The organism is Paenibacillus sp. NPDC058177 (genome assembly GCF_042883835.1).
Lineage (GTDB): Bacteria > Bacillota > Bacilli > Paenibacillales > Paenibacillaceae > Paenibacillus_AQ > Paenibacillus_AQ agri.
Genome location: NZ_JBHVVB010000002.1, coordinates 57672 through 173014, shown reverse-complemented (window position 1 = coordinate 173014; position 115343 = coordinate 57672). Strand labels below are relative to the sequence as shown.

At 48.9% G+C, this 115343-nt stretch carries 110 protein-coding genes, 3 pseudogenes and 2 riboswitches (2 of these 115 cut by a window edge); of the genes and pseudogenes, 91 read left to right on the top strand and 22 right to left on the bottom strand.

Annotated elements, in window-relative coordinates; all coding sequences use genetic code 11:
• From xseA to spo0A, 10 genes are all read left to right on the top strand, one after another.
• Window positions 1–1019 carry the 3' portion of an exodeoxyribonuclease VII large subunit gene (gene xseA / locus ACFVU8_RS10850; RefSeq protein ID WP_387427357.1) on the top strand. Its footprint begins 367 nt before the window's first position, so 1019 of the gene's 1386 nt are visible here — the last part of the coding sequence; its start codon lies beyond the left edge, outside the window; the stop codon is at window positions 1017–1019.
• Entirely contained in the window at window positions 991–1245 is a 255-nt protein-coding gene (xseB, locus tag ACFVU8_RS10845) for an exodeoxyribonuclease VII small subunit (RefSeq protein WP_066363700.1), read from the top strand. The genes xseA and xseB overlap by 29 nt, the downstream gene beginning before the upstream one ends.
• A complete protein-coding gene (locus tag ACFVU8_RS10840) occupies window positions 1232–2176 on the top strand; it encodes a polyprenyl synthetase family protein (RefSeq protein ID WP_387427356.1) in 945 nt (314 codons plus the stop codon). The genes xseB and ACFVU8_RS10840 overlap by 14 nt, the downstream gene beginning before the upstream one ends.
• A 97-nt stretch (window positions 2177–2273) precedes the next feature.
• Window positions 2274–4178 (top strand): 1-deoxy-D-xylulose-5-phosphate synthase, encoded by a 1905-nt coding sequence (dxs, locus tag ACFVU8_RS10835; RefSeq protein WP_379465655.1) that lies wholly within the window; start codon window positions 2274–2276, stop codon window positions 4176–4178.
• Between the two features lie 47 nt (window positions 4179–4225).
• Window positions 4226–5125: a TlyA family RNA methyltransferase gene (locus ACFVU8_RS10830; RefSeq protein ID WP_387427355.1), complete on the top strand. Its 900-nt coding sequence runs from the start codon at window positions 4226–4228 to the stop codon at window positions 5123–5125.
• A 65-nt stretch (window positions 5126–5190) separates the two neighbouring features.
• Window positions 5191–5664: a hypothetical protein gene (locus tag ACFVU8_RS10825; RefSeq protein WP_175373062.1), complete on the top strand. Its 474-nt coding sequence runs from the start codon at window positions 5191–5193 to the stop codon at window positions 5662–5664.
• A gap of 29 nt (window positions 5665–5693) precedes the next feature.
• The gene (gene ahrC / locus ACFVU8_RS10820) at window positions 5694–6143 is read left to right on the top strand and encodes a transcriptional regulator AhrC/ArgR (protein ID WP_175373063.1); all 450 of its coding nucleotides are present in this window, start codon (window positions 5694–5696) and stop codon (window positions 6141–6143) included.
• A gap of 55 nt (window positions 6144–6198) precedes the next feature.
• Window positions 6199–7941, top strand: a complete 1743-nt coding sequence (gene recN, locus ACFVU8_RS10815) for a DNA repair protein RecN (protein WP_379465653.1) — start codon at window positions 6199–6201, stop codon at window positions 7939–7941.
• A 98-nt stretch (window positions 7942–8039) separates the two neighbouring features.
• Window positions 8040–9182 (top strand): SpoIVB peptidase, encoded by a 1143-nt coding sequence (gene spoIVB, locus ACFVU8_RS10810; protein ID WP_387427353.1) that lies wholly within the window; start codon window positions 8040–8042, stop codon window positions 9180–9182.
• A gap of 199 nt (window positions 9183–9381) precedes the next feature.
• On the top strand, window positions 9382–10200 hold the full coding sequence (gene spo0A, locus ACFVU8_RS10805) for a sporulation transcription factor Spo0A (protein ID WP_175373065.1): 819 nt from the start codon (window positions 9382–9384) through the stop codon (window positions 10198–10200).
• A 200-nt stretch (window positions 10201–10400) separates the two neighbouring features.
• Here spo0A and ACFVU8_RS10800 read toward each other — a convergent pair.
• Window positions 10401–10851 (bottom strand): annotated as a pseudogene (locus tag ACFVU8_RS10800) (DNA topology modulation protein).
• A gap of 97 nt (window positions 10852–10948) precedes the next feature.
• Between ACFVU8_RS10800 and ACFVU8_RS10795 the strand changes: the two are divergent.
• Entirely contained in the window at window positions 10949–11359 is a 411-nt protein-coding gene (locus ACFVU8_RS10795) for a DUF4362 domain-containing protein (protein ID WP_175373075.1), read from the top strand.
• Between the two features lie 397 nt (window positions 11360–11756).
• Window positions 11757–11900 carry a hypothetical protein gene (locus ACFVU8_RS10790; RefSeq protein ID WP_379465648.1) on the top strand — a complete coding sequence of 48 codons (144 nt, stop codon included), beginning with the start codon at window positions 11757–11759 and terminating at the stop codon, window positions 11898–11900.
• Between the two features lie 75 nt (window positions 11901–11975).
• On the opposite strand, the gene ACFVU8_RS10785 is transcribed toward ACFVU8_RS10790, so the two are convergent.
• The 5 genes from ACFVU8_RS10785 to ACFVU8_RS10765 all read right to left on the bottom strand — a co-directional run bounded on the left by ACFVU8_RS10785 (window position 11976) and on the right by ACFVU8_RS10765 (window position 16708).
• The gene (locus ACFVU8_RS10785; RefSeq protein ID WP_387427351.1) at window positions 11976–12449 is read right to left on the bottom strand and encodes a GyrI-like domain-containing protein; all 474 of its coding nucleotides are present in this window, start codon (window positions 12447–12449) and stop codon (window positions 11976–11978) included.
• Window positions 12450–12545: 96 nt separating this feature from the next.
• Window positions 12546–13694 (bottom strand): GerAB/ArcD/ProY family transporter, encoded by a 1149-nt coding sequence (locus ACFVU8_RS10780; RefSeq protein WP_387427350.1) that lies wholly within the window; start codon window positions 13692–13694, stop codon window positions 12546–12548.
• A 33-nt stretch (window positions 13695–13727) separates the two neighbouring features.
• Window positions 13728–13928, bottom strand: a complete 201-nt coding sequence (locus ACFVU8_RS10775; protein WP_175373078.1) for a hypothetical protein — start codon at window positions 13926–13928, stop codon at window positions 13728–13730.
• Between the two features lie 16 nt (window positions 13929–13944).
• On the bottom strand, window positions 13945–15147 hold the full coding sequence (locus ACFVU8_RS10770) for a Ger(x)C family spore germination protein (protein ID WP_379465645.1): 1203 nt from the start codon (window positions 15145–15147) through the stop codon (window positions 13945–13947).
• On the bottom strand, window positions 15140–16708 hold the full coding sequence (locus ACFVU8_RS10765; protein ID WP_387427348.1) for a spore germination protein: 1569 nt from the start codon (window positions 16706–16708) through the stop codon (window positions 15140–15142). Before ACFVU8_RS10765 ends, ACFVU8_RS10770 begins: the two co-directional genes overlap by 8 nt.
• Window positions 16709–16926: 218 nt before the next feature.
• On the opposite strand from ACFVU8_RS10765, the gene ACFVU8_RS10760 reads away from it, so the two are divergent.
• Together ACFVU8_RS10760 and ACFVU8_RS10755 are read left to right on the top strand one after the other, a co-directional pair.
• Window positions 16927–17178, top strand: a complete 252-nt coding sequence (locus ACFVU8_RS10760; RefSeq protein ID WP_387427346.1) for a hypothetical protein — start codon at window positions 16927–16929, stop codon at window positions 17176–17178.
• Window positions 17179–17399: 221 nt separating this feature from the next.
• Window positions 17400–17708 carry a hypothetical protein gene (locus tag ACFVU8_RS10755; RefSeq protein WP_066363626.1) on the top strand — a complete coding sequence of 103 codons (309 nt, stop codon included), beginning with the start codon at window positions 17400–17402 and terminating at the stop codon, window positions 17706–17708.
• A 452-nt stretch (window positions 17709–18160) separates the two neighbouring features.
• Here the strand turns inward: ACFVU8_RS10755 and ACFVU8_RS10750 are convergent, their stop codons facing one another.
• The 4 genes from ACFVU8_RS10750 to ACFVU8_RS10735 all read right to left on the bottom strand — a co-directional run bounded on the left by ACFVU8_RS10750 (window position 18161) and on the right by ACFVU8_RS10735 (window position 20203).
• Window positions 18161–18340 carry a sporulation histidine kinase inhibitor Sda gene (locus ACFVU8_RS10750; RefSeq protein ID WP_387427344.1) on the bottom strand — a complete coding sequence of 60 codons (180 nt, stop codon included), beginning with the start codon at window positions 18338–18340 and terminating at the stop codon, window positions 18161–18163.
• A 215-nt stretch (window positions 18341–18555) separates the two neighbouring features.
• Entirely contained in the window at window positions 18556–18888 is a 333-nt protein-coding gene (locus ACFVU8_RS10745) for a LytTR family DNA-binding domain-containing protein (RefSeq protein WP_379465641.1), read from the bottom strand.
• Between the two features lie 137 nt (window positions 18889–19025).
• Complete coding sequence (locus ACFVU8_RS10740) at window positions 19026–19550, bottom strand: accessory gene regulator ArgB-like protein (RefSeq protein WP_387427342.1); 525 nt, start codon at window positions 19548–19550, stop codon at window positions 19026–19028.
• Entirely contained in the window at window positions 19547–20203 is a 657-nt protein-coding gene (locus tag ACFVU8_RS10735; protein WP_387427340.1) for a hypothetical protein, read from the bottom strand. Before ACFVU8_RS10735 ends, ACFVU8_RS10740 begins: the two co-directional genes overlap by 4 nt.
• 142 nt (window positions 20204–20345) lie before the next feature.
• On the opposite strand from ACFVU8_RS10735, the gene ACFVU8_RS10730 reads away from it, so the two are divergent.
• On the top strand, window positions 20346–20600 hold the full coding sequence (locus tag ACFVU8_RS10730; RefSeq protein ID WP_379465638.1) for a putative signal transducing protein: 255 nt from the start codon (window positions 20346–20348) through the stop codon (window positions 20598–20600).
• A 54-nt stretch (window positions 20601–20654) separates the two neighbouring features.
• Here the strand turns inward: ACFVU8_RS10730 and ACFVU8_RS10725 are convergent, their stop codons facing one another.
• Window positions 20655–21224 (bottom strand): thymidine kinase, encoded by a 570-nt coding sequence (locus tag ACFVU8_RS10725; RefSeq protein WP_175373086.1) that lies wholly within the window; start codon window positions 21222–21224, stop codon window positions 20655–20657.
• Between the two features lie 239 nt (window positions 21225–21463).
• Between ACFVU8_RS10725 and ACFVU8_RS10720 the strand changes: the two genes are divergently transcribed.
• From ACFVU8_RS10720 to ACFVU8_RS10710, 3 genes are read left to right on the top strand one after another with little or no spacing between them, the layout of a single operon-like run.
• Complete coding sequence (locus ACFVU8_RS10720) at window positions 21464–21673, top strand: Ni2+-binding GTPase (protein ID WP_379465637.1); 210 nt, start codon at window positions 21464–21466, stop codon at window positions 21671–21673.
• Window positions 21674–21713: 40 nt separating this feature from the next.
• The gene (locus ACFVU8_RS10715; RefSeq protein ID WP_387427338.1) at window positions 21714–23498 is read left to right on the top strand and encodes an ABC transporter ATP-binding protein; all 1785 of its coding nucleotides are present in this window, start codon (window positions 21714–21716) and stop codon (window positions 23496–23498) included.
• Window positions 23479–25326, top strand: coding sequence for an ABC transporter ATP-binding protein (locus ACFVU8_RS10710; protein ID WP_387427336.1), 1848 nt, complete (start codon window positions 23479–23481; stop codon window positions 25324–25326). Before ACFVU8_RS10715 ends, ACFVU8_RS10710 begins: the two co-directional genes overlap by 20 nt.
• 638 nt (window positions 25327–25964) lie before the next feature.
• On the opposite strand, the gene ACFVU8_RS10705 is transcribed toward ACFVU8_RS10710, so the two are convergent.
• Window positions 25965–26255 (bottom strand): DUF2627 domain-containing protein, encoded by a 291-nt coding sequence (locus ACFVU8_RS10705; protein WP_175373090.1) that lies wholly within the window; start codon window positions 26253–26255, stop codon window positions 25965–25967.
• 170 nt (window positions 26256–26425) lie between these two features.
• Here ACFVU8_RS10705 and lpdA point away from each other — a divergent pair, with 170 nt between their 5' ends.
• From lpdA to lipB, 5 genes are all read left to right on the top strand, one after another.
• Window positions 26426–27847, top strand: a complete 1422-nt coding sequence (gene lpdA, locus ACFVU8_RS10700; protein ID WP_387427334.1) for a dihydrolipoyl dehydrogenase — start codon at window positions 26426–26428, stop codon at window positions 27845–27847.
• Window positions 27848–28131: 284 nt separating this feature from the next.
• Entirely contained in the window at window positions 28132–29163 is a 1032-nt protein-coding gene (locus ACFVU8_RS10695) for a thiamine pyrophosphate-dependent dehydrogenase E1 component subunit alpha (protein ID WP_175373092.1), read from the top strand.
• Between the two features lie 3 nt (window positions 29164–29166).
• On the top strand, window positions 29167–30153 hold the full coding sequence (locus ACFVU8_RS10690) for an alpha-ketoacid dehydrogenase subunit beta (RefSeq protein ID WP_175373093.1): 987 nt from the start codon (window positions 29167–29169) through the stop codon (window positions 30151–30153).
• Window positions 30154–30383: 230 nt separating this feature from the next.
• Entirely contained in the window at window positions 30384–31817 is a 1434-nt protein-coding gene (locus ACFVU8_RS10685) for a dihydrolipoamide acetyltransferase family protein (RefSeq protein ID WP_387427333.1), read from the top strand.
• Window positions 31818–31879: 62 nt separating this feature from the next.
• Window positions 31880–32581, top strand: a complete 702-nt coding sequence (gene lipB / locus ACFVU8_RS10680) for a lipoyl(octanoyl) transferase LipB (RefSeq protein WP_387428001.1) — start codon at window positions 31880–31882, stop codon at window positions 32579–32581.
• An 85-nt stretch (window positions 32582–32666) separates the two neighbouring features.
• Here the strand turns inward: lipB and prli42 are convergent, their stop codons facing one another.
• Complete coding sequence (gene prli42, locus ACFVU8_RS10675) at window positions 32667–32768, bottom strand: stressosome-associated protein Prli42 (protein WP_139084594.1); 102 nt, start codon at window positions 32766–32768, stop codon at window positions 32667–32669.
• 87 nt (window positions 32769–32855) lie between these two features.
• Between prli42 and ACFVU8_RS10670 the strand changes: the two genes are divergently transcribed.
• The 3 genes from ACFVU8_RS10670 to ACFVU8_RS10660 all read left to right on the top strand — a co-directional run bounded on the left by ACFVU8_RS10670 (window position 32856) and on the right by ACFVU8_RS10660 (window position 36150).
• On the top strand, window positions 32856–33983 hold the full coding sequence (locus ACFVU8_RS10670; RefSeq protein ID WP_387427331.1) for a M20/M25/M40 family metallo-hydrolase: 1128 nt from the start codon (window positions 32856–32858) through the stop codon (window positions 33981–33983).
• 253 nt (window positions 33984–34236) lie between these two features.
• Window positions 34237–35187: an AraC family transcriptional regulator gene (locus ACFVU8_RS10665; RefSeq protein WP_387427330.1), complete on the top strand. Its 951-nt coding sequence runs from the start codon at window positions 34237–34239 to the stop codon at window positions 35185–35187.
• Window positions 35188–35436: 249 nt separating this feature from the next.
• Window positions 35437–36150 carry a dihydrofolate reductase family protein gene (locus ACFVU8_RS10660; RefSeq protein ID WP_387427329.1) on the top strand — a complete coding sequence of 238 codons (714 nt, stop codon included), beginning with the start codon at window positions 35437–35439 and terminating at the stop codon, window positions 36148–36150.
• Between the two features lie 1012 nt (window positions 36151–37162).
• On the opposite strand, the gene ACFVU8_RS10655 is transcribed toward ACFVU8_RS10660, so the two are convergent.
• Window positions 37163–37336 (bottom strand): hypothetical protein, encoded by a 174-nt coding sequence (locus ACFVU8_RS10655; RefSeq protein WP_379465629.1) that lies wholly within the window; start codon window positions 37334–37336, stop codon window positions 37163–37165.
• A 77-nt stretch (window positions 37337–37413) separates the two neighbouring features.
• On the opposite strand from ACFVU8_RS10655, the gene ACFVU8_RS10650 reads away from it, so the two are divergent.
• From ACFVU8_RS10650 to ACFVU8_RS10535, 24 genes and pseudogenes are all read left to right on the top strand, one after another.
• A complete protein-coding gene (locus ACFVU8_RS10650; RefSeq protein ID WP_083205011.1) occupies window positions 37414–37986 on the top strand; it encodes an NUDIX hydrolase in 573 nt (190 codons plus the stop codon).
• Window positions 37977–39176 carry an endonuclease Q family protein gene (locus ACFVU8_RS10645; RefSeq protein ID WP_387427328.1) on the top strand — a complete coding sequence of 400 codons (1200 nt, stop codon included), beginning with the start codon at window positions 37977–37979 and terminating at the stop codon, window positions 39174–39176. The genes ACFVU8_RS10650 and ACFVU8_RS10645 overlap by 10 nt, the downstream gene beginning before the upstream one ends.
• Before the next feature lie 105 nt (window positions 39177–39281).
• Window positions 39282–39932, top strand: a complete 651-nt coding sequence (gene spoIIM / locus ACFVU8_RS10640) for a stage II sporulation protein M (protein WP_379465627.1) — start codon at window positions 39282–39284, stop codon at window positions 39930–39932.
• 91 nt (window positions 39933–40023) lie between these two features.
• Window positions 40024–40488 (top strand): ferric iron uptake transcriptional regulator, encoded by a 465-nt coding sequence (fur, locus tag ACFVU8_RS10635; protein ID WP_066363568.1) that lies wholly within the window; start codon window positions 40024–40026, stop codon window positions 40486–40488.
• A gap of 205 nt (window positions 40489–40693) precedes the next feature.
• Window positions 40694–40927 carry a DUF4227 family protein gene (locus tag ACFVU8_RS10630; protein WP_175373792.1) on the top strand — a complete coding sequence of 78 codons (234 nt, stop codon included), beginning with the start codon at window positions 40694–40696 and terminating at the stop codon, window positions 40925–40927.
• Window positions 40928–41093: 166 nt separating this feature from the next.
• A complete protein-coding gene (xerD, locus tag ACFVU8_RS10625) occupies window positions 41094–42017 on the top strand; it encodes a site-specific tyrosine recombinase XerD (RefSeq protein ID WP_175373791.1) in 924 nt (307 codons plus the stop codon).
• 163 nt (window positions 42018–42180) lie between these two features.
• Window positions 42181–43359, top strand: coding sequence for a phosphopentomutase (gene deoB, locus ACFVU8_RS10620; RefSeq protein WP_175373790.1), 1179 nt, complete (start codon window positions 42181–42183; stop codon window positions 43357–43359).
• Between the two features lie 47 nt (window positions 43360–43406).
• On the top strand, window positions 43407–44231 hold the full coding sequence (locus tag ACFVU8_RS10615; RefSeq protein WP_175373789.1) for a purine-nucleoside phosphorylase: 825 nt from the start codon (window positions 43407–43409) through the stop codon (window positions 44229–44231).
• Between the two features lie 59 nt (window positions 44232–44290).
• Window positions 44291–45622, top strand: coding sequence for a pyrimidine-nucleoside phosphorylase (locus ACFVU8_RS10610; RefSeq protein ID WP_387427327.1), 1332 nt, complete (start codon window positions 44291–44293; stop codon window positions 45620–45622).
• A gap of 232 nt (window positions 45623–45854) precedes the next feature.
• Window positions 45855–46901 (top strand): acyltransferase family protein, encoded by a 1047-nt coding sequence (locus ACFVU8_RS10605; RefSeq protein ID WP_387427325.1) that lies wholly within the window; start codon window positions 45855–45857, stop codon window positions 46899–46901.
• A gap of 264 nt (window positions 46902–47165) precedes the next feature.
• Window positions 47166–48092 (top strand): annotated as a pseudogene (locus tag ACFVU8_RS10600) (class I SAM-dependent methyltransferase).
• Between the two features lie 120 nt (window positions 48093–48212).
• Entirely contained in the window at window positions 48213–49415 is a 1203-nt protein-coding gene (locus tag ACFVU8_RS10595) for a D-alanyl-D-alanine carboxypeptidase family protein (RefSeq protein ID WP_387427323.1), read from the top strand.
• A 179-nt stretch (window positions 49416–49594) separates the two neighbouring features.
• Window positions 49595–49948, top strand: coding sequence for an anti-sigma F factor antagonist (spoIIAA, locus tag ACFVU8_RS10590; RefSeq protein ID WP_175373785.1), 354 nt, complete (start codon window positions 49595–49597; stop codon window positions 49946–49948).
• Window positions 49945–50400, top strand: a complete 456-nt coding sequence (gene spoIIAB / locus ACFVU8_RS10585) for an anti-sigma F factor (protein ID WP_175373784.1) — start codon at window positions 49945–49947, stop codon at window positions 50398–50400. The genes spoIIAA and spoIIAB overlap by 4 nt, the downstream gene beginning before the upstream one ends.
• Window positions 50401–50411: 11 nt before the next feature.
• On the top strand, window positions 50412–51167 hold the full coding sequence (sigF, locus tag ACFVU8_RS10580) for an RNA polymerase sporulation sigma factor SigF (RefSeq protein ID WP_066363542.1): 756 nt from the start codon (window positions 50412–50414) through the stop codon (window positions 51165–51167).
• 648 nt (window positions 51168–51815) lie between these two features.
• Window positions 51816–52379 carry a TetR/AcrR family transcriptional regulator C-terminal domain-containing protein gene (locus ACFVU8_RS10575; RefSeq protein ID WP_379465622.1) on the top strand — a complete coding sequence of 188 codons (564 nt, stop codon included), beginning with the start codon at window positions 51816–51818 and terminating at the stop codon, window positions 52377–52379.
• Between the two features lie 302 nt (window positions 52380–52681).
• Complete coding sequence (locus ACFVU8_RS10570; RefSeq protein ID WP_387427322.1) at window positions 52682–53548, top strand: glycerophosphodiester phosphodiesterase family protein; 867 nt, start codon at window positions 52682–52684, stop codon at window positions 53546–53548.
• Window positions 53545–54294: a glycerophosphodiester phosphodiesterase gene (locus tag ACFVU8_RS10565; RefSeq protein ID WP_387427321.1), complete on the top strand. Its 750-nt coding sequence runs from the start codon at window positions 53545–53547 to the stop codon at window positions 54292–54294. Before ACFVU8_RS10570 ends, ACFVU8_RS10565 begins: the two co-directional genes overlap by 4 nt.
• 50 nt (window positions 54295–54344) lie before the next feature.
• Entirely contained in the window at window positions 54345–55409 is a 1065-nt protein-coding gene (locus ACFVU8_RS10560) for an ABC transporter ATP-binding protein (RefSeq protein WP_387427319.1), read from the top strand.
• Complete coding sequence (locus tag ACFVU8_RS10555) at window positions 55406–56284, top strand: carbohydrate ABC transporter permease (protein WP_175373778.1); 879 nt, start codon at window positions 55406–55408, stop codon at window positions 56282–56284. Before ACFVU8_RS10560 ends, ACFVU8_RS10555 begins: the two co-directional genes overlap by 4 nt.
• 17 nt (window positions 56285–56301) lie before the next feature.
• Window positions 56302–57123, top strand: a complete 822-nt coding sequence (locus ACFVU8_RS10550; protein WP_175373777.1) for a carbohydrate ABC transporter permease — start codon at window positions 56302–56304, stop codon at window positions 57121–57123.
• A 27-nt stretch (window positions 57124–57150) separates the two neighbouring features.
• Complete coding sequence (locus ACFVU8_RS10545) at window positions 57151–58476, top strand: extracellular solute-binding protein (protein WP_387427318.1); 1326 nt, start codon at window positions 57151–57153, stop codon at window positions 58474–58476.
• 208 nt (window positions 58477–58684) lie between these two features.
• A complete protein-coding gene (locus ACFVU8_RS10540) occupies window positions 58685–60379 on the top strand; it encodes an oleate hydratase (protein WP_387427317.1) in 1695 nt (564 codons plus the stop codon).
• A 503-nt stretch (window positions 60380–60882) separates the two neighbouring features.
• The gene (locus tag ACFVU8_RS10535) at window positions 60883–61416 is read left to right on the top strand and encodes a hypothetical protein (RefSeq protein ID WP_387427315.1); all 534 of its coding nucleotides are present in this window, start codon (window positions 60883–60885) and stop codon (window positions 61414–61416) included.
• Window positions 61417–62165: 749 nt separating this feature from the next.
• Here the strand turns inward: ACFVU8_RS10535 and ACFVU8_RS10530 are convergent.
• Window positions 62166–63182, bottom strand: coding sequence for an ABC transporter substrate-binding protein (locus tag ACFVU8_RS10530; RefSeq protein WP_387427314.1), 1017 nt, complete (start codon window positions 63180–63182; stop codon window positions 62166–62168).
• Between the two features lie 264 nt (window positions 63183–63446).
• Between ACFVU8_RS10530 and ACFVU8_RS10525 the strand changes: the two genes are divergently transcribed.
• From ACFVU8_RS10525 to ACFVU8_RS10510, 4 genes are all read left to right on the top strand, one after another.
• Window positions 63447–64505, top strand: coding sequence for a FecCD family ABC transporter permease (locus ACFVU8_RS10525; protein WP_175373772.1), 1059 nt, complete (start codon window positions 63447–63449; stop codon window positions 64503–64505).
• 2 nt (window positions 64506–64507) lie between these two features.
• Window positions 64508–65542 (top strand): FecCD family ABC transporter permease, encoded by a 1035-nt coding sequence (locus tag ACFVU8_RS10520; protein WP_175373814.1) that lies wholly within the window; start codon window positions 64508–64510, stop codon window positions 65540–65542.
• Between the two features lie 105 nt (window positions 65543–65647).
• Window positions 65648–67363, top strand: coding sequence for an ABC transporter ATP-binding protein (locus ACFVU8_RS10515; RefSeq protein WP_387427312.1), 1716 nt, complete (start codon window positions 65648–65650; stop codon window positions 67361–67363).
• Between the two features lie 124 nt (window positions 67364–67487).
• On the top strand, window positions 67488–68528 hold the full coding sequence (locus ACFVU8_RS10510; protein WP_175373770.1) for an NAD(P)/FAD-dependent oxidoreductase: 1041 nt from the start codon (window positions 67488–67490) through the stop codon (window positions 68526–68528).
• An 836-nt stretch (window positions 68529–69364) separates the two neighbouring features.
• Here ACFVU8_RS10510 and ACFVU8_RS10505 read toward each other — a convergent pair.
• Both ACFVU8_RS10505 and ACFVU8_RS10500 read right to left on the bottom strand, forming a co-directional pair.
• Entirely contained in the window at window positions 69365–70381 is a 1017-nt protein-coding gene (locus ACFVU8_RS10505) for an ABC transporter substrate-binding protein (RefSeq protein ID WP_387427311.1), read from the bottom strand.
• Between the two features lie 103 nt (window positions 70382–70484).
• Complete coding sequence (locus ACFVU8_RS10500; RefSeq protein ID WP_387427309.1) at window positions 70485–72086, bottom strand: helix-turn-helix domain-containing protein; 1602 nt, start codon at window positions 72084–72086, stop codon at window positions 70485–70487.
• Between the two features lie 174 nt (window positions 72087–72260).
• Here ACFVU8_RS10500 and ACFVU8_RS10495 point away from each other — a divergent pair, with 174 nt between their 5' ends.
• The 8 genes from ACFVU8_RS10495 (at window position 72261) to ACFVU8_RS10460 (ending at window position 79310) form a co-directional block, all read left to right on the top strand.
• Entirely contained in the window at window positions 72261–72620 is a 360-nt protein-coding gene (locus ACFVU8_RS10495; protein ID WP_175373767.1) for a (2Fe-2S) ferredoxin domain-containing protein, read from the top strand.
• A 283-nt stretch (window positions 72621–72903) separates the two neighbouring features.
• Window positions 72904–74040 carry a glycoside hydrolase family 88 protein gene (locus ACFVU8_RS10490; protein ID WP_387427308.1) on the top strand — a complete coding sequence of 379 codons (1137 nt, stop codon included), beginning with the start codon at window positions 72904–72906 and terminating at the stop codon, window positions 74038–74040.
• A gap of 220 nt (window positions 74041–74260) precedes the next feature.
• Window positions 74261–75070, top strand: coding sequence for a GNAT family N-acetyltransferase (locus ACFVU8_RS10485; protein WP_387427306.1), 810 nt, complete (start codon window positions 74261–74263; stop codon window positions 75068–75070).
• Window positions 75071–75118: 48 nt separating this feature from the next.
• Complete coding sequence (locus tag ACFVU8_RS10480) at window positions 75119–75634, top strand: DNA topology modulation protein (protein ID WP_387427305.1); 516 nt, start codon at window positions 75119–75121, stop codon at window positions 75632–75634.
• 88 nt (window positions 75635–75722) lie between these two features.
• Entirely contained in the window at window positions 75723–76880 is a 1158-nt protein-coding gene (locus ACFVU8_RS10475) for an AI-2E family transporter (protein ID WP_175373763.1), read from the top strand.
• Window positions 76881–76900: 20 nt separating this feature from the next.
• On the top strand, window positions 76901–78379 hold the full coding sequence (locus tag ACFVU8_RS10470; protein WP_387427303.1) for a carboxylesterase/lipase family protein: 1479 nt from the start codon (window positions 76901–76903) through the stop codon (window positions 78377–78379).
• Window positions 78379–78864 (top strand): DinB family protein, encoded by a 486-nt coding sequence (locus ACFVU8_RS10465; RefSeq protein ID WP_387427301.1) that lies wholly within the window; start codon window positions 78379–78381, stop codon window positions 78862–78864. The genes ACFVU8_RS10470 and ACFVU8_RS10465 overlap by 1 nt, the downstream gene beginning before the upstream one ends.
• Window positions 78861–79310, top strand: a complete 450-nt coding sequence (locus tag ACFVU8_RS10460; protein ID WP_387427299.1) for a VOC family protein — start codon at window positions 78861–78863, stop codon at window positions 79308–79310. Before ACFVU8_RS10465 ends, ACFVU8_RS10460 begins: the two co-directional genes overlap by 4 nt.
• 507 nt (window positions 79311–79817) lie before the next feature.
• Here ACFVU8_RS10460 and ACFVU8_RS10455 read toward each other — a convergent pair.
• Together ACFVU8_RS10455 and ACFVU8_RS10450 are read right to left on the bottom strand one after the other, a co-directional pair.
• Window positions 79818–80258 (bottom strand): hypothetical protein, encoded by a 441-nt coding sequence (locus ACFVU8_RS10455; RefSeq protein WP_379465603.1) that lies wholly within the window; start codon window positions 80256–80258, stop codon window positions 79818–79820.
• A gap of 86 nt (window positions 80259–80344) precedes the next feature.
• Window positions 80345–80473 (bottom strand): annotated as a pseudogene (locus tag ACFVU8_RS10450) (IS1595 family transposase); the annotation flags it as partial.
• A 301-nt stretch (window positions 80474–80774) separates the two neighbouring features.
• On the opposite strand from ACFVU8_RS10450, the gene ACFVU8_RS10445 reads away from it, so the two are divergent.
• Both ACFVU8_RS10445 and ACFVU8_RS10440 read left to right on the top strand, forming a co-directional pair.
• A complete protein-coding gene (locus tag ACFVU8_RS10445; RefSeq protein WP_379465602.1) occupies window positions 80775–81833 on the top strand; it encodes an alkene reductase in 1059 nt (352 codons plus the stop codon).
• Window positions 81834–81988: 155 nt separating this feature from the next.
• Window positions 81989–82483 carry a MarR family winged helix-turn-helix transcriptional regulator gene (locus ACFVU8_RS10440; RefSeq protein ID WP_379465601.1) on the top strand — a complete coding sequence of 165 codons (495 nt, stop codon included), beginning with the start codon at window positions 81989–81991 and terminating at the stop codon, window positions 82481–82483.
• A 154-nt stretch (window positions 82484–82637) separates the two neighbouring features.
• On the opposite strand, the gene ACFVU8_RS10435 is transcribed toward ACFVU8_RS10440, so the two are convergent.
• On the bottom strand, window positions 82638–84182 hold the full coding sequence (locus tag ACFVU8_RS10435; protein WP_379465600.1) for an N-acetylmuramoyl-L-alanine amidase family protein: 1545 nt from the start codon (window positions 84180–84182) through the stop codon (window positions 82638–82640).
• Window positions 84183–84672: 490 nt separating this feature from the next.
• Here ACFVU8_RS10435 and ACFVU8_RS10430 point away from each other — a divergent pair, with 490 nt between their 5' ends.
• Genes ACFVU8_RS10430 through ACFVU8_RS10415 form a run of 4 tightly spaced genes read left to right on the top strand, consistent with a single transcriptional unit; the run spans window position 84673 to window position 88169 of the window.
• The gene (locus tag ACFVU8_RS10430; RefSeq protein ID WP_379465599.1) at window positions 84673–85635 is read left to right on the top strand and encodes a metal ABC transporter solute-binding protein, Zn/Mn family; all 963 of its coding nucleotides are present in this window, start codon (window positions 84673–84675) and stop codon (window positions 85633–85635) included.
• A gap of 1 nt (window position 85636) precedes the next feature.
• The gene (locus ACFVU8_RS10425) at window positions 85637–86371 is read left to right on the top strand and encodes a metal ABC transporter ATP-binding protein (RefSeq protein WP_175373755.1); all 735 of its coding nucleotides are present in this window, start codon (window positions 85637–85639) and stop codon (window positions 86369–86371) included.
• Window positions 86368–87294, top strand: coding sequence for a metal ABC transporter permease (locus tag ACFVU8_RS10420; RefSeq protein WP_379465598.1), 927 nt, complete (start codon window positions 86368–86370; stop codon window positions 87292–87294). Before ACFVU8_RS10425 ends, ACFVU8_RS10420 begins: the two co-directional genes overlap by 4 nt.
• Complete coding sequence (locus ACFVU8_RS10415; RefSeq protein WP_066363472.1) at window positions 87294–88169, top strand: metal ABC transporter permease; 876 nt, start codon at window positions 87294–87296, stop codon at window positions 88167–88169. Before ACFVU8_RS10420 ends, ACFVU8_RS10415 begins: the two co-directional genes overlap by 1 nt.
• A 40-nt stretch (window positions 88170–88209) precedes the next feature.
• On the opposite strand, the gene ACFVU8_RS10410 is transcribed toward ACFVU8_RS10415, so the two are convergent.
• Window positions 88210–89379, bottom strand: a complete 1170-nt coding sequence (locus ACFVU8_RS10410) for a PstS family phosphate ABC transporter substrate-binding protein (RefSeq protein ID WP_379465597.1) — start codon at window positions 89377–89379, stop codon at window positions 88210–88212.
• Between the two features lie 207 nt (window positions 89380–89586).
• A riboswitch (FMN riboswitch) is annotated at window positions 89587–89736 on the top strand.
• Window positions 89737–89865: 129 nt separating this feature from the next.
• Between ACFVU8_RS10410 and ACFVU8_RS10405 the strand changes: the two genes are divergently transcribed.
• The 7 genes from ACFVU8_RS10405 to ACFVU8_RS10375 all read left to right on the top strand — a co-directional run bounded on the left by ACFVU8_RS10405 (window position 89866) and on the right by ACFVU8_RS10375 (window position 97969).
• Window positions 89866–90819 (top strand): DMT family transporter, encoded by a 954-nt coding sequence (locus ACFVU8_RS10405; protein ID WP_379465596.1) that lies wholly within the window; start codon window positions 89866–89868, stop codon window positions 90817–90819.
• A 276-nt stretch (window positions 90820–91095) separates the two neighbouring features.
• The gene (locus ACFVU8_RS10400; protein WP_379465595.1) at window positions 91096–91761 is read left to right on the top strand and encodes a stage V sporulation protein AA; all 666 of its coding nucleotides are present in this window, start codon (window positions 91096–91098) and stop codon (window positions 91759–91761) included.
• Window positions 91758–92183 carry a stage V sporulation protein AB gene (locus tag ACFVU8_RS10395; protein WP_379465594.1) on the top strand — a complete coding sequence of 142 codons (426 nt, stop codon included), beginning with the start codon at window positions 91758–91760 and terminating at the stop codon, window positions 92181–92183. The genes ACFVU8_RS10400 and ACFVU8_RS10395 overlap by 4 nt, the downstream gene beginning before the upstream one ends.
• A gap of 1363 nt (window positions 92184–93546) precedes the next feature.
• Window positions 93547–95313, top strand: coding sequence for a spore germination protein (locus ACFVU8_RS10390; protein ID WP_387427999.1), 1767 nt, complete (start codon window positions 93547–93549; stop codon window positions 95311–95313).
• A gap of 187 nt (window positions 95314–95500) precedes the next feature.
• Window positions 95501–96832, top strand: coding sequence for a diaminopimelate decarboxylase (lysA, locus tag ACFVU8_RS10385; protein WP_387427297.1), 1332 nt, complete (start codon window positions 95501–95503; stop codon window positions 96830–96832).
• 140 nt (window positions 96833–96972) lie between these two features.
• Window positions 96973–97404: a peptidylprolyl isomerase gene (locus tag ACFVU8_RS10380; RefSeq protein ID WP_379205516.1), complete on the top strand. Its 432-nt coding sequence runs from the start codon at window positions 96973–96975 to the stop codon at window positions 97402–97404.
• A 169-nt stretch (window positions 97405–97573) separates the two neighbouring features.
• Entirely contained in the window at window positions 97574–97969 is a 396-nt protein-coding gene (locus ACFVU8_RS10375; RefSeq protein WP_175373747.1) for a nitrous oxide-stimulated promoter family protein, read from the top strand.
• A gap of 6 nt (window positions 97970–97975) precedes the next feature.
• Here ACFVU8_RS10375 and ACFVU8_RS10370 read toward each other — a convergent pair whose 3' ends face one another.
• On the bottom strand, window positions 97976–98734 hold the full coding sequence (locus tag ACFVU8_RS10370; protein ID WP_175373746.1) for a YwaF family protein: 759 nt from the start codon (window positions 98732–98734) through the stop codon (window positions 97976–97978).
• A 243-nt stretch (window positions 98735–98977) separates the two neighbouring features.
• Between ACFVU8_RS10370 and mscL the strand changes: the two genes are divergently transcribed.
• The 16 genes from mscL to ACFVU8_RS10290 all read left to right on the top strand — a co-directional run.
• Window positions 98978–99370 carry a large conductance mechanosensitive channel protein MscL gene (mscL, locus tag ACFVU8_RS10365; RefSeq protein ID WP_379465591.1) on the top strand — a complete coding sequence of 131 codons (393 nt, stop codon included), beginning with the start codon at window positions 98978–98980 and terminating at the stop codon, window positions 99368–99370.
• Between the two features lie 86 nt (window positions 99371–99456).
• Window positions 99457–101031 (top strand): helix-turn-helix domain-containing protein, encoded by a 1575-nt coding sequence (locus ACFVU8_RS10360; protein WP_387427295.1) that lies wholly within the window; start codon window positions 99457–99459, stop codon window positions 101029–101031.
• Between the two features lie 116 nt (window positions 101032–101147).
• The gene (locus tag ACFVU8_RS10355) at window positions 101148–102167 is read left to right on the top strand and encodes an ABC transporter substrate-binding protein (RefSeq protein ID WP_387427294.1); all 1020 of its coding nucleotides are present in this window, start codon (window positions 101148–101150) and stop codon (window positions 102165–102167) included.
• A gap of 180 nt (window positions 102168–102347) precedes the next feature.
• Window positions 102348–102507, top strand: a riboswitch (FMN riboswitch).
• A gap of 238 nt (window positions 102508–102745) precedes the next feature.
• Window positions 102746–103846 carry a bifunctional diaminohydroxyphosphoribosylaminopyrimidine deaminase/5-amino-6-(5-phosphoribosylamino)uracil reductase RibD gene (ribD, locus tag ACFVU8_RS10350; protein ID WP_379465931.1) on the top strand — a complete coding sequence of 367 codons (1101 nt, stop codon included), beginning with the start codon at window positions 102746–102748 and terminating at the stop codon, window positions 103844–103846.
• A gap of 19 nt (window positions 103847–103865) precedes the next feature.
• Window positions 103866–104546, top strand: coding sequence for a riboflavin synthase (locus ACFVU8_RS10345; RefSeq protein WP_387427292.1), 681 nt, complete (start codon window positions 103866–103868; stop codon window positions 104544–104546).
• A gap of 97 nt (window positions 104547–104643) precedes the next feature.
• Window positions 104644–105897, top strand: coding sequence for a bifunctional 3,4-dihydroxy-2-butanone-4-phosphate synthase/GTP cyclohydrolase II (locus ACFVU8_RS10340; protein WP_175373741.1), 1254 nt, complete (start codon window positions 104644–104646; stop codon window positions 105895–105897).
• 486 nt (window positions 105898–106383) lie between these two features.
• Window positions 106384–106851, top strand: a complete 468-nt coding sequence (ribH, locus tag ACFVU8_RS10335; protein ID WP_066365462.1) for a 6,7-dimethyl-8-ribityllumazine synthase — start codon at window positions 106384–106386, stop codon at window positions 106849–106851.
• A 135-nt stretch (window positions 106852–106986) separates the two neighbouring features.
• A complete protein-coding gene (locus ACFVU8_RS10330; protein ID WP_175373740.1) occupies window positions 106987–107778 on the top strand; it encodes a segregation and condensation protein A in 792 nt (263 codons plus the stop codon).
• Entirely contained in the window at window positions 107747–108340 is a 594-nt protein-coding gene (gene scpB, locus ACFVU8_RS10325) for an SMC-Scp complex subunit ScpB (protein WP_379465587.1), read from the top strand. The genes ACFVU8_RS10330 and scpB overlap by 32 nt, the downstream gene beginning before the upstream one ends.
• A gap of 263 nt (window positions 108341–108603) precedes the next feature.
• Window positions 108604–109974, top strand: a complete 1371-nt coding sequence (locus ACFVU8_RS10320; protein WP_387427291.1) for a pyridoxal-phosphate dependent enzyme — start codon at window positions 108604–108606, stop codon at window positions 109972–109974.
• A gap of 23 nt (window positions 109975–109997) precedes the next feature.
• The gene (locus ACFVU8_RS10315) at window positions 109998–111155 is read left to right on the top strand and encodes a cystathionine gamma-synthase (RefSeq protein WP_387427290.1); all 1158 of its coding nucleotides are present in this window, start codon (window positions 109998–110000) and stop codon (window positions 111153–111155) included.
• A 301-nt stretch (window positions 111156–111456) separates the two neighbouring features.
• Window positions 111457–112167, top strand: coding sequence for a DUF2953 domain-containing protein (locus ACFVU8_RS10310; RefSeq protein ID WP_387427288.1), 711 nt, complete (start codon window positions 111457–111459; stop codon window positions 112165–112167).
• Between the two features lie 91 nt (window positions 112168–112258).
• Window positions 112259–112732: a GerW family sporulation protein gene (ytfJ, locus tag ACFVU8_RS10305; RefSeq protein ID WP_175373735.1), complete on the top strand. Its 474-nt coding sequence runs from the start codon at window positions 112259–112261 to the stop codon at window positions 112730–112732.
• Between the two features lie 218 nt (window positions 112733–112950).
• On the top strand, window positions 112951–114153 hold the full coding sequence (locus tag ACFVU8_RS10300; RefSeq protein WP_387427287.1) for a D-alanyl-D-alanine carboxypeptidase family protein: 1203 nt from the start codon (window positions 112951–112953) through the stop codon (window positions 114151–114153).
• A gap of 35 nt (window positions 114154–114188) precedes the next feature.
• Window positions 114189–114854: a nucleoside recognition domain-containing protein gene (locus ACFVU8_RS10295; RefSeq protein ID WP_387427285.1), complete on the top strand. Its 666-nt coding sequence runs from the start codon at window positions 114189–114191 to the stop codon at window positions 114852–114854.
• 7 nt (window positions 114855–114861) lie between these two features.
• Window positions 114862–115343: the 5' portion of a spore maturation protein gene (locus ACFVU8_RS10290; RefSeq protein WP_379465581.1), read on the top strand. 52 nt of this gene lie beyond the right edge of the window; only the first 482 of its 534 coding nucleotides appear in the window; it begins with the start codon at window positions 114862–114864; its stop codon lies off the right edge, out of view.

Here is a 115343-nt window from a genome sequence, read left to right as displayed (position 1 = left end):
AAGAGGGGTTGTTCGCGGCGGAACGCAAGTCTCCACTACCAAGGCTGCCTCGCTGCATCGGGGTCGTAACTTCCCCGACCGGCGCAGCCGTGCGGGACATTATGATCACGCTTCAGCGGAGATACCCGCAAGCCGCAGTTGTGCTGTACCCGGTGACGGTGCAGGGCAAAGGCGCTGCGCCTTCCATCGTAAAGGCGATCAAGACACTGAACGCTATGGGTGAAGCAGACGTCTTGATCGTTGGCCGCGGTGGTGGCTCCCTGGAGGAGCTCTGGGCGTTCAACGAGGAGATCGTCGCCCGTGCGATTGCGGCATCGGATATTCCGGTCATCTCGGCCGTTGGCCACGAGACCGATTTCACGATTGCCGACTTCGCCGCCGATCTCCGGGCGGCGACGCCTACAGCGGCGGCGGAACTGGCGGTGCCGCATGCCGCCGAGCTGGCGGCGCAGCTTCGCCAGCAGCAGCGCAGGCTGCGCCAGGGGCTGCAGCGGCGCGCCCAGCGCGGGCGCGAGCGGCTGGCTTCGCTGCAGCGGTCGCCGGTGCTGGTCAACCCGCGCCGGTATCTGCTGCAGCATACGCAGCAGCTCGACATGCTGCGCCAGCGCCTTTCCAGCGCGGCGGATGCGCGCCTGCGGCGCGCGCGCGAGCGTGAAGCGGTGCTGCGGCACAGCCTGCAGCGCTTCCATCCGCGTGATGGCGTGGTCGCCGCCAGGCAGCGCGCCGAAGGCTTGCGCCGCGAACTGATCGGCGCCATAGGGGCACGGCTGCGGGACAAGCGCTCGAGCTTTGTGGCGGAGATGCGCCACCTCGACGCGCTAAGCCCGCTCAAAGTCATGTCGAGAGGCTACAGCCTCGTCTACGATGAAGGACAACAGCACTTGGTCAAGTCGCTTAACGATGTAGCGCTCGGTGACCTTGTGGTGGTCAAGCTGAATGATGGTGAACTGAATTGCCAGGTATGGGGAATGAAGGAGGATGGCAAAGACGATGACAAAGGAAGCGGAACTGGATTTTGAAGGAGCGATGGACCGTCTGGAGGAAATCGTGCGGGAGCTTGAGCACGGCGATGTCCCCCTGGAAAAGGCCATCGATTTATTTCAGCAGGGGATGAAGCTGTCCCAGCTGTGCGGTAACAAGCTTGAGCAGGTAGAACGCAAGATTGAGATGATAGTAGAAGAAGACGGCGAACTGCGCAAGAAGCCGTTTGGCGGTCTGGAAGGGGTCGGCGATGAGTCCTTTTGACAGCAGTCCTGAAGGGAACGCCGGGGAGCCCCTGCGGGAACCCATTGAGTCCTACATTGCGATAATTAATGATCTGGTCACTACAGAATTGGAGACCACCATCCCAGAAGCATGGTTTGTCCCCGATAACTTGCATAAGGCGATGCAGTATTCGCTGATGGCCGGGGGCAAACGCCTGCGGCCACTGCTTGTCGTCGCGGCTTGTGAAGCACTGGGTGGATCTCGAACTGCAGCGCTGCCTGTGGCCGCAGCCATCGAAATGGTACATACGTATTCACTGGTGCATGACGACCTGCCAGCCATGGACAATGATGATTACCGGCGCAGCAAGTTGACGAATCACAAGGTGTTCGGCGAAGCGACAGCCATTTTGGCCGGAGACGCACTACTGACCCACGCGTTCTACAGTATTGTACAAGCTACGCGGCGCCATGGTATTCCGGCGGAGAGCTCGCTTGCCATTGTAGAGGAATTGGCTGAAATGGCCGGTCCCCGCGGAATGGTCGGCGGTCAAGTGGCCGACATGGAGGGTGAGCAAGGCTTGACCAACTTAGAGCAGCTTCGCTACATCCATGAACACAAGACTGGCGATCTGTTTATTTTCTCGCTCTTGGCCGGAGGACGGATCGCGGGCGCAGATGAGCAGCAGTTGGCTGCCCTACGGGAGTTTGGAACAAATATTGGACTGGCCTTTCAGGTTCAGGACGATATTCTGGATCTGATCGGCGACGAAGGCAAGCTCGGCAAAAAAACAGGCAGTGACATCGAGCAGCAAAAAGTCACTTATCCTTTTTTTATCGGGATTGAGGCTTCGAAATCCGAGGTGGAGCGATTGACGCTGGCAGCCCGTAAAGCCGTGCTGGGCGGCGGTTTCACCGACGCCAGCAGGCTGCTGGAGATCGCCGATTATCTCATGAAGCGGGATCATTAGAATCAAATACGGAAACGGCTGTACTTCGACAGCCGTTTCGTTTGTGTTATAATGGGATTTATATATTTTACAACAACTAGGAAAGCGGGGAATACACGTGCTGCTTCCACAAATAAATGAGCCTGCGCAGTTGAAAATGCTATCAATCGAAGAACTCGGTGTTCTTGCGGAGGAAATTCGTCATTTCCTGATTGAAAAGCTGTCTGTAACCGGAGGGCATCTTGCATCTAACTTGGGAGTCGTGGAGCTCACGCTGGCCCTGCATTACTGCTATGATAGTCCCTGGGACAAAATGATATACGACGTTGGGCATCAGGCTTATGTCCACAAAATATTGACTGGTCGCAAGGATCGCTTCGATTCGCTGCGCAAGCACGAGGGGCTCTGCGGATTCGTCAAGCGATCTGAGAGTGAGCATGATGTCTGGGAAGCCGGACATAGCAGCACCTCGTTGTCAGCAGCCATGGGCATGGCGATGGCCCGGGATTTGAAAGGCGAAGACAACAAGGTGATCGCAGTGATCGGCGACGGAGCTTTGACAGGCGGTATGGCTTTTGAAGCACTGAATCATATTGGACACGAAAAGCGTAAACTAATGGTAATTCTGAACGACAATGAAATGTCCATTGCGCCGAATGTCGGAGCGATGCACAATTATTTGAGCAAGATCCGTTCAGACCGCCACTACTTGCGCGCTAAAGACGAAGTTGAAGGACTGCTCAAGAAAATCCCTGCCATCGGGGACCGCCTCGCCAAGACGGCGGAGTGGGTGAAGGACAGCCTTAAATATATGATGGTTCCTGGTGTTCTTTTTGAAGAGCTGGGCTTTACTTATCTTGGACCTGTAGATGGCCACGATCTGGAGAAAGTGATCGAAGCCTTCCACCAGGCCGATAATGTCAACGGCCCTGTGCTTGTGCATGTGCTTACTACGAAGGGTAAGGGCTACAAGCCAGCGGAAGCCGACTCTTATAAATGGCACGGGATTTCTCCTTATAAGATCGAATCCGGCCAGGTGCTTAAAGCGGTCGGCAATCCGATGTACACCGAAGTATTTGGCAAAACGCTGATCGAGCTGGGCCGTGAAGATAAGCGTCTGGTTGCCGTTACGCCTGCAATGCCAGGCGGATCTGGTCTGTTCCCGTTTGCCAAGGAATTCCCGGACCGGATGATTGATGTCGGCATTGCTGAACAGCATGCTGCTACTCTTTGTGCTGCATTGGCGATGGAGGGTATGAAGCCGGTATTCGCGGTCTATTCCACCTTTATGCAACGGGCCTATGACCAGATTGTGCATGATATTTGCCGTCATAATGCAAATGTCATGTTCGCGATCGACCGGGCCGGTTTTGTCGGCGCCGATGGGGAGACACATCAAGGGGTATATGATATTGCCTTTATGCGTCATATTCCGAACATCGTACTGATGATGCCTAAGGATGAGAATGAGCTGCGCCATATGATGAAGACGGCGATAGAGTATAATGACGGCCCGATTGCTTATCGTTATCCACGGATCAATGGCACGGGTGTTTCTCTTGATGAAGAGCTGCACACCATACCGATTGGTACCTGGGAACGGGTGCGTCCGGGAGATGAATACGCGGTTGTAGCCTGTGGACCAATGATCCAGCTTGCAGAGGAAGCAGCAGAGCTGCTGAAGCGTGAAGGTATTCAGGTTGGCGTGGTCAATGCACGTTTCCTGAAACCGATGGACAACTCGATGCTGCTGGACCTCGCTCATGCCGGAACAAGCATGGTCGTACTGGAAGAAGCAAGTCAAGCCGGCAGCTTGGGCAGCGCTGTGCTGGAATTCTACGCGGAGCATGAACTATACGATGTCAGAGTTCATCCAATGGGTGTGCCGGACATTTTCGTGGAGCATGGTTCGATCAAAGATCAGCGCCAGGTTGCGGGACTTACCGTTGAAGCACTGTGCAAACGTATCAAGTCGATGATCGCTCTGCGCGCCTTTTCTTACAAGAACACTTCGTCTTCCTGAGAAGACCGGAAGCTGCAATTGCATCCTTTGTACAATGGGAGATGACCATGGAACACCGTAAAGAACGGATAGATGTACTGCTCGTGGAGCAGGGGTATTTTGAAAGTCGTGAAAAAGCCAAGGCCGCCATTATGGCTGGCCTAATTCTCGCGGATGAAGAGCGGATCGAGAAGCCGGGCATGAAGGTGCCGCGCGAATCCGTGCTGAAGGTCAAAGGGGCTGTCCATCCTTATGTTAGCAGAGGTGGGTTGAAGCTGGAGAAAGCACTCCGTACCTTTGGGATTGATCTTACCGGACGGAATATGCTGGATATTGGTTCTTCCACCGGAGGGTTTACGGACTGTGCGTTGCAGAATGGTGCCAGTCATGTCTATGCCATTGATGTCGGCTACAACCAGTTGGACTGGTCGCTGCGCAACGATGAACGGGTGAGTGTTATGGAGCGGACCAACTTCCGTTATATGACGCCCCCGGACCTTAAGGGGCCAGTGCCCGATTTTGCCAGCATCGATGTATCATTCATTTCCCTCAAAATCATTCTCCCGCCGCTGATGGCGCTGTTGAATCGTCCGGCAGATATTGCCGCGTTGATCAAGCCGCAGTTTGAAGCAGGGCGGGAGAAGGTAGGGAAGTCGGGCGTAGTTCGTGAGCCTGCTGTACATAAGGAAGTGCTGGTCAATGTGCTTTCAATGGCAGCCGGACTGGGCTATAGTCTTCAGAACCTGACTTTCTCGCCGATTACTGGCGGTGAGGGCAATGTGGAGTTCCTGGCTCACTGGCGGCTTGAGCCGGTTAGCGAGACTGCGGCAGTGGAAGCCGGAGAACCATCTGCTAGTGTGGAAGCTTCGTCTGCTGACGTCAGCTTTGCTGTGCTGGCCGATAAGGTCATCAAGGAGGCTAACGCCACATTTAGTGTCAATACAACTCATGGAAACTCACGACGGTGAGTTTCTTTTGTCATTGGGGAGGATTTTGCAGGGGGACGCGCGAATAAATCTCCGAGGTGATGGATATGGCAGGTAGCTCTGACAAGATCGTCATGACGGTGATTGGGATCGCGGTTGCCATTGGCTTGTTATACAGATTGTATGTATGGCTGGAGGGCTCTCCGCGTTCATTAATAAAAGATAAGATTCCGATAAATAAGGATATTCTCCCGCACCCGGCCATCGATTATCTGGAAGAGGCTGGGTACGAGGTGATTGGCGGCAAATTGAAGATTCCTCTGTCATTCCGGGTCAATGGAGCGGCGATGTACAGCAGGATATTTATCGATTATGTTGCTGCTAAAGAGGACGGGTCCTTCTATATGGTGATTCTTGCCCGCCCCCGCAAGCCGCTGGATTTCACCGGCAGCGGGCTGCGTGATTATTTGCTGCCTTATCTGCTGATCTACCCCGAATGCAGCGGTGTGCTGTATGTCAATATGGCGGCTGCGGCAATCCATGTGATTGAGCTCGGTAAAGACGATGGTGAATCCAATTAAGCTTAATTTTTTAAATACGGGAGGCAACAATGAAGGGACAACGACATATCAAGATTCGTGAGATTATTACGCAAAAGGAAATAGAAACACAGGACGAGCTAGTTGAAGCACTGCGCGACGCCGGTTTTCAGGTAACCCAGGCTACGGTGTCTCGTGATATCAAGGAGCTCCTGCTGATCAAGGTGCCGATGGATGACGGCAGATATAAATATTCACTTCCAACGGACCAGCGTTATAATCCGGTTCAGAAGCTCAAGCGCGTGCTGGTGGACAACTTCGTACAGATTGATTTTTCCGGTAATTTGGTTGTAATGAAGTGTTTGCCCGGTACGGCAAATTCCGTCGCCGCTTTGATCGACAATATTGATTGGCCGCAGATTATGGGAACCATTTCCGGGGATGACACCATCCTCATTATTTGCCGCCAGCCCGAAGACAGCAAAACGGTGATTTCGCAGATTATGGGTTATATTTCGTAATCGTAAAGCATTAATCAACAGCCAATGGCATGACTTTTCGGAGGTGTTTCTTTTCGTGTTAGAAACGTTATCAATCCGCAATTTGGCCGTCGTGGAGGCGGTGGATGTTCATTTTTTCCCTGGATTTCATGTGCTTACCGGTGAGACCGGTGCAGGTAAATCCATTATTATTGATGCGCTGGGTCTGATTGCCGGCGGACGCGGGTCCGGTGATTCCATTCGTTACGGCTGTGAGAAGGCAGAGATGGAAGCCTTGTTCAGTCTGCCCAGCAGTCATCCGGTGTGGGAAACGCTGGACAGACTGGGCATCGGGGCACAGAAGGAGGAGCACCTCATCATCCGGCGTGAGATCACCTTGCAGGGCAAGAGTACATCACGTGTGAACGGACAGATGGTCAACCTCAGCATGCTGCGGGAAATAGGGGAACAATTGGTCAACATCCACGGCCAGCACGAGCATCAGAATCTGCTGAAGGCGGAACGCCATCTCGGATTGCTGGATACTTACGGCGATGCGATTATTGGGCCGCTTAAAGCGGTGTATCAGGAGCGGTATACCGCTTTTGCTAAGGTGGAAAGAGAACTACGGGAACTACAGGAATCCAGTCAAAAGGCATACCAGATGCTGGACTTGTATCGTTTTCAACTGGAGGAGATTTCTTCGGCGGCCTTAAAACCGGGAGAAGATGAATTACTTTCCGAAGAAAGGGTCAAACTATCCCACAGTGAGAAAATGATGGATTCCGTATCAGGTGCATACGAACTGCTGTATGATCGTCAGGGACTGGAATCGATTGGAAAAGTCATTTCAAGGCTGGAAGATGCCGTTCGTTATGATGAAAAAGGCTTGAAGAGCATTCTGGAGCAGCTGCAGTCTTCCTATTATCAATTGGAGGATGCGGCCTTTCAGCTTCGCGACTACCGTGAAGATATCGAATTCAACCCACAGCGGCTGGAGGATATCGAGAACCGGTTGGACCTGATTACCGGCTTGCGCCGCAAGTATGGGGACAGTGTAGAGCAGATTCTGGCTTATTATGAACAAATTCATCGGGAAACCGATTTATTGGAGAATAAGGACGAGTATCTTGAGAAATTGACTGCGAAGCGAGATGAGCTGCTTGCAGTTTTAATGGATGCAGCTGTTGAGCTAACCGAGGCAAGACGGATCTGTGCGGACGATCTGGCAACCCAGGTGGAAGGCGAATTGAAGGATCTGCAGATGGAGCGGACCTCACTCAAAGTCAGATTGGAGACGCTCGAGGACCCACGGGGTATTGAATATCAAGGCCAGCGTATTCGCTTAACGAGACAAGGGATCGACAGTGCGGAGTTCATGATCTCCCCAAACCCCGGGGAGCCACTGCGCCCACTCGGCAAAATCGCCTCTGGCGGTGAGCTGTCGCGGATTATGCTGGCGATGAAGAGTATTTTTGCCCGGACCGACGCCATTCCTGTACTGATCTTTGACGAGGTGGATACCGGTGTAAGCGGCCGTGCAGCACAGTCCATAGCAGATAAGCTGTTTAAGCTGTCTTCTTCCTGCCAGGTGTTCTCCATTACTCACTTACCACAGGTTGCTTGCATGGCCGATCATCAGTACCTGATCCGTAAAAAGGTGGAGGATGAGCGGACCATGACCGAGGTAGAAGCCCTGACCGAGGATGGACGGGTAAAGGAGCTAGCCCGGATGTTGGGTGGCGTGGAAATTACCGAAAAGACACTGCATCATGCGCAGGAAATGCTTAATCTGGCGGGGGCCAGCAAGGCTGCGCAGGGTAAGCGGGACAATGATTGACAGTAATAAAAGCCTGGGGGCAAGGTTATCTTATAGGTACGCAATTGGCGACCACCTTTTTCGTCAAGCGAAAGAAGCAAAAGGGAGCGTGACAGCCATTGAAGCCGAACCTCAGGAAGTTAATGCCCGGCCTTTTACTTGCCTTCTTTCTCAGTTTATCAGGCATAACGGGACCCGTCACAAGCTTTGCCTCTTCACCAGAGCGTGAGCCTAACCAGGCCAAAATGGTGCAGAAGGGAATTGATCCGGAGCTAAAGGTTATTCCGGGGGGACAGACGATTGGTGTGAAGGTCAAATCTGCAGGCGTGCTGGTTGTCGGGCATCACATGGTCCAGACTGCACAGGCCTCCAAGATTTCACCTGGTGAGAACAGCGGGCTGCTGCCCGGAGATCTGATGACCTCGATTGACGGTGTGAAGCTGGATGAAGTGTCCAAGGTAGCCAAGCTTGTGGAGCGTGCCGGTAAAGCAGGCGAATTCCTCAATATTGTGTTTAAACGAGGCGGCAAAGAGCATACCGCCAAGCTCAAACCCGCCTACGACCGTAATGACAAGGTGTGGCGCCTTGGACTTTACATCCGGGATTCAGCAGCAGGGGTAGGTACCCTGACCTTTTATGCTCCCAAGCAAGGAGTGTATGGTGCACTCGGGCATGTCATCACCGACATGAACACAGGGACACCCATTGTTGTCGGCAGCGGCCATATTGTGCAGTCCAGTGTAACCTCGATTTCCAAGAGCCAGGACGGCGATCCCGGTGAGAAAAGAGCTCATTTTCTCAAGGAAAGCCAGGTTCTCGGAAACGTGGAGAGCAATACGGATTTTGGCATCTTCGGCAAAATGGATCGTAACCCGGAACACAGCCTCTACAAAGAGCCGATTCCGATTGCACTGAGCAATGATGTGAAAGAAGGACCGGCGCAGATCCTGACCGTTGTAGACGGCCAGCAGGTGGAGCGTTTCGATGTGGAGATCATTCATGTAGCTAAACAGCAGGTTCCAGCCACGAAAGGTTTGATTCTGCGGATCACCGATCCTCGTCTGCTCGACAAGACCGGCGGGATTGTACAAGGAATGAGTGGTAGCCCTATTGTGCAGGATGGCCGTCTGATCGGTGCAGTCACCCATGTATTCGTGAACGACCCTAAATCCGGCTACGGCTGCTTTATCGAATGGATGCTTAGGGACTCCGGAGTAGCCAGTCAACAAAATAGCTTCCCACAATATCTTAAGGCCATCTAGCCTTAAGATTTTTTGTCGAAGCTGACCGAACTACATCGAACCTTGCAATAAAATATTTAATTATAATCTAACCCCGAAAAAAAATAAAGAAAAATAATTTTCGACAGAAGGAAATTCAATCCAGATGTCGAAAACGTAAGGGAGAGAAGACAAAATTGTTATTTTCGAATAGCAGGTATAAATAAGGAGGAAGCAGCCAGTGCAGAATATTGAAATATTGTTGGCCGATGATAACCGGGAATTTACGAACTTGCTAGCCGAATACATTACAGAACAGGAAGACATGACTGTAACGGGCATCGCGTACAATGGGGAAGAAGTGCTGCATATGCTTAGCGAAACACGTAAAGTTCCCGATGTCCTTATTCTTGATATTATTATGCCTCATTTGGACGGACTGGGTGTGCTTGAGCGTCTACGCGAAATGGACCTGAATCCGCAGCCCAAGATCATTATGCTGACAGCTTTCGGGCAGGAGAACATTACTCAAAGAGCTGTGCAACTGGGGGCATCTTATTATATTTTGAAACCGTTCGATATGGAAGTTCTTGCGAACCGGGTGCGTCAGTTGGTGGGAGTCCAATCTAATATTACCTCTTCCTCTTCTTCCGGTATGTCGGGCTTCACGGCTTCAAGATCTAATGTGGTGCCATTATCCAAAGGTAAGAACCTGGATGCCAACATCACCTCCATCATCCATGAGATCGGCGTACCAGCCCATATCAAGGGATATCAGTACCTGCGTGAGGCGATCACCATGGTGTACAACAACATCGAAATCCTGGGTGCCATCACCAAAACGCTCTATCCGGCCATCGCTGAAAAGTTCAAAACCACACCTTCCCGCGTTGAACGCGCCATCCGCCACGCCATCGAAGTGGCCTGGACCCGTGGTAACATTGACAGCATCAGCCACCTGTTTGGCTATACCATTAATATCTCCAAATCCAAGCCTACTAACTCGGAGTTCATTGCGATGGTGGCTGATAAGCTGCGGATTGAGCATAAGGTTTCTTGAGAGGGTTAGAATCTTTGCGTAGCAAGGGATTGTGGAGAATATGTCGGTGTTTTTGGTAATGCAAAGATACCGATAAATATCCGAGATGTTGTGTTCTAAACCGATAAATGTTTTTATAAAAGGCTATAAATCACCGCTGTTTATTGGGTTCGTAAAAAATCCAATGAAGGGCGGTTTTTTGTTATGCCGGTCTTCGATTTTCAAGTGGACAATTTCATGTTATTTTGTTTCTCAAGAAATTGTTTAACTTCTTTTGGGGATTTTAAGATAATGACTACCTTTTCTTTAGCCAAATCTTCTAAACTTATTAAAATTTCCTGGTTTTTTAGTCTTCGGGTATTCCCATATCCATTTTAAAAACTCAATAGAAAATCGTTCTTCGCAACCTGCTCCCATATCTGGTCTTCTTTTATTTCGATATTTAATGATTCTTTTAAAAATACGAAAGACGCATATTGTTCTTGGAAGATCAAGAAAGATAATTGTATCAGCTGCATTAAGTTTTATCTACATTGTTCCGCTATAATTCCCGTCAATAATCCATGTTTGCCTCTTAACCAAATTATTTTGCACTATTCTTTGTTAATCTTTTGGTACACCCACCCAATTAGGTTTCCAAAAAAGCGAATCGAGATGATAAACATCTATCATTAACTGGGTAATGATAATAATCTATGATAGAGCACGTTATTTGTGCTCTGTCATAATTTTTTTTTGTTTAATATATAATTTAGTAGGGGGTGAGTATGTGAAAATACTAAAATCTCTTATATTACTATTCTTAACTTTAATTTTCGTAGTTGGTTGTTCAAATTCAATGAATTCAAAAGATGCAATAAAAAAGGGATACGTAGTTTATGTAAATTCAGAAATTTTTAATAGTGAATACCTTGATGACTTTGTAAAAGATTTCAATAATAAGGTAGAAACAGAAGTTAAATTGGCGAAGTATACAGATGAAGGAGACCCAATCTTTCATAGCCTTGTGTATAGAGACAATCAAATTGTATATACGTATGACAGTAGATCAGACAATAATGGTAAAAAAGAAAAACTGAATACGACTTGCTCAAGCCTAATAAATAAGGACAATATTTATTATTTGAGTGGTTGCGCTAACGGAGAAATTGGTCAAAGATTTAGAGCTAGACAAGAATAAGATATTAATTTTTAGAAATCTGAGTTTTGGCAACTTTTTATATGGTGTTTTATGCCTTCTTTGTTGTCTGAATCTTGTTGACATTAATAATACAGGAGATTACCTCAGCAGCTTGTGCTATAGCAAGTAAACTGAATAATGAAACAGCGTATGAGGTGATAGGCGACCTTTATATGACGGAAGCGACATAAGGGGATGAGTGCAGTTATTTGTCACTTGTCCTTTTTATATTGTCCAAATACATATAAGAGGATGATTTATTATTGAGTAAGGTTAAACAATTGGTGAGCCGAGCACCATACAATCAGGAGTGAATTTTGCAACGTACTGCAGACTGCTATTGGTTATTTGGCTTCATGCATGATCCCATAGAATTCATGATTTGGAGAATGCAAGCATGAGCAAGCAGAATATTCAAGCCTTTCAGGAAACGCACGAAAGGTTGTTCCAAGCAATTCAAAGTTTTGCGAGGGGAATTGAAATGAAAGCGCGAAGCTACGAACAATCATCATGCTTCGCACCAGATCGCGCTTGGAATTAATAGCTTACTTCTCCCAATCCTCATCTGTCAGCCGGTGAAGCAGTAGCGTGTTATACTGCAGCAGAGCGAGGAAAATCAATCCCCCAAAGGCAAATAAATCTCAATAACACTCTCTTCTTGTTCCGGAGAACTCATATCCGCCCAGTATTCAAAATCAAACATTCGGTCACCAGCGATATCCGCTTCACGGATGGCATCATACGTTTCGCCGATTTGCGATTCGGGGCCTGTATGGGTGATCTTCGCGTAGGTTCCAGCCGGTAAGGTATGGCTAATGAATCCATCGTTCAACGTACTGAATTCACTAACTGCTACCGCAACAATACTTTCAAAAGGGACATCCGGTGTCCATTCGACATCTGGATACACTTGGACCAGATAGATGCCAGTATCGTCTAATTGGTTGGCGATTTCATGACGTCTGGCTATCAGTGCTTCGCGTAACTTTACGACAACTTCATTTTCCAGGTCTTGATTCAACGACGCTGTTGCGGCATATCCCACAAGTTTGGTTTCATTACGCTGTATTTGTACTGATTTTATCGACACGAATAACACAGCTCCTTTTACTTTTTCGTGCAGCTCCAAAGACTGCCTCTACCAAATTATACCGGGTTAGTGGGGAGAGTTCAAAAACAGAACTACTTATGCTGTATTTCTATCCTTATCATTGGGCTCGCTTTCTTTAGGTGAACCTTTCTTCCGTTTCCCTGGGACAAGTAGAATCACAAAGAATAACAGCGGTAAACCGAGGCAGAAGATGAGATCGAACCAGGGATAGTAAAAGAGCAGAATCTGGTTGTAGACGGTGATGTTGGGCGTGCTGGAGATCGTGCACACAATGATAATCATACTAAGCGGGATGGTGAGCATCCGGCTCTCCTTCAGGCGCAGCAATTGGGCCAGTCCGTTCGTTAGGGCAAAGAAGATCATAGTGGACTTGAAGAACACGGTAATAATCCATAAAAAGGTCAGGATCACTTCAAGGCGTTCAAGGAATTTCCCAATGGTGATTTTTTGTGCCAGTACAAAGGCCGGATAATATTTGGTCTCCATGAGCATGGGACCGAGCACCAATACACATAAACTGACCACGATGAGCAAAATGAGTCCGCCAATGGCGTAGCCCGTCAGGATGGGCTTTGTCAGCTTGGTATTGCTGTGTACATGCTGGGTCAGCATCAGAATAAATACGATTTCCGTAAAAGCCTGAGTGAACGCAGGGAACATCCCTTTCAATACAGGTCCCATTCCATGGGGTAGAATCGGTTTTGCATTGGTGGTCTCAATCTGTGGCATCAGAAAAAATACCAGACATAGAAACAATATCAGAAACACCGGAAAAAGCAGCTCGCCCATCCGGGCAAAAGCCTCTATTCCGTATCGGTAAGCAATAATAATAACCGCGCTAAACAATAGCAGTATCGCACTGACAGGTGTTTCGGGCATCATCTGTGTCGTCATGAATTGACTCATTTCACTCATGAGCGTAAGGGAACACATGAAGAATTGGAATAAAATCAGCAGCGTAATGATGCTACCTGTAACAATGCCGAATTTATTCTGAACAGCAGTAATAAGACTCTTTCCTTTTAGCCGGTTAGCAATTCCTGCGAACAGAACCCCGACTCCCAGCCCGATTATGCAGGAGAGCAGCATGGAAATCCAGGAATCTTGTTTGGCATAATAGGCAATCATAGTCGGCAGAACTAGAATAGAGTCACCGATAATTCCGAGTATGATCAGAATGGTGAACTGACGCGCTGATATTTTTTCCATGGCGTTTGTCTGCATGTGTTTCCTTTCTCCCGTACAGCGCTGGAATAGCTACGAGAAGTTGATTTTCACAAGCTGAAGTAGATTGGGGAGCGGGGCGTCCAATACCAGAGCTATATATATTGCCGTTCCTGTAAACAGCAGTACAAGAAATACGACAAGCTCCCACTTCCGTTTTCTATGCAGTAGTCCCGGTATTTCCAGTCCAAGGGCCACCACAGCCAATGCTAGCACCCCAATGACTGAAGCCATAGTCTCCCTCCCTTACTCATGATTCCAGGGTCGTATTGCCGGTTGTTCCGGTTTTGCGTATTAACATTTCGATTTTGTAACGGACTTTGGTCTTAGATAAGAAATCTTCAATCCAGCTTTCTTTGATGGTATCCCAGTAGTGGGGATGGCTCTTGGCAATGACTTCTCCGAAGCCCAGAAAATCGGATTTCATTTTCTTGGAACGATGGACTGCCGCTTCGGCATTGCTGCGGATGATTTCAACAGCCTGATTCTGCAATTGGGTAATAGTATCAGGGTCCATCAAATTAATATCACGACATGATTTTTGATTGATACTTCCTTCGGATCGTATAGATATCGTCATCTCCGGTATTCCGTCGATAATTTTGGACTCTACTTTCGATTTGGAGGAGGTGACTTCAATTCCTGTGTAGAAAGTTGGGCCACATGGAATTTCAATAGAGGTGCTCTCCAATTTATTGGTAATGTCGGTATAGCCCTTGCTCTCCTGCTGGTTCAACCATCCGATCAACTTATCCCCTTTGAATGCTGCGATACCGTTGTACCGAAAACGACTGTGTGGGAGAAATGTTTCAAGGTTGCTTTTTGCTTCGGCCTGTTGCAGATTGCCGATCAGCTTGATTCCGGTCAAAGTCAAATCAACACCGTTACTGGATAATTTCTTCATCACGTCATCCATCGTAACAGATACTGTAGGTGCCCAATTTTTCTCCGATGTCTCTAGAGAATGAAGCATGCTGTAGGTAGGAAGTTTCTCAAGCGGGGTATATAGCTTCAGAATATTCTCCGCCTTTGTTTCACGGGCAACTACCACATTGAAATCCATGCGATGTTCATTGTCACGAAGCGCATTATCTACGAAATCGCTGATCCCTCTTTTCGCAAGTTCCTCACCGATGACATAGAATTGCAGATGTCCCATATACACTTTACGTGGCGCCTCTGCCGTCAAGAAACGGGCGGCTTCTAGCAATGTTTTACCCCTGCCTTGAAACAAGGTGGTTGGCGGACGATCTCCACCTCTTTTTTGCGCAGATATTTCACTTGGGTTGACCACCTGGAAGGAGACAAGAAATTCATCATCTACCCAGTCAAACCCGATTCCCAGCACAATCAGAAGTTCGTTCAACTCGCGTCTGCTCCAGCAGCCGGTCAACGAGAGGAAACAGAGCATAACGATCATTAATTTTATAATGGTGACTTTACATTTATCCATGTTTACGTAACCTTTCCTTGCCTCTTCCCACCGTAGTTTCAGAACGTCTGAACATTAGCCACCTTGGCATCCGCAGCAGGGAGTCCTGCATTTCTACTTCCCGGTAGGGGGAAATGGGCGACAGGTAGGGCTCTCCAAAGGAACGAAGCGCACAAAGATGGAGCAATAATACGAAGATGGCCATAAATATACCAAGAAGACCAAAGCTGGCGGCTACAATCATGAAAAGAAATCGCAAAATTCGGATAGGAATCGACATGCTGTATGCAGGAATTGTGAATGTGGAGATCGCTGTGACAGCAACGACAATTACCATTGCGGCGGACACAATCCCGGCTTCTACTGCAGCTTGACCAATGACAAGTGTACCGACCACGGATACCGCTTGTCCGGTGGCCTTGGGCATACGCAGGCCGGCTTCACGCAATATCTCGAAGGTCACTTCCATAATAGTTGCTTCGACAAACGCGGGAAAAGGTACGCCCTCACGCTGCGCAGCCAGACTGATTAGTAGGGGAGCCGGAAGCATGTCACGGTGAAACGTCGTAATGGCAATATAAAGGGACGGGAATAGCAGGGAAATGAAGAATCCAATGAAGCGTAAAAGGCGCAGCAAGCTCGCATAGACGGATCGCTGGTAATAATCCTCCGGGGATTGGAAGAAAGTGATCATCTGAGTAGGGACAAGCAGCGCATTGGGGGTTCCGTCCACCAGAATCGCGACTTTCCCTTCCAGTAATTGGGCGGCGACGTTATCAGGAAGCTCGGTATTATAAACGGTGGGAAAAAGTGAGTATTTGCCATCCTCTATCAATTCCTCAATATAGCCGCTGTCAAGGATGCTGTCGATCTCAATGGATTGTAAACGTGATCTGGTCATTTCAATGACAGAAGGCTTGGCAACGCCGTTGATGTACATCATCGTAACATCGGTTTGTGTCGCAGATCCGATAGCGTACGTCTCCAACCAAAGTCGGGGATCTTTTATTTTTCTTCTTACCAATGCGGTATTGGTGCGCAGCGTCTCGTTGAAGCTTTCTCTCGGTCCGCGTATCGATGTCTGATTGCTGGACTCCCCGATTTCACGACCCTTCCATTGCCGGATATCGGCACAATAGGCAAAATCAGAGCCATCCAGCACAATAATGGCCTCACCAGACAGCAAACTTGTATACAAGGAGCCGAATTCTGTCACGGTTTGAATCGAACCTATGCCGATCAGAAGCTCTCTGGCTAACAAGGCCGGGCCATCGTAGTGGTCCTTAGTGGTCTCATTATTACGTAAGCTAATGCCTCTCATATTTCCGATTAGTACATCTGTTAGATATTGATTAATGATAGCTGAATCTGACATTCCATCAACATAGATGATTGCCGCCGCTGCTTTTTCCGTATGTTCATAACAAACCATGCGAATAACAACGTCATCGCTTTCTCCCAAATCAAGCCGAATCCGTTTTGTATTGGAATCAATCTCTGTATAGATCGGAATTTTCGCATATTCAGGCATGCTTTGAGACTCATTTTTGTGGTGCATAAAGGCGGACGATTTTCTCTGCATGAACAGAACCTTCTCTCTCCGGTGCACATTTCTTTCCTATTATGACCAGTGCCAAAAAAGTCTATGCACAGCGGAAAAGAGGCTCCGTAGAACCGTAATGACATCGTTAGAAATGTATCACCTAGCCTCCGTATTTTGAAATTTGATTTACATAAAGTCCCAAGTTCAATATACTTTAATCAGGTGGGAGTTCTAATGGTATGGAGGGAGGACGAAGTTTGAAGTACCTTTTAAGAATTCTCGGTATTCTGTTTTCATTAGCCACCATTGCACTGGCTCTGTATTTATCAATTAATGATTATAATCCCGCTGATCAAGCCATGCGTACATGGTCGATGGTAACGATGTGTGGTGCAGTGATCTTTAATGGGGCACACTTTTATACAAGAAGAAAAGATAACCGGGGATTAATATCGTTGATTGTTGGAATAATAATCTTATTAGTGGTCGTTTTCAAATTTCCTTTCTAAATGGCAAGCAAGCCGAAGAATTTGGACGGGGCAGAGCTCATGTAATATTTGGATAAAATCTTCTCTGAGCGAACCCTTTACCATCCCTTGTCCTGATGTGTTATGATTAGAGATAGGATCGTACTGAAAGAAATGAATCTGTTGCCCTTTCTTACAGCCATCTATTTTAAGTTGAATCAGAGCATACATTACCAATGGGGAAGAGAAAAGGGGATACGCTATTGAAGATTACCATGAAATTCACCAGCAAAGGAAAGGCAGCCATTGAATACTTTAACAACGAGGAACTGCTGGAGATCTTTACGAGATATATCAGAACTCTAACTAAAAAGTATGATATTGAAGTAGACATACCTGCGGAGAGCAACACAAACATCGTTGGAGATGGTGTGCTGACTGCGTTGGCTAAGAACGTTAACTGTGATGCAGATACCTTCTTTAAAGAGCTGGGCCGTGATGTTAAAGTCCCTTTGAAGAAAAGAATTGGCGTCAAATTAGACAATGTCTTTAAGACAGAGATTGTTGAATAATATTGCAATGAGCAATATGAATTGAAAAAGAAACCAGGCATCGCCCGAGTGGAGGTGCCTGGTTTTTTATGTTCAGGGCTGCTGAACAACGAATTGTTGTTCTTAAATAGCTGTCGGTGGCAGCAGTGACGACGCTTGAACCGAGATCATACGTGTGCTACTTAAGTATCAAAGTGTAATTAACGGCATTTTCGTATCTTAAATCTTCTGAAGCTAAGGGTTAAGTGGAGATTAAGTGCAATATTGTACCTTAAATCTTCCAAAATACCCCGTTCAGCGCGCTTTTCCTGAAAATAAGATACAAAAATGACCTTATTTCCCTCATTTGACTATATTGGAGGAAAATAAGGTACAAAAATGTTGTTAGTTGGGAGTATTCCCTCTTTTTCACTGTTAAAACGACTGGTGAAGGACTGGTGAAGGGAATATTCTGCTTCTAGACTTCAGGTACCTTATAATTTGTGTTTACACGCATAGAGAAGGTTTCTGCGGCTCAGGACATTTTCAATAATATCGATAAATTCTGGAGAGGCCTTGGCTTCGATGGCCAATTCATAAATATCTATCAATTGTTCGTCGGATAGCATATCGAGTGATGAAGGGCGCGGAATGGGATGAAAATGATAATCCATAGGATTCCTCCAAAGAGTAGTAAGAATAGGATCAGGACCCTAATATAAATGGTACCATTTGCCATTGAATCCGTCTCCTGCCATTCGCGCTGCGAATTTATCTTTACTTATTATAGACTTTAAGCGATAATTAACTTTTTGTGTAAAATATGTATTATGAGAAATGAAAAACGGCGACCTATCCTCCATGAGGACAGTATCGCCGTTCTTGTTTTTTAATCCCGAGTTTTGTTGCGGTCATACAGATACTTTTTGATTCGGGCTTCGTTTGATTCCGAGACGTTAGTGAAATACTCCCCTTGATTGAAAAAAACGATCTTCCGTTCGGAATCATAACCGTCAATATTGTTGATGTTCACGACGTTGCTGCGGTCCAGACGTTCAAAGCCCTTGCTACCATAAGCGGCGAAAAGATCGGAAAGTGTGGTGGGGAGAACAAATTCGCCTTCTTTCGTATGGACGAATATCGTATTTTTGTAATTGGAGAAATACAATATTTCTTCCTCCAGAATCTCCTGGGAGGAACCGTCATTTAGCAAGACACGCATGTTTTCCCCGTCCTTGTTCGACTACTTCCGCAGTTCTTTTGGAGCTTCTGGACTGTGTAGTCCAATCTTCAAGACGGATGCAAAAAAACGGGCAGATCCGGAAAGCGTTGAAGAGGCGAGTTTAGCTGCAGTTTTCTTCATGATTTTATCCTCCTTTTCCAAGGTATTATTGTTAAGGACTGGGCTAAGAAAGCAAGTCCGATAACAGCAGAGCCAATGAAGAAGTTCAGAGAAACCAGAATTATTGAGAATTTTTTTAGCATGGGATACCACTGAGGCTGTATTTGGGCATTTTTGTCCGGGTTTGGTGCGAACAAAAACATGATTAGCAAGCTTACGCTGTTGATGATCCAAACTAGGTTGCTTTCAAGGGTGATCAAATACGGAGTTAGGGTACATAGTAAAATCGTGACAATATTGCAGGCTGTTGCTGTTTTAAGATGAAACCCGCCAGAGAGAAATCGTAATGAAGAAAAGCATAGTATAAAGATTATGGATTCATTTAAGTTACCCAGTAGCCAGCCCAGCATCAAAGTACCGAGAAAAATCACCATAGTATTCAAAATAATATTTAAAGCATATTGCATGACTTCAATAGAGGATGTTTCTTCTGGATTGGTATGTTTTATCAAGCTGGCAATTTTGTACGCTAACTTATTCATATCGTATCTCCAAAATTCTTTTTTCTTGAGAGATATAAATAACCGTATAGAATGATTGCATAGAACAGCGGCATCAAACGAAAGTATGGAGATGAACTATTGAAAAGGTAAAGCATTAGTACGACTACAGTAATAGAGGGGAACGACAAAGCAAACAGTATCTTTTCACTGTGACTTATATTTATTTTTCCATCGGGTTTATCAGGAACAAAATCAAAACCTTTTCTTCTCTTACCTATATAAAAAGCTATAGAAAAAACTAAAAGAGCGGATAAACATTGTAGGAAATATATTCCTAAGGAATTGGTAGGAATAAGAAGTGTAGAAATGAATGTTCTATTCAGGACTAAATAAACAAGGGATTGAATAAGCATATAGGTTTGATAGGCCATACCCGTCATGATTGCGGCATAGAAGATATGAATACGAAATAATTGCCACAAAAAGCAAAAAACTAATAAGTATTGTACTAAAATATCAATTTCAGCCAAACCATATACAATTCGAATAGTATAAGAGAAAAAGGCCATGATAAAGCCTGCGAATATAATTTCTTTTACATACAAATCAATTTTAAAAACCTTAAATGCGAAATAGAATAATGTAGAACTCTCTATAACAGAAAAAATCATGAATAGCACAAAATCCAACATGCTGACACTCCCGGTAATCAGACTAATAAATCCTTAATCTACCAAACAGTATACAGAATATGCTAAAATACAACAACGATAAATGACACTTTCCGGCAAAAAATTCTTAAAATGTATTTGATAGAGACGAGGAGGGTTAACATTGAGTTTGTTGCGTAGCATACTGGATTTCTTTATTCCAAGGGAACGCTTTTTGCTGTATTCCACATTCGATCAAATGCAATATCTCAAGGTTAAGAATCATCTGCTTGCTGAAGGTATACCGCATCGTTCCAAAATTGATGGGGGAAGCGCAGGCTTGAACCAGCGCACTAGGGCCGGAGGACGACCCAATCCTAAATATGAGCTGTATGTCCGGAAGGAAGATGAGCACAGGGCACTGCAGGGCATACGCTGACTTTGATAAAAAAAAGCATTCCAACCGATGAACCGGTTCGGAATGCTTTTATCGTTACAAAGGGGGATTCTTGTGGCATCTGCGGCACACGGGATAGTATGCTTCATTGCCGCCGATCAGAATCTGCTTGCCGCTGTAGACGGGTTTACCGTTCTCTACGCGGAGGGCCATGGTTGCTTTGCGTTCACAGAACCAGCAGATCGTCTTCATCTCCTCGATTTTGTCCGCATAGATCAGCATATATTTACTACCTTCGAAGAGGTTGTTCTGAAAATCATTTTTGAGCCCGAACGCCATCACCGGAATATCCAGCTCATCGACAATCCGCACAAGCTGCAAAATGCTGTCCTTATTCAAAAACTGGCATTCGTCAATCAATACACAGTGGGGCTTGGGCAGATTTCTGCTGACAATCCCGAAGATATCGGTGTTATCATCAATCGGAATGGCTTGTTTACGAAGTCCGATGCGTGAGGTGATATAGCCCACTTCGTCCCGGTCATCAATGGAGGGCGTAAACATCAGCACCGATTTTCCCTGCTCCTCGTAGTTATGTGCGACTTTCAATATCTCTATGGATTTTCCACTGTTCATTGCCCCGTATCTAAAAAACAACTGTGCCACGTCCATCTATCCTTTCGTTGGTACCCGCTTGATTATGATCCCGAAAATTGCGACCTTAACAGAGTATCATATTCAGCCCCGGAGAAGCCAGTGTCAATAATGCGTTCTACAGTCTTCTTGCGCTCAGGTTGTCGTAAAGATCATTCTGACAGGATATGCTATAATTAATTCTATTGCAGTGAAACATGAGTTCGTATATCAGGCACGGTTCCTAGCGTGTGTAGAAGGGAGGGAATGGCATGGCTGAGCAATACGATGACTACAAGGAACGGATAGCGGCACTCGAAGCGAGCGGGGATTTATCCGAGGCGGCTAAGCGTCTTTTGGAAGAGATGCTAGGTGATCTGGCCGAGAGTAATCGCAGTAACAAGGCATTGAGACGGGTGATTTTGAAAACAGGCCAGTCATCCACGATGTCTACCCGCTTGCGGGAAGCATTGTATGAATAAGCAGAATAACGGGTAATGGAATATTACGGAGGAAATGCTTATGGACATAATTTTTTCTTTTCTCAAAAAATACAGAGTTGCCTCCATTGCTGCACTGGTCATGATGGTCATTGAGCTAGCTGTGGAATTGTCCCAGCCCCTCCTGATTTCCAAGATTATTGATGACGGAATCAGGGAGCAGAAGGCATCGGTGGTGTGGCTATGGGGTGGAGTGCTCATTGGTAGCGCAGTCCTGGCATTTATAGCTGGTGTACTTAGTTCTTTTCTCGCTTCACATGCCAGTCAGAGCTTTGCCTTCGATCTGCGGGATCGGTTGTATGAGAAGGTACAAGGCTTCACGTATGAAGTGTTTAACCGCTTTGCCACCTCGTCGCTGATTACCCGTCTGACCGTTGATGTGTCCCAGCTACAGGATACGGTGTTCATGAGCCTGCGTTTTATGACCCGGGTTCCGCTCGTAGTATTGGGCAGTGTGATTATGGCGCTGGTCGTGCATTTTAAGCTGGGCCTGCTGTTGGCAGTAACGTTGCCCATTCTGATCGTTTTTTTATATTGGGTGATGAAAAAAGCCTCGGCGCTGTTCCGTAAGGTTCAGAACCGGCTTGACGGCGTAAACAGTGTCATTCAGGAAAATCTGACAGGTATTCGCCTGATTCGGGTCTTTGTACGGATGGGCCATGAGATTGGCCGTTTTGCTAACTTTAGCGGCAATTTGATGAAAACAACGATATCTGCACTTCGTCTCACAGAGACTACGATGCCCTTCATTCTATTGATTGTAAATGCTGCAATTGTGGCTGTTCTATGGTTCGGGCGTGTGGATATTTCTACAGGAAGTGCCACCTTGGGAGAGACAGTTGCAGTTATCAATTATTCACTGCGGACGATCGGAGCATTATCCGCACTGTCTTGGATTGTGGTGACCTTCTCCCGCGCCCGCGCGTCCTCACAGCGGATTGGGGAGGTCATGGCCGCCGGCAACCCGGCTTCGGACGGGACGGCAGGAGCGTTGGGCTTTTTATCACATGCGACACCAAACTCAGGGAATGCTAATCATTCTGCTGCAGCGATCAAGGGCAGTGTTGTTTTCGACGGAGTGAGCTTCCGCTATCCGGGCAGCGAGATCGCTGTGCTGGAGGATGTGTCGTTTGCGGTGCAGCCAGGGCAACGAGTGGCTATTATGGGCGCTACCGGTTCCGGAAAATCCTCGCTCGTTGGACTGATCCCCCGTCTCTATGAAGAGAGTGGCGGGATGATCACAGTGGATGGAGTGAACTCCGCCAAACTGGATCTCAATAAGCTTCGCGGCGCGATCGGTTATGTTCCACAGGAAGTGCTGCTCTTCAGCGGCACGGTGCGGGAGAACATCGCCTGGGGCAATGAGCATGCCACCCAGGAGGAGATTGAGCAGGCGGCAGCAGCGGCCCAGATTCATGAGACGATCGCTAATCTGCCGAAAGGCTACGATACACTGCTGGGACAACGGGGCGTTAATCTGTCCGGTGGTCAGAAGCAGCGGCTGACGATTGCTCGGGCACTTGTCCGCAAGCCGGCGATACTGATTCTTGATGATAGTACAAGTGCGCTGGACGCGGTGACCGAAGGCTTGCTGCTTCAGGCTTTGAAGGAAATGTCCTGTACAACATTCCTGATTACTCAGAAGATCAGCTCTACAGTATCTGCAGATTTGATTCTGCTATTGGATGAAGGTCGTTTGATTGGGCGCGGTTCACATGCTGAGCTGATGGCCAGTTCGAAGCTGTACCGGACCATTCTTGAATCACAGACAGGGGAGGCGGAGCAACATGTTGAAAGCCTTACTTGAAGCGTTCCGCCATCCGAAGCCGGACATCGAACTGGGGGCGGGTAGCGGATTCGGGACACCTTCCGGACGCAAGCCCAAGGGTAAAGCCAAGGACTGGTCCGGTACTCTGAAACGGCTCTGGAGCTACCTTGCTGTGCGCAAAGCCAAGCTGGGACTGGTGTTATTTATGGTAATCCTCAGCTCGGGCTTGTCGCTGCTAGGTCCTTACATGATCGGAATGGCGGTGGACGATTATCTGGAAGGCGCAGGGGGCCGGTCCTGGGGAATCTTCCTCGGCGGACTGTCGCTAGTATATATCCTCTATTCACTAACCTCTTGGCTGCAAAATATCTGGATGATCGAGGTGGCTCAGGAGACGATCTACCGGATGCGAACCGAACTGTTCGCTTATCTCCACAGGCTGCCAATCTCGTTTTTTAACCGCAGACAGCAGGGCGAGATTATGAGCCGTCTGACCAATGATATCGAGAATGTCAGCTCTACGCTAAACAGCTCGGCGATCCAGATTTTTTCCAGTGTACTTACACTGGTGGGAACAGTGGTCGTTATGCTGTGGCTTAGCCCGCTGCTTACCCTGTTAACGTTTATTGTGGTGCCATTAATGCTGTTTGGCATGCGCTGGATTACGCGGCGCACAGGTCCGCTTTTCAAGGAACGGCAGCGCAATATGGGTGAACTGAACGGCTACATTGAAGAAACCTTGTCCGGCCAACGGATTATTAAGGCCTTCTCCCAGGAAACCAGAGTGATCCAGGGCTTCCGTGAACGGAATAACCGGATCATGCTCTCCGGGTACTGGGCACAGTCGATCTCCGGCTTCATTCCGAAGCTGATGAACGGGCTCAACAACCTGAGCTTTGCCATTGTCGCCGGAGTCGGCGGATTGCTGGCAATCCATGGCTCCATCTCGGTTGGTGTTATTCTCGTATTTGTGGAATACACCCGCCAATTCACCCGGCCGCTTAACGATTTGGCGAACCAGTGGAATACGCTGCTATCCGCTGTGGCTGGGGCTGAACGGGTATTTGAGGTGCTGGACGAGGAGACTGAGGCCAGCGATGAAGGAGCGGCTATCGCACTGGAGCATGTAGCAGGGGCCGTCCAATTCAGCGAGGTGGCTTTTTCCTATGACGGAGAAGGTGATACGCTGCAGAATATCAGCTTCGAGGCGAAGCCCGGCGAGATGATTGCCTTGGTGGGGCCGACAGGTGCTGGAAAAACAACGCTAATCGGCCTGTTATCCCGCTTCTACGATCCGAGCGAAGGCCGGATTATGATAGACGGCAGGGATATCACCTCGATCAAGCGCGAGAGTCTGCGCGGGCATATGGCTTTTGTTTTGCAGGATTCCTTTCTCTTCAAGGGCAGCATCCGGGACAATATCCGCTACGGTAAGCTGGATGCTACCGATGAGGAAGTCGAGCAGGCAGCGAAGCTGGCCAATGCGCATTCCTTCATCATGCGGATGCCTGGCGGTTATGATCGAATGCTGTCTGCAGATGGCAGTGGAATCAGTCAAGGGCAGAAGCAACTGCTGGCGATTGCGAGAGCCATTCTGGCCGACCCGGCCATGCTTATCCTGGATGAAGCGACGAGCAGCATCGATACGGTGACAGAGGTCAAAATTCAGGAAGGCTTGCAGGCGCTGATGAAGGGCAGAACCAGCTTTGTCATCGCCCACCGCTTGAACACGATTCGTGCAGCGGACCGTATTCTTGTCTTGCGGGGCGGCAGGTTGATCCAGCAAGGCGCCCATGAGAAGCTGCTACAGGAAGAGGGACTGTACCAGGAACTGGTACAGGGTCAGCGTAAAGCAGCTGTTAACTGACCTGAGGACATCATCGGCCAAAAGTCCAAACATCCACCGTAGGGCCGACCGAGTCTTATGTTGTGACTTAAGTCCGGATCTTAAGTTCGTATCTTAAGTACGTCATATAGAGCAACAAAAGAGGCTCTCCGAAGGCGCATTTGCGCAGTCACGGGGAGCCTCTTATTTGATGTGTTAACGTTTGGGAGTTTTTTGAGAAAACAAATATGTGGAACGTATTGAAATAATGATTTACGAAGAGAGACTAACGAAGTTTGGCTAACGAACTGCAATTAACGGCATTTTTGTACCTTAAATACTCTGTAGCTAAGGCTTAGTGGGAATTAAGTGCAATATTGTACCTTAAATCTTCCAGAATACCCCGTTTAGCGTGCTTTTTTGAAAATTAAGATACAATAATGCCCTTATGTTCTTCTTTTCCCTAAATTGAAGAAAAATAAGATACAAAAATGCACTTAATTGCGAGGCGGACCATTTTCCACTGTTAAGACAACTTGTACAGGCGATGGGAGATTTGCATATTAAAGCCTTACCTTCACTAGAAACGCCTGATCTTTTGTATGTATCCTAATTTCGCTTGAAAATTTCAAGAAATATAGGATGAAAAAATGCTGCTAGATGGGTAAGTGAGCCATGTTTCACGGTGTTGTTTCTTCAGCCTTCTGCTTCTCCCGAAAACGGGGGCCGACGTAATTGCGTTTGCGGTCACGGGTGAGAATCCAGCCGCCGAGGAAAGTCATGCCTGCTGCGAACAGCACCAGTCCCCCGCCAAAATGAAGCCAGGCGAATACCGGAGTAACACTATCATCTCCATGCATGGAGTAATAGTCGAAGATATCATCCTTCATCATGAGAAAGCCCTTCATGGCGACAAGGCCGGGAATTACAAGGATAAGGATGGCAATAAAGCGTGAAATGAGCAGTCTCATAAGTGTCTCCTACCCTTCTAGGCGCTGTAAGTTCAACATTATGATAACGCTTCAATCTATAAAAGTCCATTGACATATGACGAATATACATTTTGTAATAGGCTAAAAAGGGAGTACAATGTAGTAGATTAACATTCAAAGCTAAGTGTAATGACTGGAGGATACATATCATGACAATTTCATGCGACGTGGCAGTGCTAGGTGGGGGAACCGGGGGTTATGTGGCCGCAATCCGTGCTGCACAATTGGGGAAATCTGTTGTCGTCATCGAAATGGACAAACTGGGCGGAACCTGCCTGCATCGTGGCTGTATTCCAAGCAAGTCGCTCTTGCGCAGCGCCGAGGTGTACGCGGAAATACAGGAGAGCGAAAGCTACGGCATTGAGACTAATGGCGTAAAGCTTGTATTCCCAAAAGTACAGCAGCGTAAGGAATCCGTAGTCGATCAACTTCATCAAGGCGTACAGTATCTGATGCGCAAAAATAAAATACAAGTCATCAAAGGGAAAGGGCGCGTCACTGGCCCTTCTATTTTTTCTCCACGCAGTGGTGCCGTGGCGGTGGAGCTGGAAGATGGCGAGATGGAGACCGTTGTCTCAGAGCATCTCATTATCGCTACCGGTTCCCGTCCGCGTGTTCTGCCAGGACTTCAGCCTGACGGCAAGATGATCCTCAGCAGTGAAGAAGCCTTGACGCTGGAAGAGCTCCCTGCTTCGATGATCATCGTCGGCGGCGGAGTTATTGGTGTAGAATGGGCTTCCATGCTGGCTGATTTCGGTGTGGACGTGACAGTGGTGGAGGCCGCAAACCAGCTTCTGCCGCAGGAAGATGAGGAAGTGGCACGTGAACTGCAGCGCCTTCTGAAGAAAAGAGGCGTTAAGATTCTGACAGGTACGACTGTGGATGCAGAGAGCTTTAGCAGCAGCGGGGATACGCTGTCCATCGAAGCAACTAAAGGTGAGCAGCGGCAGGTTCTGACAGCGGAGAAGCTGCTCGTATCCGTAGGACGGGTAGCCAATGTGGAGAATATTGGTCTAGAGAACACAGACATCCGCGTAGAGAAGGGTGTTATCTCCGTCAACGCCAACATGCAGACCAGCGAACCGCATATCTATGCGATCGGTGACTGCATTGGCGGATTGCAGCTGGCCCATGCGGCCAGCCATGAAGGCATCCGGGCCGTGAATCATCTAGCCGGGGAGCTGCTTCATCCGTATCATCCCCACCTTGTTCCCCGCTGTGTGTACACACGGCCTGAGGTTGCAAGTGTCGGTTATACGGAAAAGGAAGCTAAGGCTTTAGGGCATGATGTTGTCACTGGCAAGTTTCCTTTCTCGGCCATTGGCAAAGCTATTGTATATGGCCTGCAAGACGGGTTCGTAAAGGTTGTGGCTGATCGCAGCAGCCGTGACATTCTGGGTGTGCAGATGATCGGGCCGCATGTGACCGATCTGATCGGGGAAGCGGCGCTGGCCCAGCTGCTGGACGCGACGCCATGGGAAGTCGGCGAGGCGATCCATGCGCATCCGACGTTGTCGGAGATCGTGGGCGAAGCCATGTTGGCAGTGGATGGTAAAGCAATTGGCTTGTAAAATGGGCTGCGAGGGACTTGAGGGACAGCAGAGAATGGGTTCTGCTGCCCAAACGGCTTCAAAAGGGCTGTCAAACGTTTATTTCCGGCTTTTCTTTTTGAGTAAGTTGGGATTATAATAGACTCAAGCCAAGTCTTAGTACCTGGTTTTAAGATCAGGGTATAGGTGGTCCTAAAACAGTCTAAGATTTGAGGATACATGAACAAGCGTATGCTTCCAAAGCCGTTTCGGATGAAGGAGCTGAAAGAAGTTGCGCTTACCAAACTTTAGGAGGTACCTCACTTATGGAATTGCAAGGTACTGTAGAAACGGTTAACCGACATAAGCAGCTTGGACTCAGCGACGGCCAGGTCATTGATATGTACAGATATATGCAGCTCTCTCGCAAATACGATGAGCGCAGCCTGCTGTTGCAGCGCGCCGGGAAGATCAACTTCCATGTCTCTGGTATCGGCCAGGAGGCGGCTCAGGTTGCAGCCGCTTTTGCACTGGACCGGCAGAACGATTATTTTTTGCCATATTACCGTGATTATGCTTTTGTGCTCTCAGTAGGAATGACGGTGCGTGAATTGATGTTGTCTGTCTTCGCTAAAGCGGAAGACCCCAATAGCGGTGGCCGGCAGATGCCGGGTCATTTCGGCAGCAAACGCCTGCGGATCGTGACCGGCTCAAGTCCGGTAACGACTCAGGTACCACATGCGGTTGGCTTTGCGCTGGCTGCCAAGATGCAGAAGAAGCCGTTTGTTTCTTTTGTTACCTTTGGTGAAGGCTCCAGTAACCAGGGGGATTTTCATGAAGCGTGCAACTTTGCTGGGGTCAACAAGCTTCCGGTTATTATTATGTGCGAGAACAACCAGTACGCCATCTCCATTCCAGCCCACCGCCAGCTTGGCGGGAAGGTCAGCGACCGCGCGCTAGGTTACGGATTCCCGGGTATTCGTGTTGACGGTAACGATCCGCTGGAAGTATATCGAGTGGTGAAGGAAGCCCGCGAACGTGCGCTGGCGGGTGAAGGTCCTACCTTGATTGAAGCGATGATGTATCGTCTCGGACCACACTCGACTTCTGACAACGATCTGGCTTACCGGACGAAGGAAGAGGTTGACGAGAACTGGAAAAAGGACGGCGTAGCCCGTTTCCGCGATTATTTGACAGCTCTGGGACTGTGGAGTGAGGAGCAGGAACGCGATCTCGTTGCAGAGTACAATCTGGAGCTGAAAGAAGCTATTGAATACGCCGACAATGCACCGTTCCCGAAACCGGAAGAAACGCTGCTGCATGTGTACAGCGATTCCCAGTCACAAGGAGGGGTATAAGCGATGGCTATGATGGAATATATTGACGCTATTCGGCTGGCGATGAAGGAAGAGATGGAGCGTGATGACTCCGTGTTCGTACTGGGTGAGGATGTAGGCGTGAAGGGCGGCGTGTTCACGACGACCAAGGGCCTTCAGGAACAGTTCGGTGAAGAGCGTGTGCTGGATACACCACTTGCGGAATCCGCGATTGCCGGGGTTGCCATCGGTGCAGCCATGTATGGTATGAAGCCGATTGCTGAGATGCAGTATTCGGATTTCATGCTGCCAGCCACCAACCAAATTATTAGTGAAGCGGCTAAAATCCGTTACCGTTCCAATAATGATTGGGACTGTCCATTGGTGATCCGTGCGCCTATCGGCGGCGGTATCTTCGGGGGGTTGTACCATTCACAGTGTGCTGAATCCATTTTCTTCGGTACACCAGGCCTGAAGATTGTAGCTCCTTATTCGGCCTATGATGCCAAAGGCCTGCTGAAGGCCGCTGTACGTGACCCTGATCCGGTATTGTTCTTCGAACATAAGAAATGCTACAAGCTGATCAAAGGGGACGTTCCTGAGGGTGACTACACAGTGCCGATCGGCGAAGCGAACCTGCTGCGCGAAGGTAGCGATATTACGGTTATCGGCTATAGCCTCCCAATGCATTTTGCCATGCAGGCAGCGGAAGAGCTGGAACGTGAGGAGGGTATCACAGCGCATATCCTTGATCTGCGCACGTTGCAGCCACTCGATACCGCTGCGATTATCGCAGCAGTTCGTCAAACGGGCAAAGTGCTGATCGTCCATGAAGACAACAAATTTGGCGGTGTAGGCGGCGAGGTTGCAGCCATTATTGCCGAGCATTGCCTGTTCGACCTGGATGCGCCAATCTTCAGACTCTGCGGTCCCGATGTACCTGCTATGCCAATCAGCCCGCCAATGGAGAAATTCTTTATGCTTAGCAAGGACAAAGTGAAGGCGGAAATGCTTCGACTGGCGCAATACTAACATTTATTAGTCTTTGCGGAGCGGATGCTTTCGAAGCGAGTTTTTACTGCGGAGTAGCCCCAGGGAGTATACCTCCGTAAAACTAAGAGTATGCTTCCGAAGCAAGTTTTACTGCGGAGTAACTCTAGGAAGCACGGCTCCGTAAAACTAAGAGTATGCTTTCGAAGCGAGTTTTACTGCGGAGTAGCCCCAGGAAGCACGGCTCCGTAAAACTTTTAAGGAGTGAAATTATGTCTGACAATCAAAAGTTGACCGACGTGGTTATGCCCCAGCTCGCGGAATCGCTTGTGTCGGCAACCATCGGCAAATGGCTGAAGAAACCGGGTGATCCGGTTGAGCAGTATGAGCCGTTGTGTGAACTTATTACGGATAAAGTAAACGCTGAGCTTCCATCCACTGTTGATGGAATTATGGGTGAGCTTCTGGCTGAGGAAGGCCAGACGATTAGTGTAGGAGAAGTGATTTGTCGTATCGCTGTACCTGTATCGCCTTCTGAAGCGGCTTCAGCCGCGGCTAGCGCTGCTTCGCAACCTATAGCTCCTGCGGGAGTACCGGCATCACCAGTGGCTCCGACTGCTGGCAGACCTGCGCTTTCTGCTTCATCTGCGGATGCTCCGATGCGTGCCCGCTATTCCCCAGCTGTTCAGACGCTGGCAGCGGAGCATAACATTGATTTAACTGCGGTTACTGGTACAGGAATGGGCGGACGCATCACCCGAAAGGATGTGCTGTCGTATTTGGAAGCTGGAGGGGCCGCTACTGCTGGGCAAAATGCACCACAAGCATCAGCTCCTACTCCTTCACAGGCACCAACATATGCACAGTCGCCAACACCTACAGTTCCATTTGCACCGCCGATGGCAGAAGGTGCATCCGCATCGCATGAGCCAGTCCGCCATTCTGGACTGCATCTGAGTGAATCTCCGCGTATTCCGTCGGTTGAAATTGAAGGGGCACAAAATGGCGCTTCCGAATACTTGATCGATGTCACACCGATCCGCAATACCATTGCGACCAGAATGCGCCAGAGTGTGTCAGAAATTCCACATGCCTGGACCATGATTGAAGTGGATGTTACAAATCTCGTGGCTTTGCGCAACAAGCTGAAGGATGATTTCAAGCGCAAGGAAGGTATCAATCTGACTTACCTGGCGTTTATGATGAAAGCAGTGGTTAGTGCAATTAAGGATTATCCGATCATGAACTCGGTCTGGGCCGTTAACAAAATCATCGTGAAGCGCGATATTAACATCTCGCTGGCCGTCGGCACGGAAGACTCCGTAATGACTCCGGTGATTAAGAAGGCTGATCAGAAGAATATCGCTGGTCTGGCTCGCGAAATTGACGAACTGGCTCAGAAGACACGGGAGGGCAAGCTGCGTCTCGACGACATGCAAGGCGGAACCTTTACCGTCAACAATACCGGCTCATTTGGTTCGATTTTGTCTTATCCAATAATTAACTATCCACAGGCGGCAATCCTGACCTTTGAATCCATCGTGAAAAAGCCCGTTGTCATCAACGACATGATTGCCGTGCGTTCTATGGCGAACATCTGTCTGTCGCTGGATCACCGGATTCTTGACGGTGTGATTTGTGGACGCTTCTTGCAGCGTGTAAAAGATAATATTGAAGGCTATACGCCGGAGACGAAGCTTTACTGATCCATACCCGGCCCATCACAGGATACAGAGACTCACTAAAGGGGACCTGACGCATGGAGAACTTGAATGACCACAGGCTGCGTATTTCCTATGCACCATTGATGGAATATGGTGCAGCCTGGGAGCTGCAGAAGGAGCTTGTGCAAGGGATTGATCGCGGAGTGCAGCCGGAGCAGTTGATCCTTTTGCAGCACCCTCCTACCTACACCATCGGATCGCAGAATCATCCTGAGCACCTTCTTCTGGACAGCGTACAGCTGCAGGAACAAGGCATTGCTTTGTTTGAAATCGACCGTGGCGGGGATATTACATATCATGGTCCTGGACAACTGGTCGGTTATCCGCTGTTGAAGCTGGGGGAACAGGGCAGAGTAGATCTTCATGGTTATTTGCGCACTTTGGAGGCGGTAATTATTGATTATCTTGCCTCCCATGGCATTGTGGGCAGCCGCAAGCCGGAATATACAGGGGTATGGGTAGGCGATGAGAAGATTTGCGCGATCGGTGTGAAGTTTAATAAAAGCAAGCACCGCAGGGGCTTTATTACCAGCCACGGCTTTGCTTTTAACATTTCTGCCGGAATTGCCCGTCAAGGCTTTCAGGGCATTGTTCCATGCGGCATTACGGAGTACGGGGTAACCTCCCTGGAGGAATGCGTTGGCCGCGTAATGGAAGTTGAGGAAGTTGCACAGTCGCTAATTCCTTATTTTCTGCAGCATTTTCCTTTTGATAGTGAAGCCATATCGTCCTGGAATGAACATTAAGTGTGATGGGTCCGGGAAAATGGCAAGTCCAAATAGCGGCCGGGAGAACCCTGGCCGCTATTATTATCGTTGCCTGTGCAGGAAACTAGCCGGCAAGGAAGGGCTCGATGACAACCAGCAAGGTGGATGCGATCATAGCGATCAGCATAACGTAGATAATGATGCGGAACCATTTTTGACGTTGCATGAGTGACTCCTTTTGAATTAGTTTAAGTTATGAACATATCACAATTACAAACTATTGTAACGTATCCGTGAAAGAGAGGGAAGTCCAGTGATTGTACAGGACCGATTGATACAGGAATTTATGGAGCTTGTCCGTGTGGACAGCGAGACGGGAAATGAACGGGAAATCGCCGATGTGTTGACGAGCAAGTTCAAAGCACTGGGTCTGGAGGTTGTCGAAGATGACTCCCAGGAGCGGACAGGACATGGAGCAGGCAATTTGTTTGTAACGTGGCCTGCAGTTCAAGGGGTTACGGCGCCTAAGCTGCTGTTTACCTGCCACATGGACACAGTGGTGCCCGGCAAAGGAATTAAGCCAACCCTGCATGAAGACGGCTGGATTACAAGTGACGGAAGCACGATTCTGGGTGCTGATGATAAAGCCGGATTAGCAGCACTTTTTGAAGCGATCCGGGTAATCCAAGAGCAAGGTCTGCCGCATGGTCAGATTCAATTTGTTATCACAGCGGGTGAGGAGTCCGGTTTGCTGGGCGCTCGAGCTATGGACCCTAAGCATCTGGACGCTGAGATTGGCTTTGCGCTTGACTCCAATGGTGAAGTAGGCGCGATTGCGGTGTCTGCACCGACTCAGGCGAGAATTACAATGCAAATCTACGGAAAGTCGGCGCATGCCGGGGTCAATCCGGAGGATGGCATCAGTGCCATTCAGGTGGCGAGCAAAGCAATCTCGGCGATGAAGCTCGGTCGAATTGACAACGAAACTACTGCCAACATCGGCAAATTCGCCGGCGGTGGCCCGACGAATGTTGTCTGTGACCATGTGCAGCTCGATGCGGAAGCCCGCAGTATTGTGCAGGAGAAGGTGGACCGGCAGATCGAATCCATGCGCGAAGCGCTGGAGACAACCGTTCGTGAACACGGCGCGGAATGTGAATTCCGCAGCGAAGTGATCTATCCGGCGTTCAGCTTCAACCAGCATGATCCCGTTGTGCAGCTTGCGGACCGTGCGATCACCTCGCTTGGCCTGACGACCCGCCTATTCGCTTCCGGCGGTGGCAGCGATGCCAATGTGTTCAATGGTCTGAAGGTACCGACAGTCAATCTAGCCATTGGTTACGAGCATATTCACACAACCCAAGAGCGGATCAAGGCTGCGGATATCGCTAAAGCCGCCGAACTGGTGGTTGCGATCATTCAGGAAAACATTAAGGGATAGGCTGACCGCAGCTTCCCCTCTGCGCTTAACTAAAAGAGCTGTTATCTGACCGGCATTGTGCCAGTCCAGGTAGCAGCTCTTTTTGCAAGGGAGTAGGGATAGACAGCTAGATGCAAGCGTAAGGTGATGAGGTAATTGTGAATTACGAGAAAGATGTGAGTGGTGGAGCTGAATTATAAATCATTCAAATTGATTGTTCCTCAGGACGTTTATGCTATATTAAATTTCAAACAAAAAAACGGAGGTGATTTTTGTGGAATCCTTAAACGGAAGAAAAATGAAATCCGACAATATATCGAGCGACATTTATACGATTTATGAACAGTTGACAGAAAAACTTCTGCGCCTTTTGCCAGAACCGCAGAAGGCAGACACAGCCTTGGATGGATTGGTACTACTCCGGCGAGACGTTCCGACTCAGGATGAAAGCAATATATATAGACCAGTAATTGGCCTGATTGTTCAAGGCCGCAAAAGGACGATCTTCGGAAATGGGAAAATGGAGTACGGTGAAGGAGAGTTTATGGTCTCCGGCGTAGACATGCCCTGTATTAACAGCGAAATAGAAGCCTCCCCGCAAGCTCCTTTTTTGTCTTTGAGCCTGCCTTTGGATATTTCTCAAATTGCCCAATTAGCTACCGAGGTTCCGCTTGATGGCAAAGTGGATACGAATGACCATTGGGGAATCTGCTCCGCCACATCAACGCTGGAAATCGCAGGCTGTTTTCTACGCCTAATCAGTTTGTTGGAGAACCCGGAACGAATACCGATTCTCGCGCCTCTGATTATAAGGGAGATTCATTATCACTTGATAATCGGTCCCCTTGGCGGGTGTCTACGAGCGATTGGTACTCAGGGCACTCCTATTAATCGGGTAGCTCAGGCTATCACTTGGCTGCGCAATCATTTTCATGAACCTCTGTTAATCGAGAATCTGGCGGAGCAGGTTCACATGTCTGAATCCACCTTCAATCGCCACTTCCGGAAAGTGACTTCATACAGCCCGTTGCGGTTCCAAAAGCGCCTGCGTCTATACGAAGCACAACGACTGATGCTGTTCGATAATCTGGATGCGACTACCGCTTCCTTCAAAGTTGGCTATGAAAGCCCGACTCAATTTAGCCGGGAATACAAACGCGAGTTCGGTGAGCCTCCGCATCGGGATATCAGCCGGATGAGGGCCGCTGGCATGCTTCTTGATTAGTAGTATATAACTCGCCGCTTGGCGGCGATTTCACTTCCAAATCCCTCTAAAACAAAGTGTGAAATCGGAATCAGAATGGGCGAATTAGGCAATAATCTGCCCGGATCGTGTAGTGTATTTCTACGTTCAAAGTTCTATTCTTAACTAAGAGTTCAGAACGCTCCGTACAAACCCCTGAAGAGAAAATAGGGAGACGGAAGTGTTGTGAGCTTTGATTTTACACAATCCAATTAGAGAGGGAATGAATGTATGAAACCAATGATTATTTGTCATATGGAATCGACAGTCGATGGCAGGCTTGATGTTACACGTTACAGCAAACCGTTCGATGGAAAGAGCAGTGATGAAGTTCTGGATATCTATTTTCAGATCGCTGAGCAAGTGGGGGGTGAAGCCACAATTCTTGGGCGCGTAACACTACAGGAGTTTCTTTCACTAAAGACTTTTGAGCATGGCGACGAAGCGCCCACGAAGGACCGTAACCCTTTTGTTGGTACAAGAAATGGAAAACGCACGTTCATCGTAACAGACCCTGGCGGCAAAGTGATGTACGATGAACACTCAGACTATTGCTTCATAGCCTTACTTAGCGAACAAGTTTCGGATCGTTATCTAGAGCATCTGCGTGACCGAAATGTCTCTTACTTGTTTAGTGGAGCTGACGGTAAAGATATGACGAAGGCCATGGAGATACTTGGGAATGATTTTGGCTTCAAGAAGTTAAGGCTTGAAGGAGGCGGAATTATTAATGGTAATTTCCTGAAAGCTGGTCTTCTCGATGAGCTGAGCCTTCTAATATATCCGGGAATCGATGGCCTGTCCGGTATGCCTTCTATTTTCGAATACAAAGGAAAAGGGGAAGAGCTGCCGGCAGCCGGACAAGCGTTAGAACTGACCTCGGTAAAACAATTGAACGATGGTATGGTTTGGTTATATTACAAATTCCATAAAATTGATAATTAAATTGTTGTATAAAACAAATTGAGCTACCGGTCTATCGTTGAGTCAAGCCCGGTGGTGCTGTCTCGTTCCATAACAAACGTAAAGCTCGTACAGGCAGGATATTATGACTTTCCTACGTATTACGAGCTCTATGCAAATCGCACTTATGCGGTTGAACGCCGTATACCGAACGGTACATACGGTCGTGTGAGAAGTTGGCTACTCAGTTAATGGGTAGCCTCCTACTCCATTATTCCATCCCGATATACATAGGAGTAAGAAAAAAAGACGATTGATCAGGGAGCCACCGTATATATGGCAGGCCAAGAGACTTAGTGAAAATGCGCTGTGCGAGTTTGCCGTAAATCAACCTCATTTTGAAACCGTGATGTCCGAAAAAGCAAATGCGAGCAAAACTAAATACCTGAATACATACATAAAAGAGTAGGAGGGGCAGATAATCCCCATCCCTACACCACCGTACATGAAGGTACGCATACGGCGGTTCCAAGAGGTTAAGCACGCTCCATAATAACGTGAAAGCACACGTTTCAGCCCTCTCGCTTCCCAGTAGGAAGTCGGAGGGCATTATTTTTGTTCCGAGGTAATTGCGGATTACGAGAAGAGATGAAATAGTTACGATTACCCAGAAGAGGTGTAGTCACTGGGTTAGCATTCGGGGGTGGGGGAGCTGCATTTTAAATGGAATAACTGGAAAAAGTCCCGCTAATTTCTGCAGAATCGTTACATTACAAAAAATAACAGGATTTGCTCCTGTTATTTCAGATCCAAGCCTAGTTTGTTAGTTGAAACCTCTGGAATAGCGGGAAATTTTCCCGTTAATCAGTTCCGAATGCGCAAAAGAGTTGAATTAACGGGAAGAAATCCAGTTACGTACCTCAGTAACTATCGATGTCCAGTCCATGTGCTATCTATGTGTTATCCATGAGCCGTAAATGTCGCCATCGGTGTTGATGTCTTTGAAGTTATTTATAAGAAGTTTATTTAGCATTTTGATAAATTAAGAGGCTATTTACCCAGCCTTAGAAGAGCGGACCCGCGCTTCATCATGCAGAGAGAGGACGTAAGCCAGCGGCATATCCCTTCCGTACCGATCGATCCATTCGGCCAGCATGGCCTTAATTTGCGCTGGTGATCCTGCCATCATGACGGCGGCTGAGCTTGTACGGCTGAAGAACTTGTTCATTGTCCGTTACCTTCTTTCCTGATAAGTTTGCTATAATACACCGTATGCAGAACAGAGACAAAGGAGACCAGAATGTGATGGAAAATCAAAAAAGACACAGCAATCCGGCCCTGGATGAAGTAACCTTGTCCACTCAGCCGATTTTTGATGGGAAGATTATTACCCTGCAGGTGGATACGGTCCAACTGCCGGATGGAAATACTGCGACCCGTGAGGTCGTGAAGCATCCTGGCGCTGTTGCAGTGCTGGCACTGAACAATAACAAGCTGCTGGTGGTGGAACAGTACCGGCAGCCGATGCTTCGGACCGAGGTCGAGATTCCGGCAGGCAAGCTGGACCCGGGTGAAGATCCGCTGACGGCAGCGCACCGGGAGTTACAAGAAGAGACAGGCTTTCATAGCGGCGATCTGAAGCATCTGAAGTCGTTCTACACTTCACCTGGCTTTGCTGACGAAATCATTCATCTGTATGTCACAGAGAATGCTCAGGTTGGAGAGATGGCTTTGGATGAGGATGAGTTTCTGGAGGTATCGGAGCTGACACTGGAGGAAGCGTATCAATATATTGCGGACGGACGTATTGCCGACGCCAAAACGATGATGGCCGTGTACGCCTGGCATCTGTATACGCTGACCGGACAATGGCACTAACACCGGAACTAAAGACCTATTATGGTGACCTGCATGTCCATATCGGGAGGACTTCGGAAGGTCAGCCTGTCAAAATAAGCGGTAGCCGCAATCTCACTTTTGCGAATATTGCCAAGGAGGCCGCTGAACGCAAGGGCATCGAACTGATCGGAATCATCGACTGCCACTCTCCGGGTGTGCAGCGTGACATCCGGAGTGCACTGGACTCGGGCGAGATGACGGAGGCCGAAGGCGGGGGGATCGCTTACCGCGGAACGACCATCCTGCTTGGTTCGGAGATCGAAATTCGTGAGCCGGGGCGAAAAGAGTGCCATGTCTTGGCTTTTATGCCAGACATAGAGACCATGGCGGATTTTAGCCACTGGATGAGCCATCACATGACCAATGTGAATCTCAGCTCCCAGCGTTTGTATGCACCGGCTCAGGTGCTGCAGGACGAGATTTACGAACGGGGCGGAATCTTGATTCCGGCCCATATTTTCACACCGCACAAAGGATTATATGGATGTTCTGCCGAGCGGATGGCCGACATTTTTGATTTGGAGCGTATTGCGGCCGTGGAACTGGGGCTGAGCGCGGACTCGGAGATGGCTGGTTATCTATCGGAGCTAGACCCGTACACTTTTCTGACCAACTCTGACGCTCACTCTCTGGGCAAAATCGGCCGGGAGTATAACGCACTGGAGCTGGCCAATCCCTCGTTTGCAGAGCTGCGTCTGGCCTTGGAACGGAAGGATGGGCGAAGCGTGAGCGCCAATTATGGGCTTAACCCTCGGCTTGGTAAGTACCACCGGACGTACTGCGGCGGCTGCGGCAGCATCATTGATGAAGCCTATGCTACCTCAGAGCGCTGTCCTTACTGCGGGAGTCTCAAACTGGTGAAAGGTGTGCTGGATCGAGTTATGGACATTGCCGACCGCCAGACACCGCAGGTGCCAGAATATCGGCCGCCGTACCATTATCAGGTGCCGCTTGAATTTATTCCGGGGCTTGGCAAAGCCAAGATGAAGCTTCTGCTGGACGCGTTTGGGACGGAGATGAATATTTTGCATGCCGCCCGGGAGGACGAGATCGCCGCAGTGGCGGGGACTGATTTGGCGTCAAACATTGTCGCCGCCCGCTCGGGTACACTTGCATTGTCAGCAGGTGGCGGAGGAACCTACGGCAAGGTCGTCCGGGAAGGCAAGTAGCTTAGGTACGCTGGAACCCCCGGATCCATCACAGCCTAAGGACAAGTCATAGAAGTGGATGTTGTCTCATATGGTGTAACATACACCAGAAAGGAGCACATCCCGATGCGTAATTTAAGGCTGATGATGAAGGAGCAGACGCCTCTTTATATTTTTGTCGCCGTACTGTTTCTAGTGGGGGTGGTCTTCGGCGCTCTGATTGTGAGTGCGTTGACGATGGACCAGCAGCAGGAACTGGGTGACTATCTGGGGAACTTCTTTGTCACCGTAGACCAGCAAGGGCTGCCGGGCGCACAGGAGTCGTTCTGGAATATCGCTGCCCTACATCTCAAATGGGTGGGTCTGATCTGGATTCTGGGCTTGTCCGTCATCGGCCTGCCGGGCATTCTCATTCTTGATTTTCTCAAAGGGGTGCTGATTGGTTTCACTGTAGGCTGCCTGGTGAGTCAATACTCCTGGCATGGTCTATTGTTCGCACTGGTCTCGGTGGCACCGCACAACTTGGTGCTGATCCCGGTCCTGTTGGTAACCAGTGCCGCCGCGATTGCCTTCTCCCTTTTAATGATCCGGAGCAGAGTGCTAGGCCGGACCCGGACGCCGATTACCCGTCCTTTTGCCATGTACACCTTGCTATCCTTTGTTATGGCCCTGCTGATTCTAGGCGTTGCTTCCTTTGAGAGCTGGGTCACCCCTGTGATGATGCGCTGGGTCACTCCATCGCTCGTACAAGCCCTGTCGTTATTAACTGTTCATTAAAACCGTTTGACTTCTCAAAGCGACTCCCCCTATAATAAAAGAAGTGGTTTGAAGCCCGGTGTGGTTAATTTTCCAAGGGGGAGGGAGACAGGTGGAAGCCCGGATAGATAAAATCAAGCAACAGCTACAATCCCAAGGATACAAGCTTACACCCCAACGGGAAGCGACCTTAAGAGTGCTGCTGGAGAATGAAGAGGATCATCTAAGCGCTGAGGACGTGTTCATGCTCGTCAAGGAGAAGGCTCCCGAGATCGGTCTGGCGACTGTATATCGTACCCTGGAACTGCTCAGCGAGCTTCATGTCGTAGAGAAGATTAACTTCGGTGACGGCGTAGCAAGATACGACCTGCGCACAGATACGGCGAAGCATCATCATCACCATCTAATCTGCGTGCAATGCGGCAGTATGGACGAGATCCGTGAGGATTGGTTGGGTCCGTTAGAAGAGCGCCTGGAGAAAGAGTACAATTTCTCAGTGCTTGATCACAGACTTGACTTTCATGGGATATGTCATCGCTGCAAGGACAAGAACAATACGGACGGCGAGCCGTCCTAAGCAAGATTATAGATGAAGAGTTACCGCACAAAGCTCTCCCACGGCTAGATGGCCGGGGAGAGCTTTTTGAATGAATGTGCCGGTTTTCTCGAATCAGGTGTAAGATACATAACGTTCCATTCCATCGCATAAGTTGAAGGACGGGCCTTTTTTGTTGGGTCAGAGAAGGCCTGATTCTTGTCAATAGCGTGGAGGGGGAATTTTTGTGATCGTTTCTTTGCCCAAAACGGTGCGGCGGATGTATTTTCTGCTTATGTTTGTGCTGCTGAGTTATTTGCTTTATCATGTCATGAGCTTCATTGGCGAGTGGATCAACCCGATGGAGCAACAAGATATCCCGGAGGGCACCGCGGTCCGGGCCTTTCATGATGCCTACTATGGCAGTGAAGGAATGAAAGCGGGGGAGCGCCTGCGTTATTATTACTGGTACGGCGAGTAAGAGCGACCGAATGAAAGCAGGAAATAGGTTGAACCATGTCGAATGAAGCTAAGGTGAGCTTGGGCATAATCTGGCTGAGTCCTTCCTGATAGCATCATTTGAAAGTCATGCCAAGGATAGGCAGACTGCCACAAGCGTAGCTGCGTTAGACAGGAGCGTGAATGAGATGAGGTCACACTTGCAGCCCTTTATGCTTTATTTGTCCAGGGATAAAGGTTTGTCAGCGAATACGCTGGAATCCTACGGGCGGGATGTGTCGCAATTTCTGGATTTTGCGGAAGGGCGGGGCGCAGCATCACTGGATGAGATCAGAAAGCCGCTGGTTATGCTATATCTCGGCTCACTGGGCGCGGCAGGCAAGGCTGCCTCGACAGTGAACCGGAATACAGTGTCGCTCCGCGCTTTTTTTCATTACTTAATGAAGGAACAATTGATGTTTCAGGACCCGACGCTGGAGATGGAATCCATCAAGCCGGATAAGAAGCCGCCGATGATCCTGACAGTGGCGGAGATTGAGAAGCTGCTGGCAGCGCCTGATCAGAGTACCCCTCAGGGAATGCGTGATAAAGCTATGCTGGAGTTACTCTACGCAACAGGGATCCGTGTGTCCGAGCTGATCTCTCTGGATGTCGGCGATGTGCATACCGGCATGAAATTTGCCCGCTGCACAGGAACCTCCGGTAAGGAGCGAGTGGTCCCTATTGGCGTGATCGCTGCGGAGGCAGTAGCGGTGTATACTGCCGATATGCGGGACAAGCTTCTCCGCCATCATCGGGAGGAGCCGGCATTATTCTTGAACAGTTTGGGTGGACGCTTGACCCGGCAGGGTTTCTGGAAGGTCATCAAGAAATATGCGCGTGAAGCCCATATTGAGCAAGACATTACGCCACACACCCTGCGTCATTCCTTCGCAGCCCATCTGCTGGAGGGTGGTGCGGATCTGCGCTCCGTGCAGCAGATGCTTGGACATGCAGATATTTCGACGACTCAAATCTATAGCGGCATAGCCCGCAAGAATATGAAGGAAGTCTATGAGCAGCATCATCCAAGAGCATTGGGGCAAGAGGCCAAAGATGCTTTTTATGAGTAATATGGGTATGATGGAATCATACTGAAAAGATAGGCCTTCCGGGAAGAGCCGGCGGCCCTCTTTTCACGAAGAACGGATACAGTCCTTATAGTGGCGGTACAACCGTTTCTTCCTGTTGGATAGAGCAATCAAATCAGTCAGATAACGAAGGAGTGAGACGGTCATGTCCTCATTTAAACGGATTGGCTTTATAGTTCTTGACAGTGTAGGGATCGGCGAAGCGCCGGATGCAGCAGGCTTTGGAGATGCTGGTTCCCATACGCTTGGACATATTTTGGAACGGGTGCCTGGCTTGAAGCTGCCTAATCTGCAGAAGCTTGGGTTAGCTAACATCGCTCCGCTTCCACCGCTTGCACCAGTAGAGGCACCGACCGGATATTACGGTAAAATGCAAGAGGTATCTGTGGGCAAGGACACCATGACTGGCCACTGGGAGCTGATGGGACTCAAGATTGAGGTGCCGTTCAATGTGTATCCGGATGGCTTCCCGGCAGAGCTGATCGAGAAATTCGAGCAGGCAACTGGGCGTAAGGTGATCGGGAACAAGCCAGCCTCTGGTACTGATATTCTGGTGGAGTACGGGGAAGAGCAGATGAAGACAGGGGCCTGGATTGTTTACACCTCGGCAGACAGCGTGTTCCAGCTTGCCGCACATGAGGATATCATTCCGCTTGAGGAGCTGTACGCAGCTTGCAAAATCGCCCGTGAGTTGACCATGGCTCCCGAGTTCTCCGTAGGTCGTGTAATTGCCCGCCCATATGTGGGTGAGCCAGGGAATTTCGTCCGTACGCCGAATCGCCATGACTATGCGGTAAAACCGCCAGAGCCGACCGTGATGAATGCGCTCGAGGATATTGGCAAGGATGTCATCGCCGTAGGCAAGATCAACGATATTTTCACAGGAGAAGGGGTTACCGCTTCTTATCCGACGAAGAGCAACGAGCATGGGATTGAGGTTACTATCGAAGAGCTGCGTAAACCATTCAATGGATTGCTGTTCACCAATCTCGTAGATTTCGACTCCCTGTACGGACATCGCCGCGACCCGGAAGGTTACGGACGGGCGCTTGAGGTGTTCGACAAAGCATTGCCAGAGATTATTGCTACACTGGGCGAGGATGACCTGCTGATTATTTCGGCCGACCACGGTAATGATCCGATTCATGCCGGAACGGACCATACCCGTGAGTATGTACCGCTGCTTATTTACAGTCCAGCGCTGACAGCTCCGGGCAGTCTGGGGATTCGCCATACCTTCTCTGATGTTGCGGCGACCATTGCCGATAATTTCGGGGCCAAGGCACCGAAGTATGGGACAAGCTTCCTGGCAGAATTGCAATAGAAACAAAAGATTACAACTGCTTTACCAACTTCAAGGGGGAAATGACAATGACCGTAGTTAGCCAAAATCAGATTCAAGAAGCCGCAATTTACATTAAGGAAAAAAGCACGGTAGCACCAGAAATCGGTTTGATTCTCGGTTCGGGTCTTGGCGTACTGGCTGACCTGATCAAAGACGGGATCTCGATTCCGTATCATGAAATTCCACACTTCCCGGTGTCCACAGTAGAAGGACATGAGGGAGAGCTGCTGATCGGTACGATCGAAGGCCGCCGTGTAGTAATGATGAAGGGTCGCTTCCACATGTATGAAGGGTATGGACCGGAAACAACAGCATTCCCGGTACGTGTGATGAAGGAGCTTGGTGTAACCAGCTTGCTGGTGACTAATGCTGCGGGCGGAGTGAATACAGAATACGCGCCAGGCGATCTGATGCTGCTCACCGACCACCTGAACCTCACTGGACGCAACCCGCTGATCGGGCCGAACGACTCAGCACTTGGCGTACGCTTCCCGGATATGTCAACCGCATATAGCCCACGCCTCATCAAGGTAGCCAAAGAAGCGGCTGCAGCACAGAACTTCGAGTTCAAGGAAGGCGTGTATGCCGGAGTTCTAGGACCTTGCTATGAGACGCCAGCAGAGATCAGAATGCTGCGCACGCTTGGTGCTGATGCCGTGGGTATGTCCACTGTATCTGAGACGATTGTTGCCCGTCATGCAGGTATTGAAGTGCTGGGCATTTCCTGTATCACCAATATGGCGGCCGGAATTCTCGATCAGCCACTTGATCATGGTGAAGTTATGGAGACAGCTGAGCGCGTACGCGAGAGCTTCTTGAAGCTGGTACTGGGCTTTATTCCAAACATGTAGTCACAAGCTACATCTGTGGACTTTATTATCTATCCCGCATTCCAAGTGGAGGTTACAGGATGAGAGCAGTAGACATTATTCAGAAGAAAAGAGACGGCGGCGAGCTTAGCAGCGAAGAGATTGCATATCTGATTCAGGGCTATAGCCGGGGTGATATCCCGGATTATCAGATTTCGGCTTGGGCGATGGCGGTATACTTCCAAGGGATGAATGCCCGGGAGACCGGAGATTTGACGCTGGAGATGGCCAAGTCTGGTGATCAGGTAGATCTTAGTCCCATCGCAGGCATCAAGGTGGACAAGCACTCCACCGGCGGTGTTGGCGACAAGACGACGGTAGTCCTGGCACCTCTTGTTGCAGCTGCAGGTGTACCCGTTGCGAAAATGTCGGGGCGCGGCCTCGGTCATACCGGCGGGACCATCGACAAGCTGGAGTCCATCTCCGGCTTCTCTGTGGAGATGGATCGCGAGCGCTTTTTCGCCCAGGTTGGCGAAATCGGCGCCGCTGTCATCGGCCAGTCGGGTAATATTACGCCTGCCGACAAGAAGCTGTACGCGCTCCGTGACGTCACTGCTACGGTAGAGTCCATTCCGCTCATCGCGAGCTCCGTCATGAGCAAGAAGATCGCCGCTGGAGCCGATGCCATCGTGCTCGATGTCAAGACCGGCAGCGGAGCCTTCATGAAGACGCTGGATGATTCCATTGCGCTGGCACAGGCTATGGTTGATATCGGTACACATCTCGGTCGCAACACGGTTGCGGTCATCAGCGACATGGACCAGCCACTGGGCTATGGCATCGGCAACGCGCTGGAGATCAAGGAGGGCATCGAGACCCTCAAGGGCCAAGGTCCGAAGGATCTGGAAGAAGTCAGCCTGATCCTGGGCAGTCATATGCTGGTGCTGGGCGGCAAGGCGCGCGACGAGGCTGAAGCACGGACCATTTTGAAGTCTCACATCTCGGACGGTACGGCGCTGGAGAAATTCAAGCAGATGGTAGTGGCGCAAAGCGGAGATGTGACGCAGATTGAATCCCCGGACAAGCTCCCGGCAGCGAAACGCCTGATCGAAGTTAAGGCTGCTGCTGCAGGGTATGTGGACGGCATTCAGGCTGAGGAAATCGGCATTGCTGCCATGCTGCTCGGCGCTGGACGTGAGACGAAGGAATCGGTGATCGATCTTGCAGTCGGCATTTACCTGACCAAGAAGGTTGGCGATGCTGTGGCGGCTGGCGAGACGCTTGCGGTTCTGCATGTCAACGATGCTGCAGAAGACAAAGTAGCTGAAGCTGAGAGCAAGGTTATCGAAGCTTACCGGATCTCTTCCAGCCCGGTGGTACCACCGCCGCTTGTCTATGCTCTGGTCACTAAAGACGGCGTCACACGGTATTAAGAGGTACTGTTGTACCTATGCCTATAGGGAAAATGAACGATAGCAGCTTTTGGGTTAATACTCTGGGTCATCCGGTCAACGGATGGCCCATTTTTTTATGGAATGGGGACGTTCGCTCTAGGTCCTCAGCATGAAAGTTTCAGGAAATAATCATTTAAAATTGAAATGATCACTTCTCTCCCCTATACTATTTTCTCAAAAGAGACTATATCTGTGAGGAGCTGGAGCGCGTATGGAGAAAAGGCGGGAGCTGTGGATTGACGCGGCCAAAGGCCTAAGTATTATTTTTGTCGTGATGGGACATTCGGGTGATGCCTTCGCCAATCATTATTTGTCCTGGTTTCGGATGCCGTTGTTCTTCTTACTCAGCGGTATGGTGTTTAAGCCAGTGGACCCGGCACGCTACATTGGGTGGGCAGTGAAACGGACCAAGGGGCTGATGACGCCTTATCTTGCCTACGGACTACTCATTACGACTGTACTGCTCTTGTTTACACTTAATTTAAAGGGGTTTGCCGAAAATATCGCCAGACTGCTCTACGGAGGTCTGTCACTTACCGGTCCCTACGGTGTGTTTTGGTTCATTACCTGCCTGTTGTTTACACAACTGATCTTCGGGTACATTACCCGTTTCCGCGGCATGACCCAATTCCTCCTGATCGCCTCGTGTTATCTGCTTGCCCATGTGATTTCTATGACTTCCCTGAAGAACTTCAATCTCCCTTGGAACATCGATGTGTCCTTGCTGGCGATTACTTATTATGCCCTCGGGTACTATGGGAAAAAGGCGATTCCGGCCATCATTGGACGTTTGGTCATTGTTCCGTTCATCATACTGGCTAGCGCAGCTGCGTTCTATTTGGACCATGCCGGGGTAATCAGCTACAGTCTGAATATGAAATACAAGCAATATGATGCGCTGCTGCTGGATCTGGTCATTCCGCTAGTCATTTCGTTGACGATTTGTGCCTTGGTGTTCTGGCTCTCGAAACTGCTGCCGCTGAAATGGCTGGGAGATCTGGGACGTAATACGATTGCGATTATGTATCTGCATTTGCCGATCAATTATGGTCTGAAGTATTTGCTGGGGACGGAATATGGACTGGTGCCGTTCACGCTGGTGGGAGTGGTCATTCCGCTAATTCTGGCTATGGTGATTGTCCGGTTCCCAGTGCTGTCGAGACTCTATCTCGGCCACAGTGGCAAAAGCCGCCCTGCTGTAAGCTACAGTGAACGCGGAGCGGCCCAGAATGCCGTTAGCACCGAATCCATTTCATAAATCCATAAGTGAGCGTCTAATCATTGATATCTAGTTGTATTTACATCTACTAAAACATTTTCAATTCCCGGTGCGGACAGCTATTGTTGACAATTCAATTATATTGTGTTGAATAGGACTGACACTAAGACATGGAGAATTTTATCATTATTTGGGGAGGAAAACGTATTGAAACCAACGGAGTCCAACGTAACAGCTTTAGATTCAGCATTTGACCGAACATACAATAGTAAAAGCGACATACCTGAAGAATTAGACGCTTCTGTGGAAACAGATTCAGAACAAAATGGGGCTAGTTTAACTTCCTTAGTATCAGCTTTTGGTAGGGCGTATCATAGCAGGTATGATTCACCGAAAGTGGTAGATGATTTTATTGTAAATAAGTTGATTTCCAAAGAGGAATTTTCAGCTATGAGTAAAAATTTGATTGACGGTATACAATTTTTTAATAAAGATATCGGAGAAAAGTTTAAAGATGAACCAGATAAAATTTAAAAATGGATTACACAAGTTCAGGTATCTTCAATACCTCTAGCGCGCTCTGCCTATTGTGAAAAAGTATTACTTAATGAAGTGAAGTCTGGCCTAAAGCAGTATGTCATCTTAGGCGCTGGCCTGGATACTTTCGCACTCCGGTTTCCGGAATTACAAAGCAGTTTAAAGATCTTTGAAATTGATCATCCGGATACACAAGTGTTAAAGAAAAAAAGGCTGGCAGCTGCTGAATTCGACATCCCTGATCATCTTTATTTTGTACCAATGGACTTTACTACTGAATTTTCTCATCAGAGCTTAGTAAAGGAAGGATTTGAAAACGAGAAAACGTTCTTTAGCCTGTTGGGTGTCACATACTATTTATCAAAAGAAGAGAACGCTTCCTTGATACAACATTTTTTTGCAAATGTCCCATCAGGTAGTTCTATTGTGTTTGATTATGCAACTGAAAAACTTTTTGAAGAAAAGGGAATGTCTAATCGGGTGGAAAACCTGGTGAAATTTGCTGAAGCAAGCGGGGAACCGATGAAATCAGGATTTACATATGATGAAATTACAAGCATATTGGAAAAGTCAGGATTACAAATTAAAGAGCATCTATCACCTGAAATGATGAACAAACTCCTATTTAAGAATAGGACGGATTATTTGTCTGCATTCGAGACAGTATATTATATTCATGCTGTAAAAAAATAGTTTTCTGCCGGAAAATAATTCGGATTTTTTCCCTGCAAAATGGAATATTAATGTCCCTTTCTGACGAAACTGGAACACAGTACCTGTGAAATGAAGGTTAACGTTCAGGAGGGGACTTTTGTGAGAAAACAACGTTGGACAGCTCTGCTGCTAGCATTCTGTATCAGTACCGCGGCCCTGGGTCCGGCCTCAGGTGTTTTTGCGGAGGAAAAAAGTAAGGCGAAGGGCGGCACGGCTGCCGCTGTTGACCTGGCGCCAGGGGCGCGTTCCGCCATTCTGATGGATGCGGGTACCGGTACAGTGATCTATGAGAAGAATAGCCATGACAAGCTGCCGCCGGCCAGCATCACCAAGATTATGACGATGCTGCTGACGGTAGAGGCACTGGATGATGGCCGGCTGAAGCTGGATGACAAGGTTCGGACCAGTGAATACGCGGCGTCGATGGGTGGCTCGCAGATTTTTCTGGAGCCAGGTGAAGAAATGACGGTGGATGAGATGCTGAAAGGTATCGCAATGGCCTCCGGCAATGATGCTTCTGTGGCGATGGCGGAGAAGCTGGCTGGCTCGGAGAGTGCCTTTGTCGATATGATGAACAAGCGGGCGGAGGAACTGGGACTGAAGGATACCCATTTCGCCAACTGTAACGGACTTCCGGCGACTAATCATTATTCCTCAGCCCATGATATCGCCGTGATGAGCCGGGAACTGCTGAAGCATGAGCGGATTATTAAATATACCGGCTCCTATCAGGATTATCTGCGCAAGGATTCGTCTAAGCCGTTCTGGCTCGTGAACACGAACAAACTGGTCCGCTTCTACACCGGAGCAGACGGTCTTAAGACCGGCTACACCTCGGAGGCTAAATTCTGCCTGTCCGCTACAGCTGCTAGAGATGGGCTGCGTGCTGTGGCCGTTGTGCTAGGCGAGCCGAACACGAAGACCCGTAACAGCGAGGTGTCTGGCATGTTCGACTACTTGTTCTCGCAGTATAAACTGCATACGATCCACAAGGCTGGTGACACCATCGCTACGCTTAACATTGAGAAGGGCGAGAAGAAGACGTTGCCGATTACAGCTAAGGATGCCTACAGTGTTTTGCTGAAAAAAGGTGTCACTCAGGAGGGGATCCGTCACGAGTTGGTGCTGCCGGAGAGTATTAAAGCGCCTGTTGCTGAAGGACAGACTGTCGGTAAGCTGGTCGTATACCAAGGTACTAGTGTGATCAAGGAATATGAACTGAAGGCTGACGAGGCCGTGCCGAAGGCCGGCTGGTGGAAGCTGTTCAAGCGGACGGCAGGGTCGCTATTCACCGCGGATTAATTCCGTACATTTTGTAGATGCCCCCTATGTATTCTGTAGATTCATAGGGGTTTTCTTCTAGTTTTGTCGGGAGGCAGGATTCCTGATTTGCCGCGTAGAAAACCTTGTCCTGTGAAGAGTGAGTAAGTGAATCTGTTCATGGGCAGTTTTTCAAAGCAACGAAGAGGAGAGTGGCAAGCATGAATTCTAATGTGGAAATGGAGCATCACCGGGGTGTGCTGATTGTCCGTTTGTCAGGGGAGCTGGACCATCACGCCGCCGATTATGTACGGATGGATATGGATGAAGCGATTATGCGGGGCCAGGTCGAGCATCTGGTGCTGAGTCTCAAACATTTGCAGTTCATGGACAGCTCGGGCCTTGGCGTTATTCTGGGAAGGTACAAGCTGATTCGCGCTAAAGGTGGCAAAATGGCGGTATGCGATGCGACCGCACCCGTACAGCGGTTGCTTGAAATGTCGGGCCTGTTCAAGATTATGCCCTTATATGACGACGAGAGCGCTGCACTCTCGGATTTGGAGGTTGCGTTATGACTAATAGCCAAGCCGGTAACTTCATGCATGTGCAGTTCGCTGCGCTCTCGGAGAATGAGTCGTTCGCACGTGTGGTGGTGGCGGCTTTTGTCTCCCGGCTGGATCCAACGATGGATGAGCTGAATGACCTGAAGACCGTTGTGTCGGAGGCCGTCACCAATTGCATTATCCACGGGTATGACAGTGACCCCAGTGGTGTTGTCAGCATCTCGGCATCCATTGATAATGAGACCGTACGCTTGACCATTGAGGACAAGGGACGGGGGATCGAGGATCTGGAGCTGGCACAGCAGCCGCTATATACTTCCAAGCCGGAGCTGGAGCGGTCGGGAATGGGCTTTACCATTATGGAAAATTTCATGGATGAGTTTGAAGTAACTAGTGAACCGGGGCGCGGTACCTCCATCACAATGAAGAAAACCATCGTCTCGAAAAAAGCTTTATACAATTAGGGGTTGGAGCCATGGATGCTGAAGCTAAAAAAGCTCCGCCGACCTATTTGGACGATGCGGAGGTCAAACGTCTTATCGCGCTTAGTCAGGCCGGGGATAACCTGGCCCGCGACACGCTCGTAAGCTGCAATATCCGTCTGGTCTGGTCGGTGGTGCAGCGGTTCATGAACCGCGGATATGAGCCTGACGATTTGTTCCAGATCGGCTGTATCGGACTCCTGAAGTCCGTTGATAAATTCGATCTCAGCTATGAGGTCAAATTCTCTACCTATGCCGTGCCGATGATTATCGGTGAGATTCAGCGCTTCTTACGCGACGACGGCACGCTGAAGGTCAGTCGTTCTCTCAAGGAGATGGCGAACAAGGTGCGCAAGATGAAGGATGAAATGTCCAAGACGCTGGACCGCTTGCCGACAATCGGCGAGGTGGCCGAAGCACTGGGTGTAACACCGGAAGAAATCGTGTTTGCCCAAGAGGCGAACAAGCCGCCGACTTCGATTCACGAAACTGTATTCGAGAACGATGGTGATCCTATCACCCTGATTGACCAGATTGCCGACGAGACCCAGGAGCGGTGGTTCGATAAGCTGGCGCTCAGCGAGGCCATTGGAGCCTTGAGCGAGCGGGAGCGGCTGATCGTCTACCTGCGCTACTACCGGGATCAGACGCAATCAGAGGTCGCCAGTCGCCTTGGTATCTCTCAGGTTCAGGTTTCGAGGCTGGAGAAGAAGATCCTGGCGAATATCAGGGAGCAGATTGCCCAGTGAGCTATAAATGGGTAAAGTAGGAGTATGACGATAAAATGATTCAGATAACAAGGTGACTTCTGCATTTTTTTCAGAGGTCATCTTTTTTCATGAGCGATTTGTACTTTTTTTCACATTTCAACGGAATTATTTATAGCATCTTAAACTAATGTAGACTGAATACCGTTTTTCCATACTGATCCTTTCAACTATTGAGCAAGAAAAGTTCACACTGACCTAAGAATAAGGGCTCCTTATTCATGCGAATTATTTACTCATGTCCCTGTAAAAACATTGGCTTATGCCCAAAAGCCGCACAGCGGAGGAACGAAGAGATGTTGTAGAATCGAGACGTTCGCCTTCATGTTTAAACGTTGATATGCGCCCAAAAGCCGGGCGAAGGGATGCTGTAGAAACGGGCATTCGCCTTCATGTTTAAACGTTGGTTTACGCACAAAAGCTGCACAGCGGAGGGGCGAAGGGATGCTGAAGAAGCGAAAGCGTTCGCCTTTAAAGTCCGATTTCAACATTAACAAAATTCAATCACTGAAATCGGACTTTAACAGCGATCGTAAGCACCCTTCGCCCCGCAGCCTCTCCGCTGACGTATGACCAAGCACTTTTTTTATGTAGAGAACTAAATATCAACCCATTCCAAGGAGGTAACACATGTCTAATTCGCAAATTACGAAAAATGCCCTGGCTCGTTCGTTGAAAAAGCTGATGCTGACGAGACCTCTCCATAAGATTACAATCGGTCAGATAACCGATGATTGCGGTCTGACCCGGCATACCTTTTATAATCATTTTCACGATATATATGAGCTGCTCGGCTGGGTCTATCAGACCGAAATTATTGAGGGATTGGAGCAATATCGCAATTACGCCGGCTGGCAGCAGGGCTTCCGTAGCGTACTGCACTATACAGAGAAGAACAAAACCATCTGCCTTAATACCTTTCATTCACTCGGCCGCGAGCATCTGGAGAAGTTTCTGTACGATGTCATCTACGGTGTAGCTAGTGAAGTCGTTGAAGAGCTGGCGAGGGATCATACGACAAGTTCGCAGGCCAAGGAGGAGATCGCTGACTTCTATACACTTGCTGTTTTGGAGCAAATAATCCAATGGTTGAAGGCTGGAGCTAACACTGACCCGGATGTAATTGTGCATAAAGTCAGCAGAATAATGGGAGGTTGTATAGAGCGAAGCCTAGCTCAGTATCAGAATCTATAGCTTACATATGGAGTGAATGATCAATCCAATGTAAAATGAAAGATCGGTCTTTTTCACGAAATTAAGACAATTTTTCTGCATTATTCCACTATTTGAAGCGAGAATCCGCATTCATATGAAAATATGGACAATTTTAATAGTAAAAAATGTGGATATATTTAATGTTTTTTTAAATTACGAGAATAAATATTCTCTACTCTATAGAGGTGGGCCATAACATTGGCAGTTTTGAAGTAGAGAAGACACTCGTATACGTAGTCCTTTGCATTGGATCAACAATAAAATGAAAAAGGAAGTTGGTTATGGAGCAGCTAAAAATATGGGCACACCGGGGAGCGAGCGCTTATGCTCCGGAGAATACAATGGAAGCCTTCAAGCTTGCCGTTAAGCAGCAGGCCGACGGACTGGATATCACTATTCATCGTACCAAGGATGGGGAGATTGTTGTTATCCATGATGATACCATCGACAGAACCTCCAATGGTACTGGCAAGGTTGCCAATTATACACTTGCAGAGCTGAAGGAATTCAACTTCAATGCTAGATTTGAGCAGGAGTATACACGAGCTGAGATCCCCACTTTTTTAGAGGTTCTGCAATTTGTTAAAGAGAATAACCTTGCGCTGAACATTGAGGAGAATTTTATTTTTTCAGATGATGACCTTTCAGACATCAGTTTGGAAGCCGCAAGACTGGTGGCAGAACATGGTTTGACGAAGCAAGTTAGTTTCTCTTCCTTTGACCATGGCTCGATGGCCCAGTTAAAAGAAGCCTATCCGGACATCAGAACCGGGCTGTTGTTTCTTGAGGAATTGCATCGCGGTGAAGCTTATGCCAAAACAGTAAATGCTGATGCCCTCCATGTATTTTTTATAAATATCGGTCATGAAAACATTAATCAGATGCATGAGGCAGGCGTGAAGGTGCATGCTTGGACCGTTAACGATGTTCCCTACATCAAGTCCATGCTCGATGCCGGGGTTGATGTTGCCATTACGGATTGTCCTGATGTTTGTTCTGATCTTAGAAGCCTGGATAAGGCCGCCCGTGATGGGCTAGACGAAGAGAAGTTCAAAGCTGGCTATGGCAAAGTAAAATCCTATTCTTTTTTAGAGAGTTTATATGACAAGATGGCGAAGAACGAAGGACAGGAGGGCCAGGAATTATGAGCAGCCTCAAAGTATTGGCACACCGGGGAGCAAGTGCATATGCTCCGGAAAACACGATGGAGGCCTTCAAGCTGGCCATTGAACAGAGAGCGGACGGTTTTGAAATAGATATCCACATTACGAAGGACGGGGAAATCGTGGTCATCCATGATGATACCATCGACAGAACCTCGAACGGCAAGGGAAATGTTACCGATTTTACGCTGGCCGAACTGAAGCAATACAATTACAACGCCCGTTTTGAAGATAAATATCCCACTGCAGAGATTCCAACATTGCGGCAGGTGCTGGAGCTAGTTAAGGAACATCGTTTGTACCTGAACATCGAGGTCAAGGATATTATGGTCCAATCGCAAAAATATGATGGCCTTAACGTAGCAGCAGCTGAATTGGTAAAAGCCTATGATCTGGTAGATCAGGTGATCTTCTCCTCATTCAATCATAAATCGATGTTTGAGCTGAAGCAGGCTTGCCCGGAAATCAAAACAGCCCTGCTGCATTTTTCCAAATTTTATAGAGGCGAGCAATACGCCAAGACCGTCCAAGCCGATGCGTTGCATCCATTGTTTATCTGTGTGGACGCTAATGTGGTGGATCAGGCACATCAGGCCGGTGTTCAAGTCAATGCTTGGACTGTAAATCAGGTCTCGGTCATGAGACAAATGATCGATGCAGGTGTGGACGCGATTATCACAGACTATCCTGATATCTGCGCCAATCTGGTTAAACCATCTGGGCTAGCTTAATTATTATATCGGCCCGCACAACTATCGACAGCTAGGCGGAGGTATGGGAAATGAGCAGTATTGTAATGGAACGTGTGGAGAAGAAATACGGAGACAAATCTATTATTGATAACCTCAACTTAAGTATCGAAAGCGGCAGCTTTACTGTCCTGGTAGGTCCTTCCGGCTGTGGGAAATCCACAACCCTGCGCATGATTGCCGGCCTGGAGAATAACACCGGAGGCTCAATCATCATTGGCGGCAAGAACATGAACGGTGTGGAGCCGGGCAAACGGAATCTGGCGATGGTGTTCCAGAATTATGCCCTTTACCCGACAATGACCGTTGAACAGAACATCGAGTATGGATTAAAGAATAACAAGGTGCCTAAGGATGAGCGGATACAGCTGATAAAAGATATTGCCAATACGGTTGGCTTAACCAAGCATCTGCATAAGCGGCCGGAATTTCTCTCCGGCGGGGAGAGACAACGCCTGGCACTGGCCAGAGCGATGGTTAAAAAACCGGCGATTTTCCTTATGGACGAGCCGCTCTCCAATTTGGATGCCAAGCTTAGAGGGCAAATGCGTTCCGAACTGATCGAGCTGCATCAAAGACTAGGCGCAACGTTCGTGTATGTTACTCATGATCAGGTTGAAGCCATGAGCATGGGCACCAAAATTGTGTTAATGGATGGCGGGAAAATAATGCAGGAGGATACACCTCGTGGCATTTATCATGATCCGCAAAATATTTTCACCAGTAAATTTATCGGTACACCTGCTATGAACGTTCTTGAGCTGGAGCAATGTGATGATGTCAAACTGCAGGCTCTTGCACCTGCGGAAGCTAAATATGTAGGGTTTAGACCGGAGAAGGTTAAGTTCACTATTGAGGATGAAAAAGCAGGGGGCAGATCGCAATGTATTTCTTTTGACGGCATGCTGACTACACGGGAAATCTTGGGCTCCGAAATCATATACAAGGCTGAGCTCGGTAGTAACTCTAGTATTGCTATCAAATGCTTTGACAGTCAGGAACGTCCGCTTGAACATGTAACGGTATATGTGGAAGAGTCCAGTCTAGTCTTCTTTGACGGGAACGAACAGAGAATCTACGGGGCGAAGAGAGTATGAAGCAAGACAATAACACGCTGCGAATCCTCCCTTATGTGATGGTCGCTCCAGCAGTGCTGATTCTGGTGGCATTCTACATTTATCCGATCGGCTACAATATATATTTGAGCTTCTTTTCCTGGAATATGCGCGGGCCTATGAAATTTATCGGCTTGAAGAACTACAAAGAGCTTTTCTCCAGCAGTGATTTTGCCCATACGTTAATGAACACTATAGGGTACATGGTGATGGAAGTAAGCATGGTTCTCATTCTAGGTTTATTGATGGCGCTATTTTTGCAGAAAAACACGTTCATTAACCGTTTTATCCAGACGATCAGCTTTACACCTAATATTATTTCACTAGTATCGGTATCGTTGATCTGGATGTGGCTCATGAATACGGACAAGGGATTGTTCAACTATATCCTTTCTCTCTTTGGAGCGGATCCGGTTGGCTGGTTGACAGACAAGAACGTGGCTCTATTCTCTGTCGTACTGGTCTCGGTATGGAAATCACTCGGCTTCAATGTCCTGATCATACTCTCGGCACTGGGGGCAATTCCTCCCTATTTATACGAAGCTGCGGCTTTGGATAATGCCAGCCGGCGTTCTGTATTTTTTCAAATTACGCTGAAAATGATCTCGCCTACGTTGTTCTTCTTAATTCTGATGAACATTATTGGCTCGTTTCAAGCCTTTGAGACGATCAGTGTCATGACGAATGGCGGGCCGTCCAATTCAACCAATACTCTGATCTACAGTATTTACAAGCAAGGCTTTGAGTATTACCGGGTAGGGTATGCGTCTGCGATGGCTGTCGTACTGATGCTGATCGTCGGGCTCATCACGATCCTCTACTTTAAAGTATTGAATAAACGTGTGCACTACAGATAAGGGGGAGAAGGAAACAGATGTGGCTGAGACTCCCTAAAGTAACTATTAGACTGCTGCTGTCTGTGTTATTGATTATCATCTTTTTGGCCCCGTTCTATTGGATGCTGCTGACCGCATTCAAGACACTTGATGAGGTAGTCGCAGTCCCTCCGAAGTTCTGGGTGGATAAGCTGCAATGGGTCAATTTCAAAGATGCGTTTACCCGGATTAATTTTCTTCATTATACGAAGAACTCTATCATTATCACTCTGGGTACCCTTGTTGGCCAAATGTTAGTCGTTGTGCCAGCCGCGTATGCTTTTGCCAGATATCAATTCAAGGGCAAGTCGTTACTGTTCGGTCTCGTGCTTGCGACGATGATGGTTCCCGGACAGCTCATTTTCCTGCCTGTGTTCGTGATGTTTGCCAACGTGGGGCTATTGAACACCTATGTGTCCCTAATTGTACCTTTTATCGCGAGCGGGATGGCTATATTCATGCTCCGGCAGACCTTTATGCAGGTTCCCGATTCTATTCTGGAGGCTGCAAGGCTGGATAATTCCAGTGAATGGAAAATCATCCGCACGATTATGCTGCCGATGGCGGTTCCAACGCTATCTACACTCGCTCTGCTTACGTTTATCGGGACGTGGAACAGTTACTTCTTCCCGCTGGTATGGACAACTACCGACGCAGTACGTACTTTGCCGCTAGGAGTTAAAAAGCTTCAGGATTCAGAGGGGTTAAATCCGCATATCGTTATGGCCGGCAACATGATGCTAATTCTACCAATTCTGATCGTCTTTATGTTTGCGAGAAAACACATTATCAAAGCATTCACTTACAGTGGTGTGAAGTAAATCTAACAACATGACCTGGAGGAAGCTATGACTAATCAATGGAATCACATGAAGAAGAAGTTTGCAGTAGTCTTAACGGCAGTCGTAGGAACAACTGTAATTCTTAGTGGGTGTGGGCAAGCCGGTGCAAACGAGAGTGCGGTAAAGTACACTAAAGGCGACAAGGTGGTCGAACTTAAGTTTTGGACGTCGGCTATGGAACAAGTCAACAAAGACCTGGTGGATCAGTTCAATAAGACCAAGGGTGCTGAGCTGAATATTCATGTGAGCGCGGAGTATCAAGGCGATTATTCGGAGATTCAGCAAAAAGTTAACGCAGCGGCGATTGCCAACACGCTTCCGAATGCTTTCATTGGTGAAGTATCCCAGACCAAAGGTTTTGCGGACAGCAATACGATTGTGGATCTGGAGCCTTTTATGAAGGTGAACGATTTCAATAGGGACGATTTCAAGATTGGAGATCTCGATAACCTTTATGTAGACAAGGATATGTATGCCTTCCCGCATATGCGTAGTCTGCCAGTGATGTATGTGAACAAGACTTTGGCTAAAAAAGTAGGCTTGAATGAAAATGGTCCAGCCACATTTGACGAGTTGGAGTCTTATATGGAGACTGCCTATAAAGCAACAGGCAAAACTCCGATGTACCTGCTAAATAATGACCTCTGGATTCTGGAGGCGCTACTGTCTTCTTACTCTAATACGAACATGCTGAATGATGAGGAAACGGCTACGAACATTAATAGTAAGGGTGCAGTAGAACTGATTTCATTTCTGCGTGATGGCGTGTCCAAGGGCCTGATCAAAGTATTTAATCCAACACAGTTGAACGATTTTGTCGGGGCTGTGTCCGATCCTGATACCCTGCTCACATTCTCCAGTATTGGCGGCTATAAAATCTTCTTGGGTCTCGCTGCCAAAAGTAAATATGAGCTTGGGGTAGCTATGATTCCTGAAGGCAAGGGAGGAACCCGTGGCGTACCAGTAGGTGGTTCAAACGTCTACATGTCCAACACAGGTACGGAAGAGGAGAAAGCGGCCACCTTTGAATTCATGGAATGGCTGTCCGACACAGAACAGGCAGCTTATGCTTCAGCTAACACTGGATATTTGCCAACAAGACTCTCTTCATTGGACACAGATCTTATGAAAAAGACAATGGCTGAATTCCCTGGCTATAAGGTTGCGATAGATGAACTGAAGTTCAGTAAAAAGAGACCGACGACCGGGGTTTATCACGAGGTTGAGACACTGGTAGTGTCCCGCTTAGGTGATATTCTTACAGACAATAAAGATGTTCAGCAAGGCTTAGATGCTTTGGCGAAGGATGTAAATGCCATTCTGACCAGATAAGCAGCAGAGGCACCTCATTTCCGGAACGTTGCCTGGGATGAGGTGCTTTTGTATGTCATAGACTCTTCATAATGAACACAAAAGAGAGTGATTGTGTAATCTCTGTACAGATGGCGGAAGCTGTCCATAGGCTTCTTTTCGCGGTGGAGGTATAGTGAGGGCAGCTCAAGAGTAACCTTACTACTTCAACCTCGAAAGGAAGATGAACATGGGAACTTATCAACGGATTCACCCTGTAATGCCAGAAGGTATTGCTTCACGAAAAGCTTACTTGGTCGGTGGAGGGATTGGCTCGCTATCGGCAGCGGCTTTCCTGATCCGCGACGGGCATATGCCCGGCAAGAACATTCACATTCTGGAGGAATCGCCAGTGTACGGCGGCTCTATGGACGGAGCAGGCAACGCTAAAGATGGTTACAGCGCGCGCGGCGGACGGGAGATTGAGGAGCATTTTGAATGCTTTATGGAGCTGTATGGCTTCATTCCATCCCTGAAAAATCCCGACCGCAGTGTGCTGGACGAATTCCGTGAATTCAATCTGGCCGAGCCGGTAGAGTCGCATTGCCGTCTGGTGGAGAATGCCGGACAGAAGGCCGATTTCTCCACACTGGGTCTCTCAACTGCCGATTCGTTGCAGCTTGGCAAGCTGACCATGTTGACCGAGGAGCGGCTAGGGGCGACCACGATTGAAGAATTCTTTGACCCGGGCTTCCTGGAGACAAATTTCTGGTACTTCTGGCGTTCGATGTTTGCTTTTGAGAACTGGCATAGCGTAGTTGAAGTGAAACGGTACATGGAGCGTTTCATGCACCTTATTAGCGGGATGAACCAACTCAAAGGCATCCTGCATACGGAATACAACCAATACGATTCGCTGATTCTGCCGTTGATCAAATGGCTGGAAGGGAAAGGCGTCAACTTCGATAAAGGTCATCAGGTGGTGGATCTCGACCTGGACCTTTCCAGTGGGGAGAAGACCGTAACGGGGATTCATGTACTTGTGGGCGGCGCATCGAAGCTGATCAAAGTCTCGCGCAGCGATCTGGTGCTGGTCACCAACGGCTCCATGACTGAAAATTCAACGTTAGGCGATTTCAATCATCCGGCGATCCTCAACCGTTCCGTGTCCGAACGGGGCTGTTGGAGTCTATGGGAGAAAATGGCCGCGAAGTCCCCAGACTTCGGCCGTCCTGAAGTCTTCTGCGGCGACATCGACAAAACGAAATGGCTGTCCTTCACCATCACCCTTACCGATGACGACATTTTGTTCCCGCACTTGCTGGAATGGACTGGCGACAAACCGGGCATGGGTGGCGTAGTCACAATCAAGGATTCCAGCTGGCTCATGTCCTGGACCGCACCAACCCAGCCGCATTTCATTAACCAACCGGACAACGTGAAGGTGCTATGGGCATATGGCCTGTTCCCGGATGCAGAGGGCGACTATATTAAGAAGAAAATGTCCGACTGTACTGGTCGCGAGCTGTTCGAGGAACTGCTGCACCATATGGGACTGGGAAATCGCATTCCAGAAATTCTGTCCCACACGACCAACGTCATTCCGTGCATGATGCCATACATTACTTCACAGTTCATGCCGCGTGTCATGGGCGACCGTCCGCAGGTTATCCCGCAAGGCAGCACCAATCTGGCCTTCCTCGGCCAATTCGCCGAAGTGCCGGATGACTGCGTCTTCACCGTCGAATACTCCGTCCGCACTGCGATGATGGCTGTGTACGGGCTGTTGAATCTTGAAAAAGAAGTGATTCCTGTGCACCCAAGTAAGTACGACGTACGTGTGCTGCTGACCGCAGTCCGCACCTGTCTCGGCAACAAGCCGTTGCCGCTGGATAAGACGCTCGGGCAGATCTTGAGTGGGACTGTGATTGGGAAGTTGTTGTAAGATCTGAAAGGCGTGTAGAAAGTGTAAAAGACAGTTCTTCTTTATAGAAGGACTGTCTTTTTTCTTATCAGAATCAACAGTTGATCTGAATTATCCGATGATTATACTTAAAGGGTATTTTTTCATTAATGAGATATTTTTCCAATTCTATATTTTCAGATTAATTACAAGGGGGAGGAGTTTTGAAAGGAAGAGTAAAGATTATATCTATAATACAAGTTCTCGTTGTGGTTGTTATACACGTTCTGGCGATCTCCTTGCTATATACCGAGTCAGAAGAATGGGGCAGCGGGAAAGTACAGCCATATATTCTAGTCTATTCGATTCTAATAATTCTCACATACATAAGCTGTAAGATGTCATTAAAAGCGGGGGAATTCGTACCTAATATTCTTTGGTTTGTTTTTAGTGCTGCCCCTAGTCTAAAGTATTTAAATTATTTAAAAGGACTCTCCAATTGGCATTTTTAATGAAGAGATGTAATTGAGCATGGAGGAAAGAAAATGATTTATTTAACTGATTGTTATGCTAAACAAACATGGTACTTTGAAGTAGATGCAGAGGGAAACGCATTCAGACAGGTTTTAATCGAAGAGGGGAAAGAAAGTAAGATTTCTAATCTGAAGAAGTTTAATTTTTTCTTATCAGATCAGGAATTGTCTTTAGATGATCCAGATTTGAAAAGAATCCCTAAGGAAGAGTTCGAAAAAGTATGGAATGACATTAATATCAATCAATTGGAGACATGGCTTGAGCTGAAAGAGCTGCTCCCCCTTGGAACCAAAGTAGAAGGCTATATTGAAGTTTTTTATCCGCAAGGGGTGATGGTGAGCATCCCAAGTCATGAGGCATTGGGAGTAGCTGATTATGATGAATGTGCCAAAAACTCACAAAAAGCTAATATGCATACGGACTTAATAGTTAGGGCAGAGATCATAGGATATGATGAAGTAAACTATTGGTTTATTTTGGGGAATCCAGAAGTTTTAGATCGTCGTTACTCCGCGAATTTAACAATGGAAGGTATCAAAAGTTGATGCGATAGAGTAGGTTTCTATTTTAAACGTAGTGCATGAAGCTTAGAAATTACAAATAGAATAGAATCGTACCTGCGCCCGGAGGCCGGATGGCTTTTGTTTGCGCATCACTTGCTCAAACAGATGCGCGTAGAAGGAAAAAAGGAAATGGCGGGTTCAGAAATCTTCCTGAGCACTGCCATTTCCTATTTTTGTATTATTTTTCCAACAGGTAGGCTTTGCACCAAGGAGTATACCTAGTTTGGAACTGCCCATTCGCACTGGACGCGGTTGCTCCAACTTTCTGTAATAAACCTCTATATAGATCGTATGAAAATAACCAGAAAGCCAAGAGAAAAGAGGGCTTATCATAAGAGTCTTGAGTGTGATTAACGGCATTTTTGTACCTTAAATCTTCTAAACCTAGGGGCGATCGTAAAAATAAGTGCAATATTGTACCTTAAATCTTCCAGAATCCTTGGTTAGCATACTTTTTCGAAAAATAAGATACAAAAATGCCCTTATATCACTCATTTTTCTCCATTAAAGAAAAATAAGGTACAAAAATGCTCTTAGTTAGGGGGGCGGACCCTATTCTTCATTGTTATGGCAACTGGTAAAGGGAATGTACCGCTTCTAGCGGATGAAATCTGTCGACAGCCTATGCGCCCGGGTACGAGTGGAAGCTTTCCTATGGAAGACATCCAGGCAAGCACATCGCGCGACAGTTCCAAACCCCGTTCCCTTTCATAAGCACCTTTTCCACCAAGTTACTTCTTATTCTCCTCTTTCCGTGCAACGATCATATCCACGAACAGATCGATTTGCGCAGTGATGGCGATAGGGTCATAACGGTAGTAGGTATCGAAATCATTGTAGAACAAGTGATTGTTCTTAGCAGCCGGAAGTCCCTTCCACACTGGAGAATCTTTTAGCTCTTTAAGCTTGTCGCCTTTTTTCTCAGGATCATAGGTGGTCAGGAACATATAATCTGCAGCGTACTCCGGCAGTAATTCCATGGAGAGCTGAAGTGTCTGGTTATCATTTTTGTTCTTCTCCGGCATTTTCAGCTTAAGGGCATTGTAGAGGACTTGTCCGCCACGGCCAGCATTGTCTCCGAAGATCCACAGCTCGCCTTTGTCAGTCAACTCATAGATTCCGAAGGTGTCGTCTTCTTTGACGATGCCTTTTAGTTTCTCGCGGCCTTCGGCTGCTTTTTTGTCAAAGTCGGCTAGGAAAGCGTCCGCTTTGTCAGGTGCGCCAACGATGTCGCCGAACAGTTTGACGGTCTCATAGATGTTAGTGGCGGTTCCGTAAGGTACATATATTGTGGGAGCGATTTTGGACAATGCGTCGTAGTTGCCGTCGTACATAACAACGATAAGGTCAGGAGCAAGCTCCAGGGTTTTCTCCACGTTGATAGGATAACCGACATCCGTGGTTTTTTTAAGCAGATCGGTCAGGAATGGATTCTCAAAAGCACTAGGTTCAACGCCAACAACATTGGCTCCTACCGATAGCAGTTCACCCCCGTAGAAGTCGGTCACGATACGCTGGGGCTTCGCAGGGATTTTAACAGTTCCCTTAGGAGTCTCGTAATCACGGAATTCAGCTGCCGGAGCATCGGTAGCGGCCGGTTGTTCTGATGCTGCTGGTGCTGAAGCTTCCGCAGTGGCCGCCGGGGCTGAGCTTGAAGCAGTATTGCTGGTTCCTCCGCAAGCCGTCAAAATGATCGTGAACAGCATCATCAGTACGGCGGTTGACAGTAGGGACTTTCTCTTTAACATGATGGACCTCCCAGTATAAGTAGTGGATACAAATTAGATAATGATAATCATTATCATTTAAATATCAATTTAGAATCTACCAAATTACTTGTGAACCTGTCAACGAAATTGACTTGATTTCAGAAAAAGGGATGGAGAAATGTACGCTCATGCAGAAAAGATAAATAATAAGATCACAATTATCCATTGCCAAAAGGAAGAGATTTCATTTACAATACAAAGATGATAATGAGAATCAATTTCATACGAAAACGGGTGACATGCATGAGTTTACAGGCAACAGGTAGAATAGAGGCCACTAACGAGGCGGAAAAGCAAAAAATCCGTTCGCGTCCATGGGCAGCAACGCTGATATTGATTGGCGGATTGATTGCGCTGGCGCTGGGGATCGCGATATCGGTCTCATTTGGCGCGGCAGACATCAAGCTTTCCGTGGTATGGCAAGCTATCTTCCATTTTAATCCGAACCTGACGGATCATCAGATTATTCAGGATTTACGTCTGCCACGGGTGCTTGGCGGTGCCATGGTTGGTGCGAGCTTTGCAGTGGCAGGGGCTGTTATGCAGGGGATGACCCGAAATCCGCTCGCGGATTCAGGGTTGATGGGGATAAATGCTGGAGCCGGTTTTGCGTTGGCACTATGTTTTGCCTTTTTCCCGGGTCTTTCGTTTATGTATTTGATTATGTATGCCTTTATCGGAGCCGGAATGGGCGCCGCTGCCGTATATGGGGTCGGATCACTGGGTAAAGGTGGATTAACACCTTCACGTCTCGTTCTTGCCGGTGCCGCATTCAGCTTGCTGCTGCAGGCACTCAGCGAAGGTATAGCTCTATATTTTCGTATTGGACAAGACTTGGCCTTCTGGTATGCAGGCGGTGTAGCGGGAACAAAGTGGCTGCAACTCAAAATCATGTTCCCTTGGGTTGGCGCTGCCATTCTTGGGGCGATTATTTTGTCCCGCTCAATTACGATGCTCAGCTTGGGTGAGGATATCGCCAGAGGTCTTGGGCAGCGAACGGGTCTTGTTAAATTGGCTGGTGTCATCATTGTGCTGATCTTGGCCGGTTCCTCGGTTGCAGTGGTCGGTACGGTGGGTTTCATCGGACTGATTATTCCGCATTTAACCCGGTATTTGGTTGGCGTGGATTATCGCTGGATTATTCCATGCTCGGCAATTCTAGGCAGTTTGCTAACGGTTTTTGCCGATCTTACCGCACGAATGATCAATCCGCCGCATGAGACGCCGATTGGCGCGATCATTGCTCTGATTGGTGTGCCGTTCTTCCTCTATCTGGCGCGTAAAGAAAGGAGGGAGCTGTAGTGATGGAGAAATCCGTATTCTCATCTTTTGATCAAATCAGACATCGACGTGGACTCTTTGTCATGACTATTTTGTCTATTCTCATTGTGGTTGTCTTTATAATCAGTGTTAACACTGGATACATACGCTTGAGTCCTATGGATCTGCTGCGGACGATGTTCGGACAAGGTACAGACAAGCAAAGCCTGATCTTATTTGATTTCCGGCTGCCGCGTATTGTCATCTCCCTGTTGATTGGAGCTTCACTGGCTGTATGTGGTGCAGTTATGCAGGGGATTTCACGTAATGCACTGGCGGACTCCGGTATTCTCGGTATAAATGCGGGAGCAGGACTGATGGTTATGCTGCTGATTTCCTTTTATCCGACTACCGCAGCTGCCCCGGTATTTCTGTTGCCTGTTGTGGCTTTTGTCGGCGCAAGTTTAACTGCGGCCTTGATTTATGCCCTTGCTTACAAACGCCATCAAGGTTTGTCACCTACGCGTTTGCTGTTAACAGGGGTTGCAGTTGCCGCAGGAATGAGCGCAGCGATGATTGTACTTACGCTTCGTCTTAACCCGGACAAATATCAGTTTGTCGCAACCTGGCTTGCCGGCAGTATTTGGGGAACAAGCTGGAAGTTTGTACTTTCCCTGCTGCCATGGGTACTGATCTTGCTTCCTTATGTATTCTACAAGTCGCGGGTCATGAATGTTCTTAATCTGGGGGAACAGACAGCAACTGGACTTGGGGCGCCTGTCAATAAGGAACAGTTCCGTCTTTTGGCTGCTGCAGTCGGCCTTGCTGGAGCCAGTGTGGCTGTGAGCGGGGGGATCGGTTTTGTCGGTCTAGTGGCTCCCCATCTGGCTAGACGTCTAGTTGGTCCGAAGCACCAGTATATGCTGCCAACCTCGGCCCTACTGGGGGCGTTGCTCGTCATTACAGCCGATACGATTGGCCGCTGGATTTTGCAGCCATCGGAAATTCCAACGGGTATTGTGGTTGCCGTTATTGGCGCTCCGTACTTCCTGTATTTGCTGGGACGCAAGAATTCCTAGAGGGGCTAAAGCCTCACAGTTGCTGTAATTATTCTGTCCGGATGAAGCAGACAGGAGCCTACAGCTCCCTGTTCTTCGGACCATCGGTAAGGAGTGTAGCCGGAAATGCTGCGTCGTTTTTTTGCCTACTATCGCCCGTATAAGGGGCTGTTTATTTTAGATTTCTCTTGTGCCATCGCCGCTGCTCTGCTGGAGCTTGTATTCCCGCTTGCGGTCAACCGGGTGGTAGATGATCTTCTCCCAAGCGGCAACTGGAAAGTGATCTTATATTCCTGCCTAGGCTTGTTGGGTATCTATATAATTAGTTCATTCATGCACTTTGTAGTTACTTACTGGGGACATAAGCTGGGTATTAATATCGAATCGGATATGCGAAAAAAACTGTTCGATCGGGTGCAGAAGCTGTCCTTTAACTTTTTTGATAATACGAAGACCGGGCACCTGGTCTCCCGGATGACTAATGATCTTATGGATATCGGGGAGATTGCCCACCATGGACCTGAGGACTTCTTCATTGCCATCATGACGCTGATCGGCGTGTTCGCCATCATGCTGAATATTAACTGGCAGCTTGCGGTGCTGACCTTTGTGATTGTGCCGCTGATGATCTACCTGTCCATGTACTTCAGCCGTAAAATGTCAGCAGCTTTTAAGACAATGTTCTCCGATATTGCTGATTACAACGCAAGAGTTGAGAATAATGTGAGCGGGATTCGTGTAGTGCAGGCTTTTGCCAATGAAAAACATGAAATCTCCCGTTTTGCCGAAAACAATGAACGTTTCCGCATTACGAAGCTGCTGACATACCGAATTATGGCCTGGAACTCTTCGTTCAGTTTTATCCTTATGAAGTTTGTATCGTTGTTTGTACTCCTATGTGGCACTTGGTTTGTCATTCAGGACAAGATGACCTATGGCGAGTTTATCGCCTTTGTGATGCTGTCTAATGTATTCTTTGGTCCGTTGCAACAGATCAACTCTGTGATTGAGACTTATCCTAAGGGCATCGCCGGATTCAAGCGTTATTTGGAACTGCTGGAGACAGAGCCAGACATCGATGATGCCAAAGATGCCAAGTCTGTCCAGAAGCTTACCGGAAATATTGAGTTCAAGGGAGTTACCTTCGGATATGACAACAAGGAGAAGATCCTCCGGAATGTCGACCTGTCGATCAATGCGGGGGACACAGTAGCGCTTGTAGGCCCATCAGGCGCCGGTAAGACAACGCTGTGCAGCTTGCTGCCTCGTTTCTATGATGTGAATGAAGGCAGTATTGCCATTGACGGTATGGATATCCGTTCGATGACACTGGAATCGCTCCGTTCCCACATTGGGATCGTGCAGCAGGATGTCTTCCTGTTCGATGGAACCATTCGGGAAAATATTGCTTACGGCAAACTGGGCTCATCGGATGATGAGATCTGGGAAGCTGCCCGGCGGGCCCAGCTGGTGGAACTGATCCAATCACAGCCTGGCGGTCTGGACACGATGATCGGTGAACGCGGCGTGAAGCTCTCCGGTGGTCAGAAGCAGCGTCTCTCCATCGCCCGGATGTTCCTGAAGAACCCGAGTATATTGATTCTGGATGAAGCAACATCTGCGCTCGATACGGAGACAGAACAGGCCATTCAGGAGGCTCTTGCTGAATTGTCGCAGGGTCGGACGACTCTCGTGATCGCCCATCGTCTGGCAACGATCAAACATGCGGACCGCATACTGGTTGTGGCAGAAGGCGGGATTGCCGAGCAGGGCAAGCATGAGGAACTGCTAAGAAATCCGGGGATTTATAGTCGTCTGCACGAGGCGCAGTTCGGGGCGTAAAGCCATGGTAGTACCGAAAGTTCAAACATTCACCGTAGTGACGATCGAGCTTTAGTAGTGACGATTGAGCTTTAAGTGAAGATCCTAAGTTTGTCTTATATAAATACAATTTGCGGAGGTTAGCATGAGCGACCAACTGGAATTATATGATGTTACGATTATTGGCGGTGGACCCGCTGGGATGTATACAGCGTTTTACAGCGGTATGAGAGATCTGAAGACCAAGTTGATCGAAGCCAAGGAAGAACTCGGCGGAAGAATGCTGATTTATCCGGAGAAAATGATCTGGGATGTTGGCGGTGTCACTCCGACTCTTTGCCATCAGTTGATTAAACAGCTGAAGGAGCAGGCGATGACCTTTGAGCCAACCATTGTACTGGGACAACAGATCACGGGTCAGGAGCTGCAGGAGGACGGAACTTATATTCTGACTTCTGCCAGTGGTGAGAAGCATTGGACACGGACAGTCATCCTGGCGATCGGGTATGGTATCCTGCAAATGGCGAAGCTGGAGATTGAAGGTGCGAACCGTTATGAAGTGACGAATCTTCATTACACGGTTCAGGAGCTGGAGCCTTTCCGCGGCAAGCATGTGTTAATTTCCGGTGGCGGGGATTCTGCTGTGGATTGGGCCAACGAGTTGGAGCCGATTGCAGCAAGTGTGACAGTGGTGCACCGCCGCGAACGGTTCGGGGGCCATGAGAAGAATATTGCTCGTATGAAATCTTCTTCTGTAGAGGTTCGTGTTCCTTATGCTTTGACACAGCTGCACAGCAGCAATGGCGAGACGATTGATCAAGTGACGATCAGCCATGTGGAGACTGGTGAGACTGAGGTTTTTGCGGTAGATGCTATTATTGTCAATCATGGTCTAAAACACGACTTCGGCCCGTTGCGTGAATGGGGGCTGGATATGGGCGAGTGGTGTGCCAATGTCTCCGATAAGCTGGAGACGAACCTGCCCGGTGTCTTCGCTGCAGGAGACTTTGTGGATTATTCCAGCAAGGTCCGCCTGATCGCGGGTACCTTCACCGATGCGGTTCTGGCCCTGAACAGTGCCAAGCTGTACATCGATCCGACTGCGGATAAGGTGGCTTATGTCTCCTCCCACAACGACAGGTTCAAGGAAAAGAACAAAGCCCTTGGGGTCGTAGACGATCATTAAGAGCGTCTAGATGTCTAGATAGTCTAAATCATCTAAATCATCTAAATCATCTAAATCATCTAAATCATCTAAATCATCTAAATCATCTAAATCATCTAAATCATCTAAATCATCTAAATCCAGCTTATCAGCATAGTCATTTCAAACAAAAGCGTACAGGGAAGTATCCGGTTGGATATTTCCTTGTACGCTTACTTTTTTACTACACGAATGCACACGTTGGAGCTGCTTGCAGCCTGAAATCATGCTGCATTTAATGAAAGAACTATATTAACCGAACAAAAGAAGTTAGCAAAAAGCGATGATGAGCGGACGGGGAAGTTTGGAACTGTAGGCGCAAAGCGCTTGTTTGAAAGCTTTTCATAGGAACTGTCGCAAACTCCGGTTGAACAATGCCAGCACAATAGGGCGCAAGGCGTTCCTGCCTGAAAGCTTTCCATAGGAAATCTATCACTAGGACATAGACTGTCGACAGATTCAACCACTAGAAGGGGTATATTCCCCTTCATCAGTCGTCTTAACAGTGAAAAAAGGGGGCATCTCCCCAACTAACAGCATTTTGGTACCTTATTTTTCTTCAATATAGGCAAAAGAGGGAAATAAGGGCATTATTGTATCTTATTTTTCGGAAAAACACGCTGGACGGGGTATTCTGGAAGATTTAAGGTACAATATTGCACTTAATCTCCGATAACCCATAGCTGCAGAGGATTTAAGGTACGAAAATGCCGTTAATTGCACTTCGATCCTTCTTATAAAGTGAGATTTCTGTGCATAATCAAAAGCCAAGCAGCGACCCGATTTTAACCGGCAATCGTTGCTTGGCTTTCGTTCTACTATTTGCTTTTTGTAAGCCAGTCTGCCAGTTCCTCCGTCTGGGAGAGAACGGCAAGAGGATCGTAGTACCAGGACCGTTCCTCTTTCCAGACATAGAGACGATCATTCTTCACGGCAGGCAAGCTGCCCCAGAGGGGATCACTTTTGAAACTCTCGACTGTGCGTGTATTGGAGGTTAGGATGATGTAATCTCCAGCGTATTTGCTGATGACCTCTGCGGATAATTCAGCCCACTGCTTTTCCATAATTTCGTCAGCGACTTCTGCCGGAGGTTTGCGGCCCAGTGCCTGATAGATGGGTTGGCCGCCTCGTCCAAAATTGTCACCATAGACATAGGTGGTTTTATCGGCATTCTCCATAATGCTGAAGGTAGCCTCTGCAGGAATGGCCTTGTCCACCTTGGCTTTGGCGGCGGCAATCCGCTTGTCGTATTCAGCGAGCCAGTCTGCCGCTTCTTTTTCTTTGCCCAGCAGCTGTCCAAAATAGGTAAGCTCTTCATGGGCGTTCTTTAGTTCCCCGTAAGGTACGACGATCGTAGGAGCTATTTTGCTTAACGTCGGATAGCTGTCGTTGTTGCCTGTTATGATCAGATCCGGGTCTAGCGCGAAGATCTTCTCTGCGTTCATTTTCCCGTAAGTACCTGTGTCAGTGACATCTTGTAATGCTTCTTGAAAATACATATTCTGCAGAGTCAGGCCCGGCGCGCCGACAGGGATGGTGCCTAAGGGAATCAGGCTGCCGATATATTCTTCTGCGACAATTCGCTTGGGCAGGACAGGGATCTCAATGTCACCGTTCATAGTTTTTACGATTTTGGTGGCCGGAGCTTCCGGCGTGCTGCTCTCGGCGGCAGTTGGCGCCTCTGAAGTCCCTGGCGTATTGGCAGCATTGCCACTAGTGCCTTCAGCAGCTGGAGCGGCATTGCTACAAGCCGATAAAATAAGGGTTAGTGTCAGCAGCAGAGATATAGGAAACGATAGTTTTCGGCTTCTGCGGCTTTTGTGTAGGTCGAGCAAGATGTATATCCTCCTTATGAATAACGATTATCATTCTCAATATAACTGTACAGACTTCACCTGTTAATTTCCATGACCTGAAATGATCTTGTCCTATGTATATTTATGATGTTAATACCCGGAGCAAGACATGAAGCTGTGCCTGTGAGGAGAGGGGATCGAATCCGTAGAACATATCCGGCTGGTCCAAAATGTGGACCCGGCTTGTGCGGACAGCTTCGAGTTGCCGCCACTGTTCGGAATGAAAGAGACGGTCAATCCGCTGAAGCCCTTGGGGATCGTCTGGCAGGCCGGTAATAATGATATGGTCAGCAGGATAGTCTGGAATGTCTTCAATAGCTGCCTTGATAAATCCTCTGTTAGAAATATCTTGATCTATAATTGCTTGTGGTAACTTAAAGCCCAGATCGTTGTATAGCACCTGACAACCTCGTCCGTAACTACTGCTGAAGCAGTAAGCGCAGCCGTGGCCGATCTCCCAGACGATCGCCGTGCCTCTTGCTCCCATATTCCTGTCTAACTGCAAATTGGCCTCATGGCAGCGCTGATCATAGCGATGAAGCCATTCTTCAGCTTGTAGCCTTCGGCCAGCAACCTCAGCGATGAGGGTAAACTGCTCGCGCCAGCTCATTTGCATGAAGGGCAGCTCAATGACCGGAGCAAGGGCAAGCAGTTGTTTATTCTCACCGTACAACGAGTAGCTGATAATAACATCTGGGCGGGCAGAGGCTACAGAATGGAAGACCGCAGAAGCACGCCGTGCCTCCAGCGACAGCTTCCGGGCTGTAGGTACAGTGTCCAGGCTTTCCAACCACGCGGAGTAGGGTCCCAATTGCGGTGTGATCTCCAGTGCCCTCAGGCTGGCGGTATGGTTATAGTTCAGTGTGACGATCCGCTTATTTTTACTGTGGTAGGCAGTGGGAGAGAGCCCCACGAATTGTTTGAACTTCCGGCTGAGATATGTGCCCTCGCCATAACCGACCTCGAGTGCCAGATGACTCAGATTTGGCGTTCCAGTCAGGAGACGCTCCTGGGCTTTACGTATCCGAAGCAGCGAAAGATAAGCACTAAAGGTCTGCCCAGTTGTATTGCGGAAGGAGCGGGAGAAGTGTTCCGGGCTTACTCCTGCCAATCCGGCCATCTGTGAGCGCGTCAAATCCTCGGAATAATGCTCGTCTATGTATTGCAGAACAAGGGGGAGCCACCCGCTGGAACTTTCTACAACGTTGGTCACTATGGGAGTGCTGTTTACTTTCATAATTAGATCGGTGAACAAGGCCTGCACTGCAAACGGCTTGTCTGCTTGGGGCTTGGTCCAGGCGCTGTGCAGCTCTCCTCCCAATCCTGTTATTTGAGAAGGGCATTTCCGCAGTTGGGGGATAAGGTCATTGTCCAGTGGGGACTTCATTAACCCGTCTGGCATGACGCCTGTGTACTCAATCCAAACCCCGTGCAGGCCGGACTGGGGAGGAAGTTTGAAGGTTGTAGACCCAGGGAAGGAGAGGACACAGCCGGGGGTAAGATGCAGACGTTCATTATTGATCTCAATATAGCCGTCTCCGCCCTGCACCATAATGAGGATGGAATAGGAGGATTGTGTTATTGAATTTTCGTCAGCACTAAGATGACTAAGGACAGTCACCCGGATGGGCATATAAAAACAATGGCCGTGCTGGTTGAGACCGTTGGAATAGCGGGTAGTCATGATGAAAGCTCACTTTCTTATATTGATAATAATTCTCAATTATATTATAACGAAAGAAAACAGGGAATCATAGTCCTTCATCTTGACGCAAAGTATCCGGTTTAGTAGAGTGTAGAATATTCGATTTCCCCTAGGGCGGGAATTACTATATATACAGGGAGGAGGAACGCTGAAGTGACGACTTGGAATTTGCAAGGAACCCAGTGCCATTTGCTAATCTGCAACGGAAGCAGCTGCAAGAAGCATAGAGGGAAAGAGGTAGCGGAAGCTATTGAGAAAGAGATTGAGAAGCAGGATGCAGGCAGCTTTTTTCATACAACGATGACCGCTTGCAACGGAAGATGCTCGGACGCCTGTGTGGTCATTGCCTATCCTGAAGGCGTGTGGTACAGAGGCATTACTCCGAAATTAGGCAAAGTGTTGGTCCGCAAAGCCTTAAAGGGAAAACGGCTAAAGGAGAACATGGTCTACAAGTTCGACAAGGAGCTTAAGGCTAGCTCTGAACGAGGGATGCGCGGTAAAAAGAAGAGATAGCTCTATTGCGAATTGCAACCACAATTGTCAACAAGCAGAGCTAGCAAGAAGTGGGGACACAATACCGTCAAGAGCTGACGGTATTTTTTATTTTACTGGTCTCAGGAGGCAAGTGTTCAGGTGATGTTTCTGTCGACTCCTTGATTTGGGAAACCTTGGCTAGCTGGCAGGATATGCATGATCCGATATTGAATGCTTATATAAGTGCCTCCTTCCTAATTTAAGGGATTTTCACACCAGGATGCACAATCAATTTCTAAACTACAGAATGGCGGTGCTAGTGATGACTACAGAGACAAAGCTGGACTGGGTAGAGGAAGCATGGAGTAAAGCGCTAGAGAAGACACAGTATAACAGCTTGCGTATTGGAGCGGAATTCCCGCATGCCAGTCAGGGCGGTAAATACATATTGGAAGAGCCTGGTTGGTGGACAGCCGGATTCTGGCCGGGGCAATTATGGCTGCTGCATAATGTTAGCGGGGATGAATCGCTAAGGGCTATTGCCGAACAGTGCGAGCAGCGGCTGGATGAGGTCCTGAACGAATATGTGCGACTGGACCATGATCTTGGCTTCATGTGGACGCTGACGAGCGTAGCTTCCTACAAATTGCTGGCCAACGAACACTCAAAGATCCGGGCGCTAAAAGCGGCAAATTTCCTCTCTGCCCGCTTCAATCTGAAGGGCAACTTCATCCGAGCTTGGAATCCCTGGTCAAACGGAGACGACAATAGTGGGATTGCTATTATAGACTGTGCGATGAATATGCCATTGCTCTTCTGGGCGACAGAGGTCACTGGTGATCCACGCTATCGTCATGTCGCTGAGGCGCATATGGACACGGTTGTGAAGCATTTTGTCCGTCCTGACGGATCGGTGTATCATATCGTTCGTTTTGACTCGGAGACCGGTGAATTCGTTGAAGGCATCGGCGGGCAAGGTTACGATGCCGGTTCGGCTTGGTCGCGGGGGACTGCCTGGGCGATCTATGGTCTGACCTTGGCATATCATCATACGGGTAAGATCGAGTATCTGCACACCGCGCAAAAAGTGGCCCATTTCTTCCTGGCCCGCTTGCCTGAGGATTATGTGCCACATTGGGATTTCCGTGCGCCAGAGGAGGCGCGCAGCTTCCGGGACTCCTCTGCTGGAGCCTGTGCGGCTAGTGGACTGCTGCTTTTGGCTGAGAAGATAGGTGGCGCTGAGGCCGCCGTGTACCGTGAGCCTGCGATCAAGATCTTGGAATCGCTTTACCGCAATTACGGGACATGGGGCAATAATGAAGAGGAAGGTCTTATTCTGCATGGAACCAGTCATTATCCAGCTGGTCAAAATATTGATGTGCCGCTGATTTATGGCGATTTCTTCTATGTTGAAGGACTTGCAAGGCTGAAAAATAATGGACCGTTTTACTGGGAATAGGCCCTGGCAATAGGGGATGGCTACATTTCAGCAAGGGATTTCATCCGGTCAACAGAACGGTTAGCTAAATTCCCTGAAGGGGCTTATAATCAGCGCCTGAATTAAAAAAGGCCAACTGCTGGCAATTCCGTCGTGCATCCGAATAACGGGGCGCGGCGGTTTATTTTTACAAGGAAGAGGATTATGATGGAAGAAAAAGGATATTCGGGAGGGGAACAAGATGGTTGAACATTTTTCAGCTGGTGATGGCGTTCTGCTTGGGGAAGCATTTGTAAAAGATGAGGTAAAATTCAACCTGATTCATATGATCACAGGATTTGAAGGCAATGTGAGGTTGAAGACACCGGAGGATACACTGGTGCTTGCCTACTCCCAGGGTTTTCGTCCCTGGCTGTGGATTTCGTCTGAGGTCAGTCACAGTGAGAAGGAAACTTTGATACAAGAATTAGCGGAGCATCTGAAAGATGAAGAACTTCCAGGCATCATATCGGAGCCAGATATAGCGAGGCGATTTGCGGAAGTCTTTTGTCAAGGTAAGGGGACATCATTTCATACCCATTTGATGCTGGAAGTCTATCATTGCCCGGCTGTACATAAACCTATTAACGTCAAAGGACATGTAGTACAGGCAAGCATCGAAGATGCGCCGCTGATTGCCAAGTTCCTGGCGGGCTTCTCGGAGGACGCTTTTGGTAAACCGGTAGATCCTAAAGATATGCTGTCTACAGCCGAGGGCGATGCTGCTTCCGCTCAGATGTACCTGTGGGTGGTGGACGGCACTTCGGTATCCATGGCTAAAATCGCACACCGTTCACCTCGGCATGCCCGGATCAATGATGTCTATACCCCACGCGATCAACGCAAAAAGGGATATGCCAGCGCCATTGTTGCCGCAATATGCGAGCGGGTGCTGGAGGAGAGACTCATCCCGATGCTGTATGCAGACGGCCATAATCCTGCTGCCAACAAAGTGTACCAGAGCATTGGTTTTGTAAATGCAGGTAGGATGAATGATCTGAAATTCGATTGATTAAGATGGCCTGCTATGATCTGAAAGAGAACGACAAGGAGGTCAGGGATGCAGCGTATTCTGATTGTGGGCTCTGCCGGGGCTGGAAAATCGACATTGAGCCGGAAGCTGAGTGAAGTTCTAGGCATTCCGGTGGTTCATCTCGATAAGCATTATTGGAAGCCAGGTTGGGTGGCCACGGAGAAGCAGGAATGGTACCAAATTGTAGTTGAGGAGACGCGCAAGGAACAGTGGATTATGGATGGCAACTATTCAGGGACACTGGACCTGCGGATCGAAAGAGCAGACACGGTTATTTTTCTGGATATGCCGCGCTGGCTGTGTCTATACCGTATTTTTAAGCGGCGTATTCAGTATCACGGCAGAACTCGTCCAGATCTGGATGAGGGCTGTCCGGAGCAATTGGACTTGGATTTTGTCCTTTGGGTCTGGAATTTTCCTAAACGTAGCCGGGATAAGATCGTCAGTACCTTGAAGAAGAGCAATGAAGAGAAAAACGTGATTGTTCTCAGTAATCGGCGGAAAGTCAGCGGCTTTCTGGAGAGCATTTCTTCCGAAATTTGACTTGTTACCCGTACGTTGACTATGCTATTTGATAAGTATCATTCAAATGGAATTCAGTCAGAATGTTCATCGTAAAGGGGAAGGTGTTATGGAGAGGCTGCAAGTATGGCCAGAGAGGTTTAAAAAGTTTTTTTTGAATAATAAATTTGTTGTGTTTTTGCTGGTGCTGCTGTTGATCGGGGTTAATATTCTGATCTTTGCGAAGATACCGTTTATTTTCAAGCCGCTTAAGGTCTTGTTCCACACGGTGGCACTGCCGCTGCTACTGTCAGGTGTGGCATATTATTTGCTCAATCCGCTGGTTGACCTATTAGAAAAGCGGAGCAATATCAAACGCGCCTACGGAATTGTTATTCTATATCTGCTGATCGTGGGGATCATTACGCTCATCCTCTTAACGGTCATCCCGATTCTCCGCAGTCAGCTGCTGGGATTGATTGATAATTTCCCGAGGTACAGCCAACAAATTCAGGATGAATTCATGAACCTGACCGGCAGTGAGTTCTTTGGGCAGATGCAGCAAAGCATTGGACTCGATTTTACCGATATTACGAGAAAAGCCACGAGCTGGGCTACTTCTTTTCTGAATAATGCCTTGACTGGCGTAGGCAGTTTTGTGGGAGCGCTCACGGAGGTGGTGCTAGCCGTCGTAACCACACCGTTTATCTTGTTCTATCTGCTGCGTGACGGTAAAAAGCTTCCGGATTATATCCTGAAGTTCATACCGTTCCGGCTCCGTCCGCAGACTAAAGAAGTAATGTCCGAGATGAACGGCAAGGTGGCTTCTTACATACGCGGGCAGATTATTGTCAGCTGTTGCATTGGAGCGCTGCTGTACATTGGTTATCTGATCATCGGTTTGGACTACTCCCTTGTGCTGGCTATTGCGGCTGCGTGTACTGCTGTGGTTCCGTATCTTGGACCAGCCATTGCTATTACGCCGGCTCTGATTGTAGCGCTGGTGACTTCGCCGTTCATGCTGCTGAAAATGGTCATCGTCTGGACAGCGGTCCAACTGATCGAAGGTAAATTCATCTCGCCGCAAATTATGGGCAAGACGCTTAAGATTCATCCAATCACCATTATATTTGTGATCTTGTTCGCAGGGAAAATGTTCGGTATCGTCGGTATTATCCTTGCGGTTCCTGGTTATGCAGTACTAAAAGTGGTATTCACCCACTTATTCGAATGGTTCCAGATAGAGTCAGGTTTATACAAAAGCTTGGTAGAGAAAACAGAAGAGTAGATGAAAGAGAGATGAATGCAATGGAGGGGCCAGTAGCAGTAACCAACTATGGCAGAATACGGGGGCAGCAGTCCGGTGATGTGAATGTCTGGCGGGGAGTTCCATATGGCGCTCCTCCTGTTGGCAAGCTCAGATTCAGGGCACCGGAGCCGCCGGAATCATGGACTGGTATCCGGGAAGGGGCGACCTTTGGTCCGGTCAGCCATCAGCCGCCGGATACGCGGGGCACCCGGTTTGGCGGAGAGCATCCGCTGCATTCAGAGGATTGTTTATACTTGAATATTTGGTCACCCGCGGACGGTGGAGAAGGGCTGCCCGTGATGTTTTGGATTCACGGCGGAACCTTTATTACTGGAGCGGGCAGCCAGCCGCTGTTCGACGGCAGCAGTCTGGCTGCCCGGGGCGGGGTTGTAGTCGTGACGATCAACTACCGTCTAGGGCCCTTCGGCTTTTTGCATTTGTCGCCGCTTGGCGACGGGCTGGCCTCCAACCAGGGCCTGCTTGACCAGATTGCCGCGCTGGAATGGGTGCGCGGCAACATCGCCGCCTTCGGCGGCGACCCGAACCGGGTAACCGTGTTCGGGGAATCGGCGGGCAGCATGAGCATCGCTGCCCTGCTGGCCATGCCTGCCGCGAAGGGACTCTTCGCGGGGGCGATCATGCAGAGCGGGGCGGCGCAGACTCTGCCGCTCCGGCAAGGCAGCGAGATTGCAGCAGCCCTGCTCGCTGAGCTCGGGATCGCGCCTGGCGGCGATCCCGGCGCGCTGCAATCCATCCCGGCGGAGGAGATTATGGCCGCCGCCGGGCGAATGAGCCTGAAGCTGCCTGGCGGCTCGCTGAGCATGCCATTCCAGCCGGTCATTGACGGAGCAACGCTGCCAGAAGACCCGGCGGTTGCGATCTCGAAGGGAGCGGCGGAAGGAGTTCCGCTGCTGATCGGGACCAATCTGGATGAAGGAAATCTGTTCTTCCGCGAGAACATGCCGGTGCCAGACTTTGCCGATTCCTTAAAGGCTCTGGAAATGCTGATGGGTGTCAGCGGCCTGGGAGAGCATGTCGGCGGCTATACTCCCTCCTGGGAGGGGCAGGCAGAAATATTGACCGATTTCTACTTCTGGAGCAGTTCCATTTCTTTGGCGGAACACCAAGAGATTCATGCCCCAGTTTGGATGTATAGGTTCGATCTCAAAGTTCCCGGGCATCCGCTATTTGGCAAAGCGGTACACGGCGCAGAGATTCCGTATGTGTTCCACAATCTGAAGCACTTGCAGCGGCTGGGAGCGGAGGTTAGCCCAGACATGACTGCTCTGGCGGATGCTATGCAGGAAGCCTGGCTGGCTTTCGCTCACCGGGGAGATCCAAGCACACCTAAGCTATCATGGCCGCGGTATCATCCGGGTGACCGTGCTACGCTTCTTTTTGCCGAAACTCCGCAGGTGGAGCTAGATCCCGAGTCACTGAAGCGTAAGCAACTGGCGGCTGCTAGGGGTGAACACTGATGACCGTACAACCGCAAGGCAGACGGGATGATCTGCTGCGTCTATTCAGTCATGCCCATTGGGCGAATGAAGAGATACTCAAGGCGCTGCAAGATTCCGAGGTCGTATCCGGGAAGCTCATGGCATTGTTCAGCCATCTGCTGACGGCGGAGAAAGTGTGGCTGGAGCGCCTAAACAAGCGAGATAGCACAGTTCCGAGCATATGGCCTATGTACTCGCTGGAGGACTGCGAATTGCTTCTGCAAGAGAATGCCGCAGGATATCGTCTATTCATCACAGACCTTAAGGATGGAGAGCTGGACAATCTGCTGACTTACCGTTCCAGTAAGGGAGTCGTGTTCACGTCTGCCGTTTCGGACATTTTACACCATGTGTCCTTGCACGGAAGCTATCATCGGGGTCAAATCTCAACCTATTTGCGGCTGGATGGGTTTGAACCGGTGAATACAGACTTTATCCTGTTCGCTAGGTTGGATGCGGAATGAAGGTCACAGGCTTTAATCATCTGACACTCAAGGTGAAGGATTTGGCGGACTCTTTGAACTTTTATACATCCATTCTCGGTTTGGCACTGATTCATCGAGGCAAAAGTGATGCTTACCTGGAATGGGGCAGTGCCTGGATTTGCTTGATCGAGGTAAGTGCTGTTACTGAGAAGTCGGGAGAAGATGGGGACGTTTCTGAAACTAATGAACAGACAGATCCTTCAAATATTGTCCGGGAAATAAATGGTGTTGATCATATTGCTTTTTCAATTGCAGAGGAAGACTTTGCTGAAGCGGTACAGATTCTGAAGAGTCATAAGGTGCCTATCGTCCGAGGCCCAGTCCTGCGCGGCAAGGGCTGGTCGGTGAACTTTCTTGACCCGGATGGAGTTCAGCTGGAGCTGCACACCTCCAACTTGCAGGAACGTATGACTGTGTGGAAATAACATCCAGTTAAAATATCACGCTTCAACGTAATAGTCAGCACTTTCTATAACAATCCGATTATAAGGATTATGCCAGATAATCTGCTCATAAGATTTCTGAAGTCCTCTATTCTTCTGGCTATGTTGAGTTCTAATGTTGGACCCATCTCGAAATCAGTACTTGCTTCTTTTGCATCTGGTAACGGACTCCAGTGAGGTTATTTCCTAACCACCGACCGTTTCAGAAAATTAACGGACTCCAGAGACGTTATGAGCAGAAATACTGTGTGAAATCCACGGTTTGGGAGGGAATAGCGGCACCTGAGTCCGTTACATGTTCTAGAAGCTGCTTGATGTACAAATAACGACGATAGGGTCCGTTAGCCCCCAGGTATAAGTTTCAACCTTTGAAGTAATTGGTTTGGCAATCACTGATGATGAAGCTGAGCCTGATTTATAGGGCTATTCCTCCTCAACAATCGTAGAGAATGTGTTTCTCGTCACTCTGACCGCCTTTGAGGCGGTTTTTTACTGTAATCGACGTTTTCGTACCCATAGCCAAGTGACACAACCAACGACGACAAAGCCAATGAGGAATAGCATGATCGGCTTGGCATAGTCTGGTTTACCGTCATATTTGCCGTGATAGAGTAAGGTTGCGTACCGACCATCGCTTTCTTGTACCGCGATGCCTGCGGAATCACTGACATCGAGGATACGGTAGTAGGGTGTTCCTTTTGGATAGGTATTCGAAAAATTGCCGGAATACGTCCCTTCACGAGCGGAATAGAACGTCACTTCGCCTATTTTCTTTCCTATTTTCTCAACAGGTGTATATGTACCTTGATGGGCATAGACAGTCCCATTATACACAACGAACCGGAATGCCCAATCGGCAGATGCTGTTGTGCTGGACATAACGCACGATAGGATTAAGAGCATAGATAATGCAACTCTGCGAAGATTCAATAAATCCCCTCCAAACTTTGATCGTATATAAGCAAAAGTCACTAACATTTTTTATTCGCTGTGGTATTTTCGTATTCCTTTTCCTATAAGAGTTGAAACCAAACTAGAGAGTGTTCCAAATATTTCGTCGCTACTCTGTTAAAGCGATCCAGCCAACGTTGTAACCGGCTGTGGTATCTATGTACGTTTTGTATATGGTACGCACCTTTAACGCGTATATCACATTCCCGAATCCCCGACTTCCGAACACAAATCACCAGGCTTAAACTGGCGGATATTTGTTTCGATTTCCCCCACTACCTTGCATTACCCATTCCTAAAATATGACAAACTAAACATTGAGTTTAGGTTCAGGTATGTGATGCAATTTGCTGTCAAAGTGCTACTTCAATGTCCCTTTATTCAAAAGTTCATTTAAATATGTTTCCGGAAACATATTTGTGTTGACATCCGAATGTCCTCCTGTTAAATTTATGTTGCCGGCAACATTTATTTGAATTGAGAGGAGTTTTTTTAATGAGTACAATTTGGAAACCAGTAGTAGTTGGGGATATAAATTTGCAGCATCGTTTGGCACTTGCGCCAATGACAAGATCACGCGCTCAATTCGACGGAACTCCAGGAACATATAGTGCGGAGTATTATGCACAACGAGCATCAATGGGCCTTCTAATTAGTGAAGGAGCACAGCCTTCGGAGGATGGACAAGGTTATTTATTTTCACCCGGAATTTATACAGAAGAACATATTGCAGGTTGGAAACAGGTAGCTGATCGTGTTCACGAAGCTGGTGGGCACTTGTTCATTCAGCTTATGCATGCAGGCCGCATGTCACATCCAGACAATACACCTCATCACCGTCAGCCAGTGGCACCGTCAGCCATTGCTCCAAAGACACAAATGTACACGGCAACAGGCTTGCAAGATGTTCCTGTTCCGCGTGAGTTAAGTTTGGAAGAAATCCAAGAAACTATTAGTGATTTCCGCAGAGCAGCTGCAGCGGCCATACAAGCAGGTGCTGATGGAGTGGAAATCCATGGGGCAAACGGTTATCTTGTACATCAATTTATTTCCGAGAATGCAAATGTACGCACAGATTCGTACGGAGGTTCGATTGAAAATCGCGCTAGATTTGCTCTCGAAGTAGCGGCAGCAGTAGCTGAGGAAATTGGAGCTAGTCGTACAGGAATCAGACTTTCTCCAGGGGTTCCTATTGGAGATCTTATTGAAGGCACAGAAGGTCCTAAAGTATATGAATACCTGATATCTAAACTGGCTGAACTTAACTTAGCCTATCTTCACATTCTACATGGTGGTGATGAAGAAAGGCTTAAGGCTATACGTTCGGCTTGGCCAACGGTACTGATCGTTAATCGTCCTGGACGTCCTTTAGAAGAACTGGACAGAGACTTGAAAGATAATTTGGCTGATATTGTCTCGGTAGGAACCTGGGCGCTGGCCAATCCTGATTTGGTAGATCGTTTGAAATCAGGAGCACCCTTAAATGAAGCTGATCCTACCACCTTTTATGGCGGTGACAGCCACGGCTATATCGATTATCCGACTTTGAAATAAGTTTTGATCTATAATTTTCATTTGTGCGGCGCCATAGTACAGCAGAATTGAAGCTGTGTTATGGCGCAATTTTTATGTATCCATCCGCTTCTTTACAAGTGTAGAATAATTCTCTACGCTTAATAATAAGTAAAAGCGGAAAGGTGATAAGAAAGATGAATAACTTTGAAGAGAGCGAGCAGAGCGGCTGTACACCTAAGGCTGAGCAGGATACGCAGGTCATCCAGCGATTTCCCATTAATTTCGCCATTTTTTCTATGGCTAGATCGCACCGTGGTTTGGCCGCGAATTTGTTACGTGAGGCTGGTTTGTTTGCAGGTCAAGAGATTATGCTGATGCAGTTAGGAGAGCAGGATGGACAATCACAACAATGTCTTGGACGTACTATGCGACTTGATCATTCTACGGTTGCCAAGTCAGTTCGACGATTGGAGGAAGCAGGGCTAGTCACTCGCTCCCGTTCACCCAAGGATGGGCGTGTCACACTTGTTAAACTAACGGAGGTTGGCCGAGAACTCGTGGATAAGGCTACTGCCGTTTGGACGGAAATGGAGAAAGCGGCGTCCCAAGATCTTTCAGAAGAAGAGCGGAAGCTATTAATATCGTTATCTCAAAAAATTTCCGCTAACCTGGACGGCTTCATGGTATAAAGAAAATTTATCATGAATCCAAATCGCCCAATTACTTATTTTGAACAATCGACAGGCCTAATAGAATATAAATAAAAAATCCAGCCCGTTGTAGGGACTGGATTTTTTGACTTTAGGCAGCTGGTTAGTTTCACAAGGGAACCTCTCCATCTGACTACATGTTCAAATATTCCTTGATGCCGGCGACAACCGCCTCAGCAACTTTTTGCTGGAAATCATCTGAGTACATCAAAGCTTCATCCTTCGCATTGGTGAGGAACCCAACTTCCAACAGGATAGCTGGCATTTTGGTTTCTCTCGTCACATGCAGGCTGGTCTGTTTGATGCCACGGTCCGGCAGGCCAGTGGCCTGAATCAGATATTTGTGGACGATCTGAGCAAATTGAAGGCTTTCTTTACGAGAATAATGGGTCTCCGTTCCGCTTGGGCTGGTTTTGGTCCCAACTGGAGGACTGTTGCCATGTACGGAAACAAACAAAGAAGCATTAAGATTATTAGCTAGCTTGGCTCTTTCCTGCAGCGTAGGATATGTATCTCCACTGCGGGTAAGCACGACTTGAGTATTCGGCTCGTTCTTCAGTAGTGCCTCGATTTTGAGGACAACTGCAAGTGTGAAGTCCTTCTCTTTGAGTTTGTTCAGGCTGCCGGCTCCAGGGTCGCTGCCGCCGTGTCCGGCATCTAGTACGATCACCTTCTTGCCAGAATCGCCAGGCAGTGGAGTAACAGATGTATCGGGCGTTGGTGTCGGGATAGGAGTTGCACCCGGGTCAGGGATATAGCCACCAGTCCCGTTCAAATCAATAATCAGCAGACCGTCATTAGCATTGGTCACACCGTACGTTTTAGCGCTATTCAAGTCGAGAACAACACGTATCGTTGACGGTGTGCTGCTGAACAAGGAATACCGGACTCCGGTGACATCAGGATAACCTGTTATTGGCACTTGTCCACTTTGTCCAGCAGTCAGCGGCAGCCGCTGGCTGAAGGCTTGTCCAAAGATAGTATTAGGCAGGTCGATAACGATCCGGTCAGTACCGGTCATCGCAAAGATGCTCGGATTTACATTTCCGTTCAAAGAGATGATCAGCTTGTTGTCATTAAAGCTCATATCCGTCAAGGATGCTGCTGTCGTATTTACCGGAGGAGTGGCGCTTCCTCCCGGCGTGGTGACCTCGCTTCCATTGTCCGGTGCCTGAGAGGGTGTACCTCCAGGTGCAGGCGTGGGAGAAGGCGATCCTCCATTACCAACGCCAATCTCCTGAGCCGGAGAGGTTAAATATACGGTCTTGGTAATATTGTCCCATCCGACTGTGGCACCCGTCTGTTCTCCGATAAATCTTAACGGAACAAACGTGGTTCCTTTACTGAGGAAGGATGGATTATCCAGCTGGATCTTCACACCATCCGCGTCTGCTTCTTTCTGGTTCACAACCAGCGTCAGCATACGTCCTCCCTGCTCAATCGTCGCTGTCTTCGAGATATTATCCCATTTAACCCCATAGCCTAGCTGCTCCGTTACGAGACGAAGCGGTACCATAACACTTCCGTTCACAATCTGGACCTGCACATCCCCAGGCATCGCCAAGTCGCTGCCATCCAGATTAATGTGTGTGCTGGGCGTGGCGGCATGTCCCGTAACGGGAAATACCAGTACGAGCGTAAGAATCAGCAGCACTGCCCACAAACCGTACTTCTTCATTTCACCATCTCACCATCCTTGTGTATTGATCCTATGTATGGACACAGTTTATCTATCTGCGATGCCTATGACGGCATATATATATGTTAGACGACAAAAGTTTCCAAAAGTTGCAGTGAATCCGGTATAAAATATTTCACTTTCATATGGCAACGTGAAGTGCTTTTTAAGTAAGAGAAAGATATCGATTGCAATAAAGTGAAAAGTGTTTCATTCATTTAATTTTTTTAGTATGTGTAAAGTTTATGTGAAAACGGAGCCCGAAATCGTTGTTAAATCAACGTTATGGGTAAACATAATGATATTTATATCGAAAAATATAATGAAGAAGTGTACAGAGTGTATGATTAATTTCTTGACAAATCAGCGATAAGGAATTAATTTTGGTTATAGAAACAATTGTTTCCCTAGGGAAAAACATTTTCGTGAGGTCATTTATTTATTTTTCAAAAAATTACCTGATCATCAGGTTGCAAGAGGAGGAAACAAAATGAGAGAGAGACTGAAGGGCAGGAAGGCAAGGTGTGGCATTGCTCTGTCCTTGGTGTTGTCATTGGTATTATCGGCATGTTCAGCAGAAGGTCAGGAACGCAAGGGAGCAGCGGCGGATGGGAAAATCGCTATTGTTACCACTATCGCACAGATTGCTGAGCCGCTATCTATTATTGGCGGGGATAAGGTTAGCGTCAGCAGTTTGATGGGCCCTGGTGTGGACCCTCACCTGTATAACGCGACGCAGGGGGATATTAAGAAGATGGCTTCGGCGGACATCGTATTCTACAGCGGGCTCCATTTGGAGGGCAATATGACGGAGGTCTTTGAGCAGATAGGCAAAACTAAGCCGGTGAAGGCGATTGCTGAAGCCATTCCTGAGGATTTGCGGCTGAAGGATGAGAAGGGGGATATCGATCCCCATGTCTGGTTTGACATTGATCTTTGGGGAACGGCGCTTGGTTCCGCTACAGACGGGCTGAAGGAGCATTTTCCAGAACATGCCGAGCTGTTTGAAGCCAATAAGAATGACTATCTGAAAAAGCTGGATGAGTTGAAGACAGAGTCAGCAGACATGATGAGCACCATTCCTGAAAAGCAGAGAGTGCTGGTAACCGCCCATGATGCTTTTGGCTATTTTGGACGGATGCATGGTTTGAAGGTGGTTGGCCTGCAAGGACTTAGCACTGAAGATGAGATTGGCATCACGGATGTTGATGATACCATAGGATTGCTTCTGGAGTATAAGGTTCCTGCTGTGTTTGTAGAGAGCAGTGTCAACCAGAACTCCATCAATGCGGTGATCCAGGGCGCAGGCAGCAGAGGGCTTAAGGTGAAGCTCGGCGGCGAATTGTTCTCGGATGCGATGGGGGATGGCGGGACCCCGGAAGGAACTTATATCGGGATGTATCGACATAACGTCAAGACCATCGCTACGGCGCTTGGTGGGGGAGGTAACTAATATGCAAGGACTAAGTGTCACAGGTTTGTCGGCCGCTTATCGGAAAAGTAAAGTCCTGGACGAAGTTAATTTCAAGCTGCCTAAAGGATCGCTAACCGGGATTGTCGGCCCCAACGGCGCGGGCAAGTCGACCCTGCTGAAGGTGATGCTGGAGCTGCATCCGAAGCTCGGGGGGACGGTTCACTTTGCTGGAAAGCCGCTAAAGACGATGCGCAAAAAAATCGGCTATGTCCCGCAGCGTGGCTCTGTGGACTGGGATTTCCCTACAGATGCGCTGGATGTCGTAATGATGGGGCTGTATGGAAATGTGGGGTGGATGAAGTCACCTAAAGCACGGCATCGCGAACAGGCGATGGCGGCACTGGAGCAGATGGGCATGGCGGATTATGCCCGCCGCCAGATCAGCCAGCTGTCTGGTGGACAGCAGCAGCGGGTCTTTCTGGCCCGTGCACTGGTCCAGGATGCCGAACTTTATTTTATGGATGAACCGCTCGCAGGCGTGGATGCAGCCACGGAGCAGGCGATCATGACTACGCTAAGAGAGTTGAAAGGGCGTAGTAAGACAGTTATGGTCGTGCATCATGATCTCCAGACCGTGGAGGATTACTTTGATCATGTGCTGCTGCTTAACCGCACGGTGATGAATTACGGGGAGACAGCGGATGTGTTCACGAAAGACAATGTGTACCGGACCTACGGGGCGGGCCTGCGCTGGAGACAAGAGGTGCCGTCATGACGCTCCTACTGTCACCGAATGCTTGGTGGGTATTGCTTAGCATGCTCGTGCTCGGTGTCGCCTCAGGAATGATTGGCTGTCTTGCCTATTGGAAGCGGCAAAGTCTGATGAGCGACGCGCTGTCCCACGCGGCATTGCCGGGCGTAGTTATTGCTTTTGCCATCACCGGTGTGAAAATACTGCCTGTTCTGATCTTGGGAGCGGCCATCAGCGCACTGATCGGTGCGTTCCTGGTGCAATGGGTTGTTTCCTCCAGCCGGATCAAGGAAGATACAGCGATGGGTATCGTGCTGTCCGTGTTCTTCGGTCTTGGGATTATGCTGCTCACAATTGTGAACCGGACTGGGGGCGGTAATGTGAGCGGTCTCGACGGATTCATCTTCGGGCAGGCAGCTTCCATGGTCCGCACCGATGTCTACACTATGAGTGCGCTGGGCCTGGTGGTCATCTCCATCGTCTGGCTGGGGTTTAAAGAATGGAAGCTGTTTCTATTTGACCCTGCCTTTGCCAAAGGTCTTGGTCTGTCGGTCCGGCTGATGAACAGTCTCTATTCAGGTGTGTTGGTACTGGTGATTGTTATAGGTATTCAAGCCGTTGGGGTTATTCTCATGTCCGCCTTGTTGATTATTCCAGCGGTGAGCGCAAGGTACTGGACGCATTCCTTTAAATGGATGCTGATCGGTGCAGCACTTATCGGGGGCGGATCAGGCGTTATTGGAACGGTGATAAGTACGATGGGTAAAGGATGGCCTACGGGTCCTTTCATTGTTGTTTCATCTGCGGCCTTCTTCGTGGTTTCTCTGCTGTTCGGTGCCCAGAAAGGTCTAGTGATTGTTCACCTGCAGCAGCGCAGCAGAATAAAGAGTGAAGTGTCGGTTCCGGCCGAGAGAGAGAAAATAGTCGTGAAGGAGGGGGGATACTGATGAGCTATACAGGCTGGATTTTGCTTACCGCATCACTGGTAGGTCTGTCATGCGGCACTATCGGCGTCTTGTTGATTTTACGCAGAATGGCGATGATGGCAGATGCCATCAGTCATACCGTGCTCCTGGGTATTGTTGTTGCTTTTTTGGTCACCCGTGAATTGAGCGGCTATCACATGCTGATCGGCGCTGTCGTGGCGGGGTTATTGACTTCGATATTGATCCAGTGGCTGCAGTCGCGCGGAGTACAGGGTGAGGCGTCGATTGGGGTGGTATTCACGACCTTGTTTGCAGTGGGAGTGATCCTGATCGCTACGAAAGTGGGCAACGCCCATTTGGACGTGAAGCATGCTTTGATGGGCGAAATCACCTTTGTGCCTTGGACGACGGTGCATTTGCCATGGATTGGCGACATTCCCGAGGCCACCTTCATCCTATCCATTGTATTGTTGGTGGTTCTAGCGGCCGTAATTGGATTCTATAAAGAATGGAAAATAACATCCTTTGATCCTGCATTGGCTGCCAGCATCGGGATTCCGGTTGTCGTTATGCACTATGCGTTCATGTCGTTGCTGTCGATTACTACAGTGGCAGCGTTTGATGCAGTAGGGGCCATTATGGTCGTCGCCATGCTGATCACTCCAGCAGCTTCAGCCTATCTTTGGACAGACCGCTTGTCCCTGATGTTTGTGCTCAGTGGGGGCTTTGGCGTCCTGGCTGCAGTCGCAGGATACTATACCGCAGCTTGGCTCGATACGTCGATATCGGGTTCGATGGCTTTTGCTACCGGGGTACTGTTCATGATCAGTTTCCTGGCCTCCCCGAAGCATGGATTGCTTTCAAAGCTACTGTCACCTACAGTTGCAGCTGAATAAATCAATGGATGTTCCAAGCGGATGGAACATCCAGCGAGTCTTATTTCAAAGAAGTATAACCTGTCTTCTCCACCAGTTCCTGTCCCTGTGGTGAGGTGATCCAGTCGAGAAACGGCTCAATGTTAGGATTGCTGCTGCCGGCAGTGACGGCATAAAACTCGGTGGCAAAAGAATATTCACCATTACGAATTGTGGTTCTCTCCGGGCGTATCCCATCGATCTCCAGTAGTGCAATCTCTCCATCACGGTTTAGCTCGGAGGCGTAGAACAGGAAGCTGTAGCCTAGCGCATTTCGGAAATTGCGGTAGTTTGCAGTCCGGCTTATTATACCGCTCATAAGGTCGGCGACATCCTCCTGCGGAGGGGTCATAAGCGGCGTGTTCCCCATGACCTTCTGCAGCATGGTCTGGCTGCCGCTGTCCTCAGGGCGCTGGAAGGCCCGAATCCCGTTGTTGCTGCCGCCTACCTCTTTCCAATTTGTGATTTTTCCCGAGTAGATATGCTTTATTTGTTCAATGGTAAGCCCCTTGACCGGATTGCGCCGGTTCACAAAGAATACGAAGGCCTCCCGGCCAATCGGCGTCAGCTTGAGCTGTACGCCTTTTTGCTGTGCTTCCTTCAGCTGAGACTGGGATGGGGCCGCGGCAAAGATCATATCGACTTCGCCTTCAAGCAAGCGTTTATAGGCCACCGGAGTTGTTGAACAGGTGATTAAGCTGTCTGCGCCATAAGGCTGGTACTCGCCTGAAGGATACACAGCCTGGGCAAAGGACGCATATAGCGGATAAAGAGCAGTGGCCCCGTCAAGACGCGGAAGATCTTCACGAATAGTAAAGGTCGTAGGTTTGGTGAGTGCAGCGGCTTTGGAATCCGGGACGAAAGGGGCATACTGTGCCAGGTTGACCTCCTGCTCGTTGATCTCGCCAAAGCTGTTCACATACACTTTGCTAAGCTCAAAGCCAGCAGTAGATAGTAGGCAGAGCCCGGCGAATGAGAGCAGTACGATGTGCCTGGTCCGCCGCTTCAATATTTGGAATATCGTGATGACAGAGTAGGCGGCCAAGAAAGCAGTGGCAGTGATCAGAAGCGGCACATAGAATTTGAGGCCGAGATTCAGAGCGGTTATGAGGGTAGTGATAAATCCGATCAGGGTGATACCGCCTACGGCAACGACGGAGAATAGCAACTTTGTCCAGAATGATTCCTTCACAGTGAGGGATGCTCCTTTATCTTGAAAATAAGAATAATGTAATTAATTGGATTATACCTTAAATATCCCATTTATGTAGTGGGAAATCTCTCGTTTTCAGAGACGAAATTGCTTTTGTTGTATGAAAGAAATATGAATATTTTCATAAAAGGCTGGACGAATGGCTACAGAAGGTTTATTGTTGGTTGTGAAAATAATAACGGAATACAAGATTCTCGGGGTAGGTGAAATTCCTAACCGGCGGTAATGTTCAGAGTGAACAAAGCCCGCGACTCGTCTCCACCTGTTAGCAGGAGAGGCGACTGATCTGGTGCAATTCCAGAGCCGACGGTAAAGTCCGGATGGGAGAGGATCATAAGATAAAGGCGCAGGGCCTGTTTCCTGTACGCTTTTATTGATAATACCCCCGAGTATTGCCTGTTCTAAGGCATATCGGGGGTTTTTGGTCTCTTAATCGAGGGTTTGTATCGACAAGGAGAATGTAAGATGAGTAATGTATCTGCTTCATCATCCGTAGTGCGTCCGGCGCGTCTGCGGGGCGGTTTTTGGCTGGTTGTCATGGGGGCGGCGCTGTGGGGTGTAGACCCGCTCTTTCGCATCATCCTGCTCAAGTCGTTGACCTCTTCGCAAATTGTATTGCTGGAGCATGTTGTGTTGTTTTTGGCCGCTTTTCCGGTTCTTTGGCGCCACCGCGCTGAACTGAAAGCTATCCGCTTCCGTCAAGCGGGAGCACTGTTGATTGTCTCCTGGGGCGGCTCAGCAGTTGCTACGATTCTGTTCACCATGGCATTGTCCAGTGGCGATCTTAATGCCGTACTGCTGCTGCAGAAGCTGCAGCCGTTGTTCGCTATCGGGCTTGCGGCCCTCCTGCTCAAGGAGAGATTGCCGAAACATTTTGCACCTCTGATGATCGTAGCCTTGGCGGGAACGTATCTGCTTACCTTCGGTTGGAGCATTCCTTTCGGTCATGTGAACAATTTTATTAGCATCAGCAGTGTTATGGCGCTGGGAGCGGCTGCGCTATGGGGAGGGTCCACTGTAATGGGCCGCTATCTGCTGGGCTCTATGAAATATGAGACGGTAACATCACTGCGTTTCATCTTGGCCCTGCCTTTATTGTTCGTCGTTACGGCGTTGGAACGGGCGCCTTGGCAATTCCAGGGTGGGATTGGAGCAACCTCTGCTGTGGCCATCAATCTGCTGCTGCAGGCGCTACTCCCGGGACTACTAAGTATGTTATTGTATTACAAGGGACTTAGCACAACCAAGGCTTCTTTTGCGACACTAGCCGAACTTAGTTTTCCAATGACCGGTGTCGTCATTAACTGGGTGGTGTTCAACCAACTGGTCACCCTACCGCAAATTATCGGGTTTGCACTAATCTGGACCGCGCTATTCTTCATCTCAAACCAACAGTCCAGGCAGCAAAGCCTCGGATAACATATTTTGTTTCAGTAGCATGTTTGTTGTACGCCTGAGGGGACATACCCCAGGGCTAAGCTTCGTCTAAAAAGCACCTGTTTCCCTGGACTATCCAGTGGAACAGGTGCTTTTTTATGTGACTGAAAGCAGAACGGCGCTACGTGAAATCCTCCAATTCCCATTACAAGAGTAAAATTCAGCCTTTTCTCCCATACTACTCTTATTCTTTTCTTCAACCCCTATGGAGTCTTGCCCACCTTAGGCAGCTCCAGATCCCCTTTAGGAGGAATATGGATGACACACCATTCGGCGGCCACCATTTTCATACAGCTCAAAAACCGGGTGTCAGTTCCCAAAGGTCAGGGGGTGATGCTCCGGGATATTGCCAATCTCATTACGGCCCCGGAGTGGGAGGACGCGCTGTACTCTCTAATGTTGATTCAACCCAAGCTAAGTGATGGCAACTTGATTCTGATTGATCTGCTAATGGTGATTCCGCGAATTCACGAGATTCTGCCAGGCGTAGAAATCCAGCTTATCGGCGAAGGCAGGACGATTGTACAGATTATAGGACCGGTGGAGTCACGGCCTCCGTCAACGGCGATGTTCGTGCTTGTGTGGCTGTTGTTGTTCTTTGGTTCAGCACTGACGATTATGAACTTTCATGCGGATGTAAGTATGCAGGAGGTCCAGATCCGCATTGTAGAGATGTTAACAGGGCATAAGGATGAACATCCTTATCTGTTCCAGATTGCCTATTCCGTAGGCATTGGGCTGGGGATGGTGATTTTCTTCAACCATTTATTCAAGAAAAAATGGAATGAGGAGCCAACCCCGCTGGAAGTCGAGATGTTCCTGTACCAGAAAAATATTGACCAATATGTGGTTAACGAGGAATACGCCAAATTGAGGCGGCGTGAAGCCATTATACCGGAGAACACGGAGGGTGGGGGGCAATGACAGCACCGATATCACTGGGAATTAATCTGTTGCTGGGCATTGCGGGAGGAATCGCCGTCGGTGGTGGAGTGATTGCTCTCTTCGTTGTGCTGGACATCATCCCCCGGCTGGCGCAACTGACCTCTTCTTACGATAAAGTGCACTGGTATGAAGGAGCGATGGTTGCAGGGTCGCTGCTGGGTACCATCAGTGATTTCTGGAACTGGAAAATAACCTCGGGTCCATTGGTAGAAATAGCCGTGGGCTTGTTTGACGGTATCTTTATCGGTATGTTAGCCGCCGCATTAACTGAAGTATTGAATGTGCTCCCGATTCTGGCGAAACGCCTGCAAATGGTTCATCGCCTGTTCGGGCTGTTGATGGCAATGACTGCCGGTAAGGTCATGGGCTCATTATTTGACTGGTTTGTGTATTTAAAGTAAAGGAGGGTATGGAATGAACAAATTTATTCACAGCGGGGATTCGGTAGAGAAAAGCGTGCCGGTAAAGGATTCGGGATCGATAGAAGAAACGAAGACATCGTCCGCAGATGATGTGAAAAGTAAGAATCAGGAGCTTGAGGCCTCCGGGGAGTTGGGTGCTGAGGAGAGGAACTCTGAAGAAACAACAGAGGCAGGAGAAGCAAGCAATGCAACAAGTGGCCTCCCAGGGGAAGGTGCAACTGGTGACGGATCAATCAGCGATAGCGCTAGGGGCGAAAGTCCAGCTGGTGAAGGATCAATTAGTGGCAGCACTAGAGTTGAAGGTGTTACTGGTGACGGATCGACCAGTGGTGGCAGCAACAGCGGCGAAGGAGCTATTGGTAAAGGATCAACAAGCGACAGTGCTAGGGGTGAAAGTGCGACAGGCAGTGAATTAACAAGTGGTAGCACCGAGAGCGAAGACTCAACTGGTGCTGACTTCAGCAGCAATAATTCAGCAAATGAGCATTCTACGCTTAATAGTTCCACGGCTGAGCATCAGGCTACGGAAGGGTTCAGCAGTGGCCCTTCCAGTCATGATGATCATGCAGCCGCTGATAATGTTACTGCAGGGGATGCTGCCGGTGCTACCTCTGGTACCACTAGTAGTGCTGCTAGCGGTGGAACTGGAAACAGGCATACAGAAGTGGAGTTTGCCATGGAATCAGGCTTAGCCTCCAGCAAGACAAGCGCCGAGGCGGAGGCTTCCCGAGTGAATCCGGCATGGATTAACGGGAACAACGGCGGCGGTGAGCAAGGCCAGACTACAGGTAGTGACTTAGGTGACTCTGGCTCCCAAAATTCTTCGGAGGCTAAGCAGCAGACGGATTCCCAGACATCCAGGAAGGATTCAAAGACGGCAGAGCCTGGGTCCTCCTCTGAACAAAATGAGGAACAAGAGGTAGACGCTAATCCAAATAGCAGTAGTGGCAGTAATAGCAATAATGAGAGTAATAGCAGTAATGACAGTAATGACAGTAATGACAGTGATGACAGTAGTGGCAGTAACAGCGCAGGAAGCTCACAGGATGTAGAGGTCTCCGGTGAGCTAGGAGATCAGGAGCAGGACCAGGAGAACGGGGGCAAAGGGCTGTTCGCAAGACTTTTCGGATTCTTCGCAGATGATGAAGAGGATTCCGATCAAGACGACCAAGGCGGAGATGACGGAAGCGGCGGACAGTCGCAAGATTCGCAAGGACAACAACAAGCCGCCGCTTCGAGTGGTCAGGTACAGAAGGGTCAAGGCAAGCAAAGTAAAGCGCAACAAGGGCAGCAAGAGCAAGGCCAAGAGCAGCAAGTGCAAGGCCAAGGCCAAGAGCAGCAAGTGGAAGACCAACAACAAGCAGCTAACAATTCGCACCAAAAATCAGCCCGGAACGATCAACAGCAGAAAGTAGATACGGTTGGAAACGAGCAGGGTAGGCAGGGTCCACAGACCCAAGAAGGGGCTTCTGGCAAGAAAGGGAAAAGTACGGATCAAGCTCAGGCTAAGGGTCAGGATCAAGCTCAGACTAAAGGTCAGGATCGAGGTAAAGAGCAGGATCCGCTGCAATTAAAACGCCAGAACGAACGGTCTGATTCCCTGGAGGAGTCTGTGGTTTACTGGCAGGGGAAGGATGATATCCCGGATTCGCTAGAAAGTATTAAGGATACACTGACAGAGGTTATAGGACTGGGGTCTTCCTTTGATATTGTTTTCAGGGAGATGAAGTTTGGGGGCGCTAATGCTGCCCTGTTCTGTATCAGTGGATTTGCCAAAGATAACATATTGGATGAAATCCTGAAGCGGTTGACCTATCTCACGCCTGAACATTTGTCGACGGATGTGCTGGTGAGTTTCATGGACCTCTATATTCCTCACATACAAGTGGAGAAGGGAGAACTGCTTAGCGAAACTATCAATAAGGTATTGTCAGGCATGAGCGCACTGTTCATTGAGGGAGAGACCCAGGTCATCGTGATGGATACCCGGAGCTACCCCAGCCGAAATCCGGAAGAGCCTTCCATTGAGCGGGTGGTGCGTGGTGCGCGAGACGGATTTACAGAGACTCTGCTTAGCAATATTGCACTAGTCAGACGGAGGCTGCGTGATCCCGGTCTGAAATTCGAGATGCATCAGGTCGGCCGCCGGACGCGAACCGATGTCTGTGTGGCTTACATTGACGACATCGTAGACAAGGCGTTAGTGAAGTCAGTTACGGATAAAATCACAAGTGTGGATATTGATGGTATCCCTCTTGCCGATAAGCAGCTGGAAGAGGCGATCGTAGACGGAGGCTGGAACCCCTATCCGTTGGTCCGCTATTCGGAGAGGCCGGATAATGTATCCTCCCATTTACTGGAGGGGCGGGTGGTCGTTTTTGTGGATACCTCTCCCAGTGTAATGGTGCTCCCAACGACCTTCTTCGATCTTTGCCAGCATGCCGAGGAGAACCGTCAAACCCCTTTTATGGGCAGTTACTTGCGGTGGGTCCGCTTCCTTGGAATTTTCGCTTCGATGTTTCTGTTGCCGTTGTGGTTGCTGCTGGTTATCCATCCCGAGCTGAAACCGCCTATGTTGGACTTTATTGGGCCACAAAAAGTGGCCAAGATTCCCTTGCTGGCCCAGTTTCTGATTGTGGAGCTTGGGGTAGATTTGCTGCGGATGGCAGCGGTACACACACCGACACCTTTAGGCTCGGCGATGGGCTTGATCGCTGCTATTCTGGTTGGCGACATTGCGGTGAAGACAGGGCTATTCGTTAACGAGGTAGTGCTATATATGGCGGTTGCTTCCATCGGGATGTTCGCTACACCGAGCTACGAGCTTGGACTTGCGAACCGGATTATCAGGCTTGTACTCCTGCTCGCGGTGGCTGCATTTCAGGTGCCCGGCTTTATGATTGGGACTACACTTCTAATTGTGTTGTTGACAATACACCGGTCGTACAACTCTCCATATTTGTGGCCTTTTATACCTTTTAATGCAAAGGCTATGGGGGAAATTCTGCTTCGTCAACCTGTTCTGAATTCGAAAACGAGGCCTTCTTTCAATAAAACCAGGGATAATACAAGAATGCCGCCTGTACAGGACAACGAACAACAAACATAAGGATAATACAAATCAACTGCAAATTAGTCCATTCTATGTAGTTCCTTCTGTCTGGTATACTGAATATACTAACCAGCCCCCACAATGTGGATTTTTGTCCGAAGCTTAAGAGCAGGGACGTTGCGGGGACCCTGAGCATACAATAGACAGATGGAATGCGTATTCCATAGAAACTGGAGGACTGAGAATGTTTTTACACGGGACGAGCCGGATTAACGATGCGGGTCATTTGGAGATTGGTGGATGTGATGTAACGGATTTGAAAGCGGAGTATGGAACACCGCTATATATAATGGACGAGCAGCTAGTCCGTCGCCGCTGCCGCGAATATATGGAGGCTTACAAGGCATCTGGACTTGGTTTTCAGGTAGCTTATGCGAGCAAGGCTTTGTCCATCATGGCTATGGTACGCTTGGCTGACGAAGAAGGCATGTCTCTTGACGTGGTATCGGATGGTGAGCTTTACACAGCGTTGCAAGCAGGATTCCCTGCAGAGCGTATCCACTTCCATGGCAACAACAAGACGTCTGAAGAAATCGAAATGGCAATTGATGCCAAGATCGGCTGCTTCGTGGCTGACAATCTCGTTGAATTGAATCTCCTGCAAGCTATTGCAGCACGCAAGGAAGTTACCGTTAACGTTCTGCTGCGCGTGACTCCAGGTGTTGAAGCGCATACCCATGAATACACCGCTACCGGTCAGACCGACTCCAAGTTCGGTTTTGACATCGGCAATGGTGCAGCTTATGAAGCTGTTAAAGTTACAAACGACAAGGCCAACCTGAATCTGCTGGGTGTGCATTCACATATCGGCTCACAAATTTTCGAGACCGAAGGCTTCCAGCTTGCTGTTGAGCGTGTAGCGGACTTTGCCCGCACCGTCAAAGAAGGACTGGATGTCGAATTCAAGGTTGTGAATCTGGGTGGCGGTTTTGGTATTCGCTATGTCGAAGGGGACACACCACTGCAAGTATCCGAATATGTAAAAGCCATCACCGATGCGGTGAAAACTTACTTTACCGGAATCTACAGCTCTCTGCCAGAGATCTGGGCAGAACCAGGCCGCAGCATCGTGGCTGAAGCGGGTACTACTTTGTACACCGTGGGTACGGAGAAGGATATTCCAGGCGTTCGCAAGTACCTTGCAGTTGACGGTGGTATGACTGATAACCCTCGTCCTGCTCTGTATCAATCCAAGTATGAGGCAATGCTCGCTAACCGCGCTAATGATCCGGCGACAGAGAAGGTCTCCATTGCTGGTAAATGCTGCGAGAGTGGCGATATGCTCATCTGGGATGTTGAACTGCCTAAAGCTGAGAGCGGTGATCTGCTGGCTGTAGCTTCCACTGGTGCATACAACTATTCCATGGCCAGCAACTACAACCGGATTCGTCGTCCCGCTATGGTCTTCGTGCAAAATGGTCAGAGTGATCTGGTCGTACGCCGTGAGAGCTACCAGGACATTATTGTTAATGATGTTGTGCCTGAACGTATTGCCAAACAGGCGGTTGCGAAGTAACAGAAGAGTTCGCAGCAAGAGGAATAACATGCATTGCAGAACAGGCGGGCTAGTCTCCGCTTGTTTTGCTTTGTGCGTGATTTCATAGTAAACTAAGAAAAGTGTTTACCATTTGGAATTTTGAAAGGGGTCATTTACATATGGCAAAGCAAGCGAAAATTACTCTTGAAAACGGCGGTGTAGTCCTGATCGATCTGTTCGATCAAGATGCTCCGAACACTGTAGCCAACTTTGAAAAGCTGGCAAACGACGGTTTCTACAACGGTCTGGTATTCCACCGTGTTATCCCTGGTTTCGTAGCACAAGGCGGCTGTCCGAACGGTACAGGTACAGGCGGCCCTGGCTACACTATCAACTGTGAGATCAACCCTAACAAGCACGAACGCGGTACACTTGCTATGGCGCATGCTGGCAAGAACACCGGCGGAAGCCAGTTCTACATCTGCTACGCTCCACAACCACACCTGGACGGCGTACACACCGTATTTGGTAAAGTTGTTGAAGGTATGGATCTTGTAGATACTTTCAAAGGTCGCGACAAAATGACTTCCGTAGAAATTATCGAAGCGTAATATATTTGTGAATTTAGGCCTGCGTTCAGCAGCCGCCTGAAGCGTTAAAGCCTGATCCGCCGTGGATCAGGCTTTTTTGCGCATAAATGTATCTTTTCTCTAGAGATAGTATTGAACAGTGCGACTTTTCATTGTAAACTTATGGAAAAATGACGGAGGAATGTGTGGCATGTCTACAGAACCGACGACAAGTAAAAGACAAGCCCGGACGCTTAATGTTGGGCCCAGAATTGGCAGGGAAAAAACTACAGTAAGGATCATGATTGTAAAATACTGCAAAGGACATGGACATTTGGGAGCCGGTCATACCAAGGCAAAGGTGGAGGAACAAGGTGTATGCGTGGAATGCGGAGAGCTTCTGGCCTACGCTTGGAAGCGGCTTGAACACTGCCGTTTCGGTGAAAATAAGACCACCTGCGGGCGCTGCCCGGTGCACTGCTATAAGCCGGACCGGCGCAGCGAGATCAAGACTGTCATGCGCTACGCCGGTCCGCGTATGATCTGGAGCCATCCGCTAACCACCTTGCGGCATATGCTCGATGGACTGACTTCCCGGCCTTCCTGACACGACTCAGTAGGGAAGACGATTCATACGTTGGTTGCGGGACCTTACTCGCTCCGGCAGCCAAAAGAACGCTAAGTACATACACAGAAACACAACGAACGCGAAGAGTTCTTCCACCAGCAGATAATAAGGATACGGCCCAAAGTAATCCAGAACGGAATACGTGCTTGGCTTTCGCATAAGGAACATGTAGTTGGAACCCAGCATAGAATTAGCAACCCAAACGCAGGCAGCAGTAAGATTCAGGCTGAGCATCGTGAAGGCAAGGGATTTCCAGCTTGGCTTGAACCCCTCAACCCAGGTCATATACAAAGAGGCGAGAATGATAGCCCCATGTGAGATGAAGAATAATAGGAAACGGAAGTGCGGGAAAGGATATACCAGGTTAGGTGTCAGCAGAGCAATTGACGCGCCGCCGATTCCGGCAAAATAAAGAAAGGCGTATAGTATCCGGCTGCGGGTAAGCAGCATGATGGCTGACAACAGCACAGTAAGCCCACATAGCTCCAGAGGCAGCGAGGAGTCCGTTTTCCAGATTCCCTGCGAGATATACCACCACTGAAGTCCAGCCTCCGAGGAGAGCAGAATAACGGCAAGCAGCAGACGAACGGACAGGCGCAGCCGTCTCCGGGTGCGCAGAGCAAATCTGCATCCGAACAGCAGCAGGCAAACAACGAGCACCGATGCCAGAGCGATCCAATGTGAGGCTGAAAACATGGAGAAGTCGGCATCGCGGCTGCGTCCAAAGAAAGAAGAATAGCTCATAGGCAGCTCCTTAAGACGAAGTTTTTTTCTAGAAAGAAAATCTATTATGGTTTCATCATAGCTGATTTCCGGGAGGTGTTGGAAGAGGATTATGCAATTATTCTCATTTTCAGTCAGATATAGAAGTTTGTTCTGCCACAAGATTTACAGCAGTAAGCCGACAGTTTCTGAAAATTCTTTGGAGTGTCGGTAAAAGTGATGCTATAATGTTTTAAAATTCCAAGCTTTGGGGAGGGTTTAGAAATGTGGAAAGAATTTAAAAGCTTTGCCCTGAAAGGAAATGTGCTCGATCTTGCCGTCGCTGTCATTATCGGTGCAGCGTTCGGGAAGATTGTCTCCTCCTTGGTGGAAGACATCATTATGCCTATTATCGGTTTGATAATTGGTGGTATCAACTTAAGCGACCTGACCTTTACCTATGGGAATGCTGTTTTGAAATACGGAGTGTTTCTGCAGACCGTGGTGGATTTCTTCATTATTGCATTCTCGATCTTTATGGCAATCAAGCTGGCCAGCAAGTTCAAGAAGAAGGAAGCGGTTAAGGCGGAGGTTGCCGAGACCCCGGAACCGGCTCCCGAGGTGGCACTGCTCACGGAAATTCGCGATTTGCTGAAGCGGCAGGAACGTGGTGTGTAAGTTGCACTTACATAGGACAAGCGCCGAGGGTAAACTCCTCGGTGCTTGTTTTTTTAAATACGAGTTTTCTGGAAAGGAATTCAAGCATGGATGTCATGAGGAAAGCAGAAATCTGGGAGTGGGAGTCTGAGCGGGCATGGATGGAAATTAGGACGAAGTTACCTCTGCTGCTGGTTAGTGAGTGTGAAGCCGTCATTTCTTTTGAGGCACAGAGCTTTGAGCTTCACAAGGGCAGCGTACTGCTATTGCGAGAGAATATTTCTGCGGTGATTCGCAGAGAGAACAAGGAATCCAAGGTGCTGAAAGTGATTTCCTTTGAGTGTTATCGTCTGGTAGAACATACGGAAGAAACCTTGGTGTACATGCGCAGCCATGACAAGCTTCCGGAAGTGGGTTATGTGGCTGATCAGTTGTCTCCAAAGGGCTGGCAGTTATTTCAGAAACTGATGAATCCAGCGAACCGCATGGAGCAAGCGGAAAAAGACTGGGTGCTTGGAGAATTACTCCGGCAAGTGCTGCAACGGATTGAGATACGGCGTGATTTTTCCACTGGAGAGACGATGCAGGAAGCTGTGCGGTACATCAATGAGCATTTTCATACTCCGCTTACTCGTGCGTCTATGGCGCAGATGGCCGGATTTCACGAAGGCACCTTTTCCCGGCTGTTTCAGAAATATATCGGTAGAAGCTTCACTGAGCATGTAACCAAGGTTCGGATTAATAAAGCTAAGGAATATCTATGCACTGAAGCCTTGACCTTGAACGATATCTCTCAGCGGATTGGCTATTCTGACGGTCTCTACCTCAGCCGCAAGTTCAAGCAGACCGTAGGCCTCTCTCCAAATGCGTTCCGTGCTGCACCGAAGCCGCAGCGGATCGCTGCGATCCAGTTCACCGGACATCTGCTCGCACTGGGAGTAAAGCCTGTGGCAGCCAGTCAAGTGCCATGGGAGACGTCGCAGCTGCTTCGGGATGAACTCGTCGGCACATTGAACCTGGAAAATGGCGAGGAGTGGGGACGGTTGCATGAGCTGAATATTGATCTGGTTCTTGCACCGCAGTATATCTTTCACTCCCGTGGCAGGCTGGAGAGGTACGAGCAGATTGGGCCTGTGATGACTTTGCCTTGGGATAAGCTCGATCGGCTGGAAGAGCTACGTCTTGTAGGGCGTATCATTGGCAGAGAAGAGGAGGCGGAGCAGTGGATCGGGCGTTACCATGAACAGGTTGAAGCAGGTAAAGGGCGTTTATCAGGTTTGATTGAGAGTGGTGAGACTGTTGGTCTGTATGAACTGCGTGGTGAAGATAGGGTGTGGATCTGGAATGTTACGAGCAGAGGTACCTATAATCTGTACAGTGCTCTGCAATTAACACCGCCGGAGCGGATCAGGCAGGAGGTTCTGAAGCCTGGGGAACATCTGGAGATTATCCTCGAAGATTTGCCCGATTATACGGCCGATCACATGTTTGTCGTTGTGGATGGTTTAAGCGGAGGCTATACTGCCGAGAATTTGCTTGAGGAGTACCCTACTTGGGAGATAGCAACTAGAGGGAGCAGGCGCAGAATTTATCCGTTGGCGCTGGAAGAGTTCTGGTGCAGTGACGGCTTGGCATTGGAGAGACAATTACAAATCCAAGTGGACTGGCTCACCGGAGAGTGACAATTGTCCATGGACAATTGGTCACATTGCGAAATGGACGAAATAGCGGAGAATGAATAAGATGATTAAGAAGTTATTGAGAAAGATAATCATTATCGAAAAAAAGGAGAGGTCATATGCGCCAACGCTTAATAAGCTTTCGCCTGATTGTGGGCGTCGTGATTCTGGCTCTGTTGCTCGCAGGGTGCGGAGGGAACACCGTCCAGACCCAGGAGACGGCGGCGAACACGCCACCATCTGACAGTACCAAGGCAGTGGAGGAGTCCACACCCGCAGTTGCTGAAGGACAGGGGGACACTCAGATTATCAACACCATAAACGGTGATGTTGAAATTCCTGCCCACCCCCAGAGGATCGTGACACAAGGTTATCTTGCTAACTTCCTGGTGTTCGGGGTGAAACCTGTCGGTGCGCCTTACTGGGAGTTAGAAAGTCCCCATTTGAAGCCGGATATGGTATCAGGCATTGACGATATCGGACAGATTACCGGCGAGTCGGTTGAGAAAATATTAGCCTTGCAGCCCGATCTGATCGTCACCGTAGGCGGGGATCAGAAGCTCAATGAGCAGTACAGTAAAATTGCACCGACAGTTGTTTTTCCATACGGTACCTTTGACAATGTACATACTGAAATGACTGCCTTCGGCAAGATCCTGGGCAAGGAAAAAGAAGCAGAGGAGTGGCTAACCCAGTTTGACGGGAAGGTGGGGAAGGCTCGTGAAGCCATCAAAGATATTGTGAAGCCTGACCAAACGTATTCCATTCTGGGGGCGTTCGGGAAGGAGTATTATGTCTATGGCGATGGAGTCAACAGAGGTGGACAAGCCATTTATCAGCAGCTCGGTCTGACGCCCCCAGCATCCGTGAAGAAGGATATGATCGACAAGGACAGGGATGCCATGGACATTTCACTGGAAAAAATGCCGGAGTACGCTGGTGACTATATTTTCTTTGATGTCTCTGGGGACGCAAAGTTTGATCCTGACAATCCAGTGTGGAAATCACTGGATGCCGTGAAGAATAACCGTGTTTTCTTTCTCGATCCGGACTTCTTCTGGCCTTATGACCCTATTGCCGTTGAGGCTCAGGTAGATAAGGTGGTCGAAATGCTTCAGAAGGGTCCTGACAATCGTTAAGTAAAGGGGACAAGTTTTGTGTCTGACATCCGGCATTTGCCGGGTGTTTTTTCTATATGAGGATCAAAAGTTGTAAAGTTACGAAAAATAAGCTAATGTACAATTTATACTTGCATTTTGGAGGGGTAAGTGTTAATTTTGTTGTAAGCAACAGCTTGATACTTCAAAATGAATAAGGTATCAATCCTTCAGGGCAGGGTGAAATTCCCTACCGGCGGTGATGTTGCTGCAAGTTAGTCTTGCAGTGCTTAGTCCGCTACCCGGACCGCGCAACAACGCGGACGGTGGACCCGGTGCAATTCCGGGACCGACAGTATAGTCTGGATGGAAGAAGGAGAGATTGGCGTTTGTCCGTTAACGGGCAGGCGTACTGAAGTGTACATTAATATCATGTGCGTTATTTCACAATTCCGTTGTTTATATAACGGTTATTTGCGCACAGTTTTATTGAAGCTCTCAGTAAACTAACTCTCAACAACCCATCTAGTCTCCTCCTGGAGTCTGAGGTGGGTTTTTTAGTTATGAAGCAGCAGATGCTGCATACAAAAAGTGCAACTTACAGATCGGAGGACAGAGAAATGGATATTATGAACGACGAGTTTTACATGTCGCTTGCCCTGGACATGGCAGAACGCGCTCAAGGACAGACTGGAATCAACCCTGTTGTAGGCTGTGTTGTGGTGAAGGACGGGGCCATGATCGGACTGGGCACGCATCTGCAACGCGGGACAGGCCACGCTGAGGTGCATGCACTGAATATGGCGGCCGGAAAAGCGGCGGGAAGCACTGCTTACGTTACCCTGGAGCCTTGCAGTCACTATGGCATTACGCCACCTTGCAGTCAGCGTCTTATTGACGAAGGCGTGGCACGGGTGGTAGTGGCTTGTGAAGACCCTAACCCGCAGGTGGCAGGACGAGGTGTTCAAATGCTGCGTGATCATGGCATTGAAGTAGAAGTGGGATTGCTGCGCGAGCGGGCACTTCGGTTGAATGAGAAGTTTATCAAGTATATTTTGACCAAACAACCCTTCGTCACGCTGAAGAGTGCCAGCACGCTGGACGGCAACCTGGCTACAAAAACAGGCGACAGCAAATGGATCTCCGGCGAGGCTGCACGGGAAATCGTACACACCATGCGTCATCGGCACCAGGGTATTATGGTCGGGGTCAATACGGTGATCGCTGATAATCCATCGCTCACGACGCGTATGGCGGTTCCTGGCTTCAATCCAGTGCGGATCATTATTGACTCGGCTTTGCGAATTCCACTGGATGCTGCAGTAGTGAGCGACGGGCTGGCCCCAACAATTATCGTGACTACAGGCTCGGCTGACGCGGCGAAGAAGGCTGTGCTGCAAGCAGCGGGTGTGCAGATTGTGGTTTGTGGCACAGGGCCGCGAGTGGATCTATCAGCAGCTATGGTGGCTCTTGGCGAGATGGAGATTGGTTCCATTCTGCTGGAGGGTGGCGGAACCCTGAACGGTGCGATGCTGGAGAGTGGTTTGGTAGATCGGGTAGTGCTGTTCTTCGCTCCTAAGATTGTGGGCGGTGGTGCAGAAGCCAAAGGCACCTTCGTTTTCCCGGGTGTGGAGAAGATGGCTGAAGCCATTACGCTAGAGGGATTGGAAGTAGAAGTGCTCGGGGATAATGTCTGTATCAGCGGTACTCCGGTACGCTAACGCCTGAGGAGGGATAGTGATGTTCACAGGTTTAATCGAGGAAGTCGGTGTTCTGCGCGGCATCTCCACTGGTGGTGAAATGATGGTGCTGAACATCGGGGCCTCCGTGATTATGGATGACCTGAAGATTGGCGACAGTATCGCGGTTAACGGGGTCTGCCTTACAGCAACCACGCTGGGGGATCATTATTTTACAGCTGATGTGATGCCACAGACTTTCCGGAACAGCAATTTGAAGGAGCTGCGAATCGGCAGCAAGGTCAACCTGGAACGGGCGATGGCAGCCGGTGGTCGATTTGGCGGTCATATCGTACAGGGGCATGTAGATGGTACGGGCACCTTTAAAAGCATCAAGCGGGACCAGAATGCAGTAGTGTTTGAGATCGCAGCAGACCGCAAGTCGCTGTACAAATACATCATTCCAAAGGGCTCTATCACGATTGATGGCATCAGTCTGACAGTAGTCACGGCAGGAACATCATCATTCACTGTGTCGGTTATCCCGCACACCTTGGGCGAGACGGTGCTTGGGCATAAACGGGCGGGAGATAGCGTGAACATCGAATGTGATGTGCTCGGCAAGTATGTGGACCATCTGTTGCGTTACGGATCTGCGGGACGAGAAGAGGAAGCAGAGGAAGCAGAGGATATCAGCTCCGGCATAAGTCACGATTTCCTGGCAGCTAACGGATTTATTTGAGACAAAATGAAGTGACTGCGGAACGAAGACGTGATTACTACACAATGACGTGATGCAGAGCAATGAAGCTTCTGTAAACGATGAGGAGGATAGAATCATGAGCGAACAATCGAAGCAGGATGTAGTCCTGGATTCCATAGAATCTGCGATTTATGATTTGATGCGCGGCAAGGTGGTCATTGTTGTGGATGATGAGGACCGTGAAAATGAAGGGGACTTCATCGCCCTGGCGGAACGCGCAACCCCCGAAGTGATCAATTTCATGATTACCGAGGGACGCGGACTGGTCTGCCTGCCGATAACGGCGGAACGGGCGGAAGAGCTGGATTTGAAGCCGATGGTCAGTCAAAATACGGATTTCCACGGTACGGCCTTTACGGTCTCGATCGACCATAAAGATACGACTACTGGCATTTCCGCAGCGGAGCGCTCCATGACAGTTAAAGCAATTATGGACCCGGAGGCGAAGCCATCCGATTTCCGCAGACCGGGTCATATGTTCCCGCTGATAGCCAAAAAAGGTGGTGTGCTGCGTCGCTCTGGACACACGGAGGCCGCTGTAGATCTGGCCCAGATGAGCGGTGCGTATCCGGCTGGAGTGATCTGCGAGATTATTAAGGAAGACGGGACTATGGCTCGTCTGCCGGATCTCATTGAGATTGCCCGCAAGCATGATCTGAGACTGATCAGCATCAAGGATCTTATTCACTACCGGAATGAGAAGGAGAAGCTCGTTACCCGCGAGGTAGCGGTGCGCATGCCAACCGATTTCGGTGAATTCCAGACGATTGCCTACTCCAATGTAGTCGATGATAAGGAGCATATTGCACTGGTCAAGGGTGATATCTCCGGTGACGAGCCGGTGTTGGTGCGTGTCCATTCCGAATGTTTGACGGGGGATGTCTTCCATTCCCACCGCTGCGATTGCGGTCCGCAATTCGAAGCTGCATTGCGTCAGATTGATGCTGCCGGCAGAGGAGTCCTGCTCTACATGCGCCAGGAAGGCCGGGGCATTGGGCTGATCAATAAGCTGAAGGCCTACAAGCTGCAGGAAGAAGGACTCGACACCGTTGACGCCAACCTGAAGCTCGGCTTTCCGGCAGACCTGCGGGATTATGGCATCGGCGCCCAGATTCTGAAGGATCTCGGTTTACAACGCATCAAGCTGCTCACCAACAACCCGCGCAAGATTAAGGGGCTGGAGGGGTATGGCCTGGAGATTGTGGAGCGTGTGCCGATTCAGATGCCGGAGAATGAGGATAATACAAACTACCTGCACACGAAGCAGGCTAAACTTGGACATCTGCTTTCTTTTGACGACATTGAACAGAACGAGACCACTAAAGCTTAAACCGTTGATAAATAGACGAACGAAGCAAGACTTAATGAAAAAGCAAGACTTAATGAAGAAGCACGACTGAAACAAAGAAACAAGAATCAATGAAATAAACACTATTGAACGAAAGAAACTCGGCTAGTCCGAAAGAAGCAAGAATGAATGGAAAAACAAAGGCGAAGAGGAATGATGGGCACCACCTCCCAAGTTGAAATAAGAGCATTTATGTACCTTAAATGGCACGTAAAACCATCTTAATTGAGAATAACGGCAATTTTGTATGTTAATTCCTCCGAACTTTCCCTATTTTGGTGCATTTACCGAAAATAACATACAAAAATACCCTTAAATTCCTGGAATGGCATAGAACGAGGAAAATAAGGTGCAAAAATGCCGTTAATTGGGGAGTAGCATCTTCATTAATAAAATTGCCAAAATGATTACCAAATTTCAAATAACTAAATTTAAAATAACTATATAAATGAAGGGTTGATGAACAATATGCCGAATTATTTTGAGGGACATTTAGTATCCGAAGGGTTAAGATATGGAGTCGTTGTAGGACGTTTTAATGAATTCATTACCAGCAAGCTGCTGTCCGGTGCGCTGGATGCTTTCAAGCGCCATGGCGTGGCTGATGACGAAGTGGATGTTGCCTGGGTTCCTGGGGTATTCGAAATTCCACTGATTGCCCAAAAAATGGCCGAAAGCGGAAAATATGATGCAGTGATCACGTTGGGTACAGTAATTCGCGGCTCCACAACGCATTACGATTATGTGTGCAATGAAGTGGCCAAGGGTGTGGCGGCGATCAACCTCAAGACAGGCGTACCAACCATCTTCGGTGTAGTAACGACCGAAAATATCGAGCAGGCCATTGAACGCTCCGGAACGAAAGCGGGCAACAAGGGCTGGGATGCTGCAACGGCGGCTATTGAAATGGCGAATCTGAACAAACTGCTTAAATAAACACCTATTGACGAATCTACTAAAATCGTGCTTATTTATATGTATAAGAAGAAAGCATGAATGATATGAATCTTTCTACTTGTGTAGCGTCCCTGCGGCGCTGCACTTTACTTTTTTTTGGCGGGAGGAAGCCTCGTGACTGTATTGTACAAGCTGGAAACGTTTGAAGGTCCGCTGGATCTGCTCTTGCATTTGATTGATAAGGCGGAAATCGACATCCAGGACATTCCGGTCAGCGAGATCACCGAACAGTACATGGAATACCTGCAGACCATGCAGGAGCTTGAACTGGACATTACCAGCGAATTTCTCGTTATGGCAGCGACCTTGTTGTCTATTAAAAGCAAGCTGCTGCTGCCGAAGCCTCCAGTCATCGAGATCGATGACTTTGAGTACTACGAGGACGATGATCTTGATCCACGTGCCGAACTCGTACAGCGGCTGGTGGAATACCGCAAGTTCAAGAGTATTGCGGTCCAATTGATGGATATGGAAAGCGAGCGGAGCCTGATTTTCACCAAGGAGCCGGAAGATCTGGGGCCTTTCGTTCCGACCCAGCAGGATCATCCGCTTAAGGGATTACATACCGCTGACCTGATCGCGGCGTTCCGCAAGGCGCTCAGTAAAGCTGCCAGACGATCTTCCTATCAACGGATCACAAGGGATGAGATTTCAGTGAAGGATCGGATACGGGATGTGTCTGATGCGCTGCGGCGGGGTGGCCGGGGCCATAAGCTGCGCTTCTCGGCTCTACTGGACGACGAGATGGCACGACATGAGATCGTGGTGACATTTCTGGCGATTCTGGAGTTAATGAAGATGAAGGCGATCTATTGCTACCAAGAAAAATTGTTCGAAGACATCGTGATGGAGTGGAGAGGAGGGGAACAATTAGATGAACTACAAGGAACTGAAATCAGTTATTGAGGGCCTGCTCTTTCTGTCCGGGGATGAAGGTTTGTCTGTGCGGCAAATTGCCGAGATTACGGAGCAGCGTCCGGATCTGACATCACGAGCGCTAGATGAGCTGAAGGATGATTACAGCACACAGGAACGCGGCCTTCAGGTCGTGCAGATCGCCGGGAATTACCGTCTGGCCACACTGCCTGCTCATGCGCCATATTTTGAGCGGCTGGCTTACTCGCCGTCCCGTGCATCCTTGTCCCAGGCAGCGCTGGAGACGCTGGCGATTGTGGCTTATCGTCAGCCGATTACTCGTGTGGAGATTGAAGAGATCCGCGGCGTGAAATCGGAACGGGCGATTCATACACTGAATAACAAGGATCTCATTCATGAGGTCGGACGGGCTGAGGCCGTGGGCCGGCCCATTCTGTATGGCACGACAAAGTCCTTCTTGGACAGCTTTGGGCTGGCCAGTCTGAAGGAATTGCCGGAACCATCCAGCTTCGAGAGTCCGGATACTCTGGAAGAGGAGACACAGCTGTTGTTCAGTAAGCTGGACACTCAAATGACCTTCGAGGAAATGTAATAGCCAGCTGCACAGTTTCTGTGCTCCGACCATGATTGCAAATATACCGTTGCCCACTAGGGCGGCGGTTATTTTTTTGCGCGGAAGCAGCAGTTGTCAGGCTCTGAACCAGTCCACCATGCCGTGCGATATGAGTAGTATTGAGCTTGAACCGATCATCTTTTTAAATTCCTTCGATTATGAGAGGTATCGTCTGAAGCACCTTTATCACCTGAAAGCATACTATTTCTATATGATTATTAACCGTGAAGGATGGATGAAGGATGCAGAACATACCGACTGCCATTGACCTGATCGGCAATACCCCGTTAATTGAAGTGCACTGTTTTGATGTGGGGCCCTCGAGATTATTCCTCAAGCTGGAGAATCAAAACCCGGGGGGATCGATTAAGGACCGGATTGGCCTGGCAATGATCAATCATGCGGAGGAGCAGGGGCTGATTAAGCCTGGAGATACTCTGGTGGAAGCCACGGCAGGCAATACAGGGCTGGGTCTGGCGCTCGCAGCGATAACGAAGGGTTACCAATTGATTCTGGTGATCCCCGACAAGATGAGTACAGAGAAAGTAAACCATCTGCGGGCACTAGGAGCGGAGATCATTCTCACCCGGTCTGATGTGGAGAAGGGACATCCTGAATACTATCAGGATTATGCGCAGCGGATCGCGCAGGAGACGCCGGGGAGTTATTTTGTGAATCAATTCAATAATCCGGCCAATCCCCTAGCCCATGAACTCACGACCGGGCCGGAGATTTGGCAACAGACGGGGCAGGCGGTGGATGCTATCGTTGTGGGTGTCGGTTCAGCAGGTACGCTGAAGGGGCTGACTAACTATTTTCGCAAGGTGAAGCCGGAACTAGAAATTGTGCTTGCCGATCCGGCGGGATCGATCCTCGTCGACGTTGTAGAGGGCAATCCGCTGTCTTCTCCCGGAAGTTGGCTCGTGGAGGGCATTGGTGAGGATTTCATCCCCCCACAGTTCGATCAGTCGCTAATCAGCAAGGCTTACAGTGTCACTGATCAGGAAAGTTTTACGGCTGCCCGCACTCTGCTGCGCCATGAAGGTATACTGGGCGGTTCCTCAACAGGGACGCTGATCAGCGCTGCTGTAAAATATGCCAGGGAACAGCGTGAGCCTAAGAATATCGTTACATTCGTGTGTGACAGCGGAAACAAGTATCTTACCAAGATGTTCAATGATTTCTGGATGATTGACCGGGGGCTGATACCGAAGAAGCGGAATGGTAGCATTGCAGATCTCGTCACCCGCCAACATTCGGAACGCAGTGTGATTACAGTGGGGCCGGAGGATACGCTTTTGAATGCCCATGCCAAGATGAGTCTGTATGAGATTTCGCAGATACCGGTGCTACAGGAAGGGGAAGTTGTGGGCATTATTGATGAATGGGATATTCTAACCGCTACCGAAAGTCGTCAAGAACACGCCCTCAAAGATAAGGTCCGGCAGTATATGTCTACTGATGTTGCCTCCGTCTCGGTTAAAGACAGTCTGGCTCAAGTGATTTCTCTTTTGAAGAGAGGGCTGCTTGTGATTGTTTTGAAAGAAGGGGAGTTTTATGGCGTCATCACCAAAAGTGATTACATTCATTATATGCGCCGCAAATTATCTTGAGGGACAAAGGAGAGGTATCCAAGATGAGCGATTACGGATTTTCCACGAGAGCGATCCATGCGGGGCAGGCGCCTGATCCTACGACCGGAGCGGTAATTACCCCAATCTATGCGACGTCCACTTTCGCTCAAGAAGCACCCGGACAACATAAAGGCTATGACTACTCTAGAAGCGGCAATCCCACAAGAACCGCATTGGAAAAATGTGTGGCTGCACTGGAGGAAGGAGAGATTGGTTTCGCCTTCGCTTCGGGACTCGCCGCTGAAGCAGCGATCCTCGATACCCTTCCGCGCGGCTCCCATCTGATTGTGACCGATGACCTGTATGGAGGTACCTTCCGCCTGCTGGACAAGGTGAAAAAGGATGCACTAGAGCTGGACATTTCCTACATTGATTTATCAGAGCCGGAGACCGTGGAGGCTCACATTCGCAGCAATACCAGATTAATCTGGGTGGAGACACCAACGAACCCCTTGCTGAAAATAGTGGATTTGCGCAAAATTGCGGCCATTGCCGCCAAGCATAAACTGATCAGCGTATGCGACAATACGTTTGCCTCCCCCTATCTTCAGCAGCCGCTGAAGCTGGGCTTTGACATTGTTGTACATTCCGCAACCAAATATTTGAACGGGCATTCCGATGTGATCGCAGGGATCGTTGTGACGAAACAGAATGATGAAGTAGCGAAGCGGATTGGTTTTTTGCAAAATGCTACAGGTTCCCCGCTCCCGCCATTTGATGCTTTTCTGCTGCTTAGAGGCATTAAGACCCTATCCGTGCGGATGGAGGCTCATTGCCGCAATGCCCTTGCCATTGCCGAATTTCTGGAGCGTCATCCCAAAGTCGAGAAGGTGATCTATCCCGGACTGAAGGCAAGTCCGTATCATGAAACGGCTAAAGGACAAATGCGGGGCTTCGGCGGAATGGTGACCTTTTTTGTCAAAGGAGGAGCGAAGGAAACAGCCACAGTCGTTAAACAGACTCAACTGTTCACCTTGGCGGAAAGCCTGGGCGGTGTCGAAAGCCTGATCGAAGTCCCGGCCGTTATGACTCATGCTTCAATTCCCCAAGAGACTAGGGAGCAAATCGGGATTTACGACAACCTGATTCGCCTGTCCGTTGGCATTGAAGATACGGATGATCTGATTGCTGACCTGCGGACGGCTCTTGAGCATGTGTGACAAATAGAATGAACTTTTAAAATTCACATGCAGGAAGGGTATCATTGAAGAAGCTTGCTTGGGTTTTCGGCGGCTGTTGAGTTGGTGTGTAAAGTTCCGAGACTGGGTAAGCTTCCGGTTTGGACGTTTTGTTTTCCCGTGACGCACGGTTTATTCATCCTTCGGGACCGGAATGAACCGTGCTTTTTGCTGTGCTTAGCCGGAACGGATGACATTTTTGGGCTGCACCGAATTTTTTCCAACCTTCCTTCCCATACTAAACCAATAGTTCCCATGATTAAGGATGCCTGGAGGTTAATTCGTGACATTATGGATCGTAGTTCCCCTTGTTTTGTTGCTTCTTGTGATTGTACTGATCCTGTCCTCCTCCCTCCATTTTCATTTCCGGCTGTGCAGGGTGGGCAAGGACGACAGAGTGGAGCTCGACGTGACGGCTCTATTTGGACTTTTAAAGTATCATTATGAGCTTCCCAAGGTGATCTATGCGGGGATTGAGCGGGGGGTACGGGTAAAGCTGGAACAGAGCGGTATTGCGCCCGTCAGAAGTGAGCAGGACAAAGAAGGGGATATTGATAAGGAGACTGTGGATAACTGGCTGGACTCGATCAAGAAGGTGCTGAAAGCGACCCGCTACTTTAAAAAATGGTTCAAGAAAACAGCCTCCCATGTTCATATAACCAAATTAGACTGGTCCACGGATTTCTCGCTGGAAGATGCGGCATTGACAGCTACCACTGCGGGCGCGTTATGGGGCTTGAAATGGAGCTTAGCCGGCTGGCTGTCGCAGTGGATGAGGATGGAGCAAGGACCGCGGCTTTTTGTAAAACCCGTCTTCGAGGATAACTTTAGCTTTTCTTCAGAACTGGTCTGTACAGGAAAAGTGTCTATCGCTTATATGCTTTATGCCGGGGTAGGACTACTGCGCCGAATCTCCAAGGAAACAGGCGGTCTGCGGCAGTGGAAAGCATTGCTTAGCAAATCACGTGCAGCTAAAGGGCATCATTCTTCCTGAACGATACCGGCTTACATACAAACGGGCGATGATGGGGATGATATCGCTGTAGAATAATGACTTTTCCCAGAAGCCAAAGGAGGACAAGAATATGAGTGATCATCCCATTCAAGGTCTAATGCAGACTGCTATGGAAAATATCAAAGGCATGGTTGATGTCAATACGATTGTAGGTGATGCAGTAGAAACGCCGGACGGTAGCGTGATTTTGCCCATCAGTAAGGTTGCGTTTGGCTTTGCTGCAGGTGGTAGTGATTACCGTGTCGAGGACGACGGCTCATCAGGCAGTGTCACTGGATCGCAAGCGGGAGTTAAGCTGTTGCCTTTTGGTGGCGGTAGCGGTGGCGGGGTATCCATCCGGCCGATTGCTTTTCTCGTTGTAGGTAAGGGCGGTGTGCATATTGTTCCGCTGGATAATCAAACCCATCTGTTCGAGAAGCTCATCGATGCGACCCCGGGGCTGATCGACAAAATCCAGTCCATGTTCCAGTACAACGCCTCCGTCGCTACGACGACAACTGAAAAAACCGTAACCAAGAGCGACACTACGCCATCGACCCATTAAATATCACATCTACTGTAAGATTGCACATCAAGCTTGGCTGAATCAGGGAGATCGCCTTATCGGCGGTGTCCCTTTTTTGGAATAAGGATAGATGTAAGCAGGATGAGAGGGCTTCAATGAGGATTTTCAAAGAAGGATAAGCCGGGTTGAAGGACATACCTTCCCGCCTGTCCGCATACACTTGTACTATATAAGCGCTAAGAAGCCGGAGGATAAACATGAAGACAATAAACCGTATATGCTCAGTTGCTTTAATAGTATGCCTTGTGGCGCTTCTGGCGCCCCTGCCGTCACTTCAGGCGGAGAACAGCTCCATTTCCACACATGCCAGGGCAGCGGCCCTGATAGATGTAGAGTCCGGACGTATTCTGTATAGCAGCCGCGGTGACGAGCCGATGCTGATTGCCAGCCTGACGAAGATCATGACGGCGATCGTGGCCATAGAGAACGGGAAATTAAGCGATAAGGTGAAGGTAGGCAAGAACGCTTTTGCCAAGGAAGGGTCTTCATTGTTCCTGAAGAACGGAGAAGAGATGACGCTGGAAAATATGCTATACGGCTTGATGCTGCGCTCCGGCAACGATGCGGCGACTGCTATTGCTGAGCATGTGGGAGGTTCAGAGGAAGGCTTTGTGTACCTGATGAACACCAAGGCGGAGGAGCTGGGGCTTACGCACTCCCATTTTGCAAATCCGCATGGACTGGATGCCGAAGGGCATTACTCCAGTGCCAATGATCTGGCGAGGCTGACCGCATACGCGATGCATAATCCTGTTTTCAAGCAGATCGTTAAGACTGAAGTGAAGACTGCAGATAATCCTTATGAGAAGTGGGACTACAAGTGGCTCAACAAAAATAAAATGCTGCGCCTGTACGAAGGGGCGGATGGGGTAAAGACCGGGTATACGAAAAAAGCGCTGCGTTGCTTAGTCAGCTCCGCTACTCGGGGGGGACAGCAGCTCGTCGCTGTGACACTTAACGATGGGAATGACTGGAATGATCATGCGGCGCTGCTTGATTTTGGCTTCAAACGTTATCCGCTTAAAACTGTCGTTGAGCGCGGAGAAAAGATCAAGGGGTACGAATATGTAACTGGGCAGGATTTTGCGTATCCATTCAGCTCGGGGGAAGAGGCAAGACTGGTCACTAAGCTGATACTGAACGAGCCTTCAACAGCAACATCGTTCCCAAAAACGGCTCGAAGTATAGATTTTGGACTGCGCGGTGTATTGGTTCTCCAATTGGGCAGCCAAGAGATTGGCCGGATTCCGGTCTATCAACCGGGCACGATCCCTCCCGAACAGACACCATATACGAAGAAATTCAACTCGGTTATGGCAGCGGAGTACCCGGCACATACTTGGTTCCAAGCCCTTGGCAGTGCGCTGCGAGCGTTGTTTGGCCGGGTCCATCACGAATAGGGGAAGCTGAAAGTGGGAGAGGGAGGGGCTTATCCATGATTAACGGAATCTGGCTGGGGATGATCGTCATTGGCTTTTTGTTTGCGGCGGTCAATGGCCGCATGGATGAATTTACGGCAGCGGTATTCGATGGGGCGAAGAACGGGGTTACCGTAAGCTTCGGATTAATCAGTGTACTGGTGTTCTGGCTGGGCATTATGCGGATTGCAGAAGACGCCGGATTATTGAAAAAAATCGCCAGGGTGCTCGGCCCTGTCGTAGCCTTTCTGTTTCCCGATGTGCCCAAAGGTCATCCGGCCATCGGCTATATTCTCTCCAACATGAGCGCGAATCTGCTCGGTCTTGGTAATGCTGCGACCCCGATGGGCATCAAGGCGATGCAGGAGTTGCAAAGTCTCAACCTGGATAAGGACACGGCCACGCCGGCCATGTGTACCTTACTGGCCCTGAATACGGCCAGTATCACACTGATCCCGGCGACACTGATCGCAATCCGGCTTAACTATGGATCGACCGATCCGGCAGGGATCGTCGGCACGACGCTTGCTGCTACGGCGGTAGCTACTCTGGCCGCCATCGTGGCTGACCGGATGTTCAGGCGGCTGACCTTAATGCGTAAGCCCCCCAAACCGCCTGCACAGGGGACGAATAAGTCCATTCGCGGGAGTAGAATACTTCCTCATTCCTCATTGAAAGGGTGAACGTGTCGTGCTGCATTTTATCAGCCTTATCTCGGCCTGGGCGATTCCGGTTCTGATCACGTTCATACCGCTGTACGCCTTCTCGCGCAAAGTTCCCGTCTATGAGTCTTTCGTAGAAGGTGCCAAAGACGGATTCAGCACCGCCATCAGCATCATCCCGCATCTGGTCGGGATGATGGTTGCCATCAGTGTATTCCGCGCTTCTGGAGCGCTCGATTACCTGATGGGCTTCGTGGCCCCCCTGATGCAGGGGCTTGGGGTACCGTCGGAGGTGCTGCCGCTAGGTCTCCTGCGGCCGCTGACCGGGACCGGGTCGCTGGCTTACACCACCGACCTGATCCGTGTACACGGCCCGGATTCGCTGATCGGCATGATTGCCTCCACCATTCAGGGGAGTACGGACACCACACTGTACGTGCTGACCGTCTACTTCGGGGCCGTCGGGGTCCGGAACGGCCGCTACGCGCTCAAGGTAGGTCTTTTCTCTGA

Coding starts and splice junctions, on each gene's coding strand:
- ACFVU8_RS10345 (WP_387427292.1), top strand. CDS start 103,866: ATGTTCACAGGTTTAATCGAGGAAGTCGGTGTTCTGCGCGGCATCTCC.
- ACFVU8_RS10530 (WP_387427314.1), bottom strand. CDS start 63,182: ATGTTAAAGAGAAAGTCCCTACTGTCAACCGCCGTACTGATGATGCTG.
- mscL (WP_379465591.1), top strand. CDS start 98,978: ATGTGGAAAGAATTTAAAAGCTTTGCCCTGAAAGGAAATGTGCTCGAT.
- ACFVU8_RS10300 (WP_387427287.1), top strand. CDS start 112,951: ATGAAGACAATAAACCGTATATGCTCAGTTGCTTTAATAGTATGCCTT.
- ACFVU8_RS10720 (WP_379465637.1), top strand. CDS start 21,464: ATGGCTGAGCAATACGATGACTACAAGGAACGGATAGCGGCACTCGAA.
- ACFVU8_RS10420 (WP_379465598.1), top strand. CDS start 86,368: ATGACGCTCCTACTGTCACCGAATGCTTGGTGGGTATTGCTTAGCATG.
- ACFVU8_RS10775 (WP_175373078.1), bottom strand. CDS start 13,928: ATGGCTTCAGTCATTGGGGTGCTAGCATTGGCTGTGGTGGCCCTTGGA.
- ACFVU8_RS10320 (WP_387427291.1), top strand. CDS start 108,604: ATGCAGAACATACCGACTGCCATTGACCTGATCGGCAATACCCCGTTA.
- ACFVU8_RS10575 (WP_379465622.1), top strand. CDS start 51,816: ATGTCTAATTCGCAAATTACGAAAAATGCCCTGGCTCGTTCGTTGAAA.
- ACFVU8_RS10545 (WP_387427318.1), top strand. CDS start 57,151: ATGACTAATCAATGGAATCACATGAAGAAGAAGTTTGCAGTAGTCTTA.
- xerD (WP_175373791.1), top strand. CDS start 41,094: ATGAGGTCACACTTGCAGCCCTTTATGCTTTATTTGTCCAGGGATAAA.
- ACFVU8_RS10750 (WP_387427344.1), bottom strand. CDS start 18,340: ATGGATTATCATTTTCATCCCATTCCGCGCCCTTCATCACTCGATATG.
- ahrC (WP_175373063.1), top strand. CDS start 5,694: ATGAAGGGACAACGACATATCAAGATTCGTGAGATTATTACGCAAAAG.
- ACFVU8_RS10830 (WP_387427355.1), top strand. CDS start 4,226: ATGGAACACCGTAAAGAACGGATAGATGTACTGCTCGTGGAGCAGGGG.
- ribH (WP_066365462.1), top strand. CDS start 106,384: ATGCCGAATTATTTTGAGGGACATTTAGTATCCGAAGGGTTAAGATAT.
- ACFVU8_RS10650 (WP_083205011.1), top strand. CDS start 37,414: ATGGAAAATCAAAAAAGACACAGCAATCCGGCCCTGGATGAAGTAACC.
- ACFVU8_RS10605 (WP_387427325.1), top strand. CDS start 45,855: ATGGAGAAAAGGCGGGAGCTGTGGATTGACGCGGCCAAAGGCCTAAGT.
- ACFVU8_RS10645 (WP_387427328.1), top strand. CDS start 37,977: ATGGCACTAACACCGGAACTAAAGACCTATTATGGTGACCTGCATGTC.
- spoIIM (WP_379465627.1), top strand. CDS start 39,282: ATGCGTAATTTAAGGCTGATGATGAAGGAGCAGACGCCTCTTTATATT.
- ACFVU8_RS10515 (WP_387427312.1), top strand. CDS start 65,648: ATGCTGCGTCGTTTTTTTGCCTACTATCGCCCGTATAAGGGGCTGTTT.
- ACFVU8_RS10315 (WP_387427290.1), top strand. CDS start 109,998: ATGAGCGATTACGGATTTTCCACGAGAGCGATCCATGCGGGGCAGGCG.
- ACFVU8_RS10690 (WP_175373093.1), top strand. CDS start 29,167: ATGGCTATGATGGAATATATTGACGCTATTCGGCTGGCGATGAAGGAA.
- ACFVU8_RS10710 (WP_387427336.1), top strand. CDS start 23,479: ATGTTGAAAGCCTTACTTGAAGCGTTCCGCCATCCGAAGCCGGACATC.
- ACFVU8_RS10660 (WP_387427329.1), top strand. CDS start 35,437: ATGAAACCAATGATTATTTGTCATATGGAATCGACAGTCGATGGCAGG.
- ACFVU8_RS10740 (WP_387427342.1), bottom strand. CDS start 19,550: ATGAATAAGTTAGCGTACAAAATTGCCAGCTTGATAAAACATACCAAT.
- ACFVU8_RS10460 (WP_387427299.1), top strand. CDS start 78,861: ATGAAGGTCACAGGCTTTAATCATCTGACACTCAAGGTGAAGGATTTG.
- ACFVU8_RS10395 (WP_379465594.1), top strand. CDS start 91,758: ATGACAGCACCGATATCACTGGGAATTAATCTGTTGCTGGGCATTGCG.
- ACFVU8_RS10360 (WP_387427295.1), top strand. CDS start 99,457: ATGGATGTCATGAGGAAAGCAGAAATCTGGGAGTGGGAGTCTGAGCGG.
- ACFVU8_RS10525 (WP_175373772.1), top strand. CDS start 63,447: ATGAGTTTACAGGCAACAGGTAGAATAGAGGCCACTAACGAGGCGGAA.
- ACFVU8_RS10425 (WP_175373755.1), top strand. CDS start 85,637: ATGCAAGGACTAAGTGTCACAGGTTTGTCGGCCGCTTATCGGAAAAGT.
- ACFVU8_RS10485 (WP_387427306.1), top strand. CDS start 74,261: ATGGTTGAACATTTTTCAGCTGGTGATGGCGTTCTGCTTGGGGAAGCA.
- ACFVU8_RS10400 (WP_379465595.1), top strand. CDS start 91,096: ATGACACACCATTCGGCGGCCACCATTTTCATACAGCTCAAAAACCGG.
- ACFVU8_RS10555 (WP_175373778.1), top strand. CDS start 55,406: ATGAAGCAAGACAATAACACGCTGCGAATCCTCCCTTATGTGATGGTC.
- ribD (WP_379465931.1), top strand. CDS start 102,746: ATGGATATTATGAACGACGAGTTTTACATGTCGCTTGCCCTGGACATG.
- ACFVU8_RS10685 (WP_387427333.1), top strand. CDS start 30,384: ATGTCTGACAATCAAAAGTTGACCGACGTGGTTATGCCCCAGCTCGCG.
- ACFVU8_RS10840 (WP_387427356.1), top strand. CDS start 1,232: ATGAGTCCTTTTGACAGCAGTCCTGAAGGGAACGCCGGGGAGCCCCTG.
- ACFVU8_RS10540 (WP_387427317.1), top strand. CDS start 58,685: ATGGGAACTTATCAACGGATTCACCCTGTAATGCCAGAAGGTATTGCT.
- ACFVU8_RS10745 (WP_379465641.1), bottom strand. CDS start 18,888: ATGCGTGTCTTGCTAAATGACGGTTCCTCCCAGGAGATTCTGGAGGAA.
- ACFVU8_RS10415 (WP_066363472.1), top strand. CDS start 87,294: ATGAGCTATACAGGCTGGATTTTGCTTACCGCATCACTGGTAGGTCTG.
- ACFVU8_RS10695 (WP_175373092.1), top strand. CDS start 28,132: ATGGAATTGCAAGGTACTGTAGAAACGGTTAACCGACATAAGCAGCTT.
- ACFVU8_RS10570 (WP_387427322.1), top strand. CDS start 52,682: ATGGAGCAGCTAAAAATATGGGCACACCGGGGAGCGAGCGCTTATGCT.
- ACFVU8_RS10465 (WP_387427301.1), top strand. CDS start 78,379: ATGACCGTACAACCGCAAGGCAGACGGGATGATCTGCTGCGTCTATTC.
- ACFVU8_RS10480 (WP_387427305.1), top strand. CDS start 75,119: ATGCAGCGTATTCTGATTGTGGGCTCTGCCGGGGCTGGAAAATCGACA.
- ACFVU8_RS10440 (WP_379465601.1), top strand. CDS start 81,989: ATGAATAACTTTGAAGAGAGCGAGCAGAGCGGCTGTACACCTAAGGCT.
- ACFVU8_RS10490 (WP_387427308.1), top strand. CDS start 72,904: ATGACTACAGAGACAAAGCTGGACTGGGTAGAGGAAGCATGGAGTAAA.
- scpB (WP_379465587.1), top strand. CDS start 107,747: ATGAACTACAAGGAACTGAAATCAGTTATTGAGGGCCTGCTCTTTCTG.
- ACFVU8_RS10715 (WP_387427338.1), top strand. CDS start 21,714: ATGGACATAATTTTTTCTTTTCTCAAAAAATACAGAGTTGCCTCCATT.
- ACFVU8_RS10380 (WP_379205516.1), top strand. CDS start 96,973: ATGGCAAAGCAAGCGAAAATTACTCTTGAAAACGGCGGTGTAGTCCTG.
- ACFVU8_RS10430 (WP_379465599.1), top strand. CDS start 84,673: ATGAGAGAGAGACTGAAGGGCAGGAAGGCAAGGTGTGGCATTGCTCTG.
- ACFVU8_RS10550 (WP_175373777.1), top strand. CDS start 56,302: ATGTGGCTGAGACTCCCTAAAGTAACTATTAGACTGCTGCTGTCTGTG.
- ACFVU8_RS10705 (WP_175373090.1), bottom strand. CDS start 26,255: ATGAGACTGCTCATTTCACGCTTTATTGCCATCCTTATCCTTGTAATT.
- ACFVU8_RS10405 (WP_379465596.1), top strand. CDS start 89,866: ATGAGTAATGTATCTGCTTCATCATCCGTAGTGCGTCCGGCGCGTCTG.
- spoIIAB (WP_175373784.1), top strand. CDS start 49,945: ATGACTAATAGCCAAGCCGGTAACTTCATGCATGTGCAGTTCGCTGCG.
- ACFVU8_RS10655 (WP_379465629.1), bottom strand. CDS start 37,336: ATGAACAAGTTCTTCAGCCGTACAAGCTCAGCCGCCGTCATGATGGCA.
- prli42 (WP_139084594.1), bottom strand. CDS start 32,768: ATGCAACGTCAAAAATGGTTCCGCATCATTATCTACGTTATGCTGATC.
- ACFVU8_RS10565 (WP_387427321.1), top strand. CDS start 53,545: ATGAGCAGCCTCAAAGTATTGGCACACCGGGGAGCAAGTGCATATGCT.
- ACFVU8_RS10340 (WP_175373741.1), top strand. CDS start 104,644: ATGAGCGAACAATCGAAGCAGGATGTAGTCCTGGATTCCATAGAATCT.
- ACFVU8_RS10765 (WP_387427348.1), bottom strand. CDS start 16,708: ATGCAGAGAAAATCGTCCGCCTTTATGCACCACAAAAATGAGTCTCAA.
- ACFVU8_RS10615 (WP_175373789.1), top strand. CDS start 43,407: ATGACCGTAGTTAGCCAAAATCAGATTCAAGAAGCCGCAATTTACATT.
- ACFVU8_RS10435 (WP_379465600.1), bottom strand. CDS start 84,182: ATGAAGAAGTACGGTTTGTGGGCAGTGCTGCTGATTCTTACGCTCGTA.
- ACFVU8_RS10560 (WP_387427319.1), top strand. CDS start 54,345: ATGAGCAGTATTGTAATGGAACGTGTGGAGAAGAAATACGGAGACAAA.
- ACFVU8_RS10470 (WP_387427303.1), top strand. CDS start 76,901: ATGGAGGGGCCAGTAGCAGTAACCAACTATGGCAGAATACGGGGGCAG.
- xseB (WP_066363700.1), top strand. CDS start 991: ATGACAAAGGAAGCGGAACTGGATTTTGAAGGAGCGATGGACCGTCTG.
- ACFVU8_RS10790 (WP_379465648.1), top strand. CDS start 11,757: ATGAGCAAGCAGAATATTCAAGCCTTTCAGGAAACGCACGAAAGGTTG.
- ACFVU8_RS10355 (WP_387427294.1), top strand. CDS start 101,148: ATGCGCCAACGCTTAATAAGCTTTCGCCTGATTGTGGGCGTCGTGATT.
- deoB (WP_175373790.1), top strand. CDS start 42,181: ATGTCCTCATTTAAACGGATTGGCTTTATAGTTCTTGACAGTGTAGGG.
- ACFVU8_RS10445 (WP_379465602.1), top strand. CDS start 80,775: ATGAGTACAATTTGGAAACCAGTAGTAGTTGGGGATATAAATTTGCAG.
- ACFVU8_RS10520 (WP_175373814.1), top strand. CDS start 64,508: ATGGAGAAATCCGTATTCTCATCTTTTGATCAAATCAGACATCGACGT.
- ACFVU8_RS10475 (WP_175373763.1), top strand. CDS start 75,723: ATGGAGAGGCTGCAAGTATGGCCAGAGAGGTTTAAAAAGTTTTTTTTG.
- sigF (WP_066363542.1), top strand. CDS start 50,412: ATGGATGCTGAAGCTAAAAAAGCTCCGCCGACCTATTTGGACGATGCG.
- ACFVU8_RS10770 (WP_379465645.1), bottom strand. CDS start 15,147: ATGGATAAATGTAAAGTCACCATTATAAAATTAATGATCGTTATGCTC.
- ACFVU8_RS10610 (WP_387427327.1), top strand. CDS start 44,291: ATGAGAGCAGTAGACATTATTCAGAAGAAAAGAGACGGCGGCGAGCTT.
- ACFVU8_RS10780 (WP_387427350.1), bottom strand. CDS start 13,694: ATGCAGACAAACGCCATGGAAAAAATATCAGCGCGTCAGTTCACCATT.
- lysA (WP_387427297.1), top strand. CDS start 95,501: ATGTTTTTACACGGGACGAGCCGGATTAACGATGCGGGTCATTTGGAG.
- ACFVU8_RS10825 (WP_175373062.1), top strand. CDS start 5,191: ATGGCAGGTAGCTCTGACAAGATCGTCATGACGGTGATTGGGATCGCG.
- ytfJ (WP_175373735.1), top strand. CDS start 112,259: ATGAGTGATCATCCCATTCAAGGTCTAATGCAGACTGCTATGGAAAAT.
- lpdA (WP_387427334.1), top strand. CDS start 26,426: ATGACAATTTCATGCGACGTGGCAGTGCTAGGTGGGGGAACCGGGGGT.
- ACFVU8_RS10500 (WP_387427309.1), bottom strand. CDS start 72,086: ATGACTACCCGCTATTCCAACGGTCTCAACCAGCACGGCCATTGTTTT.
- ACFVU8_RS10295 (WP_387427285.1), top strand. CDS start 114,189: ATGATTAACGGAATCTGGCTGGGGATGATCGTCATTGGCTTTTTGTTT.
- ACFVU8_RS10735 (WP_387427340.1), bottom strand. CDS start 20,203: ATGTTGGATTTTGTGCTATTCATGATTTTTTCTGTTATAGAGAGTTCT.
- ACFVU8_RS10370 (WP_175373746.1), bottom strand. CDS start 98,734: ATGAGCTATTCTTCTTTCTTTGGACGCAGCCGCGATGCCGACTTCTCC.
- ACFVU8_RS10535 (WP_387427315.1), top strand. CDS start 60,883: ATGATTTATTTAACTGATTGTTATGCTAAACAAACATGGTACTTTGAA.
- spoIIAA (WP_175373785.1), top strand. CDS start 49,595: ATGAATTCTAATGTGGAAATGGAGCATCACCGGGGTGTGCTGATTGTC.
- ACFVU8_RS10375 (WP_175373747.1), top strand. CDS start 97,574: ATGTCTACAGAACCGACGACAAGTAAAAGACAAGCCCGGACGCTTAAT.
- ACFVU8_RS10510 (WP_175373770.1), top strand. CDS start 67,488: ATGAGCGACCAACTGGAATTATATGATGTTACGATTATTGGCGGTGGA.